Below are 110,474 nucleotides of genomic sequence, written 5' to 3' on the forward strand. Positions count from 1 at the left end.
CCGCAATCCCCAGTCCGCCCGATGCCTGGACGTCAGCCAGAACAGCTCCGCGGACGGTCAGCAGATCCACATCTGGGACTGCACCGCCGCAGCCAACCAGAAGTGGGTGCTCCCGTGAGACGAATCCTTCTGATCCTCGCGATGGTGGCGGCTTCCCTCGGCGTCACCGCTCCGGCCACCGCTGACACGCCGTACGACGTCCTGGTGTTCTCCCGGACGGCCGGTTTCCGGCACGACTCCATCGCGGCCGGCACCCAGGCGATACGGGACCTGGGCACCGCCAACGGTTTCACGGTGACCGCCACCGAGGACCCGGCCGTGTTCACCGCGACCGGCCTGGCACCGTACGAGGCCGTGGTCTTCCTGAACACCACCGGTGACGTGCTCAACGCGACCCAGCAGACCGCGTTCGAGAACCACATCCGCTCGGGCAAGGGCTATGTCGGGGTGCACGCCGCCGCCGACACCGAGTACGACTGGCCGTTCTACGGCGAGCTCGTCGGCGCGTACTTCGCCTCACACCCGGCGATCCAGGCGGCCAACGTCAAGGTCGAGGACCGCGCGCACGCGGCCACCGCGCACCTGCCGCAGACCTGGAACCGCACCGACGAGTGGTACAACTACCGCACCAACGTCCGCTCGACCGCGCATGTGCTGGCCACGCTGGACGAGTCGTCGTACTCCGGCGGCGGGATGGGCGCGGACCACCCGCACGTCTGGTGCAAGCCGTTCTCCGGCGGCCGCTCCTTCTACACCGGCGGCGGGCACACCGCGGCCTCGTACACCGACAGCGCCTTCCGTGCCCACCTGCTCGGCGGCATCCGGTACGCGGCCGGCCAGGCCAAGGCCGATTGCCGGCCGGAGGTCGGCTACACCCCGCTCTACAACGGCTCGACGGCCGGCTGGTCGCAGGCCGGGCCGGGCGCGTTCACCAACACCGACGCCACCCTCACCTCGACCGGCGGGATGGGCCTGTTCTGGTACAGCGCGAAGCAGTTCACCAGCTACTCGCTCAAGCTGGACTGGCGGCTCGCCGGTGACGACAACACCGGCGTGTTCCTCGGATTCCCGCCGTCGAGCGACCCGTGGTCGGCGGTGAACAACGGGTACGAGGTACAGATCGACGCCACCGACGCCGCCGACCGCACCACCGGCGCGGTCTACACGTTCAAGTCCGCGGACGTGGCGGCCCGCGACGCCGCGCTGAACCCGCCGGGCGCGTGGAACACCTTCGAGCTGCTGGTCGAGGGGGAGCGGCTGCGGGTGTACCTCAACGGCGTACAGATAAATGATTTCGTGAACGCCGACCCGGTGCGCTCGCTCGCCGGCCACATCGGCCTCCAGAACCACGGCACGGGGGACGACGCCTCGTTCCGCAACGTCCGGATCAAGGAGCTGGGCGGCCCGCCGCCGGTGACATCCGGCCCGGTCCGGGGCCTGGCCGGCAAGTGCCTGGACGTCTCCGGGGCGGCCACCGCCGACGGCACGAAGATCCAGCTGTGGACCTGCAACGGCTCCGGCGCACAGAACTGGACTCGCGAGGGCTCCACGTTCCGGGCGCTGGGCAAGTGCCTCGACGTCGCCGGCGGCGCCACCGCCAACGGCACCAAGGCGCAGCTGTGGACCTGCAACGGCTCCGGCGCGCAGAACTGGACGCCGCAGGCCGACGGCTCGATCCGCAACCCGCAGTCCGGCCGCTGCCTGGACGTCAGCCAGAACAGCTCCGCCGACGGCCAGCAGATACACATCTGGGACTGCCACGGCGGTGCCAACCAGAAGTGGGTGCTACCGGCTTAGGGGACTCCGGCGATGCAACCCGGCGGCGCGAGCCGCCGGGTTGCATCCGGTACCTAGGTACCGGTTTACCGTTGAGCGGTCGGAGTCGACTGTTCGAGGAGCCGGTGATGTCGTTCGGCGTTTCCGCGGGTCTGCGCACCGGCGAGGTCGCGGCCCGGGCCGGCGTCAACATTCAGACCAACCGCACCTGCGCCGACTGCCCGATCCCCGGGCCCGTCCCGCCGGGCCGGCAGCCGTACCCGGCCGGTGCCGCATCCGGTCGATGTGCTGGCATGACCGCGTGACGATCATCCGTTCCATCCTGCTGTTCGCGCTTGCCGCGCTCGCCGAGATCGGCGGCGCGTGGCTGATCTGGCAGGGCGTACGCGAGCATCGGGGTGTGCTCTGGATCGGCGCCGGCGTCGCCGCGCTCGGCGCCTACGGCTTCGTCGCGACCTTGCAGGCCGATGCGAACTTCGGCCGGATCCTCGCCGCCTACGGCGGCGTCTTCGTCGCCGGCTCGCTGGCGTGGGCGATGCTGGTGGACAGGTTCCGGCCGGATCGCTACGACCTGATCGGCGCCGTCATCTGCCTGGCCGGGGTCGCCGTCATCATGTACGCGCCGCGCGGCTGATCCGCCCCGCTAGCCATACTGGTCGAGCCTCTCCTTCGACTGTGCGGTATCGATAGCGTGGCCGGCCCGCACGCCTATGCGGACTTGATCTTCGCTTGCCGGTCCTGCTCCTTCGGGGTACGCGAGACCGGCGTCTCACCGAAGCCGACCCGTGCCGCCCTGCCCGCGCGAGCCAGGCTTTCCGTCCCGGCCGCAGCGCGACCGCCGGGAAACACCAGCGGGACCGGCCGGCAGAGATTTAGTCCTTGCGGCCGCTGACGGCCACACCGACGCCGAGCCCGACCATCGTGAGACCCGCGACGCCGCCGACCAGGTCCAAGCGCCGCGCCGAGCGAGCGAACCAGGATCGGACCGCGCCCGCCGCCACGCCCCACACCGAGTCCATCGCCAGGGCGATCACGGCGAACACCGCACCCAGGACCACCATCTGAAGGCCGGCGTTTCCGGCTGACGGGTCGACGAACTGGGGCAGGATCGCCGCGAAGAACACCACCGTCTTCGGGTTCGTCACGCCGACGACGAAACCCTGCACCAGCGTGCGCCCGCCACCGATCGGGGCCGCCTGCGCCTCGAAGGCCTCGCGCAGCGCCCGGCGGTGCCGGATCGCTTGAACGCCGAGGTAGATCAGGTATGCGGCGCCGGCGAATTTGATCACGGTGTAGACCACGGCGGAGGTCTGCACGATGGCGCCGATCCCGACAGCGACGGCCGTGGCCGCGGTGAAGCTGCCGGCCGCTCCGCCGAGGACAGTCGTGAGTGCGACGCGCCGGCCGTAGGCCAGGGCGCGGCTGATCGCGAACAGCACCGCGGGACCCGGGATGACGATCAGTACGAACGACGCGAGCGCGAAAGCGGCAAGCCGATCCGGCGAAGGCATGCTGCCAGGCTAGTGCGATGTCGGTGCCCGCCGCCTGTCTATTTCGACCGGCGGCCGGCGATCTGCACTGCGGCGGGCCCGGGGCTCCGAATACCGGCAGGCGCGACTCAATAGACGACGTGCTCTCGTCCGTTGTAGTAGGCGATCTGAACCTTCACGGTCGACGTCAATTCGTCGTGCCGTAGTTCGAGGCAGAGTTCGTAGGGGTTGAGCCAACCGTTCCGCCGGCAGCGGAACTGGACGGTGGACGGGTCGTACCAGGTGGCCGGCCACTGCTTTGTTCGCTGCAGATGCTCGCCGAGCCGCCGGGCCAGCTCACGCACGTTCGCTCCGTCGGTCGCGGCCACCGTGAATCGGCGGAAGCAGGAACGGGGACCGAAGCCGTGGTTCTCCGGCATGGCGCACCGCGCCTCCTCCTGGACCACGGTCATCGCCGGAGGCAGCGGCAGGACCGGGTCGCGGGGCGGCACCTGCTGGTCGCCGACAATCGGTATCGCGAAGGCGGCGGCCACACCGGCCGTCCAAACAAGCGCGCCGGCCGCTCCGCGCCTGGTCAGCAGTTCTCGTGGCCGCCGCCACGACTCGACCACGGCCGCGGACGCGACGATGACGGCTGTTGCGACCAGGTACCAGCGCAGTCCGTCATCGACGGTGGGCGGGGTGCCGTAACTGCCGAACTCGGCAGTCCACAACGACCACCCGGTGACACACGCGCCGAGCACGACGGCGACGCGCCACGCATACGGCCTGGACCGGCCCAGCAGGGCCCACGCGGCCGGGAACACCAGGACCACCGAGACGATCACGGCGGCCTCGGCCGGCTCCAGCATCTCGTTCGCGACGGGATCACCGGGCTGGACGATCGGCCACACCGGCGCCGTGGCGGCAAGCGCACCCACCACGAACAGCAGCCGCGCCCGCCGACGCCACGGCCCCGGCGGCCGGGTCACGGTAGCTCGACGACGACCGGCCCACCGGATGACCCGCCCACCCAGATCCGGGTAGCGCCGCCCCGCGAGATACCCCAGCATCGCCACGGCGACAAACATCAGCACGTTCAGTAGAAGGTCCACATCCCTTCGACGCCGGCCACCGCGGGAACGTTGCCGCTCCGCCAGTCACCCGTCGTCATAACCCCTATCTGGGTCAAGGTCTGCCTGCCGGTTCCGCTTCTTCGGGGTACGCGTAACCCCCGTCCCGCCGAAGCCGACCCCGTCCCGCTCTCCCAGCGCGAGCCCAGCCTTCCCTCACCGCCGCAACGCGCCCGCCGGGAAACACCATCACCTGCGGGTCACGGCGGCGAACGCGCCCCGCCCGCCTGCGCCCCTCCACCTGCGGCCCGCGGCCTCCGCCCCTCCACCTGCGGTCCGCCGCCTACGCCCCCGCCTGAGCCCTCTTCACCTGCGGCGCGCCGCCTACGTCCCCGCCTGAGCCCTCGCCTGAGCCCCCTCCACCTGCGGCCCCACCTGCGGTCCACCGCCTGGGGTAGGTGCTGCGGTAGTCGTTCGGGTTGGCGGATGGCTGACGTGACGTTGGGTAGCCGGAGTTGGCCAGGGTTGCGGCTGGTCTCGCGGATCGTGGTGGATCGGGTGGGTGGGAGCGCACCGGATCCACCATGATCCCGGAACCACCACGCAACGCGATGACCGACAGCGGTTCTAGAGAGCCTTCGCGGTCAGGGTCTTGTCCGGCCCAACGTGGGTGCTGTCTGGCGGCCGTTGAGACAGCATTGAGCGTGGGCCAAGCAAGATCCCGGCTTGGGACCCTGACTACGGAAGCCCTCTAGCGCCGATCGCCGAGCCGTGGGCGGCCCTACTAACCGGACCCGGCACCCAGGGCGCTGGCAAGCAACTACGACGTGACCGCGCCTGGCCCCGCGAGCTCCGGCCAGGCAGCCGACCGCTTGGCGAGCAACCACGACGTCACCGCGCCCGGCCCTGCGAACTCCGGCCAGGCAGCCCGGCCGCTTGGCGAGAACCGCGCACTCCTCGCAGCGCGACGGACTGGTGTTTCCCGGCGGCCGCGCTGAGGCCGGGACGGACAGCCTGGCTCGCGCCGGGAGAGTGGGGACGGGGTCGGCTTCGGCGGGACGCCGGTTGCGCGTACCCCGAAGAAGCAGGACCAAAAGCAAACCTCGGCCCACGAAAAGCTGCATCGATGGCGCCCGACGGGAAGGCGCTGCGACACTGCGGTTGTCGGATGCTGGCCACAACGACGGAGGCCGCAGCATGATCAGGCAGCTATATCTCAGCTCGGCGACGGTCGCCACCACGCTCATGGCGGACCCGGCGGTGGCCCGCTGCTGGGCGGCGCCCAGCGCCTTGCGCAAGTTCCGGGTCAGTGGACTCGCCGGTCATCTGGCCGGTCAGATCCTCCAGGTGGTCCCGGTGCTTGACGAACAACCACCCGGCACGCGGCCCATCTCGCTGATCGACCACTACCGCCGGTCGACATGGACCGACGGTGACATCGACAGCGCGCTCAACACCGGTATCCGCGACAGCGGTGAGCAACTGGCCGCCGTAGGACTGGCGCGGCTTAACGAGCAGACCGGGGCCGCCCTCGCCGAGCTGCGGCAGCGCCTGCCCGGCGAGCCGGCGGACCGGGTGATCCAACTGCCGTGGGGGCCGTGGGCGCTGTCGCTGGACGACTTTCTCGCCACCCGGCTGCTGGAGCTCGCGGTGCACTGTGACGATCTGGCCGTCAGCGTCGGGGTGGCGACCCCGGCTCTCCCTCAGCCGGCGCTCGAGACGGCGCTCGACCTGCTCTGCCGCTGGGCCGAGTCGCGGCATGGAGCCACCGCCCTGCTTCGCACCTTCAGCCGGGCCGAGCGCGCACCCGCCAGGATCGCAGCCCTCTGAGGCGACGCGTCACGAGCTGGCCGGCTCCGAGGTGACCGGGGCGGTGAAGAACTCGGCCAGCGCGTCTAGCAGGTGTTTCGGGGCGCGGTTGAGCGCATCGTGACCCGCGCGCGGTACCACCAGGGTGCGGGCGTGGGGCATGACCCGGGCCAGGGCCTCGTTGGTGGGTGGGTAGTTGGGCGGCCCGTCGGCGCCGCAGGCCAGCAGCACTTCGGCGTCGATGCCGGCCCACTGCTCCGGTGGGCCGTCGTGACTGTGGATCAGCGCGCTCTCGTCGAGGGTGGTCGGGAGTAGTTCGCTCATGGTGCGGCCGATGGACGTACGGATGAACAGCTTGCAGATGGCGATCTGGACGCGCAGCGGGAGGCGCGACGCCGCCGAGTGGGTGTTGATGCCGGCGGTGGTTATCGCCATGGCGCGGGCGGCGTCGCCGGCGCGCGCCGCGTGCTGCGCGGCCGGCAGTCACCCGAACGGGCTCAGGCTGTTGACCTGGACCGCCGCGTCGTAGAGGGCGAGCCGGTCGATCGGCAGCCGCCGCTTGGCAGCGCGCAGGGCGATGAAGCCGCCGCCACTGTGGCCGATCACGTTGCGGGCTCCGGTGTGGGCAAGGAGCGTCGCGAGGTCGTCGATGTCCTGCTCGCCGTCGTAGGGCTCGGCGCGGGCGGCCGCGTCGGCCCGCCCGCGCCGGTTGTAGAGGTGCACGGCGAACCGGTCGGCCAGCCGGATGGCGAGTCGCCGGTACATCTCGATGGTGACGCCGCCGCCGTGCACGACGATGATGCCCGGCCCGGTGCCGATGGAGTGGAGCACGATCTCGGCGCCGTCGGCCGCCGGCACCCGTTGCACGGGCCAGTTCTGTTCCATGTCGCCCTCCGTACTCGAAACTGCGAACGCCGTTTGCAGTTTAGAGTGTAGCGGTGACTTCACCCGCTGAACCAGTGCGGCAGGCAGTTTGGTCCCGCCCGGCCAAGGGGACGCGTGGGCCGGCACCGGCGCACTCCCGGGACGAGATCGTGGCCGCGGCGATCGCGATGGCGGACGCCGACGGCATCGGGGCGGTCTCGATGCGGGCGGTCGCCACCGCGCTCGGTACCGGCGCCGGGTCGCTCTACCGCTACCTGTCCTCCCGCGACGACCTGCTCGACCTGATGGCCGATCGGGTGGCGGGGGAGTTGCGGCCGTACCCGGACGCCGCCGGCGACTGGCTGGACGCGATGCTGCGGATCGCCCGGCGGCAGCTGGAGCTGTACCGCCGGCACCCGTGGCTGGTGGACATCCTGCCCCGGCCGACCGCCCCCGGCCCGCAGAGCCTGGCCTGGTTCGACCACTGCCTGGGGATCCTGCGGCCCGTGCCGGCCGGGCCCGCCGCCAAGTTCGAGGCGATCGCCATGATGATCGGTGTGGTGTCGCTGTTCGCGCGTAGTGAGTCGGCCGGACCACCGGCCGGCTTCGACGGGATCGACATGGCGGCGTTCCCGAATCTGGTCGCAGCTCTCACCGCGCCGCCGGTGCCGTCAGCGCCGCGCGATCTCTTCGAGGCGACCGTACGCAGCGTCCTGCGCGGACTGCTCAGCGACGCCGGGTGAACGTCACATGCGTGACGCCGCTGGGCGAGGAGGTGGTCTCGACCCGGTAGTCGTTCTCGATGCCCTCGAGCCCGTCCCAGAGGCGTACGCCCCGGCCGAGCAGGATCGGGACCACCACGATGTGGGCGTGGTCGATGAGCCGGGCGGCGAGGAAGTCGCGGACGACGGTGGGGCCTCCACCGATGCGGACGTCCTGCCCGCCCGCGGCCTTGCGGGCCGTCTCGAGCGCCTCGGCGGGCGGCGCGTCGACGAAGTGGAAGGTCGTGCCGCCCTCCATCTCGATCGACGGGCGTGAGTGGTGGGTGAGGACGAAGACCGGTGTGTGGAACGGCGGGTTGGGACCCCACGCCCCCTTCCACTCCGGGTCCTCGTGCCATCCGGGGTGGCCGAACTTGCCGGCTCCCATGATCTCCGCACCGACCCCGGAACCGAACTGCTGGGCGAAGACGTCGTCGACGCCGCCGCTGCCACCCGGCTCGTCGGGCCCGCGCCACCACCGGGTGGCGAACATCCACTCGTGCAGGCGATCTCCGGCGTGGCCGAAGTGCTTGTCGTGGCTCTGACCTTCCCCGGTGCCGAAGCCGTCGAGTGAGATGGAGAAGTTCTGGACGCGGGCGAGAGACATGGCTGAGCTCCTTCAGGTACTGGCCTCGTGAGGTCGATGATTGCCGCCCCGTGTCATGACGTCTAATGCCAAATCCGTCCCGAACTCATAGATTAAATTGATTCCATGCTGAGCCTGACCCACCTCAAGGTGCTGGAGGCGGTCGCCCGGCACGGATCGGTGACCGAGGCCGCGAGGGAGCTGCACTACTCTCAGCCGTCGGTCAGTCATCACCTGGGCCGGCTGGAAGCCGACATCGGAGCCAAACTCGTCCAGCGGGTGGGCCGCGGGATCCGGCTCACCCCCGAGGGTGACCTGCTGGCCCAGCGGGCGACCGAGATCCTGGGGCGGCTGAACGCCGCATCCGCCGAGCTGGCCGCGCGGGTGGGGCTTCGAGCCGGACGGGTACGATTGGCCGGCTTCCAGACCGTCCTCAGCACCCTCGTCCCGAAGGCGGCCACCGAGCTGGCCCGCTCGCACCCGGGAATCGAGTTGAACCTGGTCGATGCCCACCCGGTGGTGGGCCTGACGATGCTGCGGTCCGGGCACGTCGACATCGCCTTGATCTTCCGCAACGCCGACACCCCGCCCGACGAGGATGACGGATTCCGGCTCACCCACCTGCTGGACGACCCGCTCTACCTGATCAGTGACCGGCCCGGGCAGCGTCTCGAGGACCACCGTGACTCCGCGTGGGTCGGCGGCTGCGAACGCTGCCGGGCCGCCATGGTCACGGCGTGCGGGCGGGCCGGCTTCACGCCACGCGTCGCCTACTCCTGCGACGACACGGTCGTCGCCCAGGCGCTGGTCGCCGCCGGGATGGGCGTCGCGATAGTGAACGGACTCGCGTTGCACGCCCACCGGGCGGCGGGTGTCCACGCCACGCGGCTCACCGAGAGCCCTCGCCGGATCTACGCCGCCACGTACGGCGAGCCACCCGACCCGCCCGCCACGACCGCGCTGATCGAGACCCTGGCATCGGCCGCCCGGACTCTCCGCGACTGTTCTCACGGCAGCAGCAGTCCCCAGTAGAGCGCCCACGGCAGGAACAGCGCCGCGCCGCCGAGCAGCAGCCCGAGCCGCGCCCGGTCACCCCGCTCGCGGATCACCTGCCGGACGGTGAACGCGGCGGCCACCACCGTGGCCACCGCCAGCGCCTGCACGGCCAGCCACAGAATCGGCCGGCCGGCGAGAACCGGGCCGGGGTACATCCCTCGGTAATCGGATCCGGTCAGCACGGCGTACAGATAGATCAATGCACTGAGCCCGGTCAGCGGAAGCAGCGCGGCCAAGGTCCGTGCGGGGGCGCGGCCGGCTACCGGCCGGCGGCGAAGCCGGCGGATCACAACCCAGATCGGGTACGCCGCCGGCAGCGCAACGATCAGGACGAAGACCGCCAGCTGAAGCTGCCACCGCTCCCACGGCGCGGCGAGCGGAACCGCGGTGCTCTGCGCCCGCTGGGCCGGCAGGGCGTCGGCAACCGGCGCGGGCGGGGTACCCGAGGCGACCGCCCGCACCCACGTGCCGACCACCTCGGGATAGCCGGCATGGACGTTCGTGCCCTCCCGGAGCAGGTGATCAGCGCCGGTCATGATCCGGACGCTCAGATGGCCGCGGACGGTCTCGGTCAGCACCCGCGCGCTCTCCGCGGCCGGCACCTGCACGTCCCGGCTTCCGTAGACCGCGAGCACCGGCTGGGTCACCTGGGTCAGGGTCGGCCTGGGTTCGTAGCGGGACTCGGCGAACGCACCGGCGTCCTCCAGGACGCGCAACGGCTGGTCGGACAGGGTGCTGACCAGCGAGCCACGCACACCGGACGCGTAGATCTTGTTGCGGGTGTTCCAGTTCTCGGTACGCATCGGGCTCAGCGCCGGAGTCGACGCCAGCACGAGAAAGCCCACCTCCGGGGACTTCGCGCCGGCCAGCGGCGCCACCCAGCCGCCCTCGCTGATGCCCCAGACGCCGACGTGCGCCCGGTCGACGCCGGGGCGGTTGCGCATCATCGTCACGGCGTCGACCGCGTCGTCCGCCAGGGCCGCGTAGTCACGGTGGCTCTCCGAGTAGCCGGTGGTCCGCTTGTCGTAGGCGAACACGGCGATGCCCTGGGCGGCGAACGCCTTCGCCTCGGCGGCCAGCGACCCGTGCTTGACCGGGCCGGAGCCGCCCAGCAGCACCATCGCCGGCAGGGGACCGGAAGCTGTCCGCGGCGTGTAGACCAGGCCGTGCAACCTCTCACCGGTGTCGTTGGTGAAGGCGGCCGGGGCGGTGACGACCTCGGGGACATCGGCGTGGGCAGGTGCCGCGGCCAGCACGGGCAGCAGGGCCAGGGTGGCGGCGAACAGGCATCGAAGTGATCTCACGCGATCATCCTGCGGGCGCCGGGTGGCCGGCACATCGCCGTCGCGAGCCGGTCGCATCCCTCGCGCGAGGTATCTTTTCAGCCGTCCGCGCCGGGGCGGATCAGCCCGCTCTCGTACGCGAAGACCACGCTCTGCGCCCGGTCGCGCAGTGCCAGCTTGGTCAGCACGTTGCTGACGTGCGTCTTCACCGTGTGCTCGCTGAGCACCAGGTCTGCGGCGATCTCCGCATTGGACCGGCCGCGGCCCAGATGTCGCAGGACCTCTCGCTCGCGGGCGGTGAGCACGCCGAGCGCGTCCGCCTCCGGCCCGGTCGCCGGCCGCAGGCTGACCACCTGCTGGACCAGCCGGGTGGTCACCGCCGGGGCGAGCAGTGACTCGCCGGCCGCCACCACCCGTACGGCGTCGACCAGTTGCGGGCCGCGGACGTCCTTGAGCAGGAAGCCACTCGCGCCGGCGCGCAGTGACTCGTAGACGTACTCGTCCTCGTCGAACGTGGTGAGCATCAGCACCCGGGTGGTGGTGCTCGCGCAGACCCGGCGGGCCGCCTCGATGCCGTCCATCACCGGCATCCGGATGTCGAGCAGCAGCAGGTCGGGTCGCTGGGCGCGTACCGCGTCGACGGCCTGCGCCCCGTTGCCGGCCTCGGCGACCACGTCGATGTCCGGTTCGGCGTCCAGGATCCGGGCGAACGCGTCGCGGATCAGTTCCTGGTCGTCGGCGATCGCCACCCGGATGCTCATGCCGGCTCCACCGTCGCGACGCCGGCCGGCAGGCGGGCCTCGACCCGGAAACCGCGGGCGCCGGTGCCCGGCCCGGTCGACACGGTGCCTCCGCAGGCGCGGGTCCGCTCGTGCATCCCGATCAGGCCGTTTCCGTCCGTCCGGCCGGACGAGCCCCGGCCGTCGTCCTCGATGGTCACCCGCAACTCCTCATCCTGCCAGCTCAGACGTACGTCCACGGTGGCCGCGCCGGCGTGCCGGACCGCGTTGGTCAGCGCTTCCTGCACGATCCGGTACGCGGCCACCTCGACATCCGGCGCCAGTGGCCGCGTCTCGCCGGTCTGCGTGACGGTGACCCGCGGACCCGCGGCCGACACCCGTTCGGCGAGGTCCGCGAGGCCGGCGAGCCGGGGCCCCACGGTCGGTGCTCCGGCCGATCGAGTTCCGGCGACCACCCGGCGCAACTGGGCCATCGCGTCCTGGCCCGCCGTGGTGATGATGTCGAAGGACGCCTCCGCCCGGTCCGGGTTGCGGCGTACGTCCGCCGCGCCGGCCTGGGCCTGCGCCACCATGACGGTCAGCCCGTGCGCCAGGATGTCGTGCAGGTCCCGGGCGATCCGGCCGCGCTCCAGCTCGACCGCGAGCGCGTTCTCCCGTTCCAGGTGCTGGGCGCGCTCGGCCAGCATCCGGATGCGCAGGCGGTGGTTCGCCAGGGCCCGGCCCAGGACGTACGCGGCCAGGTTCGTCACCAGGCCGCGCGTCGTGGTCGCCAGCGAGCCGGACAACGTGACCGCGCTGATCGCGAGGCCGCCGAGCAGCACCCCGCGCTGCCACGGCTGCCCCCGCTCGGCCACCGTGAAGACGCCGAACAGGGCGCCGTACCAAATCGCCTGTGGCGGGCCGAGCGGAAAGGCGTTGTAGGTCAGCGACGCGGCGAAGCAGGCGATCAGCATGAGAAACGGCGCGCGGCGGCGCCAGAGCACCGGCAGGCTCACCGCGATCGGCGGCAGGTACATCGGCCACGGCCAGTGCTCCGCGCCGCCGGTGGGCTCGGTGGAGACGAACGGTGCCAGCTGGGCGGTCAGCGCCACCAGGGTGAGCAGCACGTCGGCGACCCGCGGCGGTACGGCCGGCAGCCGCGCGGCGATCTTGAGCAGGCGCCCGGCCGGGCCGAGCACCGCCGGGACCAGTCGCGCGGAAGATCGCATGATCACGATGCTACGAGCGGCGGCCATGGACCAGCCGGCCAGGTGTCTTGTGACCATGATGGTCTGCTGAGAGCCTTGCCGTGTAGCACGCGATCGTCCGTCCGATGGCGAGATGCTGATGAAAAACCACAGGTGGGTGGGGCCGTCCAGCCGTACCGGGTGGCTCAGCGCCCTGGTGCGTGCTCCCTATCTGCTCGACCGTTACGACCCGGAGCAGGGCGACGGGTTCAGCGTCCTTCTGGACGTGGACTCCTCGATGGTGATCCTGGCCATGCACGGCTCATGGGGTGTTCCGCTGCGCCGCGACACCCACGTCACGATCCGCAAATGCCTGAGCGAGCACCCCAGCGCCCTGATTGTCGACCTGCACGACCTGCACGATCCGCACGCCACCAGCGCGTCGCTCTGGTTCACCGCCCGGCGGGCGGGCGCGGCGATGGACCCGCCGGTCAAGGTGGCGGTGTGCACGCCGCCGGAGACCGCGCTCGCGAGCCGGCTGCGGCGGATGGGCGCGGAACGGTTCCTGCCGATGTACACGACCGTCGCGCAGGCGCGAGCCGCGATGACCGAGCGGCAAACGATGCCCGACCGGGTCAAGCTGTGCCTTCCCTTCCGGCTCAGCTCGGTGGCCCAGATCCGTGCGGAGGTCGCCGCGGCCTGTGCCGCCTGGGACCTCCCCGAACTCGCCGAACGGGCCCGGCTGGTCGCCTCGGAACTGGTGGCGAACGCCGTGCAGCACGCCGGGCCCCCGATCACGGTGTTCCTCTCGCGTCGCGGCGACGGCCTGCACATGGCCGTACTCGACGGTGAGCCTCGCCTGCCGCGGCGCCTCGACGTCCACCCGCCGTCCGTGCCCCTGCCGCCGCGCGGACTCGGGCTGGCCACTGTGCACGCGGCGGCGTCGGTGTGGGGGGCGATGCCCACCCCGGACGGCAAGGCCGTCTGGGCCACGATCCGCCCGTGACCGGGCGTCAGCTCGCCGGCTCCTGCGGGCCGGGAAGCTTGATCTTCTGCGGGTAGATCGTCTCGCGGCGGGCCAGCATCGCGACGAACTCGCTGATCTTCCGCTCGCGTGTCTCTGCTCGCTTGACGGCGCCGAGGCGGTGGATCAGAGCGAAGCGGTTGGTCTTGGTGAGGATGTCGAACATGGCCTGAGCGGCCGGGTCGGCGGCGATCGCGGCCATCAGGTCGGCCGGTACCTCGGCCTCCGACGGTGGGGCATAGGCGGCCGCCCACCGGCCGTCCGCTTTCGCGGCCTCCACGGCGGCGCGGCCGGACGGCTGCATCCGCCCTTGCGCCTCCAGCCGGGCCACGTGCGCGACGTTGCGTTGTGACCAGGAACTGCGGGGCGTGCGCGGGGTGAACCGGATCCACGAGGTCTGTTCGTCACGCTTGCGGGCCTGCCCGTCGATCCAGCCGAAACACAGGGCTTCGTCGACTGCCTGCTGCCAGGTCAGCGTGGTGACCGTGCCGCCCTTCCTGGTCAAGGCGAGCCAGACCCCGGCCGACGTGGAGTGGTGATCGGACAACCATGCTCGCAGCGCCTCGGCGTCCGCGACGATCAGCTCATCCAGTTCCGCTTTCGCCATGACGGCAGGCTAATCCACGCCGGCTTGCCGGTCGGTCCCTGCCTGGCCCGGCGGTGGTCAGACGGTGATGGCGACCTTGCCAGCGGGTTGCCCGGTCGTCAGGTAATCGATGGCGTCGGCGGTCTGGGCGAGTGGGTAGGTGCGGTCGACGACCGGGGTGAGGGCGCCGGAGTCGATGAGGCCGGTCAGCGTGTGCAGGTCGGCGGCGGACTCGGTGGACATGAGGCTGGTCAGGCGCTGGCCGGCGAAGGGTGACAGCAGCATCGCCCGGATCTGGCGATCGGCGCCCTGGAGCACGCGTCCGCCTCCGGGACCGCCGACTATGACGAGCGTGCCGCGCGGGGTGAGGGCGCGGCGTAGCCGGGTCAGCGAGCGGTTGCCGGCCGTGTCGAGGATGAGGTCGTACCGCTCGGTGCCGGTGGTGAAGTCCTCGCGGGTGTGGTCGATGACGTGGTCGGCGCCGAGGGAGCGGACCAGGTCGGTCTTCGCGGTGCGGCAGACGCCGGTCACGTCGGCCTGGAAGGCCTTGGCGATCTGGACGGCGAAGCTGCCCACGCCGCCGCCGGCGCCGGTGACGAGGACCCGCTGCCCGGCGGTGAGCCGGCCGGCGTCACGAAGTCCATGGAGGGCGGCGCAGGCGGAGACGGGCACGGTGGCAGCTTGGGCGAAGGTGAGGGTGGCCGGTTTGGGGGCGAGCTTGTCCTGGTGGGCGCGGGCGTACTCGGCGAAGGCACCGTCGCAGGTGCCGTAGACCTCGTCGCCGGGACAGAACCGGGTGACATTGGCGCCGACGGCTGCGACGCGGCCGGCGACGTCCATGCCCGGGACCGGGTTCTTGGGCCGGCGCAGCCCGAAACCGGCGGCGCGCACCACATAGGGCAGGCCGGTGATGAGGTGCCACACGCCCTGGTCGACGCCGGCGGCCTCGACGCGGACGAGCACGTCGTCGGCGCCGATGGCCGGGACGGCCATCTCGCGCAGCTGGAGCTGCGCCGGTGCGCAGTAGGTGTCGCGGGCGATCGCGGTCATCGTCGATTTCGTCATGCTCGTCTCGATCCTGGTCGGGGTTGGGGTGTGGCTCATGCTCAGCTGTCGGGGTAGCCGAAGACGTCGTCGAGCGGCACGCCGAAGACGCGGGCGATCTGGAAGGCCATCTCCAGCGACGGCGAGTAGCGGCCCTGCTCGATGGCGATGATGGTCTGCCTGGTCACCCCGAGGCGGTCGGCCAGCTGCGCCTGCGTCATCTCGCCGTGCGCGAACCGCAGGGCCCGGATCGTGTTCGTGACCTTCGTGGGTTTGACCATGGCTAGAACCCCCGCCGGTACAGGACGATCTTCGTGATCGACGCGGCGACCGTGGCCAGGACGAACGCCAGGTACAGCGTGTTGGCGATCCAGAAGTGGGCGGCCTCCGCCATGGCCAGGGCGAGCGGGGCGATCGCGGCGATGCTCATGACGTAGAACCCGACGTACTCGCCCAGCCGGTGGATCTGCCGGTCGCGCTCGTCGGTCCGGCCGGCCTCCCTCGGCGAGGCGATGGCGGCCGCGATGCTGGCCACGATGCCCAGGCCGATCCCGGCACCGATGGCGATGAGCATCGGCCGCACATAGGCGATCCGCGCGACGTCCGTGCCCGGCACCTGCGACAGCACGGTGACGAAGTAGACCGTGGCGACGCCGGCGCCGACCACGGCGTAGATCCACGAACGTTTCTCTTCGGAGGACATGCCGCACTCCCATGTATAGAAACTTTGACATGCTCAAGGTAAAGCAAGGCCGACATGGTGTCAATAATCTTTGACTTCGCCCGGATGCGCGGATCGATATCGATTGCGCGGTGGCCGCGGTGTTCATAGCGTCGGGCGCACTCGACGGAAGGACGAACGAATGCGTGCGAACCTGCGCCGCCTCGGGCCCGGCGATTGGCGGACGTGGCGTGACATGCGGCTCGCGGCGCTGTCCGAGTCGCCACGCGCCTTCGCCTCCTCGCTGGTCAAGGAGAAGGGCTACAGCGAGAGCGACTGGCGCGACTGGCTCGATCCCGCTCGCGGGCTGAAGGCTGTCGCGGAGGACCGAGCCGGCCTGGTCGGCGCGTGGGTGCCCGAGGACCGGCACGGCGCGGTGGAGCTCTACAGCATGTGGGTGCACCCGGAATGGCGCGGGCAGGGGGTCGGCGACCTGCTGATCGACGAGGTGGTGGCCTGGGCGGGCGAGAACCGCCACCCGCGTGTCGATCTCTGGGTGGCCGAGGGGAACGTGGCGGCCGAGCGCCTGTACCAGCGGCACGGCTTCCGGATGACGGACGAGCGGCAACCGCACCCCGGCTATGCGGATGTGCACGAGCGCGTCATGACGCGCACGCTCGGTGATTAGCAGCGCACGTACGGGCGTAGCGACCCCACGTCGGCGGCACCGATCATGGCGATGGCATCCTCGCCGTCATGTCGATCTATGGCCGGTGTCTTGTCCTCGGTGCGGTGCTGATGTTGTCGGGGTGCGGGCTGACACCGCCGGCACCAGCTCCGGTGCCGGCCAGCCCACCGGTCGTCCCGGACTCCCGGCCGGCGTCCTCCCCGCCGGTCCTCGAGGCGTCACCCGAGCCGGCCAGGGTGCCGGGGACGTACCCGGCCGGGTCACTGCCACCGATCGTTCAGCACGGTCCGCGCGACACCGGGTCGGTGAGCCTGACGTTCGACGCGGACATGACCGATGCCATGGCTGACCGGTTGCGGCGTGGCGAGGTCTCCTCGTACGCGAATCTCACGCTGTTGAAGATGCTCGAGAAGCGCGAGATTCCGGCCACGTTCTTCGTGACCGGCCAGTGGGCCGAGGAATATCCCGAGATCACCCGCCGGATCGCCGGCAACCCGCGGTTCGAGCTGGCCAATCACAGCTACGAGCACGCGGCGTTCACCGCCGACTGCTACACCCTGCCGCAGCTGCCGGCCGCCGCGATGACCGAGGACGTCGCCAAGACGTTCCGGACCATCGAGCCGTTCGGCGGCCGGCAGACCCGGTACTTCCGCTTTCCCGGCCTCTGCCACGACCGGGCGGCGCTGCGGGCGCTGGCGCCGCTCGGCGTGACCGTGATCGACGGAGACGTGGTGAGCGGTGACCCGTTCGCCCGGGGCCCGGCGCCGATCGTGCGCGCGGTGCTGTCCCAGGCCAAGCCGGGATCGATCATCGTCATGCACGTCACCGAGGCGAACGCCCAGTACACCGACGACGCCCTGCCGAAGATCCTGGCCGGGCTGCAACGGCGTGGTCTGCAGCCGGTCATGCTGTCAGAGCTGCTCGGTGAGTAGCCCCGTCAGCTGAGCGCTCAGTGCCGGAACTGGTCGGAGACCAGGCGCAGCCGGTGCGACAACTGGGCCAGTTCCATGGCCGCCGATTCGGTCTGGGTGGCCGCCTCGTGGGTGAACGTGGTGGTGTCGGCGACGCGGTTGATCGAGTCGGCGACACCGGTCGCGGAGTGTACGGCGGTGGTCACGCTGGCGACGATCTGGCTGGTGGCGTTCTTCTGGTTGTCCAGCGCCGCCGAGATGGTGCGTTGCAGCTCGTCGATGCGGTCGATGACCTCGCTGATCCGGGTGATCGCCTCGAACGCGCTCGCGGTGTCGTGCTGCATCGCGGTCACCTTCGCGGAGATGTCGCCGGTCGCCGAGGCGGTCTCCTGGGAGAGGTCCTTCACCTCGCCGGCGACCACCGCGAACCCCTTGCCCTGTTCCCCGGCGCGGGCCGCCTCGATCGTCGCGTTCAGGGCGAGCAGGTTCGTCTGCTGAGCGATCCCGGTGATGATGCTGACCACCGCGGACACCTCCTCGCTGGAGGCGCGGAGCCGCTCGATGGTGGAGTTGGTGGCCGCGGCCAGGCCGACCGCCTCCTTGGCGACGCTGTCGGCTTCGGCGACGGCCGAGGTGATGTCGCTGATCGACGACTCGAGGCCGCGTGCCGCCGCGGTGGTCTCGTCGACGCTGCGGGTCACCTGCCCGATGTTCCGACTGGCCTGCCCGGCCTCGGACGATGCCGTCCCGGCGCCCTCGGACAGCTGGCGGCTGGTCGCCGTCAGCTGCTCCGACGCGGCGGCCACCGAGTTGGCGTTGCCCCCGATGTCGATCATCGCGGTGCGCAGTGAGTCGACGATCTCGTTGAGACTGGTGCCGAGCTGGGCCAGCTCGTCGCTGCCGGGCAGCGAGGCGTCCACGGTCAGGTCGTAGGCGGCGATGGATCGCGCCGCCGCCAGGCTGCTGCCCACCCGGTGGGCGATCCGGCGGGCCAGCAGCAGCGCCGCACCCCCGAGTACGAGCGCCGCCAGGACACCGACGATCAGGGTCTGGAGTTTGGCGCGAGAGGCGGCCGACGTCGCTTCGTCGTAGGTGCGCTGAACCCGCTCGGCGATCGCCGTGTTGAGCTGGGCGAGCGCCTCGGCGGCCTTGGTGTCCACCGCGTCGTACGCGGGCCGCGCCGCCAGCGCCGCCGTACGGCGAGGGTCGGAGGCGACCCGGCTGGCCAGCGTCACCATCCGCTGCCCCGAGGCGATCAGCTCGTCCAGCACCGGCAGCACCGCGTCCGCCTCGGGCCGCATCTCGGGAATGTGGCGGATCACGTCGTCGATGCCGGCCCGGGCCTGGGCGACGTTCTCACCGAGGCGATCGAGTGCCGCCTGACGCTCGGTGGCGTTGTTGGCCACCAGGGTGGCCAGGACGTTGCTGCGGAACAGCGCCCGGGCGATGTCGGCCGACTGGACAGCCTGCATCGCCGATGCCGACGCGCGGGCGGTGGTCTGCTGGTCGGCGATGGCGGAGATGCCCTGGTAGCCGATCGCGCCGGCCACGATGACAAGAACGAATCCGACCACCGCCAGGCCGGCGATCTGACGCCGGATGGTGAACGTCACGATGACCCCCTCCCTGGCACGGTAACCGGCTCGAGGCGCATGACGGAGCAGGTTTCGGCTAAGGCCGTGCGGAAGCGGGCCGAAGGGGATGAGGGCGGCCCTCGTACGGGAGGTCATCATGCGAACTGTGGCCCTGGCGCTCGTTGCCGCTGTCGTCGTCGCGGCGACGACGGCCGGCTGTGCGGAGTCGAGCGAGTCGACCGGTACGCCCGTAGACCGTCTCGCCGAGGCCCGGGCGGCACTGCCGGAGTCGATCGTGAAAGCCGGAGCCCTGGTCGCCGGCACCGACCCGACCTTCGAACCGATGACCTTCAAGAACGGTACGGACTACACCGGCCTCGACGTCGATCTGGCCGAAGCGATAGCCGCGAAGCTCGGCCTGAGCGTGCGGTGGCAGACGGTCTCGTTCGGTGACCTGCTCGACCAGGTCGCGAAGCACGAGATCGACATGTCGATCTCCTCGATGTTCGACCGGGCCGAACGCCAGAAGAAGGCCGACTTCGTCAACTATCTCAACGCCGGCACGTCGATCGTCGTACCCAAGGGCGTCGGCGACATCGGGGGCATGGCCGGCCTGTGCGGCCGGCGCGTCGCTGCCCAGCCCGACACCGTGTTCGTCGAGATGGCCAACGCCCAGAAACGCGACTGCCGCAAGCGCCTGACCGTGGTGCCGTCGGACAGCCCGTCGGCGGATGTCCGGGACGGAAAGGCGGACGCCGCCCTCAACGACTTCCCGATCGCGGCGCTCGACGTCGAGAAGATGAAGACGCTGGAGCTCTCCGGGCCGCAGATCGAGGCGATCCCGTACGGAATCGGCGTCGCCAAGGACCGCAAGACGCTCACCGCCGCGGTGCAGGCGGCGCTGTACGCGCTGATCAACGACGGTTCCTACGACGCCCTGCTCGCCAAGTGGAAGGTCAAGGAAGGCGCTCTGCGTACCGGCTCGGTCAACGGAGGCGCCTGACGCCACCCGGACCGTCCTCAGCCGGTGCGCCGCAACGTGGTCCCGACACCCAGGACGGAAGCCAGGCCGTGTCCAGCAGCGGTGTCACGCCCGCGAAGTGCTCGATGACCGGCCGGAGTCCCGGGTGCGGATTCGTCCGCGGCAGCAGGAGCGAGAGCGGGTAGGCGATCGCCGGGTTCGCGATCGGGATGCGGCGGAGGTCGTGGCCGGCCGGCCAGATGTACCGGTCGCGGGCGCCGACGAGGGTGGCCACGTCGGCGGAGTCCGCGAGGGCGTCCAGGAGCACCTCGTTGCCGAAGTTCGGGCCGGCCGCGTCGATGCGCAGGTCGAAGGCGGTGACGAGCTGGTCGTAGAACTCCGACCACTCGCTGCGGGCCACGATGCCGGGCACCCAGATCCGCAGCCCGCGCAGCTGGGAAGGCGTCAGGGTGCGTGCGGCGGCGAGCGGATGCCGGGGGCCGACGAGGAGTTCCAGCGGGGAGTCATAGACGTGGATCATCTGTACGTCGGCCGGTAGCCGGGCCGGATCGGTGACCGTCCGGAACGAGGCGTCGACGTCGCCGGCCTGGACGGCGGCGGCCGCCACCCGCGGGTCGTCGACCCGGAGCGTCACCACGTCGAGCTGAGTCCCGGGATGCGACCGCCAGTACTCGTGCAGGACGACCGCCTGCGCGCTCCGCAGGCCCAGCACGTCGATCCGGAGAGCCCGCGAGCCCGGCCGGACCGCGGTGACGGCGCGATCGACTCCCGCGACGATGCTCCGGGCGTGGGGGAGCAGCGCCTGGCCGTCGAGCGTCAGTTCCACTCCCCGGGCGGTACGGGTGAACAGGCGGACCTCGAGCTCACGCTCAAGTCCGGCGATCCGCTTCGAGATCGCCTGCTGTGTCACGCCCAGCTCGTCGGCCGCGTGCTGCAACTGCCCGAGCTCGGCCGCGCGGACGAACGAGCGCAGTGCTTCGGTATCCATCGGCTCAGCCTATGCCTGCACAACCGAACGTTGTGGCTCGCCGATCGCCGGTTGTTTGATTCCCCGCTCGCGAAGGCGGTGTCATTCACGGGTCCAAACATCGGTTGTCGCGAGGGAGTCAGATGCGCGTCACGTCGGGGTCCGCGTTCGGCCGGCTGTGGGCGGCCTACGCGGTCAGCACCTACGGCTCGTGGATCGCCTTCGGAGCGTTCCCGCTCATCGCGGTTCAAGTGCTGGACTCGTCGGCCTTCGCGGTCTCGCTCCTGGACGCGGCCGGGCTCGCCGTCGCGGCGATCATCGCGTTTCCGCTCGGGCCGTGGGTCGAACGGCGGGCCAAGCGGCCGGTGATGATCGCGATGGACCTGGTCCGGTTCCTCGCGATGGCGAGTGTTCCGGTCGCGTACTTCGTCGGCCTGCTCTCCTACGGCCAGCTGCTGGTCGTCTCGGTGATCTGCGGGACCGCGGGAATCGCCTTCACCGCCGCATCCGGCGCGTACCTGAAGTACCTCGTCCGCGGCGATGACCTCCTCACCGCGAACGCCAGATTCGAGGGCACGAGCTGGGTGGCGACCGCGGCCGGGCCGCCCCTCGGCGGCGCGGCCATCGGGCTGCTCGGCCCGGTCGTCACCATCCTGGCCGACGCCGTCAGCTATCTGCTGTCCGCGCTGGCGGTCCTCGGTATCCGCGGCGGCGACGTCGCGACACCGCACGACCCGGCCGGCGGGTTGCGCGGCGCCGACCTGCTCGGTGGCTGGCGGTTCATCCGCCACGACCGGGTACTACGGTGCCTGTTCCTCAACTCGGTCCTGGTCGGCGGCCTGATCATGGCCACCGTCCCGCTGCTGGCCGTCCTCCTGCTGGGGGAGTACCACTTCTCGGCCTGGCAGTACGGTCTCGCCTTCGGCGTACCGGCGCTCGGCGGCCTCGTGGGCGCCCGGCTCTCCGCGCGCCTGGTGCGGCGGCACGGCCGGTACCGGGTCATGACCGTCTCCGGCTGGCTGCGCTCCTTCTTTCCGCTCGGCCTCGCGTTCGTCCATCCCGGCACCACCGGGCTGCTCACCGTGATCGCCGTCGAGGTTCTGCTGATCACGTGCATGGGCGTCTTCAACCCGATCTACGCCACCGAGCGTCTGCGGCGGACTCCCTCGGATCATGCCGCCCGGGTCCTCAGCGCCTGGAGCGTCGGCGGCAAACTCGTGCAGGCCGGCCTCATGGTGAGCTGGGGCGCCCTCGCCATGGTCACCAGCCCGCTCACCGCGATCACCATCTCCGGCGTTCTGCTGCTCGCCACCCCGCTCCTGTTGCCGAGAGCCGGCTGGGCGCCGGAGGATCCCGGCGCCCACGATCACGGTGATCGGCCGATCAGGCGATGGTCACCCGGACCGGCGCCGGCCGCTGGACGGTGGTGCCGTCGCCCAGCTGCCCGCTGGCGTTGTTGCCCCAGCACCACAGGCTGTCGTCGGTGCGCAGGGCGCAGCTGTGATAGCTGATGGTGAAGTCGTTCGTCCAGGTGGTGCCGTCGCCGACCCGGGTCGGGGTGTTCCGGGTGGTCGTGGTGCCGTCGCCGAGTTGCGCTGCCATGTTGTTGCCCCAGCACCACAGGCTCCCGTCGGTACGGGCCGCGCATGCCGAGATGTCGCCGGCCGTGACGTTGGACCACGTGGTGGCGGCGCCGACCCGGACCGGTGACGTCTGGTAGGGGCCGCTCATACCCAGCTGCCCGTACCCGTTGTCGCCCCAGCACCACAGCGTCCCGTCGGTGCGGACCGCGCAGGTGAAGAGATAACCGGCCGTCGCGTCGGCCCACGTGGTCTCGGTGCCGACCTGGGCCGGCGTCGTCCGGTAGCTCAGGATGCCGAGGCCGAGCTGCCCGGTCCGGCTGTCGCCCCAGCACCACAGGGTGCCGTCGGTACGCGTCGCGCACGTGTGCGCGAATCCGGTCGTGACACTGGCCCAGTTGGTCGCCGTGCCGACCTGCACCGGGGTGGTCTTGTAGTAGGCGGCGGGCTCGGTGCCCAGCTGCCCGAACCGGTTGAAGCCCCAGCACCACAGGGTTCCGTCGGTGCGTACGGCGCACGTGTGACTGTCGCCGGCGCTGACGGTGGCCCAGGTGGTGGCGTCGCCGACCCGTACCGGGGTGGTGCGGGTCGTGGTGGTGCCGTCACCGAGCTGGCCGTTGTGGTTGCTGCCCCAGCACCACAGGGTTCCGTCGGTCCGTACCGCGCAGTTGTACAGGGTGCCGGCGTCGAGGCTCGCCCAGGTGGTGGCGTCGCCGATGCGTACCGGTGCGGTGCGGTTGGTGGTGGTGCCGTCGCCCAGTGCGCCGCTGAAGTTGCCGCCCCAGCACCACAGTGTCCCGTCGCCCTGGATCGCGCAGCTGTGTTCGTATCCCGCGGTGACTCTGGCGCCCGCCGGCGCGGCCGAAGCGCTCGGCTCGGCCGCGGCTGGGCCCGCCGCTGCGCCGAGGGCGAGTGCCACCACTCCGGCGACCGTTGCCACCTTGACGGCGGCGGTCCGCCAGCGGGCCCGCAGCCATCCATTCCGACGTTCACCCATGTGCTTTCTCTCCCAACGAAGTCCACGGTTGTGGGAGCGCTCCCACAGTGTTGGAGAGAGTTCTAACATCCGTCCGTAGAATTGACCAGAACCAATGTGCAGAAATGGCGCCCGTTCACAATCGGCGTGCGCTTTCCCGGCGGTCGCGTTGCGGGAGTGCGCCGCGCGGTGGCCGCGCTGGGACAGCGGGGACGGGACCGATTCGGCGGGACGGCCGGTCACGCGTACCAGAAAGGGCGATCTCGGATTTCGCGGCGCAGCGGCGACGAGTTCGCTACGCCGCCGGCGACGCCCTGCTGGCGCAGATCGACGACGTCGAGCTGATCCGCCGCGCCGACCTCGCCATGTACGAGGCGAAGCGCGCCGGGCGCGGCCGGCTGACGGTGTTCGAACCCGGGCTGGACTCGAGTTCGCTCTGCCTCGACGGGCCGGCCGGCGTGTTGCGCCAGCTCGTCGACCCGTGAACCCCGGGTGGGCCCGGCTTGCGCCGAGCCCACCCGGAACCCCGTCAGCGTTGCCGTGTCAACAGACCCGGACGGTAGGGCAGCAGGCCGTAGTCGCCGCCGGAGTTCGGCGAACGGCCCTGGTAGAGCAGTTGCAGGTTGCACGGATCGATCGTCATGGTCTGATCGGCGCTGGTGCGGATCAGTTCGCCGTGGCTGATGTCGTTGGTCCAGGTGGCGCCGCTGTTGGCCTTACCGGCGAACGGGTTGCTCTCGGTCGCGGCCTGCGGTGTCCACGAACCGCCCAGGCTGCTGGCGGTGAACGAGCGGAAGTAGCGCCCGTTCGCGCCGATCGCCTCGACGATCATGAGGTACTGGTTCTGGCCCTGGACCTTGTACACCTGAGGCGCCTCGAACAGGTTGTTCGTCGTGTCGCTCATGATGGTGGTGTAGCTGGAGCCGAAGCTGCCGGGGAAGTTGCCGATCGGCATGCTGGCCCGGTAGATCTTGCCGTTGTCCCCGGCGAAGAACAGGTACATGTTCGTGCCGTCACCGATCAGCGTCTGGTCGATGGGGCCCGTCCCGGAGCCGGTGATGCTTCCGGAGAAGAGCGTCTGCGGCGCCGACCATCCGTTCGGGTTGGTCGGGTCGCTGGAGGTCCGGTAGGAGAAGGCCGGCCCACCCCACTGGTAGGCGAGCACCCAGATGTTCTTCGGCGCGAAGTAGAACAGCGACGGCGCCACGGTGGCCGACGACATCGCGTTCTGGCTGGCCGAGGCCAGGTCGGACCAGTTCGTGATGAGGCTGAAGTTCATCGAGCCCCAGGTCGTTCCGGTGTCGTGCGTGGTGGCGTAGACGAGGTGCCGGCCGTTGTAGGGCGCGGTGGTGAAGTCCTTCAGCGAGACCCACCCCGACCTCGGGTTCGCCAGCGACCCGGTCGAGGACCAGCGGTACGTCGACGGGAGAGAGCACGTTCCACCGGTCGGTGACGACGAGGGTGTGCCACCGCCGACCCGGACGAGCTGCCACTGCTGGTTGGCGCCGTTCCAGTCGGTGTACTGCACGATGTTGGCGCCGTCCGCGGTGGAGGCGCCCTGGACTTCCAGGGCCTTGCCGCTGTTACGGTTGATCAGCTGGATGTAGCCGTCGATGTCCTGCACGCTGAACTGCTGGTTCGCCGCGTTGTTGTCGGTCCACTGCACGATGGCGCCGCCGTTGGACTTGAGCCGGTAGTAGCCGCCGCCGGAGTCGACGAACTGCCACTGCTGCTGGGCGCCGTCGTTGCGGGACCACTGGGTGATCCGGGCGCCGTCGCTGGTGGCCAGGTTGTAGACGTCGAGGGCCTTGCCACTGTTGCGGTTCACCAGCACATAGGAGGCGCTGGTGTCGATCGTCGCCGCGGACGCGGCCGAGGCGGTCACCGCGACCACTCCGGCGCCGGCGAGCAGGATCACCGCGGCCAGAGCGCCGCGCCACCGCCTGCGGCGCGTCGCCCTGGGTGCCACTTCAGCTGCTTCTGGGGGTACGGGGGAACGGTCCATTGTCATTCCGGTCTCCTCTGGGGACATGGGGATGGGCGGGTTCAGCTGATCCGGACGAGTTGCCACTGCTGGTTGGCGCCGTTCCAGTCGGTGTACTGGACGATGTTGGCGCCGTCGGCGGTGGAGGCGCCCTGGACTTCCAGGGCCTTGCCGCTGTTGCGGTTGATCAGCTGGACGTAACCGTCGATGGTCTGGACGCTGAACTGCTGGTTCGTGGCGTTGCCGTCGGTCCACTGCACGATCGGGCCGCCGTCGGCGGTCGACCGGTTGGCGACGTCCAGGACCTTGCCGGAGTGCTTCGACTTGAGCCGGTAGGAGCCGCTGCCGGACGACACGAACTGCCACTGCTGCTGCGCGCCGTTGTTGCGGGCCCACTGGGTGATCCGGGCGCCGTCGGTGGTGGCCAGGTTGTAGACGTCCAGGGCCTTGCCGCTGTTGCGGTTGAGCAGCACGTACCAGGCGCTGGTGTCGATCCCGGTGGACGGCGACGTGGGGCCGGAACCGCCGCCGTTGAGCGCGTTGAGCACGGCGGTGTAGGCGGCCTTCTTGTTGCCGTTCGCGTCGAACAGCAGCGGGTTCGCCCCGGTGCGCCAGGAGTCGCTGTCGCGGATGCCCCAGACGGTGATGCCGGTGCACCGGGACACCGCCAGGCAGGCCTTGGTGACGGTGGCGTACGCGTCGGCCTGACCGCTGCCGGAGATGTCCAGCTCGGTGATCTGCACGTCGACGCCCAGGTTGGCGAAGCGCTGCAGGTTGGCCTGGTAGTCGCCGGGCGCGCTGTTGGTCAGGTGCGACTGGAAGCCGACGCAGTCGATCGGCACACCGCGGGCCTTGAAGTCGACGACCATGTTGTAGACGGCCGTGCTCTTCGCGTTGACGCCGTCGGTGTTGTAGTCGTTGTAGCAGAGCCGCGCCGACGGATCCGCGGCCCGGGCGGCCCGGAACGCGGCCTCGATCCAGTCGTTGCCGGTCTGCTGGAGGATCGAGTTGCGGCGCGAGCCCCGGCCGTCGTCGGCGAACGCCTCGTTCACCACGTCCCAGGAGTGGATCTTGCCCCGGTAGTGGGTCGCGACCTGGGTGATGTGGTTGAGCATCGCCGAGCGCAGCGTGCTGCCGGACAGCGACTGGGCCCAGCCCGGCATCTGCGAGTGCCAGGCCAGGGCGTGACCGCGTACCAGCTGGCCGTTGGCCTGGGCCTGGGCGAGGATCCGGTCGCCGCTGCTGTAGTTGAACGTGCCACGGGACGGCTCGGTGGCGTCCCACTTCATCTCGTTCTCCGCGGTCACCGAGCCGAACTCGGTGTTGAGGATCCGCGTGTAGGTGCTGTCGCCGAGCCGGGAGGCGGCGACGGCCGTACCGAAGTAGCGACCCTTCTCGACCGCCGCCGCTCGCAGCGTGGTCGCGGCCTCGGCGAAGGTGCCGAAGGCGACCGCCGTCCCCGCGGCGAGCAGGCCGGTCAGCAGCATCGGAAGGATCTTCCGGAGCCGTCGTCGTGCGGGTGGGGGATGTGCCATGGTGCAGCCTTTCGGGGGATCAGGGGGTGGTCAGGTCGAACCGGTTGACGGTGACGGTGCCGCCGAGGGCCTGGGTGGCGTAGTTGAAGATGCCGAAGCGGTAGCCCATGAAGAACTGCCAGGCGTTGTTGAGGGTGAAGGCCGGGCCCAGGGCGGTGAAGTTGGTGCCGTTCGTGCTGTAGGAGAACGTGGCGGTGCGGCCGGAGCCGGGCCGGATGTCGGCGCTGACCCGCAGCCAGATCCGGCCGCCGGTCACGGTGGCGCCGGCGGCTTCGGTGCCGGTGCCGGTGGTGGCCCAGCTCGAGTTCATGGTCAGGCCGTTGGTCATCGACACCCGGGTGGTGCCGTTGTCCTTGCGGACGCCGATCCAGGCCGAGGAGTCGCGCAGCATGGCCAGGCCGGCCCGGTCGCCGTTGGCCATCTGCGAGTAGTCCAGCTCGATGGTCGCGGTGGACGACGGGCCCTGGATCCGGTGGGTGAGCGTGTTGCGTGCGGCGTACAGGTCGTTGGTGACCGTGGCGGTGGACAGCCGCAGCCCGGCGCCGACACTGAATCGGCTGGTGTCCGGGTTGTGGTTCCATTCCCAGCGATGTCCCAGCCGGGTGCCGGTGAAGGTGTCCGGGCCGATCATCGGCTGCACGGTCTTCGACGTGGTGATGTTCGGCTTCGGGTAGGTGGCGCCCCAGCGGCCGTTGACGGTGGTCAGGACCGGCCAGTCGTTGCTCCAGGTGATCGGGGCCAGGGTCGGTACCCGCCCGCCGGGGTAGGCGTCGGTGAACGCCATGTACCACCAGTCGCCGTTCTGGGTCTGCACCAGGCCGCCCTGATGCGGCACGCCGCCGCCGGAGATCGGGCCGGGCAGATCGAGCAGGACCTGGCGTTGCTCGTACGGGCCCCACGGGCTGGTCGAGCGCAGTACGTACTGGCCGTTGGCCGGGCGGGTCAGCCAGATGTAGTAGTAGCCGCCGCGCTTGTACATGCGGGCACCTTCCAGGGTGCCGATGCTCGACGGCGTGGTGTAGACCGTCTGTGCCCGCACCTGCGAGGTCAGATCCGCGGAGAGCTGCGCGACGCTGATCGTGCCGTTGCCGTACGCGACGTACGGGGTGTCGTTGTCGAACAGCAGCCCGGCGTCGTAGTAGCAGTTGTTGAGCCGGGCCTTCTTCGACCAGGTGCCGTCCACTGCGGACGCGGTGTAGACGTAGGTGCGGTTGAACTCGGTGCACCCCAGCCAGTAGTAGGTGCTGTTGCTCGGGCGGTAGTTGAACGCGGAGGCCCAGATGCCCTTCACGTACGCCCGGCCGCCGGACAGATCGTAGGCCGGCGAGTCGAAGTCCAGCCGCGGCACGGAGTGTCCCGCGTACTCCCAGTTCACCAGGTCGTACGAGCGCAGGATCGGGGCGCCCGGCGAGTAGTGCATGGTCGACGCCGAGTAGTAGTAGGCGTCACCGACCCGGATGATGTCGCCGTCGGCGAAGTCCTGCCACACCACCGGGTTCGTGAACCCGGTGCCCGGTGTGCCGCCGCCGACCGGTACCAGCTGCCACTGCTGGTTGGCGCCGTTCCAGTCGGTGTACTGCACGATGTTGGCGCCGTCGGCGGTGGAGGCGCCCTGGACTTCCAGGGCCTTGCCGCTGTTACGGTTGATCAGCTGGATGTAGCCGTCGATGTCCTGCACGCTGAACTGCTGGTTCGTGGCGTTGCCGTCGGTCCACTGCACGATCGGGCCGCCGTCGGCGGTCGACCGGTTGGCGACGTCGAGGACCTTGCCGGAGTGCCGGGACTTGAGCCGGTAGTAGCCGCCGCCGGAGTCGACGAACTGCCACTGCTGCTGGGCGCCGTCGTTGCGGGACCACTGGGTGATCCGGGCGCCGTCGCTGGTGGCCAGGTTGTAGACGTCGAGGGCCTTGCCGCTGTTGCGGTTGACCAGCACGTACCAGGCGTTGGTGTCGATCGTCGCCGCCGACGCCGCCGGAGCGGCGACGATGGTGAGCGCCGCGCCCAGGACGGCGGTCAGGATGGAAAGTCCGAAGCGAGCCCTCATTGTCAACTCCTCGAATGGCACGCAGTTTGGGAACGCTCACATTCGTGCTGCGATATTGCCAGACGTTTACGGCCGTTACAAGACGTCAATGTGAATGAGGGTCGGGAAGGGCAATAAGAGCAGTTCAAGACGCGTCTGCCGGGCAAGTTTTATTGGCACGACTCACGTGGGACAGCGCATATAACGGTTTTTGCGGAACCAAATTGAAATGAACGCGAACACCGGTGCGCGACGGTTACTGTTATATGTGTGCGGGCTCGCGGGTCGGGTCAGTCGCCGAGTGGCGGGCGCACCAGGAAGGAACCGTCGGCGCGGAAATCCTCGGTGTTGTCGGACTGGTCGACCCACAGTTCGTCGCCGCGGTGCCGGAGGAACCATCCGGGATAGTTGGATGCTTCCAGCGTCACCGAACCCGCCGTCTGCCCGGGCCGGGGACAGAACGTGGCGTCCCCGCGGAACAACGCCGTGCCGTCGTTGCGGTCCAGCCGCACCCGCCACGACGAGTGCCGCAGATAGCGGCCGTCCGAGACCCGGAACGAGAAGCACTCCGCGTCAGCCAGCCCCTCGGCCACCCGGAACGTGGCCTGCCGCCGGGCCGTGACCGTGTTGCCGGGACCGACCTCGGTGAGCCCGCCCAGGTCACCGGTCGCCGTGACGAACCGCCCGGCGGCGTTCGCCGACTCCAGCGACGCGGGTCCGGTCCGCAGGATCCGGTTCCCCGTGCCGGCGCTCGACGGGCTGGCCGGAACGGCGGTTCGCGGAGCCGCCGTCGGGGCCCCGATCGTCGCCGGCCGCGAGGTCTCCGGGCTGGACAACTGCACCGCGCCGACGGTGGCGCCGGCGGCAAGCGTTCCCGCGGCCACGGTCGCCACCACCGGATGTGCCGCGGCCAGGGGCACCAGTTGACCGAGCACCCCGGCCTTCCCGGCGGCGGCGGAAGCGCCGGAGAGCGCCATGCCGGCACCGCCGGCCGCAGCGCCCTCGCCCGCGCTCTTGGCGAGAACCACCGCGGTCAGCGTCGCCGGCACCGGGAACAGCGCGAGACCGGGCAGCAACCGATCGGTCGTCACCAGATCGCCGGCCGCACGTGTGCAGACCGGGCACGCGCGGACGTGCCGGGCCAGGCGTTTACGCCACAGCGGGCTCGGGACCCCGTCCCAACCCGAGAGCTCGTCGTCCAGCCGGGGGCACCGGGGGTGGGCGTCCAGGGCCGCCACGACCGCACGGCTCAGGTCGAGCTGAGCGCGCATCCGCTGGACCCGTACGCCCGCGTGGATCACCGTGACCCCGAGCGCGTGCGCCAGCTCCGAGCGGGACAGCTGCCCCGCCACCTCGAGCCACCACAGCGACAACAACGTGCGGTCGTCCGAGTCCAGCCATCGGCCGGCCCGCTGCACCTGGCGGCGCTGCGCGGACAACTCCACGCGCAGGTGAGTGACGCCCTCGAAACGCGCGTCGGCGTCCGGCAGCTCCGCGGCGTCCTCGAGCGGTGCGGTGTGTGCCGCGGCGCGGTTCGCCCGCTGCTGGTAGGTGCCGACCTGGCGCAGCGCGATGGCCGCCAGCCACGGCCGGAAGCTCTCCGGTGAACGCAGCTTCCGCAGTTGCCGCAGTGCGCGCAGCATGATGTCCTGCGCGACGTCATCGACGTCCGGATGCCCGTCGAGCGCTTGCCGGACGATCGTGTACACCATGGGCAGATGCGCCGCGACGAGTTCGTCCAGCGCGGCACGGTCGCCGGCCTGAGCCGCCCGCACCAATTCGGCGCCGTCCGTTCGGGTAGCTCGCACGTTTCCTCGTCACCGCCGCAACACCCAGATGCCTGCCCTGGGTGAACCCTAGAGTGCTCCGGTTCGAGAAAACCGGCGGCTCGCCGAAACTTCCGATACCCGCCTTCGTCAGAATGGCGCGATTCCCCTCACCGGGAAACCTGTTATGCCGGCACTGCGAGGAAGGTCGTGCCGCTCAGATCCGCGTGGCGGCCGGGGACGTGGCGGGCAGCGCCTCACCGACGGCGGCGAGCAGTTCCACGGCGGTGAACGGCTTCTGGACGATGCGGGTCGCCTCGTCGAGGCCGTATCGGCGGCGCAGCTCGCTGTCGCTGTAGCCGGACATGAACAGCACGCGCAGGCCGGGGTGCCGGGCGCACATGCGGGCGGCGACCGCCGGTCCGGACTCGCCGGGCAGCTCGATGTCGGTGAGGAGCAGGCGCACGCCGTGCAGGCCGGCGTCGGGCGGGGAACTCCCGCTCAGGGCGATGGTGCGGTATCCGTTCTCCCGCAGGATGCGGAGCACGAGGTCACGTACGTATTCCTCGTCCTCGATGACCGCCACCAGCTCACCGTGACCGGAACAGAGCGCGGCGGCCGGCCCTGCCGGCTGGCCGGCCGGTTCGGCCGCAGGCGGCAGCAGGATCTGGAAGGTCGTGCCGATGCCGGGGGTGGACTCCACACCGATGTGTCCGCCGGCGTCACCTACGATGCCGTAGACCGTGGCCAGGCCCAGCCCGGTGCCCTGATCGGCCGGCTTGGTGGTGAAGAACGGTTCGAACAGCCGGTCGCGCACCTCGGCCGTCATGCCGGTACCCGTGTCGCTCACCGTCAGCCGGGCGTACGGGCCCGGCGGCAGCGGGATGGCTTCCCCCGCGCTCACCTCGGTGAGGTCCGTCTCGACCACCACCACGCCGCCGTCGGGCATCGCGTCGCGGGCGTTGATGACCAGGTTGAGCAGGATCTGGTCGAGCCGTCCGCGGTTGGCGCTCACCGGGAGCGCGCCGTCGCAGGGGCGGCAGACCAGCCGGATGTTCGCGCCGATGGTACGGCTCAGCAGCTCGCCGGCATCGGTGATGACCTCGTTGAGGTCGACCGTCTCGACCTCGGTGGGTTCCCGCTTGGCGAACAGCAACAGCTGTCCGGTCAGCGACTTGGCCCGCTCGGCCGCGTCCCGGATCCGGGCGAGGTCGCGGGCGCTGTCGCCGGTCACCTCCTCGGTGAGGAAGTCGGCGTAGTTGAGGATGATGGCGAGCAGATTGTTGAAGTCGTGGGCGATGCCGCCGGCGAGCTGGCCGAGGCTCTCCAGCCGTGCGGCCCGCGCCGAACGTTCCCGGGCCTGCTTCTCCTCGGTGACGTCCCGTTCGGTGCCGGCCACGGCCACGATGGTGCCGTCCGCGTCGCGAATCGGCGAGACGGCCACCGAGACGAGGAAGGGAGTGCCGTCGCTGCGGACCCGTTTCGTCTCGTCCATGCGGATCTGCTGGCCGGCGGCCAGGTCGTTCAGCGCCTGACGCAGCCGCTCCGGCCGGTCCATCCCGATCAGGTCGCCGACCGGCCTGCCGATCACCTGGTCCGCGGTGTATCCGTAGATTCGTTCCGCGCCACTGTTCCAGGCGGTGATGGTGCCGTCGAGCGTGCTGACGATTATCGCGTCGGAGGACTGCCGCACGATCGCGGCGAGCATCTCCCGTTCCCGCGCCGCGTTGGCGCTGGCCCGTAACGCGGTCCGCAGGTGACGAGCGATACCCCAGCTGATCATCGTCGTGCCGACGATCGTCAGTAGCCGCAGCATCTGGTCGGTGGAGCTCAGCAGGCCCTGCCAGGTGGAGATGGCGAAGGCCGCGAGCAGTGCGTAGCCGCCGACCGCCAGCACGGCCGGCGGGCTGGCGGCGGCCGCGGCCAGCGGAGCCCCGATTGCCATCACGCCGAACATGAGCAGTCGCTGCGGTGCGACCGCGGAGATCGCCGCCAGCAGGGTCACCGTGGCCACCGACACCAGGACGTAGGGCGACCGCGATGGAGCTCGCTCATCAGAGGCCGGTTTCTGGAGCTTCATTTAAGGCGCGACCCTTCCGGGAAGCTGTCGGTTGGCCCTGGCCGGATACCGGTATATTAATCCGGTTTGGCAGGCTGGTCCGGCCGATTCGTCTCGGTATCGGGGTGGCGGTGGACAAACCCGCGGACCGGAGGCCGGTGCTCAGGCTCATCGGTCGGCATACCGTCGCCGATGGCCGCCGCGTACCGATCCGCGAGCGGCCGCGCGCTCAGGCCGTGCGCGAACACGCTGAGCAGCACAGTCACCCCGATGACGGCGACGGCGAGGTCCGCCCGCTCGTGCAGTTCCTCGAGGGCGATCAGCGCGAAGATGACCGAGGCCAGACCGCGCGGACCGAACCATCCGAGGAAGGCCACGGTCCGCGGTGACAGCCGGCTACCGATCAGGGCCAGCGCGACCGGAAGCATCCGGACCGCGGTAAGGCTCAGCACGGCGTAGACGATCACCCGCCAGTCGACCCGGTCGACGACGACCGGAACAGCGACCGCGCCGAAGAGCAACCAGGTGAGCAGGGACATGAGACCGGCCGTCTGCTCGACGAAGAACACCTCGCGTACCCCGCCGCGGCCGGCGGAGTCGCCGAACGCCAGTCCCGCGATGAACGCCGCGACGAAGCCGTTGCCGTCGAGCCACACGGTGAGCGTGTACGCCGCCAGCGCCAGTGCCAGCACACCTGGTCCCGCGACGTCCTCCGAGGCCCACTGCCGGGCGCGGGCCAGCCGCATGGCCCGGCCACCCGCGACGCCGATGGCGATCCCGGTCGCGCAACCGATCGCCAGCGCGGTCAGGGCCGGGCCCGGGCCGTGTCCCTCGAGGCTTTCGGCCGCGACGGCTCCGGCGATCGCCACCGTCACGATCGGGGTGGCGATGCCGTCGTTGAGCCCGCTCTCCACGTTCAGGATCCGGCGGATGCGTCGCGGCACCGCCGGGTTGGTCATCACCGACGCGCCCAGCGCCGCGTCGGTCGGTGCCAGTGCGGCGCCGACCAGCAGCGCCAGCCAGAAACCCAGGCCGTCGAACAACCACATCGCCAGCAGCGTGCCCACGGTGATGGTGAGCGGCAGGCCGACCGCGAGCAGGCGTGCGTACACCCCGAGGTCGGCGCGTAGCTCCCGCAGCCGTACCCGGGAGGCGTCCGCGAACAGCACCCACACCAGGGTGATCTCGGCAAGGAGTTTGATCGGCTCCTGCCAGCCGTCCGGCTCGATGACCCGGAGCGCCTCACCGAAGATCAGGCCGACCGTCACGAAGATGATCGGCGCGGTCAGGTCCGCGCGCCCGAGCCGCGCCGAGAACAGCGCCCAGACGAACACGACCGACGCGACCAGGCCGACCGACGCCACGTCCATTCTCGCCCCCCGGGTGCGTCCGGAACCGGCCGATCCGTTGATCGTGTGCCTGACCGGTCACGGCCGCCTCGCCCGCCACGGATGAGTCGCCTGCCGGAGTGACCCAGATCAACGGTCGTGACGACGCGGCGCGCAGTACCGTGACGGCGTGCCGCGAAAAGCCGAATTGACCAGCGCAGACCTCAATGACATCCGGCAGTCCGCCCTCGGGGCCGCCGACCCGCTCGGTGTGGCCGCCGATCTCGCCGGCGCCGTGGAGTCCGGGCGCCTGGCCGACCCGCGGGATGCGGGCCTCGCGCTCACGCTCGCCGCCGAGATCGCGGAGAGCCGGACGAAGCTCGACGCCGCCCTGCGATACGTGGAGCGGGCCCTGGAGGCGTACGAGAAACGGGACGACAGCCAGGTCGCCGCCGCCCGGGCCCTGCGAGCCCGGATCCTGTTCCGCGTCGGCCGGGAGAGCGAGGCGATCGCCGAGCTGGAGCCGCTGCGGCCGCTGCTCACCGAGTACCCGGACGCGGCGGCGTACATCACCTCGGCTCTGGTCGTCGCCGGGCGCGGCCGCGAGGCCGAGCAATGGCTGACCGAGGCGGTACAGCGCGCACTGGCCGAGCGGGGCGCCGCCGAGCCGGCCAGCGCGGACGACGCCGGTCTGCTGTTCTTCCTCCTGCAGCAGCGGCATCGCCTGCGCCATGCGCTCGGCCTGCCGCACGACACCCACGACAACCTCGCCGAACGGCTGGAGAGCAAGCTCGCCGGCGCCACCGCCCGGACCGCCGAACCCGCCGGCGACCTGCTGTTCTGGTCGCAGGCCGAGTTCGGCCGGATGGTGGCGCGGTGGCCGGCGCTGACCGAGGCGTACGGCGCGACCTGGGACGAGCACCGCGCCCGCCTGGAAAGTGAACTGTTCCGGCTCACCGGCGCCGGTCGCACCGACCTGGCACTGCTGCCCGGATCGGTCACCGGCCTGGCCGCGCACGCCGGGACCGACGGAGATCCGGCCAGCGCGGAGAGCCGCGCGGGCTACGCGAACCGGCTGGCCGCCGGCACCGCGAAGATCGGCTGGCCGCCGGAGCGGAACGCGGCGTGCTGGTGCGGATCCGGGCTCAAGTACAAGAAGTGCTGCCTGCCCCGCTCCCGCGGCTGACCGCGTCCGGTCAGCTCTGGCCGAACGCGGCGCCCAGACCGGTGAGGTCGACGGAACGCCGGGCGTGTTCCGGGACGTGATCGACGAGCGGTCGCATGGCCTCCAGCGCGGTGAGGATCTGCCGTCCGACCCGTTCCACCGGCCGGACGGCGTCCACCGTGACGAGGATGCCGCGCGCGGCGTACCAGTCGACGATGGGGTGGGTCACCTCGTGGTAGAGGGCGAGGCGGTGGCGGATGACCTGCTCGGTGTCGTCCGACCGGCCCTCCAGAGCGGCCCGGGCCAGTAGCCGGCGGGTCAGTTCCTCGTCGCCGGCCTTCAGGTGCAGCGCCACGTTCGCGGTCATCTCCAGGCTGAGGCCGACCTCGTAGAGCGCCCGCGCCTGCGCCATGTTGCGCGGCATGCCGTCCAGCACGTATCCGCCGCCGGCGTGCTTGGCCTCGACGAAGGCGGACCGCACCATCTCCAGCACGATCTCGTCGGGAACCAGCTCACCCCGGTTGAGGCGGTCCTGAACGGCGCGGCCCAGTTCGGTACCCCGTGCCACGTGGTCGCGCAACAGGTCGCCGGTCGCGATGTGCGGGACGTCGAAGTGCGTGGCGATCAGAGCGCCCTGGGTACCTTTGCCGGCTCCCGGCGGTGCCACCAGCAAAACCCGCATCACGCACGTCCTTCCATCGATGAGCGTCGCGAGCGGATCGCGTCGTCACGCTGACGATCGTAAGGCCGCGCCCGTCGCCACTCATCCGTCAGGGGTGGTACCTCGGCCCCGGCGCTACGGCGAGCATGGAGGTAAGACGGGGGAGTCCGTCGCGAGAGGGGAAGCCCGGAATGGCCGAGGAGCGCAGCAGGGCGTGGGCCGGATGGATCGCCTTCGCCGCAATGATCATGATCATCACGAGTCTCATCAACATCTTCCAGGGCATGGTGGCGCTGCTCGACGACGAGCGCGTGGTCGCCACCCCCGACGCGTTCGTTCTCGTGGACATAACGTCCTGGGGATGGGCGCTCGTGCTGTTCGGCGTGGTGATGCTCGCCGTCGGCGGATGCCTGCTCGCCGGGATGACCTGGGCCCGGATCGTCGCGATCATCGTGGTCGGCCTGCACGCCGTCTCCCAGGTGGCATCGCTCGGCGCCTACCCGATCTGGTCGCTGCTGATGATCGCCCTGGACACGGTGGTGCTCTTCGCGCTCACCGCACGCTGGTCATCGGGCGCCGAGGAACTGCGCTACCAGAACGAGCGGCGCGGCTCGCCCGCCGAGCTGGCCGGCGATCCGCTGCACGGGCAGCTCCCGCACGAGACGCCGCCGCTCTACGGGCCGCGCGTCAGCTGACCGGACGGAGGTTGCGACATGGGCTTCGGAGATCGGCGAGCGCGGCGGCGCGAGGAGCGCGAGACGTTCGGGCACGCCGGCAGCGCGCGGCGCTACCGGATGCGGGAGAAGCTCCTCTCGATCGGCGACGACTTCTGGATCGAGGACGAGCAGGGCGAGCGGATCTTCCGGGTGGACGGGAAGGCGCTGCGCCTGCGCAAGACGTTCCACCTCGAGGACATGCGAGGCGAGCGGCTGTGCACCATCCAGAAGCGGGTCATGCACATCCGCGACACCATGGAGATCGAGGGGCCGGACGGTGCCCGGATCGCGCTCGTACACAAGGCGCTGATCTCGCCGCTGCGGGAACGCTGGAAGATCGACGTCGAGGACGGCCCGGACCTGGAGGCGCGAGGCAACATCGTCGACCACGAGTACGAGATCGAGGCGGGCGACCGCAAGGTCGCCCAGGTCTCGAAGCGGTGGTTCCGGGTGCGCGACACCTACGGCGTCGAGATGGCCCCCGACCAGGATCCGGCGCTGTTGCTCGCGGTCACGGTGGCGATCGACGACATGACCCACTAGGTGTCTGCATGCCGGTCACGCGTACCGAGGAAGGAGAGTGACCGACTAGCAGACCTCGCTTCAGGCGGTCTCCGGGCGTCGCCGTTCGTCGCGCGGGGTGACCGGGCCCGGTGCCTCCAGGGTCACCTTCGACGCGTCCAGGATCGTCGTCCGGTCCGAGCGCTGGTCCTTGAACAGGATCACGAACAGCACCAGCACGACACCCGCGATGATGGCGGGGATGATCCAGATCTGGGTCCAGTCATGGCCGTCGGCGGTGACGAACCGGTCCACGATCGGGCCGGCCACCAGCGATCCGATCAGGATGCCGACGCCGTACGTCGCCAGGGTGATCAGGCCCTGCGCCGCGCTGCGGAACCGCTCGCCAGCGAACTTGTCGGTGTAGATCTGGCCGGCGACGAAGAAGAAGTCGTAGCAGATGCCGTGCAGGATGATGCCCAGCAGCAGCATCCAGTACAGGCTGCCGGCGTCGCCGTAGGCGAAGAAGACGTACCGCAACGCCCAGGCCGCCATGCCGATGGCCAGCGTCATCTTCACGCCGAGGCGCACCAGCAGGAACGGCATCAGCAGCAGGAACAGGACCTCGGAGGCCTGCCCGAGGGACTGCACGGCCGCCGCTGAGCGGACGCCCTGTTCATTGAGGAACAGGTTGGTGAAGTTGTAGTAGAACGCCAGCGGAATGCAGATCGCGATCGAGGACAGGAAGAACACCAGGTAGGACCGGTTCTTGAGCAGGCCCAGCGCTTCCAGTCCGAGCAGGTCGCGGACGCTGGCCTTCTCGCCGCGCCGGGTCGGTGGGGTGGCCGGGAGCAGGAAGCTGAACACTCCGAGGATCAACGAGGCGATCGCGGCCATCCGGAAGGTCTGTGCCAGTTGCTCGTCGCGTTCCCAGGCCAGCAAGCCGATGGTGACGCCGGCGACGATCCACCCGATCGTGCCGAGCACCCGTACCGCAGGGAACTGCCTCTCCGGATTGGTCATCTGCCGGAACGACACCGAGTTCACCAGGGCCAGCGTCGGCATGTAAAGGATCATGTAGCCGAGGATCACCGGGAAGAACGCCGTGAAGGTCGACATGGTGGACGCCCAGAACAGCAGCGCGGCACCGGCCAGGTGCAGGATCCCCAGCACCTTCTGGGCGGAGAAGAACTGGTCGGCGATGAGGCCGATGATGAACGGTGCCGCGATCGCACCGAGGGACTGCGTCAGATAGGCGAGGCTGATCTGGCTGGCGGAAGCCTCCAGGCTGTTGTCCAGGTAGGTGGCCATCGTGACGAACCAGGCACCCCACACGAAGAACTGCAGGAACATCATCAGCGAGAGCTTCAGGCGGATGGACGTGCTTATCGCGCTCGGTGGCTGAGCTGTCGGAGCCGTCATGGTGGTGGGGCCTCCTCGATACTTTGACCTTCACTCGGTACCTCGACCCAGCCGCCGTTCGCGGCGGAGGTCAGGACCGCGTCGGTGACGACGGCGGCACGCAGACCGTCGCCGAACGTGGGCAGGCCGTCGGGCTTCTCGCCCGCGGTGGCGGCGTACACGTCGGCGACGAAGGCGGTGAAACAGTCCAGATAGCCCTGGGGATGACCGGCCGGGAGGATGTCGTAGCGCGACCCCGTACCGCGGGGCACGACCGCGTTCTGCTCCCGCCCGCCCACCCACAGGGCATCGGGAAGTTCCTGGTCGAACTGCAGCGACGCCTGCGCCGCGTCGACCGAGAACCACAGCCGGTTCTTGCGTCCCGGCGAGACCTGGCTGACCACGACCGAGCCGATCGCTCCGCGGTCGGTCTCGAACATGACCGTCGCGGCGTCCTCGGTGGACGGCGCCGGCCGGTCGGCTCCCCGTGGGACGGTGAGCATGCGGGCGGCCAGCCGGGTGATGCGGTGGCCGGTGGTGAACTCGACGACGTCGCACCAGTGCACGCCGATGTCGCCGAACGCCCGGGAGCCGCCGCCCAGCGCCGGATCGAGCCGCCAGTCGTGGTCCTCCGTACGCGACAGCCAGTCCTGCAGGTAGGAGCCGTGCACCAGGCGTACCGGCCCGGCGTCACCGCGGCGTACCCGGGCACGTGCCTCCCGGACCGTGGGGTAGAAGCGATACACGAACGGCACCGCGGCGACCACCGGTGCCCGGGCCGCCAGCTCGGCCAGCCGCCGGGCGCTGGCCACGGACGTGGCCAGCGGCTTCTCACAGATCACGTGTTTCCCGGCGGCTATGGCGCGTTCGGCGAGCGGAGCGTGCAGGTGGTTGGGCGTGCAGATGTGCACCACGTCGATGTCGTCGGCCTCGGCCAGGTCCTCCCCGGACTGCGCCGCCCGCCGCGCCATCAACCGGGTGGCCGCGACCTGTGCCGATGGCAGGTCGTGGCTCGCCACGGCGGCGAGGACACCGCCGGCCGCGCGTACGGCCCGCGCGTGGACCTCGCCGATGAAACCGGCGCCGACGATCCCGGATCGGGGAAGACCTGCCATGGAGAGCAACTCCTCTCGGAGCTCACGTGCCGCCCGTCATGGGGTCGGCGTGAACACCACCTCGTCCGACCCGCTGAGCGGCGGAAGCCCGCCCTCCGGCGCGTCGGTGTAGCTGGCGACGAAGACGCCGCGCAGGTTGCTGGCACCGGCGTGCCCGGTGTCCACGAAGGTCTGGATCGAGCCCGCGCAACCGGCCGTGGAGGTGAGCGGGTGCCCGTGCTCGTCATGCCCGAGGATGTAGGCCACGTTCACTCTCGCGCAGTCGATCGGCCCGTCGTCCTCGACCGTCACCGTGAAGGTGACCACGTCGCCGAACTGGAAGGTGCCGCCGGCGGGTTCGGCGTTCAGTGTCACCACCGGGACCGTGTTGCCGACGACGATCCGCACCGATGCCCAGGCCCGCCGGCCGGTGGAGTCGGTGACGTTCAGCGTCGCCTCGTAGACGCCGTTCTCGGTGTAGGTGAACGACGGGTTCAGCTCGCGGGAGTCGACCCGGCCGTCGGCGTCGAAGTCCCAGGCGTACCGCAGGGCGTCGCCGTCGGGGTCCGCCGTGCCGGCGCTGCTGAACTGTACGGTCATCGGTGCCAGGCCGTTGTCGATGTTCGAGGTCACCACCGGGACCGGTGTCCGGTTGCCGCGGGTCCAGTCGACCCGGGCCAGCTGCGCCTCGGGCAGTTCGGCGAAGTATCCGGTGCCGTACTCCAGCACGTAGAGCGCTCCGTCCGGCCCGAACTCGACGTCCATCGGATTGTCGAACACGATGTCCGGTGCGACGTCCTCGATCGCTGTCACGTCGCCGTGGGTCAGCGACAGGGCCTTGATGTAGTCGCGGGTCCACTCGTAGAACAGCGGCTTGCCGGCGAACTCCCGCGGCCACTTGATCCGCGACTTGCTGCGCGCCGAGTAGTCGTACGCCGGCCCGGCCATCGGACCGATGCCGCCGGTCTCCAGCTCGGGGAAGAGCGGGGACAACTCGTACGAGTAGTAGATCTCCGGCTGTCGTACCGGGGGCAGCACCCGGCGCCCGGTGTTGTACCGCGAGTCGTTGACCGGGGCGGCGCAGTTGAACGCCGGTCCGGGGGTCTCGGTGGCGAAGTCGTAGTCGCGGTACGGGATGGTCGGGGTGACGCAGAACGGCCAGCCGTAGTTGCCCGGCCTATCAATGATCATCCACCGGCCGTGCCCGGCCGGCCCGCGCGCGGGGTCGGGGTGATCCGCGTCCGGCGAGTAGTCGGCCATGTAGATCTGGTCGGTCTTCGCGTTGACGTCGAACCGGAACGGGTTGCGCAGCCCCATCGCGTAGATCTCGGGGCGCGTACCGGGTGTCCCGGGCGCGAACAGGTTGCCGCGGGGAATGGTGTAGCCGCCACCCGGCTTCACCCTGATCCGCAGGAGCTTGCCGCGCAGGTCGTTGGTGTTACCGGCGCTGCGGCGCGCGTCGAACGCCGGATTGCGGCCCGGCCGGTCGTCGAGCGGTGCGTAGCCGTCGGACTCGAACGGGTTGGTGTCGTCGCCGGTCGACAGGTAGAGGTTTCCCTTGCTGTCGAAGTCGATCTGGCCGCCGACGTGGCAGCAGATGCCGCGGTCCACCGGAACGTCGATGATCTTCTGCTCGCTGCGCAGGTCGAGCGTGTTGCCGCGCAGCTTGAAGCGGGAGAGCCGCAGCGCGCCCTTGAACCGGTCCCAGTCGGCCTGGGTGCCGGTGGTCGGCGCGTCGCCCTCGTTGACGTCCGGGGTGGCGGGGTCGTCCACCGGCGTGTTCCCCGGCGGCGAGTAGTAGAGGTACACCCAGTTGTTGCGCTTGAAGTCAGGGTCGATCGCGACGCCCTGCAGGCCCTCTTCGTCGTGCTGGTAGATGGGTACGTCGGCGGCGATCGGGTTCAGCCCGGTGCGCGGGACGTTGATCCGTACCTGGCCGGTGCGGGCGGTGTGCAGCACCCGCAGGTCGGGCAGGACCGCGAGGCTCATCGGTTCGCCGGGCCGGTCGTTGAGCGTCACCTTCTGGAACGCGCTCTGGTCGGCCGGCACCGGAGCCGGCTCGTGTCCGGGATGCGCTGTGGCGGGCAGCGACGTGCTGGTGAGCCCCGCGAAGGTCGCTACTACGACGGCCGCCGTTGTGCTTCTTCTCAGAGTCATGGCGTCGTCCCTAGAACCGGATGTCACGCAGGAAGCGGTACCCGACGGCGGCCGTGTCCAGCGCGTCCTCGGGTTCTCGAGGGTCGATACCGGCGTCGTCGCGTTCGACGATGTACTCCTGCACTCCGGCCACATCGGACTGCGCGAAGATCCGCCGGAAGTCGATCAGACCGGTTCCCAGGTCGGCGAACCCGCTCTCGATGTTCATGTCCTTGCAGTGGAACTGCAGGACCCGGCCCCGGTGCGCGCGGATCACGTCCACCGGGTCGGCGGCACCCCGCCACGACCAGTACAGGTCGAGTTCGATGTGCACCAGCCGCCGGTCGGCGGTCGCGGTGAGCAGGTCGAAGGCGGTGCGGCCGGAGCCGTCGGACAGCGGCAGGAACTCGAAGTGGTGGTTGTGGTAGCCGAACCGGAACCCGGCCTCGCGGGCCAGCGCGCCGGCCCGGTTGAGGTCCTGGGCGAAGGCACGCCAGACGGCGGCGTCCTGGATCGGGCCGTTCGGCCCGACACCGAAGAACGGATGTACGACGTAACGGCAGCCCAGCGTACGGGCGTCGGCCAGGGTCGCCCGCCAGGCGGTGGCGTCGAACGGCTGCGGGATGCCGAAGTGCCCGGACGTGGCCCGGATCCCGTTGGCGTCCAACAGCGCGCGGAAGGCGGCCGGCGTGAGACCGGCGGTGCCGGCCAGCTCGACCCTGGTGTAGCCGATGTCCGCGAGGGCGGCGAGCGTGCCGGCCGGGTCGGCCGACAGCGCGTCACGCACGGTGTAGAGCTGGATGCTGATCCGGTCGACCGGCACCCGGCGGCGGCCGGCGGCGGAGTCGTGTCCGGCCGCCGCCGGAGTGGCGACGATGCCCGCGGCGCCGGCGCCGGCGGCGGCCGCCACGGCGCTGGAGCGCAGGAACGCACGGCGGCCGAACGAGAGCCCGGTGCGGTTTGTACGGTCAGCGGGAGCGGTGAACATGGACGGTCTCCTTCCCGGCCCGCGCGGGGGCGGACCGCGACGACGTCGGCGCTACGGTCGGGAGGTTGCGTGGGGGATTGCGGAAGGGGATCCGGCGTCGATGAGCGTCCTCGGGGTTGTCCACCTCGGCGGCGTGGCCGGCCCGGCGCGCCTTTCTGTGATGGCGCCGTCAAAGCGAACGAGTAGCCCCAGGAGCATCACCTGCAAATCTCCATGAGCCCGGCTGGACTGGTCATTCCCGGGGTCTGGAGGAACGATCGGAAACAATGCTTCTCCCTGTGGCGAAGCAGCGCAAGTGTTCCGGCGGCGTTGACTGAGGCGGGTAGTCGTAGCAGGTCAGCCCGGAATAAGATCCAAGACGACCGATCCCGTCTCGGTGCCCTCGGCGGTGGGGGGTTTTGCCGGGAGAAATTAGCTACTGCCGTGTTCTCGTAGATTGAGCCCGTGTGTCTACCGTGGTCACAATCTGCGGTGAGTGGAATTCCATTTAAATGCAGTGGCCCGCACGAGATCGACGGGACGGCACGCCGGGTGCGTGGTGTGACATTGACATATATGGATGAGATTGGGAGGCTGTGGCGGGGCAGACGCCGGAGCCGGCGGCGGGTTGAGACCGCCGTGCGTCATTCCGACTTCATCGCAGGAATGCTGGAGGCGCCATGCTCACCCCGACCCGTTTGCTCACTGTGGCGGTGGCGGCTGTTCTGCTGCTGGTCACCGCACCGGCCGGCGCGGCCAACGCGCACGGCTCGACGATCGACCCCGCGTCGCGCAACTACGGCTGCTGGAAGCGCTGGGGCAACGACTTCCAGAACCCGGCCATGGCCACCGCCGACCCGATGTGCTGGCAGGCCTGGCAGGCCGACACCACCGCGATGTGGAACTGGAACAGCCTCTACCGGGAGAACGTGCGAGGTAACCACCAGGCGGCCGTTCCCAACGGCACCCTGTGCAGCGCCGGGAACACCGGCGGGACGCGTTACTCGGCTCTGGACACGCCCGGGAACTGGGTCGCGACGCGCGTCCCGAACGCCGCCGCGTTCACGGTGGTGGCCCATGACCAGGCGCGGCACGGCGCGAAGTACTTCCGGGTGTACGTGAGCCGGCAGGGCTTCAACCCGCTGACGCAGCGGCTCTCCTGGAGCGATCTGATCCTGCTCAAGGACACCGGGCCGATCGGGCCGGGCGTCGGCGAGACCACCAACGACCCGGTGCTCGGCGGCGTCTCGGTGAAGATCCCGGTGAGCGCACCGGGGCTCACCGGCCGGCACATCGTCTACACGGTCTGGGAGGCGGGCCACGCCGACCAGGTCTACTACTGGTGCGCCGACGTCAACTTCGGGTGAACCACCGGCCGGGCGGTGCGACGCCGCCCGGCCGCCTTAAATCGGTGTCGCTCGAACGAACCGGCCGGTACGAAGATCCCGTGCCCTTTCTCGCGCTCTTCGCCGCCGTCCTGCTGCTCGGCATCGCGGACGCGATGGTCAACTCCTACATCGTCCTCTTCGGTGCCGATGTGGTCGGGCTGACGCCGCTCCAGATCGGCGTGTGGTCCTCGGTGTTCGCCATCGGCGGGATCACGATCAGCTGGTGGCTGGGGCGGCTGTTCGACCGGCGGCCCGCGCGGACGTACGCGTTCGTCGTGATCCTCCTGGGCTCGGCCGGCTACCTGCTGCTGCCCCGGGTCTCGAACTTCCTGCTGCTGCTCCTGATGGCGGCGACGGTGCTCGGGGCGATGGGCGCCGCCTTTCCGCAGTTGTTCGCCCTGGCCCGCGCCGTGCTCGGCGAGGGCGCCGCCGGCCAGCGATCGGCGCCGCTGCTGCGCTCGGCCTGGTCCCTGGCGTGGGCCGCCGGCCCGTTGCTCGGCGCGCTCGTGCTGTCCCGGGGCGGCTACTCATGGCTGATGTGGACGGCCGCCGGGGTGTTCCTCGCGTCCGCGCTGACCGTTCTCGTCGTGCCGCGGCCCAGCTCCGTCACGATCGCGACCTCGTCGCCGGGCGCCACCCCGGTCCTGCTCACCGTCAGCGTCACCCTGTTCTTCGCCGCCATGTTCGCAGGCGGTCTGGCGCTGCCGCTGTACGTCACGCGTTCCCTGCACCAGCAACCCGCGTCGCTCGGCGTGCTCTTCAGCGTCTGCGCCGCGGTCGAGGTGGCGGCCACGCTGGGGCTGGCCGCCGTACCCGCCCGGTTCGGGCAACGAGCCCTGATGCTCGGCGGCTTCGGCTCCCTGGCCAGCTATTACGCTCTGACCGTCGTGTCGTCGGGCATGCCGATGCTCCTGACCGCGCAGGTCTTCCGCGGCGTGGGGATCGCGATCGTCGGAGCGGCCGGCATCCGATACTTCCAGGACCTCCTCGCCCCGGCGACCGGCCGCGCCACCACGCTGTTCGCCAACGCGTGCACGGCCGGCCTCCTGGTCTCCGGCATCCTGTCCGGGGTGGCGATCGAGCACTTCGGCTATCGAACGACACTCCTGCTCTGCGGGGTGGTCGCCGCGTCGGGCGGGGTCGCTTTCAGCCTCGGTTCCCGCCTCACGGTGATCGCTCAGCACCCATCAGATCGCGAAGCCGCGCCGCGTCCTCGGAGCTGACCGGCGTGTGCAACACCAAGGTCAGCCCCGGATGCGTCTCGACCTGCAGATGCACGGAGTCGAGCTCGAGGTGACCGGCCACGGGATGACGGAAACGGCGGAGCCCGCTGTCGAAACCGGCCACCGGGTACTCGTCCCACCACGTACCGAAACGCGGATTGACCTGGCGCAATGCGCTCACCAGCTCGGCGTACCGCGGGTCGTCGGGATGCCGCCCGGCCGCCGCCCGGAACTGGGCGACCAGTTCACGCGCGGTCTCCTCCCAGCCGACGACCAGCGAGGAGAGCCGCTGATCGGTGAAGGCGAGCCACATCAGATTCCGCTGGGCCGGCGGCACGGCGCCCGGATCGGTCCACAGCAGCACCTGCGCGCGGTTCCACGCCAGGATGTCGAAATGCCGGTCCATCAGGTACGCCGGATTCGGCTCCAGGCTGGTGAGCATGCGCTGCATCGCCCGCAGCTCCGGTGACTGCTCCGGCCCGGTGGACGGCGCCGGCAGGTCGGCGAGCGTGTATAGGTGCCGGCGATTCTCCTCGTCGAGTCGCAGCGCGGTGGCCAGCGCGTCCACGATCTGCGGCGACGCGGTGATCTTCCGGCCCTGCTCCAGCCAGGTGTACCAGGTCAGCCCGATACCGGAGAGCTGCGCGAGCTCCTCACGGCGCAGGCCGGGAGTGCGCCGCCGCCCGGCGCCGGCCGGCAGGCCGACATCGGACGGCCGGAGCCCGGCGCGGCGGGCCCGCAGAAACGCGGCGAACTCCTTGCGCCGGGCCTCATCGCGTTGCCGATGACCGGGCATGGGCGGCACTCCCTGACTGATGCGGACGGGTTGGTCAAGCTCTGCTTGCCGGTCACTCTATTTCTCCGGTACGCGTGACGGCCGTCCCGCCATATCGACCCCGTCGCCGCTCTCCCAGCGCGAGCACGCGGCCGCGCACGGCCGCAACGCGGCCGCCGGGAAACAGCACGGATCCTGGTACTGCTGGTACCAGGATGAATGCTCACCTTGTTGGGTGGCTGTCGTGTCGCTTCACTCGGTTGGACGCGACCACTTTCGACAGGGGAGCCCTGAATGTCACACCGGATGCGCGCGATCAGTCAGTCGGCCTTCGGCGGCCCGGAGGTGCTCGAGCTCATCGAGACCGACCGGCCCGAGCCCGGTCCGGACCAGGTGCTGGTGCGGGTGCGAGCCGCCGGGGTCAACCCGGTCGACTGGAAGATCCGCTCCGGGACCCCGCCGCTCTTCGGTGATCCGCCCTACACGCTGGGGTTCGACGTGTCCGGCGTGGTGGAGGCGGTCGGCTCGCGGGTGACCAGGTTCCGCCCCGGCGACGAGATCTACGGCATGCCGGCACCCCCGGCGGCCGCGTACGCCGAGTACCTGGCCGCCGCCGCCGCCGACCTGGCACGAAAGCCACCACGGCTGGACCACGTGCACGCCGGCGCGCTGCCCGCAGTGGCGCTGACGGCGTGGCAGGCGTTGGTCGGTGTAGCGAACCTCTCGGCCGGGCAGCGCGTGCTCATCCACGCGGCGGCGGGCGGTATCGGTCATCTCGCCGTGCAGATCGCCAAGACCCGCGGCGCGTACGTGGTCGGCACCGCACGGAAGGACCGGCACGACTTCCTGTACGACCTCGGCATCGACGAGGCGGTCGACTACACCGTCGATGACTTCGCCGTCGCCGTACGCGACATGGATGTCGTTCTTGATCTGATCGGCGGCGCCTATGGCCGCCGGTCGCTCGATACCCTCCGGCCCGGTGGCCTGCTGGTGACCGCGATCTGGACCGATCCCGGCGTGACGGAGGCCGAAGCCGAGCAGTGGGGCCTTCGCTATGCGGCGGTCCATGTGGCGCCCTCGGCGGACGACCTGGAGAAGATCAACGAGCTGATCGGCGAAGGGCGGCTGAGCGTGTACGTCGATCAGGTGCTGGGGCTGGAGGACGCCCGCAAGGCACACGAACTCAGTGAGTCCGGCCATGTCAAAGGCAAGATCGTTCTGGTTCCGTGACGCGCTGCCCTGCCCGCCCGCTCCGCAGGCACGCGACGCCGGCGACCACTGCCGCCAGCAACCGGACGCTGTCCTCGCCGAAGCCCCCCGCACCGAGCGGCAGCGGGTTGTTGCCGACATGCGCCAGACCCCGCCGCCCAGATGCTCAAGAGGGCTTTCGTAGTCGATCTTGCTCGGCCCACGCTCAGTGCTGTCTCAACGGCTGCCAGACAGCATCCACGTCGGGCCGGAATTGCTTGGCCCACGCTCAGTGCTGTCTCAACGGCCGCCGGACAGCATCCACGTTGGGCCGGACAAGACCCTGACCACGCAGGCTGTCGAGCTTGCAGCCGGACCGGCGAGATGGCTGCCAGGCGGCGGCAGCCAGCGGTGCCCGCCATCTCGCGCTCAACCTGCGCCGGGTCGACCGGCAGGCCCTGCGGCGCCACGGCGCCCGGTGCACAGATTGAGTTGTAGAAAACGACATCCATTCCGGATAACCTGGCCGGGTGACCGACGAATACGCCGCATCCGGCGAGTTCCTCGACATCCTCATCCGCGACGCCTGGACCATTCTGCGCGAACCGGTCGCCGACGCGCTGCGCGGCCTCGACCCGGCGGCGGGCCCGCTGGCCGACCTCGGTTCCGGCAGCGGCCGGGGCGTGCGCCTGCTCGCCGAACTCGCGCCGGAGGCGGACATCCTCGCGATCGAACCATCACCCGTACTGCGCGCCGCACTGCTGGCTCACCTGGCCGACGGCTGTCTCAACGGCCGCCAGACAGCACCCACGTTGGGCCGAACAAGACCCTGACCACGAAGGCCTTAGCGCCCCGGGCGGCCGGCGCGCTCGCGTGTGGACAGTGAGCCGGCTGCGGGGCACTCCCGAGCAAGGGCCGCCTGTTGCCTCGGCGCAGTAGCGCGGTGCGTCACCCGATATCGTGCCCGAGGTGGACGCCATGGGGATGATCGCTGATGAACGCCGCCGGCTCGCTGATCTGGTCGAATCGTTGAGTTCCGAGCAGCTGCGGACACGCAGCCTGTGCGAGGCCTGGACCGTCAAGGAGGTGGTCGGTCACCTGGTCGCGGCGGTTGCCGGCTCGAACGGCGCAGCCCTGCTGCTACTGGTGCGCAGTGGCTTCAACATTCACCGGGCCAACGCCCGGCTCGCCGCTCAGATGGCCGCCCGCCCCGCCGGCGAACTCGCCGCGATGCTGCGGGCGAACGCGGAGAACCCGTTCCGGCCGCCGATCGTCGGTTACCCGGGGCAGCTCACCGACCTGCAGGTGCACGGGCAGGACATCCGCAGGCCGCTGGGCCTTCCGCACGATCTTCAACCCGAGCGCCTGCGGGTGTCACTGGACTTCCTGGTCGGCGGCAGGGCGGTGGGTTTCGTGCCGAAGCGCCGGCCGGCCGGACTGCGATTCGAGGCCACCGACCTGGACTGGTCATGGGGTAGCGGCCCGCTGGTTCGCGGTGCCGGCGAAGCGGTGATGCTCGCGTTGACCGGTCGTCACGCGGCGTTCGCCGACCTGTCCGGTGAGGGGGTCGCGGAGCTGCTGAGCCGTACCAAATGACGGCGCCCAGCACGCGGATCTAAGCCTGACACCGCGCCAGGTTCGTTCCGTCGTCCTTCCTGGCGAGTAGCTTGCTGTATCGATTCGCGTCTGCCTCCGCGATTGCCCGGGCTTGCGCCACGAGACCATGAAGGTTGGCCGGGTAGTAGTCCTCCTTGAGGAGAAACCCCTTGGCCAGCCATTCCCGCGTGGCGGTCTGCCGGCAGGTGACGAACGCGGTCAGGCAGGCGATCCGATACCGGGCGCGCAAGTCCGCCACCTCGTCGTCCGCGGCGCGGCTGTCCGGCGTGGGCCGCCGTGCCTGGAGGGCTTCGGCGGATCGGTACAAGAGACTGACCTGAGACCAGTACCACGCACGTACGGCACAGACCTTCTTGTGCTCCGATCCTGTCTCGACCACCCCGATCAGGTAGTTCTGTACGGCACGCCGGCCGAGTGCCGCCAGCATCGGGTTGATCAGTTGTTTGTTGAACGAGACGTCCTCGTCGCACGCCACCACGTCGAGTACGCGGTCACCGAGCGCGGCGGCCACCTCGGGGCTGGTACTAAGCAGCCTGCCGAGGTGCAGGCGTTTGACGTTTCGGCGCTCGTATGCGACGAGACGCCGGTCGCCGCGGTACGGCTCGGGGATTTGCGGGACCGACCATTCCGGACAGAGCTCGGCGAGGAGTTCGTCGAGCCGCTGTTCGAACTCCGCCTCGAGGTCCCCGTCCGTCCAGCTCCGCATGCACCGATCATGCCCCGGCGGCGCGGTCTCGCCAACGGGGAGCGTTGAACATCCGGCGTGTGAGGGTGCGCCATGAGAGCACCGTACCGACCAGGTGTGACGCCTCAGACATACAACCGCCTTGTCAGATACCCCCAGGGGGTATAAGTTCGGCATCGGAGGTGGTCAACATGCAAGCGCACAACCACGACGTCCACGCGGTGGCCGAGCACGATCACCATGTGCGGGCCCACGGCCACCAGGGGCACGACAAGCACGCCGGACACGACCCGGAAGCGTTCCGCCGAAAGTTCTGGCTGAGCCTGGCCATGACGATTCCGATCGTCGTGACCAGCCCCATGATCATGGAGTGGTTCGGCTACTCGATCGACTTCCCGGGCATGTCCTGGGCCGGGCCGGTCCTGGGCACCGCGGTGTTCTTCTACGGCGGATGGCCGTTCCTGGCCGGTGCCGTCAGCGAGGTCCGCGACCGGGCGCCGGGGATGATGCTGCTGATCTCGATGGCGATCACCGTCGCGTACGCGGCGTCGTTAGCGACCACCTTCGGCCTGTTCGACCTGGACTTCTGGTGGGAGCTGGCGGCGCTGGTGACCATCATGCTGCTCGGCCACTGGCAGGAGATGAAGGCGGTCGGCCAGGCCCAGGGGGCGCTCGCGGCCCTGGCCGCGCTGCTGCCCGACGACGCCGAACGGCTCACCGTGGACGGCGGCGTCGAGCGGGTGCCGGTCGCGGCGCTGGCGGTGGACGACACCGTGCTGGTGCGGTCCGGTGGCCGGGTGCCGGCCGACGGCCGGATCGTCGAGGGCGCGGCCGAACTCGACGAATCCATGATCACGGGGGAGTCCCGGCCGGTTTCCCGGGAGGCCGGTGACCGCGTGGTGGCCGGCACCGTGGCGACGGACTCGGCGATCCGGGTCCGCGTGACCGCCGTGGGGGAGGACACCGCCCTGGCCGGCATCGGCCGGCTGGTCGCGCAGGCGCAGGCTGCCGGTGGCCGGGCGCAGGTCCTCGCCGACCGGTTCGCGGCGATGCTGTTCTACATCGCCACGGCGGCCGCGCTGCTCACGTTCCTCACCTGGTGGGCGCTCGGCGACCTCGATCAGTCCGTCGTCCGTACCGTGACGGTGTTGGTGATCGCGTGCCCGCATGCGCTCGGCCTGGCCATCCCGCTGGTGATCGCGTTGTCCACGGCCCTGTCGGCCAAGGCCGGCATCCTGGTCAAGGACCGCCTCGCTCTGGAGCGGATGCGTACGGTCGACGCGGTGCTGTTCGACAAGACCGGCACCCTGACCAAGGGCGCCCACACGGTCACCGGCACCGCCGCCGCCGACGGATTCACCGACGCCGACGTGCTGCGCATCGCCGGAGCGGTCGAGGCGGACAGCGAGCACCCCCTCGCCCGCGCGCTGACAGCGGTCGCCCACGAGCGGGGACTGCACGCGAGCGCCACCGGCTTCCGGTCCCTGACCGGCCGCGGCGTGCAGGCGGTGATCGACGGGCACACCTATGCGGTCGGCGGGCCGGCGCTGCTGCGCGAGCTGGCGGCCACCGTACCCGCCGAGCTGGAGGCGTCCGCGGACGAATGGTCGCGCCGTGGTGCCGCCGTGCTGCACCTGCTGCGCCTCGACGATGCCGGTGCACCGGCTGTGATCGCCGCGTTCGCGCTGGAGGACGAGATCCGGCCGGAGGCCCGGCAGGCCATCGAGCAGCTGCGCCGGGCCGGCATCGGCAAGATCGTGATGATCACCGGTGACGCCCGGCCGGTGGCCGAGGCGGTTGCCGCGGACCTGGGCTTCCAGCCCGGCGTCGACGAGGTGTTCGCCGAGGTGCTACCCGCCGACAAGGACCGGGCCGTCGCCGAGCTGCAGGCCCGCGGCCTGCGGGTGGCGATGGTCGGCGACGGCGTCAACGACGCGCCGGCGCTGGCGCGCGCCGACGTCGGCCTGGCGATCGGCGCGGGTACGGACGTGGCGATCGAGTCGGCGGGCGTCGTGCTCGCCTCCTCGGATCCGCGTGCCGTGACCGGTGTGATCCGGCTGTCCAAGGCGTCCTACCGCAAGATGGTCCAGAACCTGGCGTGGGCCGCCGGTTACAACGTCGTGGCCATCCCGCTCGCCGCCGGTGTGCTGGCCTGGGCCGGGATCACGCTGAGCCCGGCCATCGGCGCGGTACTGATGAGCGCCTCGACCATCGTGGTGGCGCTGAACGCCCAGCTGTTGCGCCGGGTACGCCTGGCGCCGCAGGAGCAGTGACCGTCGGTTCACGACAGAAGCTCGACGTACCCGCCGGCCCCGTGCACGCGGATCCGCTGCCCGTCCCGGATCAGCCGGGTCGCCTGCTCCACGCCGACGACGGCCGGCAAGCCGTACTCCCGGGCGATCACCGCGCCGTGGGTCATCAGCCCGCCCACCTCGGTGACCAGGCCCGCGACCGCGACGAACAGGGGCGACCAGCTCGGGTCGGTGTAGGCGGTGACCAGGATGTCGCCCGGCTCGATGTCGGCCTGCGCCATGTCCAGGATGACGCGGGCCCGGCCCTCGACGGTCCCGGCGGAGACCGGCAGGCCGGCCAGGGCACCGGCCGGCACGTCGTCGCGCCGGTACTCCCCGGAGATGGCCTCGCCGTCCGAGGTGAGGACCCGGGGCGGTGTGAGCGCCTGGTACGACCGGAACGCCTCCTCACGCCGTCGGATGAGCTGGTCGTCCACCCGATGAGTGCGTACGGCGTCGTGGAACTCCTGGAGGGTGAGGTAGAAGACGTCCTCCTTCGCAGCGAGCACGCCGGCCCGCACGAGACCTTCGGCCTCCGCCAGCAACGCCTGCTTGTAGACGAAATAGCGGCTGATGATGACGTACTTCGGGTACTCCCGGTAGCCGATGAAGGTCCGGACCCGGTCGATCATCCGCTTGGCCTCGCCGGCTTTCTCCTCCCCGTCCGGCAGGGCCCGCAGGCGGGACAGCACGTCCTGTTCCTTCTTCGCCGCCTCCCGCCGCCCGTGCTCGAAGCGCCGCTCGGCCTCGCCCGGCGCGAAGGTCCGGACGTTGTCGAGGATCACCGGCACGAGGGTCGCGGGGTGCTCGCTCCAGCGCGGCCGGGTGATGTCGATCTCGCCGACGCAGCGCATGCCGTACCGGTCGAGGTAGGCCTCGATGGCCTCGCGCGCCTCGGTCCCGCCGGGCAGCTTCGGCAGTTCGTCCAGGAAGCCGTCGTCCTCGACGCCTTGCAGGAAGGCCACCACCCGCGGATGCGGGCGGATCACGTCCGCGACGTCGAGCAGCGCCAGCCCCATCTCCGACGTGACGTTGCCGGGGGCGGACAGCGTGAGCGTGTCAGCGGCGTTCCTCTCGCCCAGCCACTCCTCCAGCTGGTCGTTGAGCCACCACGTGGCCTCCATCCCCGCCATGATCGCTTGCATGTTCACCGGATCGCGGAGGGCCTTCTTGTGTTCCTGGATGTCCTCGAGCAGGAAGTCGAACAGCGCCGGTCCGGACTTCGCCCGGATGTCGTGCCGCAGGGCGGCGATGGACTGCCGGCTCCGCTCGATCAGCTCGGAGACGATGGCCGGATCGGTCTCGATCGGGGCGGGCGGGCCGCCGGCCGGCCGCCCGCCGGGAGCCGCGTCCGGCAGCGACGGGACGAAGCCGTCGCGGTCGAGCACGGTTTGCAACGCGTCCCTGACCAGCGGATCGGATCTCCCGGAGAGGTCCAGGAGGTGGGCGCGGCTCGCGGGCGAGCCCAGGCTCCGGGTGACGTCGACGAACAGCCGACCGCCGGCCTCGTGCATCGCCACCATGGCCATCAGCTGCCAGCAGGAGTATCCCAGGGGCTTCATCGGGTCGGTCATCATCTGCTGGTGGCCGACCGAGACGTAGACGTGATTCTCCTGGTCGGCGGCCTCCGGGATGGGGAACAGCGTGGTGATCGGCCGGCTCTGGACGATCTGGAAATCGTCGTCGGCCAGGCACCACTCGATGTCCTGAGGGCGGCCGAAGTGGGCTTCGATCCGCCGCCCGAGCCGCTCGAGCCGTACCACCTGCGCGTCCGTCAGCGCCGGCTGCTCCTGCCGCCGCGGGTCGACCGTGACCTCCCGCGTCCCGCCGTCCGGCAGCGGCACGACGGCGCGCTGCTTGGCGGCGATCGTCCGGGCGATGACTTCGCCGTCGCGCACCTTGAAGACGTCCGGGTTCACCAGCCCGGAGACCAGAGCCTCGCCGAGGCCGAAGCCGGCGTCCACGGTGGAGACCCTCCGGTTGCCGGTGACCGGGTCGGCCGTGAACAGGATGCCGGCGGCCTGCGGGAGGACCATCCGCTGCACGACCACGGCCATGTGCACCTTGCGGTGGTCGAAGCCGTTCCGCAGGCGGTAGGTCACGGCCCGCTCGGTGAACAGCGACGCCCAGCACCGGCGGACGTGGTCGACGACGACCGCCCCGGTGACGTTCAGGTAGGTGTCCTGCTGGCCGGCGAAGGAGGCCGTCGGCAGGTCCTCCGCCGTGGCGCTGGACCGGACGGCGCAGGCGGCGTCCGCGCCGAGACGGGCGAGCGCCTGGGTGATCGTCGCAGCGAGGTCGCCGGGGATCGCGGTCCCTTCGATGGCCTGGCGGACTTCCGCGCTGAGCACGCGGATCGCCTCCCGGTCATCCGGGTTCAGCCGCGACAGCCGATCGAGCCGGTCGTCGATCGACGGTGCCTCCGCCAGGATCCGCCGGAACGCGTCCGTCGTCACACAGAAGCCCGCGGGCACGCGGACTCCGTCGATCCGGGACAGCGCGCCCAGGTGCGCGCCCTTGCCGCCGACGAGGTGGGTCCGCGTCTGGTCGACCTCGTCAAGACCCAACACGTACTGCTCGATCACTTGCGTTACCTCCGAGGCTGCCGGGTCTCGCGTACTCAAATTGCTGTTGCCTTTCCTCGGTTCTGTTCTCGCAGGTTGTGGCTTCGGTGGACGATTCTGCGTCACGACCCGGGGCTTGCCGCAAGCCCCCCGGTGCGCTATAGCTTAGAAAGGGCAAGGAGAGAATTCTCCTTGCCTTTGCTTTTTGCCGGCGGGTGGATTTCGCGATTCAACGACCCATCGTGTACGGCGACACGAGTCTTTCCTCCGGTGCGATACGCTCCTGCCCACCCTTGATGATCATGGTGAGGGTGCTGGGCTCGGGAGAAGTGTTGAACAAGAACGTGGTGTGGGGCATCGGCATCTTCGCGCTCATCGTGGTGATCTGCGGGAAGTCGCAGGAGAACCCGCCGAAACCGGCCGCGTTGCCGGTGCCGGCGTTCACCTGGTCCGCCCCTCCGGCGTTCACTTACGCGCCCCCTCCGCCACCGACGGTCAAGCCCAGCCCGGCACCGTCGGCTCTGGCCCTGCCGGCCGGCGTCAAGATGACACCCGCGAAGTGGTGCGGCACGTACGCGAAGACGTTCCTGACCATCACCGCCACCCGGGAAAAGATCGAATATCTGCGGCGCCCGAAACGTAAGAACGGTTTCGAGCTCGACAACACCGCGCGCAACGCGCGGGCCGACAAGTTGTGGGCTCAGGTCGAGGCGTTCGACCCCGGGCGGGCGATCGCCGACGCGCTCGTCTCCCTGCCGCACACCAGCTACAAGGAAGCGGCACTGGCCGCCCCGGACGGCGCCAGCGACAACTGGGTCAACGTCGCGATGTGGCACGCGTACGACAATGTCGGCCGGGCCCGGGACAACTACACCGAGGAGTGGAACAGCACTCTGCTCGGCCCGGACGACGCCGACGGCGCCCGCTTCTACGGCCTGCTGTCCATGACCGAAGCGGTCGGTGAACCGCCGACGAAGAAGCCCGGATCCGGCCGGACCGGACTGTGCTACGTGCAGCGGCCGTGGAACAACTCCTCCGGCGGCGGTAGTGGCGGAACCGTCAGCGGCGGCGGCGCCAGCGGCGGCGGATGCGAGTACCACGGACGGCCGAAAGGCACGTGGAAGGTGTGGCGGTGGGGCGACTGGAACTGCTGACACCCGCCTCCGCGAGATATTCAACGCAGTGGATTAGCCTGACATGGCCCCGCTGCGGGCGTGGGGCGGAACCGGGGAGAGGTACATGAAGATGCTGAGACATGCTCGTCAGGCGGCCACGCTGGCGGCCGCCACGATGCTGGTGATCGGCGGGGCCGCGGGCTGCGCCAAGGAGGACACCGGCGGCACCACCGAGAGCGGCGTGACGCTGATCAAGGCCGGGGCGCTGACCACCTGCACGCACCTTCCGTACGCGCCGTTCCAGTCGAAGGACCAGACCGGCAAGGTCGTCGGTTTCGACGTCGCGCTCATCGACCTGGTCGCCGCGAAACTCGGCGTGACGCAGGAGATCGTGGACACGCCGTTCGAGGGCATCAAGTCCGGCGCCGACCTCAACTCCGGCAAGTGTGACGTGGCCGCGGCCGGCATGACCATCACCGACGAGCGTAAGAAGGTGCTGGACTTCTCCGAGCCGTACTTCGACGCCACCCAGGCGCTCGCCACGCAGACCGGCAAGGAGGTCAAGACCCTCGAAGAGCTGGTGGGCAAGCGCCTCGGGGTGCAGGGCGGCACCACCGGCGAGGAGTACATCAACGGCCAGGTCAAGGAGAAGAGCCTGGACATCAAGGTGGTCTCCTACCGGGACCTCGCGGCGCTGCAGCAGGCGCTGGCCACCAACCAGATCGAGGGCGCCGTCAACGACCTGCCGGTCTGGAACGAGTACATCAAGGCCAACCCGGGCAAGGTCGTCGTCGCGGCCGGCTTCGACACCGGCGAGCAGTACGGGTTCGCCGTCAAGAAGGGCAACGCGCAGCTGCTCAAGACCGTCAACGAGGCCATCGCGGCGGCGCGCGCGGACGGCACGTACGACAAGATCTATGCGCAGTGGATCGGCGAGAAGCCGGTCGGTTGATCTCTCATATGAAGCTGACTCCACGCCGGCGGCGACGGATCATCCGCGTCGCCGGCTACGTCGTCTTCGGGCTGGCGATCCTGGCCGTGGTGGCGGCCGCGGACTGGGGGAGCCTGTCCGAGGCGTTCTTCCGGCGCGACATCGCTCAGGGCATGTTCCCCGAGGCGATCACCGTCGCGCTGCGCAACACGATCGTCTACACCCTGCTGGCGTTCGCGTTCGGACTGACGGTCGGGCTGGTCCTCGCGCTGATGCGGCTGTCGTCGATCCTGCCGTACCGCTGGTTCGCCACCGCCTACATCGAACTGTTCCGGGGGCTGCCCTCGCTGCTGGTGCTGTTCATGGTCGGCTACGGCGTACCCCTGGCCTTTCCGGACCGGGAGATTCCCGGCGGTGTCTACGGCTCGGTCACCATCGGCCTCGGTCTCACCGCGGCGGCCTACATGGCCGAGACCCTCCGCGCCGGCATCCAGGCCGTCCCGAAGGGCCAGCTCGAGGCGGCTCGTACGCTCGGCATGTCGCACACCCGCGCGATGGTCTCCATCGTGCTGCCGCAGGCCTTCCGCATCGTCATCCCGCCGCTGACCAACGAGATCATCCTGCTGACCAAGGACACCTCCCTGGTGTACGTCCTCGGCGTCACCTCGTCGACGATCGAACTGACCAAGTTCGCCGGGGACACGCTCAACACGCGGGTCAACCCGACACCGCTGGTGGTGGCCGGGCTGCTCTACCTGGTGATCACCCTGCCGTTGTCACAGGTCGTCCGCGCGCTGGAGCGCCGGGCCGGGAGGGAGAGGTAACCGGTATGTCCACCATCGAGATCAGCGACCTGCACAAGTCCTTCGGCAAGCTGGAGGTGCTGCGCGGCATCGATCTGTCGGTCGAACCGGGCGAGGTGGTCTGCGTCATCGGCCCGTCCGGTTCCGGCAAGTCCACGCTGCTGCGCTGCGTGAACCTCCTCGAGGAACCGACCTCCGGCTCGATCCGGGTGGCCGGCGTCGAGGTCACCGACCCGGACTGCGACATCGACGCCGTACGCCGCGGCATCGGCATGGTCTTCCAGCAGTTCAACCTGTTCGGTCACCTCACCGTCCGGGAGAACGTCACGATCGCCCAGCGCCGCGTACTCAAACGCAGCCGCGCCGAGGCCGGCCGGATCGCGGCGGAGAACCTCGACCGGGTCGGCCTCGCCGAGAAGGCCGACTCCTATCCCGCGCAGCTGTCGGGCGGTCAGCAGCAACGCGTCGCCATCGCCCGCGCCCTGGCGATGGATCCGCAGCTGATGCTCTTCGACGAGCCGACCAGCGCACTGGACCCGGAACTGGTCGGCGAGGTCCTCGCGGTGATGCGCGGCCTGGCGGCCGAGGGCATGACCATGCTCGTGGTCACCCACGAGATGGCCTTCGCCCGCGAGGTCGCCTCCCGCGTCGTCTTCATGGACGACGGCGTGATCGTCGAGCAGGGCCCGCCAGCGGAGGTGTTCGGCTCGCCCACCGAGGAGCGCACCCGGGAGTTCCTGCACCGCGTGCTGGAACCGGCCCGGGTCAGCGAGTCCGAGATCGGCGCTCACCTGAGCGAGTGAGCGCCGGGCGTCAGGCGTCGAGCCGCAGGTCGGGGTGCCGGCCGGCGATCGTGCGCATCCGCCACCGGTGCGGGAACACGGCGAGCAGGGCGTCATCGCGTACCCGGGTCATGACCTCGACGTTCGACTCCTTCTTCAGGATCTCGCGGCCGGCGGCGTCGGTGCGGGCGGCCACCTCGTACGGCAGGTGGTCCAGTTGCACGCGTACCCCGAACTCGGCCTCGAGGCGGTGGGTGGCGACCTCGAACTGCATCGGGCCGACGGCGGCGAGCACCGGTGCCTGGTCGCCGCGCTGCTCGGAGCGCAGCACCTGGACGACACCCTCGCCGTCGAGTTGCTCGATGCCGCGGCGGAAGCGCTTGAAGGCCGAGGTGTCGGAGGTGCGGACCACGGCGAAGTGTTCCGGCGGGAACGACGGCAGCGGCGGGTACTGGACCGGAGCGCCGACGTACAGGGTGTCACCGATGCCGAGCGCGGTGGCGTTGACCAGCCCGACCACGTCACCCGGGTACGCCTCGTCGATCGTGTCGCGGGCTTGCCCGAACATCTGCTGGGCGTATTTGGTGGCGAACGGCTTGCCGGTGCCCGCGTGGGTGACGACCATGCCGCGTTCGAAACGGCCGGAACAGATTCGCATGAAGGCGACCTGATCGCGGTGGGCACGGTTCATGTTCGCCTGGATCTTGAAGACGAATCCGGAGAACGTGCCGTCCACCGGCTGGTCCGTGCCGGCGACGGTGGGCTGGGCGGTCGGCGCCGGCGCGAGCTCCACCAGGATGTTCAGCAGCTGGCGTACCCCGAGGTTGGCGACGGCCGCGCCGAACAGCACCGGCGTGCTGGTCGCGGCGAGGAACGCGGCCTGGTCGTGGTCGGCGCCGGTCATCTCCAGCAGGTCCAGCTCCTCGGACGCGGTGTCCCAGTCCGCGCCGTACCGCTCGGCGGCGTCGGCCGCGCTCATCTCCTCCTCGATGGCGAGGTCGGCGCCGCCGGGGGAGCGCTGCATCCGGGTGAAGACGCCGGTGCGGCGGTCGATCACGCCGTGGAACTGCCCGGCGATGCCCACCGGCCACGTCAGCGGCGTCGGTTTCAGCCCGATCCGCTGCTCGATCTCGTCCATCAGGGCGAGGGCGTCATGGCCGGGCCGGTCCCACTTGTTGATGAAGGTGATGACCGGGATCCGGCGCTGCCGGCAGACCTCGAACAGCTTGAGCGTCTGCGGTTCCAGGCCCTTGGCGGCGTCCAGCAGCATGACCGCGCTGTCCACCGCGGTGAGCACCCGGTAGGTGTCCTCGGAGAAGTCGGCGTGCCCGGGCGTGTCCAGCAGGTTGATCACGGTGTCGCGGTAGGAGAACTGCAGCGCCGCCGAGGTGACCGAGATGCCTCGCTGCTGCTCCATCGCCATCCAGTCGGACACCACGCCCCGGCGGTCACCCTTGCCGTGGACCGCGCCGGCCTGCCCGATCACCCGCGCGTGCAGGGCGAGGGCCTCGGTCATGGTCGACTTACCGGCGTCGGGGTGCGAGATCACCGCGAACGTACGCCTCCGGCCTGCCTGAACGGCGACCCCCGCCGCCGATGCCAGCACGCTCTGACTCACCAGTCCGCTCCCCACGACACCACGCGCCGTCGATCGGCGGCAACCTGTGCCACTTTAGCGGCGCGTTCGTCGCAAACGCCGGAAGCACCTGGTGGGAAGCGTCATACCGGCCACCTCAGACGTCGGCCTCGATGGCGAACGTGTTGCCGTCCGGGTCCTGGAACCACGCGATACGTCCACCGCCGGCCCGAGCGGTGATCCCCTTGGCGTCGTGCTCGAACTCCGCGTAGCGGGTGAATTCGACGCCGGCGGAGGTGAGCTCGTCGACGATCTGGTCGATGTCGTCGACGTACCACGTGGCGAGTGTCGCCGCGGTCGTCCCGGCGGTGACCGACTGGTAGACGTTCAGCGCCGGCCCGCCACCGGAGCCATAGACGCGGCTCCCGCCGGGGATCCTGGCGCTGGGGCCGGACTGCAGCACCTCCAGGCCGAGTTTGCCTTCGTAGAACGCGACCGCTCGCTGTATGTCGGACACGGCCACCGAAGCTCTGAGGTGAAACGCGCTCAAGGGCATGAACCACCCTCTCACAGGGGTCTCCGCCGACGGCGATTACATGCTTACATAGTGGTTTTGCGACGGGGGGCGCGTAATGAGTCAGCACCATGAAGTCCGGCTCCGTGCACAGTCGATGCCGGTGGCCAGTTCTGTCACTCCTCTGGAACTCTTCTTCGACCTGGTGTTCGTCTTCGCGCTGACCCAGGTCACCGCCACGATGGCGGCGCAGCTGAGCGGGACCGCTCTGATCCGCGGTCTGCTCGTCGTCGCTCTGCTGTGGTGGAGCTGGACCGGGTACGCCTGGCTGGCCAACCTGGTCCGCGCCGACCAGGGCATCGCGCGGTTCGGCATGTTCGCGGCGATGGCCGTGATGTTCGTCCTGGCGCTGACCATCCCGGAGGCCTTCGACGACGCCCCGGGCGGCCTGTCCGGCCCCGTGGTCGTCGCGGTCTGCTACTTCACCTTCCGGGCGCTGCACCTGCTGCTGTTCTACGTCCTGTCACGAGGCGACGCCGGGCTCCGCGGCCAGTTGCTGCGGTTCACCCCCGCGATGCTGGCCGGCACCGCACTGCTGCTGGCCGCCGCCGCCACCGACGGCACGACGCGGACATGGCTGTGGGTGGCCGCCCTGGTCGTCGACTATGCCGGAACCTACTTCGGCGGGGCGCGCGGATGGCGGATCCGCTCCGCCGGCCACTTCGCCGAACGGCACGGCCTCATCGTCATCATCGCCCTGGGCGAGTCGATCGTGGCGATCGGCGTCGGCGTCGCCCGGCTGCCGATCTCCTGGCCCATCGTGGCGGCCTCCACCCTGGGCCTGGCTTTGGCCGGCGGCCTCTGGTGGGCCTACTTCGGCATCAGCGCCGCCGCCGGCGAACACGCTCTGACCACGACCGCCGAGCACAAGCGCGCCGGTCTCGCCCGCGACGCCTACAGCTTCCTGCACCTGCCGCTGGTCGCCGGGATCGTGCTGCTGGCGCTGGGCTTGAAGAAGGCCCTCGAATACGTCGGCGACGAACAGGCCCACTCCCTGACCGACCCACTCAAGGGCGTCGCCCTGGCCGCGCTGGTCGGCGGCCTGGTCATGCACCTGTTCGCCCAGGCCGCCTTCCGCTGGCGCACCACCGGCCGCCTCGACCCGGCCCAACCGGCGGCGGCCCTGCTGGTCGCCCCGTTCGCCTGGCTGGGCGCCGAATTGCCCGCCCTCGCGACACTCGCCGCCGTCACCGTAATAACTGTCGCGGTCGTAGCACTCGAGACCAGACACCGCGCATCCACCCATCACTAGCGAGCCTTCGCGGTCAGGGTCTTGTCCGGCCCAACGTTGGTGCTGTCTGGCGGCCGTTGAGACAGGCAGCTCACGCCTTGATCGAAATCGTTGTGTCAACCGCTCGGAGCGGCCGACTTTTACGCGCGGCACGGGCGTCACGAGGGACGCGGATGGCTGTCTCGCTGATCCACACCACACCCGCCATGCCCGGGCGGGCGGCCGGCAACGACCGGCCGGCCGCAACCGGCCCCGCAGACCGGGAGTAGGCACTCCGGCTGCTGGCATGCAGCGACCGGCCGGACGCAACCGGCCCGCGTGGCGAACACCCGCGCCCGGTCCTCGCGCAGTGGGACGGACTGGTGTTTCCCGGCGGCCGCGTTGGGGCCGGGACGGGCGGCCTGGCTCGCGCTGGGAGAGCGGGGACGGGTCGGCTTCGGCGGGACGCCGTTGCGCGTACCCCGAAGGAGCGGGACCGGCGATCAGACCTCTACCAAGTCTGTGGGGAGCGGCGGGCTCTGTGCGGGGCAGAGCGACGCCATCGGTTTTGAGATCATGTCGGCCATGCCTGCGTTCCTCAAAGTCATCAGGACGACGACGAAGCCCGTTCAGGTCAAGGAGGCGGCATCGGTGGAGTTGCGGCGGGATGCCGCGGCGATGTGGTCCTTCATGTGGGACCCGGCCTCGTCCGTCGTGATCGACGAGACCACGGAGATCGGGGTCACCCTGCCCGGTAGTCCACACGGTGTCGGCGAGATTCAGGTGTTCATCCAGCGGACGGCTGGCGGCCGGCGGGGCGTCCTCCATGAGGTGGTCGAGCTGGAGCCGGGACGGCGTGCTGTGACGCGCAGCCTCGCGTCCGCGGTTCCGGCCTTCGGTGCGCTCACCATCGAGTCGCTCGGGCCCGGCTCCTGCCGGCTCACTCAGGAGCACTGGGTCGATCTGCCGGCCGGCGTTCCGGTGGCGCTCGTTCAGGAGTGCCGGGACAGCTGCCAGCGCGAGCTGCGGAAGATGATGTCACGCCTGTCGGAGCTGGCGCTTCGTTGATCACACCTCATTGCAGCGGCTGGAAGGCCCATTCCACGGTGATGGACACCGCCAGCTGCTGCCGGCCCGGCTCGACCGGAACCTCTGAGTCCGCCGCCATGAAGCGGTACGGTTCGCCCGGTCCCCCATCAGAAGGGGTCTGTTCGCTCACCTTGACGACCCGGCCGAGCGACCGTCCTGCCTCGCGGGCATACAGTTCGGCCTTTCTGCGGGCGTCGGCGAACGCTTTGCGGCGTGCTTCGGCGAGCAGGGCGGCGTCGTCCTCGATCACGAACGACACACCGTTCAGCCGCGCCGCGTCGCCGCCGGCCGCGATGGCCGCGGACATGAGGGTTCCGGCCTGGGGCAGGTTCCGGACTTTCGCGGTGAGTCCCTGGCTCACGGTGTAGCCGGTGACTACTTCGTCGTCGTTCCGTGTCGGGCTGATGCCCATGTTCGACGTCTGCAGGTCGGCGGTTGCCATTCCGGCGCGAACGAGCGCGCTTCGCATCCGGGTGGCCGCCGAAGTGGCGCTGTCCAAGGCTTCGCTGACCGTGGACGCGCTCGTCTCCACGGCGAAGTCCACGACGAGCGTGTCGGGCGTACCGGACACCTCGCCCTTCCCGGTGACCAGCACGGAATCCACCGTGGTGCCGGGCGAGGCGGACGCTGGATGGCCGCCGACCAGCCACGACGAGGGCACGAGGAGTGCGGCCAGGACTACGAGTACCGGCAGTGTGGTGCGTGATCTGTTCATTTTCCCGCCTTCAGCGCATGTGCCTCCTCATTCAAAGCCGGTGAGGCTCTTGGCGTCCGGTATTCCGTACATCTCGCCCGTCAGAGCGGAGTTCAGGTGCGCTGGCGCTCGGCCCGCTGCTTGACGAGTTCCTCGACCGGGGTGGGGAGGTTGGTTTCGAAGTCGATGAGCTTGACCCACGTCGGGGTGATGACGATCCGGACCATGCCGTCGTAGAGCGAGCGGACCTCGGCCTCCCAATCGACGCGCTGCTCGGGGGTCATCTCGTAGCTGCCGTTCATCCGCAGATACTCCTCCGGGATGCCGTCCACCACGTCCAGCTCCGCCCGGCCGCGGATGAGCAGCAGCTTCGGCGGGTGCACCTCGGTGTCGATCGTCAGTGCCACCTCGGGGTTGCGCCGCAGGGAGTTCAGCTTCGGAGCGTTGATCGTGGTGCAGACGACGATCTCCGATCCGTTCCAGGTGAAGCCGATCGGGATGTTGCGGGGCGTGCCGTCCTTGGCGACGTAGGCCATGCGGAGCAGGTCGTGGGCCAGGAGTTCCTGGCTGATCGGGCGGTTCAGGACTGCGGTGATCTCGTGCGGTTGCATGGTGGTCACTCCTCGTCGGTTGGGCTGCTTGCACGCCTGGGACGGAGCCGCTCACGCGTTCTCGACATCCCCGCAGACCTTTTCCCGGATTCGTTCCGGGCCGGGAATTCCGCAGTAAGATCCACACGGGGGAACCATGAGAGGGCACTGTCTCGCCACGCTGATCCTGACCGCCTCGGGCGTCCTGTCCGCCGGGCCGGCACCGGCCTCGGCGCTGGAGTCCGCTGCGACCGGCCGGACGCTCACCGTTCTCACCGCCCGAACCGAAATCAATTACGATCCGGCCGTGCTCACGCAGGCGGCGGTCAGCCTGCACGGCCTGGTGCTCCGCCGGCTGACCACCTGGGACGTGCGGCCGGGTGAGCCGACCCGGGTGGTGCCGGACCTGGCGACCGACACGGGTCGCAGCAGCGACGGCGGGAGGACGTGGACCTACACCCTCAAAGCCGGGCTTAAGTACGAGGACGGCACGCCGATCACGTCCGCCGACATCAAGTACGGCGTGGAGCGGTCCTTCGCCCCCGAGCACACCGGCGGGCTCGGATACCACAAAGCCCTGCTGACCGGCGGCGCTGACTACCGTGGCCCTTACGCGGGATCCCGGCTGGCTTCGATCGAGACGCCCGACCCGCGCCGCATCGTCTTCCGCCTTCGCATGGCGTATCAGGAGTGGCCCTGGATCGCCTCCATGCCGGCGTTCGTGCCGGTGCCGCAGGCCAGGGACGACGACCCGGCCACCTACGGGGACCGGCCGGTCGCCTCCGGTCCCTACATGTACCGGGCGTACCAGCCGGGCATCAGGCTGGAGCTGCTCCGTAATCCGCATTGGGATCGCGCCACCGACCAGGTTCGTACCGCTGAGCCGGACCGGATCGTGATGGAACTGGGCGTCAGCGCGCAAGACCAGGCCCAGCGGATGATCGCCGACCGCGGTGCCGACCGCGACGCCATCGCGCAGAGCGGCATCCCGCCGGAGTACATGGCGCAGGTGCGCGGCGACCCGGCCGTGCGGGGGCGGGTGCTCAACGGCGGACCGGACCGGCTGAACTACCTGGCGGTCAACACCCGCCGCGGCGCGCTGAAGCTGCTCAAGGTGCGACAGGCCATTCAGTACGCGGTGGACAAGCAGGCCTTCCGCGAGACCCTCAGGGGCACCCTCGGCGCCGTCCGGGTGGCCACCACCCTGCTGCCGCCCGGCACGGCGGGACGGGTCGACTACAACCTGTACGCCACGGACCCGTCCGGCGACGTCCCCAAGGCCAGGAAGCTGCTGGCCGACGCCGGCCACCCGGACCTGAAACTCACCCTGCGAACCGTGGACGACGAAGCCACCCTGGAGAGGGCCGGGACGATCCAGCGCGGCCTGGCGCGCGCCGGGATCACGGTGACCCTGAAACCGGTCACCGCCGCAGCCCTGGCGGCGTCGCTCAGCAAGGACACCGACTACGACCTGTGCCTCTACAGCTGGCTGGCCGACTTCCCGAGCCCGGCAGGCAACCTCCAGCCGCTCTTCGCGTCCAGCGAGACCGGCGGGGGACACAACATGTCCCAGTACGCCAATCCGGCCGTGGACGCCGCGATGGACCGGGCCTTGGCCGAGCCGGATCGGCGCAAAGCGGAAGCTCAGTGGGCCCGGCTGGACGAACGCCTGATGCGGGACGCCGCCGCGGTGCCCCTGATCAACACCGGACTCTCGGTGCTGAACGGTTCGAACATCCGGAACTTCGTCGTCTCCTCCACCCCGCAGTTCCCCGACATGCAGCGCATCTCCTTGGCGGCGTAGGTCAGCGCCAGGTGTGCCGCGGTTCGTACTCGAGCAGGCGCCGCGCCTTGTCGATGGAGAGCAGGGTCTCGTGCTCGCCCAGGTCCTTCGTCACCGGGACGTCCGGGTACACCTCGGCCGCGAGGCTCGCCGACGAACGGCTCATCACGGTGTCCGCGTTCGCGATGATGAAGATCTCCACGCCGGGGGCGTCGTAGGCAAGCGCCTTGCGTACGGCCTGCGCGCCGTCGCGGGCGTCGATGTAACCCCAGAGGTTCCATTTGCGCAGGTGCGGGTCTTCGTCGAACGAGGGGAACTCCGCGTAGTCCGCGGGTTCCATGACGTTCGAGAACCGTAGCCCGATCATTTTCAGTGTGGGATCCCAGCGGCAGAACTGCGCCGCCATGGTCTCCTCCAGGTGTTTGGCCAGGGCGTACCGGGACTCGGGGCGCGCCGGGTATTCCTCGTCCAGCGGGATGTACGGCGGCGGCGTGTCGAACGGGATGCCGAGCAGGGTCTCGCTCGAGGCCCAGACCACGTTGGTGATCCGCGCCGCCCGGGCGGCGGCGAAGACGTTGTACGTGGCGGTGATGTTGTTCTGGAACGTGGCGGCGTTGGCGGTCAGGCCGGGAGCGGGGATCGCCGCAAGGTGCACGACCGCGTCTATCCGGTCGTATCGGTCGTCGATCGCGGTGAGCGCCTCGATCGTCTGTCCGTAGTCGGTGAGGTCGATCCGGATGTCCGGGCGCTGCGCGGCCGCATCCAGGTTCACCACCTCGTTGCCGTGTTCGCGCAGGTCGGCGACTACGGCCCGGCCGAGCTTGCCGGTGCCTCCGGTGACGGCGATCCGCATGGCGGCCTCCTGTGAAGTGACTGGGGTGTTCTACGCGCACGCCATGCAGTGCCGGGCGAACGGTCGTGCGACGAGTCGCTCCTCGGCGATCGGCTGCCCGCATCGTTCGCAGACGCCGTAGGTCGCCGTGTCCACCCGGCGCAGCGCGTCGTCGACCTCGGCGATCCGCTCCCGCGCGGTGCTCAGCAGAGCGGTCAGCTGCGCACGTTCGAAGCCGATGGTGGCGCCTTCCGGATCGTGTTCGTCGTCGGCGTTCGAATCCCGGGATGCGGCGAACAGCGCCTCCAGATCCCGGGCCAGGGTCGCCGCCTCGGCTGCCGCGCTCGCTCGTAGCCGCAGCAGCTCATCCCGGACCATCTTCGCAGTTTACCGACCTGTGGCGCCGTGCCAGGCTACCCGTGCCGGTTCACCCGGCACGGGTAGCCGGGCGCGTCACGCCACAGCGGTTCCCTCGAGCTCGACCATCTGGCCGGGGATCGCCAGCCGTGTCACCCCGAGCATCGTGGTGGCCGGTGCCACCCCGGCGGCGCCCAACCGCGACGCCAGCACGCCGTAGTGCGGGAACAGCAGATCCACCTCGGTGGTGTAGACGTTGAGCCGGACGAGGTTCGCCAGGGACATGCCGGCCTCGCCGAGCACGGCCTCCAGGTTGTCCAGGCTCAACGCCAGCTGAGCGGCCATGTCACCGTCGTGCTGCGGCTTGCCGTCGCCGCTCATCGCGGTCTGTCCCGAGCAGTACAGGGTGCGGGTCTGCCCGGAGACGATCTCGCCCTGGTTGAACCCCATCTCCACCGACCACGTCCACGGGTTGACCGCCGTTCGTCGCACTGCCACATCAGCTCCATTCGATCCGTCGTTGACGTCCTGCTGACGAGCCTCGCAACGAATCACGACATCCTGTGTCGGGTATTCGGTAGGGTTCTCGGATGCGCGCCGATCGGTTGGTCTCGCTGGTCCTGCTGTTGCGCCAGCGCGGTCGGTTGACCGCCGACACGCTGGCCGGTGAGCTGGAGGTGTCCACCCGTACCGTGCTGCGCGACATCGAGGCGCTGTCCGCGGCCGGTGTCCCGGTCTACGCCGAGCGCGGGCGGCACGGCGGCTTCGCGTTGCTGCCCGGCTTCCGTACCGAGCTCACCGGACTGAACCACGACGAGGCCCTTGCCCTGCTGACCGCCGGATCAGGGCGCGGCGAGCAGGTGTTCGGCCTCGGCTCGGCGCTCGCTTCGGCCATGCGCAAGGTGGTCGACGCGCTGCCGGAGAGCGCGAGCGACGCGGCCCAGCGGTTTCTCGTCGAGCCGGAGACCGACCTGCTCTCCCGCCGGCTCGTCACCGAGCAGGTGCCCGGCACGACGATGATCGAGGTGCGGCGCGCGGTGCTCGCCGGACACAAGCTGCGCATCCACTACGCGGCCACGGGACAGGCACCACGGTGGCGCACGGTGGACCCGATCGGCCTGGTCACCGTACGAGACCGGGCCTACCTGCTGGCCACCAGATCCGGCGCGGACCGCACCTACCGGCTGTCGCGGGTGCTGGCCGCCGAGGAGCTTCCCGAACCGGCACAGCGACCGGACCGGGTGGACCTGGACCGGGCCTGGCGGGAACGCAGCGCGCGGTTTCTGGCCGACGGGCATATCGCCGTGCTGGTTCGGGTGAACCCGGCCCGGCGGGAGGACCTGCTGAGCACCGCGGTGGCCGTCCGCGCGGAGGAACCCGACGCGGACGGCTGGCTGCGGCTGGAGGTGACGTTCCAGGATCTGTGGCACGCCGAGTGGGCGCTGTGGCAGCTCGGCATGGACGCGGAAGCCCTGACCCCGCAGTCGTTGCGCGCTTCCCTGCGTAACCGCGCGGCCGCGATCGTCACCCGTTACGAACCGGAAGGAGGTCGGCCAGCAGCACCTCGACACGGGTCTTGATCTCGTCGCGGATCGGCCGTACCGCGTCGACGCCCTTGCCGGCCGGGTCCTCGAGTTTCCAGTCCTCGTAGCGCTTGCCGGGAAAGACCGGGCAGGCGTCCCCACAGCCCATGGTGACGATGACGTCGGACTCCCGGGCGGTGTCCCAGGTGAGTTTGGCCGGGGTCTGGTCGGTGATGTCGATGCCGGCCTCGCGCATCGCCTCGACCGCGGACGGGTTGATGGTCTCGGCGGGCGCCGAGCCGGCGGAGCGGACCTCGACCTTGTCGCCGGCGAGGTGGCGCAGCCAGCCGGCGGCCATCTGGGAGCGGCCGGCGTTGTGGACGCAGACGAACAGGACGGTGGGTCTGGTGTCGCTCATGATCTCTTTCCTTGAGGGGTCGGGTGCTCGACCACCAGCGTGTCGGCGGTCTCGCCGACGCCCGGGTAGAGCACGAGCAGCAGGCCGGCGCCGACAACCAGGCCGGCGATCTGGGCGATGACGTAGCCCGGAACCGAGGCGGGGGCGATGCCGGCGAAGGTGTCGGTGAAGGCGCGGCCGATGGTGACGGCCGGGTTGGCGAAGCTGGTGCTGGAGGTGAACCAGTAGGCGGCGCCGATGTAGGCGCCGACCGCGGCGGGGGCGACGGCGGAGCGGCCGGAACGTCCGAGGGCGAAGATCAGCAGCAGTAGACCGGTGGTGGCGACGACTTCGCCGAGCCAGAGGTGGCCGGCGGCGCGGTCCTTCGTGGAGAGGGTGACCGGGGCTAGGTCGAACATCAGGTTGGCGAGTACCGAGCCGGCGATGGCTCCGGCGGTCTGCGCCGACGCGTACCCCGCCAGGTCTTTGCCTTTCAAGCCGGTCCCGGTGCGCCGGCCGAGGAACCAGTCGGCGGCCGAGACGACCGGGTTGAAATGGGCGCCGGAGATGGGGCCGAAGGTGAGGATCAGCGCGCCGAGGGCGAAGGCGGTGGCGATGGAGTTCTGCAGCAGCTGCAGGCCGACGTCGCCGGGGGAGAGGGTGGTGGCCATGATGCCGGAGCCGACGACGGCGGTGACCAGCAGCGCGGTGCCGAGGAACTCGGCGAGCAGGCGCCGCCAGGGTGCGATGGAAGACATCAGGATGGGACTCCGGGTAATGGTTGGGTGGCCGGACCGAGCACCGGCGCGAGCCGTTCGATGCGGCCTTCGAGATCGGTGTAGGCGGCCTCGAAGGCGTCGTCGGTGTCGGCGCGGGCCGGGTCGGGCACCGACCAGTGCAGCCGGGGCCGGATCGGCCCGGTGAGATCTTCGTGGGCGCTGTCGCAGACGGCGATGACCAGATCCCCGTCGTGTACGACGTCACGGACGTGACTGGTGCGGGTGGGATCGAGGTGCAGACCGTGCCGGTGTGCGACCTGCACCGCCCGGGGATGCACCTGGCGGGCGGGTTCGGTGCCCGCGGAAGCGACCGGTCCGCCGACGCGGTCGCGCCAGAGCGCGGCGGCGATCTGGGAGCGGGCGGAGTTGTGCGTGCAGACGAACACCACCCGCTCGGCGCCGCGCAGCGGGGGCGGGGTCAGTGCGGCCAGTGTCGCGGGTTCGAGCCGCAGGTAGGTGCGGCGGCGGTCGCCCTCAGATCGGGTACGCACGACGAGCCCCGCCTCTTGCAGCACCTTGACGTGGTGCGCGACGAGGTTCGTCGGCATGGTCAGCGCATGGGCGATCTCGCCGGGGGAGGCGTCGCCGAGGGTGAGCGCGTCGACGATCGCGAGGCGGGCCGGCTCGCCGAGGGCGGCGTGGACGCGGGCCCGCGCCCGCAACGAAGCTTCAGCGTTCATTGAGTCAATACTTGCTGACCTAACGGCTGTGGTCAAGTACGGCGCGTCGTGACGGTCCCGGCGCTGCCGTCGACGGTGACGACCTGTCCGGTGTGCAGCCGGTGGGTGGCGTCGCCGGTGCCGACGACGGCGGGGATGCCGTACTCGCGGGCGATGAGGGAGGCGTGCGCGGCGAGCGTGCCGGTGTCGGTGACCACGGCCGCGGCCCGGCCGAACAGCGGAGTCCACGCCGGTGCGGTGGCCTTGGCGACCAGCACCTCGCCGTCGGCGAACGAGGCGAACTGTGCCGCGTCGTCGAGCACGCGGACCACACCGGTGGCGCGGCCCGCGGAGGCGGGGTGACCGACGAGCACGTCGCCGGTGCCGGTGATCGGTCCCCGGGCCTGGGTGACGGCGCGTTCGATCACGTCACCGACCAGGCGTGGCGGCCGGCCGAGGGTCAGCGGGGCGACGAGCCGCCGCTGACGCTGCCACCGTGCTCGCCGCTTGGTGACCACGTCCGCCGGGGAGCCGGGCGCGCCGGCCACGGCATCCCGTACCTCGTCGCGGGTGCGGAAGAAGATGTCGTCCGCGGAGTGGCCGAGGTGTTCGCCGAGGCGGAGTACGCCGGCCCGCAGCACCGGCCAGGCGAGGGTGAGCTCGCGCGCCTGGGCTTCCCGGATCACGGCGTAGCGCTGGTTCACCCGCAGCAGCCGCTGGAACTCGGCGAGCAGTCGTGGCCGGCCGGCGAGCGCCTCGGTGCACCGCCGCTCCGCGTCCTCGCGCCGGGCCGCCAGGCTGGTGGTCCGGGGTCCGGCACCGGGGGGCGTGTCGTGCAGCTCGCCCGCCGTGGGGTGGTACCAGTCCAGGGTGTAGACCGCGTGCCCGGGTACGTCGGCGACCGCGCCGGGCAGGCCGCTGAGCAGCGTGTGAACCCCGCCGTCGCGCGGTATGACCTGGGCCAGGTGGCGGCGCGTGAAGCGGGTCAGGCAGCCCTCCATCTTCCAGGCGGACCCGCCGACGATCGCCAGGTACCACAGGGCGATGCCGGCTTCGCGGGCCATGGCGTCGATCAGATGCATCAGCCGTTCCGGTCGCGCGGTGGCGGCCTCGGCGGCGGCGGCCGTGACGCAGCGCCGGTATCGGGGCGCCTGCTCATCGCGCCACGCCCGGTGCAGACCGGCCAGCACGGCCCGGTCGGCGCCGGCCGGATCACGGCTGACGTTGAACAGTGCGTGGTAGAGGATCCGGGCCGCCCCGAGCGCGGAACCGAGCAGCCGCGGGTTGAGCAGCGGGGTGGCGTTGTAGTACCAGCCGTTGACGATCGCGTACCGGAACGGCACCCGTACGCCGATGCTGTCGCTCATGCCGTCGAGGTAGCCGTCCTCCAGGGCGGGCAGCAGCCAGGTGGCGAACAGCGGGGTGACCGCCTCGGGCAGCCACTCGCCGAGCCGGAAATTGCGCATCCACAGCCCGGGCCCGGGCGGTGCCCAGGTCACCGGGTCCGGTAGTGCGGTCATCGGCCGGGCCTGCAACAGCCACAGCTCGCCGGCACGGTCGATGGCCCACTCGACGTCCTGCGGCCGGCGACAGCGGTCCTCGACCCGGCGCGCCAGGCTCGCGACGGCCGCGGCCTGTTCGCCGGCCAGTACCGCATCGGCACCGGACCGCGTCAGTGAGGGCGCGGCCCCGGCGGCGACGGTCCACAGCTCCCCGTCGGCGTCGCCGGAGACCAGCCGTTCGCCGAGCCCGGCGACGGCGGTCACGACAGTGCGCTGCCGGTCCCCGGTGACCGGGTCAGCGGTGAACGCCACGCCCGCGGACACCGCGTCGACCATCGTCTGGACCAGCACCGCCATGCCGGCCGACCCCGGCCGGTGATCCTGGTACGCGCGTACCCGGTCGCCGCCGGCGGCGGCGAAACAGCGGCGGATCGCGGCGGCGAGCCCGTCGGCGGGCACGTCCAGAAAGGTCTCGTAGAGCCCGGCGTACGAGGCGCCGGGCAGGTCCTCGGACTGTGCCGAGGACCGCACCGCGAACCGGCCGGCCGGCAGTCGCCGGGCCGCGCGGCCGACGGCGGCATCGAAGCCGGGGTCGTCCAGGGCGGCCGCGGTCACCACGAATCCGGGTGGGACCGCGAATCCCGCCGCGCCGAGCTCGGCCAGCACGGCGGCCTTTCCGCCGGCCCGGCGCCGGTCGGTGGCGTGACGAAGATCGATGAGCGCGGCGGGTGATGTCATCACCGCTCCATATGTAGGCTCACAAAGTATTGTGACGCTACAGTACACCTGGGACGGTGGTTTGTGCTTCCGATGCGACCGGAGCTTCTGAAAGGCCACCTCGACGCGCTGTTGCTGGCCGCGCTGGAGGACGAGCCCCGGCACGGCTATGCGGTGATCGAGACCTTGCGGACCGGCAGTGATGGGACGCTTGATCTGCCCACCGGCACCGTCTATCCGGCGTTGCACCGGCTGGAACGAGCCGGGCTGATCGCCAGCCGATGGCACACCGTCGGCGGGCGCCGCCGCCGCGACTACCAGCTCACCGCGGCCGGCCACGCCGCGCTGGCCCAGCACCGTGACACCTGGGACCGGTTCTCCGCCGCGGTGACCGCCCTGCTCGGCCGGCCCGTCACGCCGCCGACCGGATGAGCGCCGACCCGGCCGAGGATCGCATCGAGGCCTACCTCGGCGAGATCGCCGCGCTGCTGACCGGGCCACGGGGTCACCGCCGGCGGATCATCGACGAACTACGCGACGGCGTGCGCGAGGCCGCGGCCGATCATCTGGCTGCCGGCGTGCCCGCCGGCCACGCCGCCGATGCGGCGATCGAACAGTTCGGTCCACCGGAGGCGGTCGCTGCGGCCTTCGCCGGCGAACTTGCCATCGGGTACGCGCGCCGCACTCTGATCCTGCTGCTGTGCACCGGGCCGATCGTCGGCGTGTGCTGGCTGCTGGCGCTCGGGCTGACCCCGTGGCGTACCGGGATGGTCGTGCTGCTCGCCGTCATCCCCGCACTCCCGGTGGTGGCCGCCGCCGTCGTACTGGCCGCCCGGACCATCGCGACCACCGGCTCGCTCGTGCGTTGGCTGCCCGAGACCGGCCCTGGTCCGGCGCTGACCGCGACCGCCGTGGTGGCGGTCCTGGCGATTCTCGTCGACCTCGCGGTCGCCGGCCGCTATCTGTGGACGAGGCCGGGTGTCTCAGTAGCCGCGGCGCTCGCGCTGACGGCGAGCGGCTTCCGCATACTGGCCTGCCTGGTAGTCCTGCACCGCCTCCGGTCCTGGCGAGGCCGCGTTTCGTAGTGCGTGGACTTGTCGGACCCTTCAGGCACAATGCCCGGCCATGGATGTACGACAGGAGTTTCGGGGCGCGGCCCGGGAAAAAGGCGTGCCGGTGGACGAGATCGAGCGCTGGGTGCGGCTGGCCCGACCACAGACGGAGCTGGTGCCGGAGGGCGACGGCCTGCCTGCGGCCGGTCGGTTCGGCGGTCTCGCGGCGTTGCCGGAGGGCGAGGAGTGGCCTCCCGGGCAGTGTCTCGTGTTGACACTCGACCTCGCCGCGATTCCCTCGCACGGGCACGACCTTGACCTGCCGGCCGACGGGTCGCTGCTGTTCTTCGTCGAGCCGGACTTCACGCCCACCGAATGCCGGATCGTTCATGTACCGGCCGGCACTCCGGTAACCGAGCACCCGAACCCCGGCGTGCCGGTCTTCGATCCGATTCTGCTGCACGCTCGTGCCGGCTGGAGCCTTCCGGAGAACGAGCACGAGGTGCCGTTCGACCTTCGCTTGGACGACGAGGTCGAAGAGGCGATCGGCGAGGTGATGTGGTACCTCGAGGACAACGAATACGAGTTTTCTCTCGGCGGTTACGGCGCCGCCAGCACCGGCGGCGCGGACAACCCCATCCTCAACGCGAACGAGCACATCGTGCTAGCCACCGTCTGGCTGGACAAGGGGCAGGTGGGTGACGCGTTCGGCGAGACGCTGATCGTGGTCAACTTCATGATCAAGCATGCCGATCTGGCGGAGCGTGCCTTCGACCGGATCTGGCTGATGACTGACTTCAACGGCTGACCGGACGGCGATCGGTTCTTGGCGGCTGGGTTGACCGCTGGAAAGTGCGAAACACAGCCTAGGCCATCGACGCGGGGTCGGGCGGGAAGAGCTCGTGCCCGGCCCAGGGGTCGACCGCCTCGGGGTAGGCGGGCGTCGCCGCGACCGGTTCCGGGGTGGGTGGTGCGGCCAGCAGCTCCGAGGCGCTGGTGCGCTCCTCGTTGAGCCGGGCGCGGGCGGACTCGAAGACCGGCCCGGTCAGCCCGGCCAGCGGCTCGTCCTGCCAGAGGGCGAGCGCCTCGCGCACCTGACCGGTGGCGGCGTCGAGATCGCCGGTCTGGTGTTCGGTACGCGCGCGGGCCAGCCCGGCGCGGAACTGGCCGGCGTCGACGGCGTTCTCGCCGGCGCGGAGCACGTACCCGTCGCCGGTCAGTGCGAGCAACGACGTCCGCTCCGGGTCGAGGGCCCGGCGCAGCGCGCCGACGTACCTCTGCACCACGTCGACGGCGTTCTCCGGCGGGTCGCCGTTCCAGAGCGCGGCGACGATCCGCTGCACCGGCACGGGCTGGCCGGCGTGCAGGAGCAGCAGAGCGAGGACCGCCCGCTGCCTGGCCGGCCCGAGGTCCACCGGTTCGGCTCCCCGGAAGGCGCGGACCGGGCCGAGGATCTCGAACCGCAGCGCGACGGCGGACGAGCCGTCGGTCATCTCGATATCCCCCAGTGAGCGGCAGTTACCGGCAGCAGCATAGCGCCCTCGAAAATAGGTCACGTTGCAGAACATCTATAACGAAACTATCTGCTAGGGTCATTTGTGTTGACCATGGACGCCCGTTGAGAGGACCGAACCTGATGAGCGAGAACGACTACGGCCCCGGCCAAGGACCCAGCGCCCGGCCCCTCAGCGACGCCGAGTTGACCGGGATCCTCGGCCGGCAGCCGTTCGGCGTACTGGCGACCGTCAAGCGCGACGGTCACCCGCATCTGGCCTCGATGGTCTTCAGCTGGGACGCGCACCAGCGGATCATCCGGTTCTCGTCGGCCGAGGGGCGCGTCAAGGTGCGCCATCTGCGCCGCGATCCCCGCGCCACCCTGCACGTCCAGGGCGAGAGCGTCCTCTCCTACGCCGTCGCGGAGGGCGAGGCGCGGGTGTCGGAACCGAGTGCGCGGGCGGGCGACCCGGTCGGGCGCGAGCTGCTGGCGATGGCCGGGGGATTCGACGATCCGGCGGACGAGACGGCGTTCCTCGAGCAGATGGCGAAGGACCGGCGCGTGGTGATCAGCCTCAGCGTGTCCCGGCTGTACGGGGCGGCTCTGGACGGGCCGGTGCGCGACTGACGGGTCGCCATGCGCCCGGCGCCGCACACTGGTGGCATGCACAGGACGATGATGGCGATCCTTGTCGGCGTGCTTGTGTCGGTCACCGGGTGTACCGGCACGCCGACCGCTCGACGCGACACCGGGACCGGCTCGCCCGCCGCCGCCTCTGGCATCGATTGGCGGCGTCTACCCCCGGCGCCGTCGTCGCGCACCGAGGTCGCGGCCGCCGCGTCCGGAACGCGGATCGTGGTGGTCGGCGGATATCGCGCCGACGGCGCGACTCTGGCGAGCACCGAAATCCTGGACACCGCGGCGGGTGTCTGGCAGCGGGGACCCGACCTGCCGGTCGCTGTCAACCACGCGATGGCCGCCACCGTCGGCGACACCGTGTACGTCTTCGGCGGCCATCTCGCCGACGGCCGGCCGAGCACCGGCGCGTACCGGCTGGACGGCACGGCATGGCAACCGGTCGCGTCGCTGCCCGAAGGCCGGGCCGCCGGCACCGCCGTCGCCCTGGACGGGCTCGTGTACCTGGCCGCCGGGCTGGGTCCAGCGGGTCTGGCCGGCGAGATGTTCATCTACGACCCGGCCACCGACGGTTGGTCGAGCGCGCCCGGCCCGCCGACCCGGCGCGAACATCTGGGCGGCGCCGGCTTCGGGGGACTGGTCTACACGGTCGGCGGGCGGACGGGAGGGCTGGACACCAATCTTTCCGCGTTCGAGGCGTTCGATCCGCGTACCCGGCATTGGGTGTCTCTGCCTGACCTGCCCACCCGGCGCGGCGGCCTCGCGGCGACCGCGACGTGCACAGGCCGCGTCGTCGCAGTCGGCGGCGAAGCCGCGACGACGTTCGCGGAAGCCGAGGCCTTCGACATCCGAACGGGTACGTGGCAGGCGCTGGCACCGTTGCCGACCCCACGCCACGGGCTGGGTGTGGTGGCGATCGGTGACGTGGTGTACGCGCTGGCCGGCGGTCCTGAGCCGGGCCTGCACGTCGCGGACACGGTAGAGGCGCTGGACCTGCCCGGCTCCTGCCGCTGATCAGGCGCGGCCTCGAAGAAAAGCCGCGACGGGTGTCCTTCTGGCTCGGTGCCGTTCGTGGTGATGGCGTGGCTGACCTACACCACCACGTCCATGAGGAGAGACCGTGACCACGCACACCCTGGAAGTGCCGGGCGCGAGCCTGTACTACGAAGTCCGCGGCACCGGACCACTCGTGGCGCTCGTCGGCGCGCCGATGAACGCGACGTCGTTCGCGCCGCTCGCCGACCTGCTCGCTGCCGACCACACCGTGCTGACCACCGACCCCCGGGGCATCAACCGCAGCCGGGCCACCGACCCCGAGCGGGACTCGACCCCGGAGACGCGCGCCGACGACCTCAGCCGGCTCATCCACCACCTCGACGCCGGCCCGGCAGCGGTCATGGGCTCCAGCGGCGGCGCGGTCACCGCCCTGGCCCTCGTCCAGGCGCACCCCGAGCAGGTCCACACCGTCATCGCCCACGAGCCACCGCTGGCGGAACTGCTCGACGACCGCGACGACGTCCGCGCGCAGACCGCCGACTACGTCGCCACGTATCTCGCCGGTGACGTGGTCGGAGCCTGGACCAAGTTCTTCGACCAGGCCGGGATCGGCATCCCCGCCGATGTCGTGGAGCAGATGTTCGGCGGGGAGCGCGACCCGCAGGACGTCGCCGACGAGCACTTCTGGTTCGTCCACGAGCTGCGCGGATCCGCCCAGTGGCTGCCCGACGTCGCCCTGCTGCGGGACAGTCCCGCCCGCATCGTCATCGGCGTCGGCGCCGATTCCACCGGGCAGATCTGCGACCGCACATCGGCGGCCCTCGCCGCGCTCCTCGGCGTCGAGCGAACCACGTTTCCCGGCGACCACATCGGCTTCGTCGACCACCCCGGACCGTTCGCCGTCCGGCTCCGCGACGTGCTCTGACACCGGCGAGGCCGCTCAGTCGAGGCAGAACTCGTTGCCCTCGACGTCCTGCATCACGAGGCACGACTCGTTGTCCTCGTCGGCGAGCAGCAGCCGCACGCGTACCGCGCCGAGATCGACCAGTCGCGCGCATTCGGCCTCGAGCACGGCCACGCGTTCCGCACCCACGAGCCCGGTGCCGACCCGTACGTCAAGATGCACCCGATTCTTGACGATCTTGCCCTCGGGAACGCGCTGGAAGAACAGTCGCGGGCCCACTCCCGAGGGATCGACGCACGCGGACCACGCACCCCGCTGCTCCGGCGGCAGCTCGCGATCGACATCGTCCCAAGTGGCGAAACCCTCCGGCGGCGGCGGTAGGACGTACCCCAGCACCTCGCACCAGAACCGGGCGACGCGCCGCGGTTCCGCGCAGTCGAAGGTGACCTGAAACTGTTTGATCAACGCCATCGGATCACCCTAAGGGCAGGTCTTCCGCCGTCTCCACGGGCCGCCCCGGTTCCGGGCGCGGCTCAGCGATCAGCGGGTGCGGCCGATAGGAGTAGGTCAGATCTCGTGCGGAGGGTCACGGATGAGCTACCGGGTCTCGCTCCTGCGGACCGTGGTGTTCGCCCTGGTGTACCTGACGGCGGTGCTGGTCGGGCGCCTCACCGTGATGGACGGGACCAACCTGAGCATGGTGTGGCCGGCCGCCGGTGTCGCGGTGGTCTGGTTCTGCGCCCAGCGACGTACGCCCCGTTTCTGGATGGATGTCGTCGCGCTCGTCGGGATCTCCTACTACGCGAACCTGCTGACCGGGGCGACGGTCGCGACATCGCTGGCGTCCGCGGCCGCCAATCTGGTCCAGGCTCTGGTCTTCGTCGCGCTGTTACGGCGCTGGCGGCCCTCCCTGTGGGGCGCGAAGGGCACCGAGCCGATGCGGTCGCCCCGGGACCTCTGGAATGTGCTCGCCGCGTCGTGCGTCTCCACCGCCTGCGGAGTGCTGGTGGGCCCGACCAGCCGGTGGCTGCTCGGTGAGGACTACTCGTGGGTCTCGGCGGTGGTGTGGCTGTCCCGGAACACCGCGAGCACGCTGATCGTCGGGATGGCCGGGCTCTGCCTCGGGCAGGCGGTGGCGACGTACCGGGCCCGGCACGGCACGCTGACCGGCTGGCTCGGCCAGTGGATCGCCACGCTCGGTGAGACGCCGCGCTGGCGGATCGCCGAGTACGCGGCCCTGACGGTCTGCACCACCGCGCTGTACGTGGCGGGGTTCAGCTACGGGGACCGGCTGCCACTCACCTTCGCGGTGCTCGGCTTGACGGTGTGGGTGGCGACCCGGCTGGCGACGCCGTTCGTGATGGCGCACAGCCTGATCGTCGCCACCATCGCCGCGCTCTTCACGGTACGGGCGACGGGCCCGTTCGCGATCGTCGAGCACACCGCCTGGCGGACGATCATCCTCCAGGCGTTCGCCGCGATGGTCGCCGTGGTGGGGCTGGCCCTGGCGCTGGGGCGCGACGAACGGGACCGGCTGATGGCCGAGCTGGCGGAGCAGCGGGAGCAGGCGTCGCGGCACGCCGAGCTGATGACGGCGATCGTCGACTCGATGGCGGACGGCCTGACGGTCACCGATGCCGCCGGCCGGGTCGTGCTGCGCAATCCCGCCGCGATACGCCTGCTCGGCGACAGCGGCTACTACGGGTTCTTCCGCCCGGACGGCTCCCGCTACGCCGAGGAGGAACTGACGTTCCTGAAGGCGCTGGCCGACGAGGAGGTGCGCGGGGTGGAGATGCTGATCCGCGACCCGGGGGCGCCCGAGGGCCGTTTCGTCCAGATCACCGCCACCGCCCTGCCGAACCCGGACGGGAGCCGCTGCGCGGTCGTCCTCTACCACGACGTCACGGCCGAACGCCGCCACCGCGACGAGCTGACCAACTTCGCCGGCGTGGTCGCGCACGACCTGCTCAATCCGCTGGCCAGCGTGGACGGGTGGACGAGCGCCACGCTCGACGCCCTGGAGCACGTGCCGGCACATCCGGGGCTGGACCAGGCGCGTGCGGATCTGGCCCGTCTGTCCCGGGCGTCCGGGCGGATGCGGTCGCTGATCGAGGACCTGCTGGCGTACACGACAGCCCGGGACGCCACCGCCGCTCCGGCATGGGTGGATCTCGCCGCCGTGGTGGCCGAGATCGCGAGCGCACGCGCCGACGCCGCCGTCGCCGCGGGCAAGCCCGAGCCGCGGTTCACCTTCGGTGAGCTCCCGCCCGTGCACGCCGACCCGGTGCTGGTGCGGCAGTTGCTGGACAACCTCATCGGCAACGCGATCAAGTACACCGCGTCCGGTGTCACGCCGGCCCTGACCGTCACGGCCACCCGCGAGGGCGATCTGGTCCGGGTCTGCCTCGCCGACAACGGCATCGGCATCCCGGACGGGCAACACGACGCCATCTTCGCCAACTTCCACCGCGCCCACCTCGGCGGCGGCTACCTCGGCACCGGCCTCGGCCTGGCGATCTGCAAGCGGATCGTGGAGCGCCACGGCGGCACGATCACCGCGGCGGACAATCCCGGCGGCGGATCACGCTTCTCGTTCACGCTGCCCTCGGCGGCCGCCGCCCCGGCGGTGCGGGCGCTGGCGACGGCCTAGGCCGGGGCGGTTTCCTGGCGCAGGGGCAGGCGGATGCACGCGATGGTGCCGGAGGGGTCGTTCGCGGACAGGTGGATGGTGCCGTGGTGCAGCCGGACGATGGCGCGGGCCAGGCTGAGCCCGAGGCCGCTGCCGGACGTGCCGTGGTGGCGGACGTTGCTGCCGCGGAAGAACCGGTCGAAGACGCGTTCCCGTTCCTGTTCCGGGGTGCCGATCCCGCTGTCGATGACGCACAGCTCGGCGGTGTTGCCGGCCTGCTGGAGGCGGATGCGCACGTCACCGCCGGACGGGCTGTACTTCAGGGCGTTGATCAGCACGCCGTCGACGACCTGCCGCAGCCGTGCGGGATCGCCGTCGACTACCAGCCGGGGTGGCAGGTCGGCGTGCACCCGCACGCCGGTGCCGGCCGTACTCCGGTGTGCCGCGGTGACGGCGCCGCCGACGATCGCGGTGAGATCGACCTGGCGGACTCGCATGTCCAGGTGCCCGGATTCGAGGCCGGCCAGTTCCAGCAGGCTGTCGATGGTCATTTGCAGCGCCTCGGTGTTGCGGGCGATGGCGTGGACCATCTGCCGGTCCTCACCGGTCAGCCCGGTGGGGTCCTCGTCGAGCAGGGTGGCGTTGGCGGCGATCGAGGTCAGAGGTGTACGCAGTTCGTGGCCGACCAGGGTGATGAAGTCGTCCTGGGCGCGGGCGAGCTGCCGGGCGAGCTCCTGCGCGCGGCGCAGCGCGACGAAGACGCCGATCTGCGCGGCGACCCCGTCCAGCAGGACGGTGAGCAGGTCCTCGTGGACCTCGGGCGCGGCCGCGTAGCAGGTGAGCACGCCGACCAGGGTGGCGCCGTCATGGATCGGGACGGACAGCACGGTACGGATGCCGCGCCGCATGAAGGCCTGTTCCCGGCGTTGTTCGTACGGGTGGCGCAGCTCGGGACTGGCCGTGACGTCGGCCACCCACATCGCCTGCCCGGATTGCCACACCCGGCCGGTGACGCCGTGGCCGCGCACCGGAGTGTGCCCGAAGAGCGGGTCCTCCTGGGCACCTTCGGCGTCCCAGTGCCCGACCGAGCGCAACTGTCCGGTGGGCTCGTCGATGAGGTAGAGCTCCGCGTACGGCCAGCCCAGTGCGGTGGCGACCGCCCGCAACACGGTGGGCGCGGCGCCGGCCACCGAACGCGCCGTTCGCAGCACCTCCTGCACGTCCCGGTGGCAGGCCCGGAACCGCTCGGCCCGGCGCATCGCGGTGACGTCCTGGGCGACGGCCACCGCACCGAGCGGCCGCCCGTCACCGGCGCGGATGGGCTGGGCGGCGCTGGCGAAGACGCGGACCTGATCACCCGGCCTGGCGGTCAGGATGTCGATGTCGTCCAGGTGCTCGCCCCGCAAGGCGCGCATCAGCGGAATCTTCTCCCACGGTATCGGCCGCATCGCGGGATCGTGCAGCACCCCGTCGATGGACGCGGGGTAGTCCTCGGGCAGCGGGGCGGTCGCCGGCAGGCCCTGCAGCTCACGCAACACCCGGTTCACGACGACCACCCGTCCCGCTTCGTCGCATGCGATGACGCCGACGTTGAGGCTGTCGAGCAGCGCGGTGAGGAAACCATCGTGGCGTTCCGCGAGTTCCCGGATGGCGGTCTGCTCGGACAGGTCGTTGAGAAAGAGGCAGGCCAGTGGGCCGGCCGCGCCGCGGACCACGGACAGGGCCACGCGTACCCGTACCCGGTGGCCGTCGCGGTGCCGCACGCTGATCTCACGCAGCACCGGGCGGACGGGGCGGTGGGTGAAGAGCCGGTCCAGCGCCGCCCGGATCGGTCGCCCGGCGTAGTCGGGCAGCACGGTGTCGTCCAGGCGCCGCCCGCACACCTCGCCGGGCGCGTAGCCGAGCATGTCGTGGGCCGCCCGGTTGAAGCCGACCACGATCGCGTCCGGGTTCACCGCCAGGAAGGCCTCCTGCACGCTGTCCAGGAGGGAGGCGGTGTCCAGCGTCGCCACCGCCAGCTCGGCCGGCCCGGCGACCGCCGGGCGTACCAGGTCGGCGCTGTCGACCAGGGCGGTGATCTCGCCGTCGGTCCAGCGCCGGGCCGCGGTGTCCATGACGGTCAGCGATCCCACCGGACGGCCCTCGGCGTCGTGCACCGGCACACCGAGAAACGCCCGGATCCCGTACTCGGCGGCCAGCGGATGGTCACGAAGCCGGCCGTCGTGGTCGCGGCGCATGTCGCCGCAGGACACCGGGCGGTTCCGGCCGACGACGTATTTGCACACCGAGTACGTCAGCGGCGCGCGCCTCGACGCGGTGAGGGGCTCGGGCAACCCGTACGCGCCGACGAAGTACTCCTCAGTGCCGCCGACCAGGATCACCGCCCCGATGGGTGCGCGCTGCAGCCGGGCCGCCAGCCGGGCGACGGCATCCAGCGGGATCGGCTGCGCCGGTAATCTCCGGCGCACGTGGTCCACCGCCGCCACCCGTGCGAGGTCACTGATCACCGCCTCGTCGAAATCGATCATGGATCGCCCTGATTCGTCGTGCGGCTCGCGCGCCACCCAGCATCCAGACCTGCATTCCCGCTCTGTGCTGGAGAAACCTCCGGTCTCCCGTACCCGCTTCCGCTGCTCGCGTCCGGGTTATCGACGGAAACCCCCTGATCCAGTGCAGTCCAGCGGCCGAGGGTGTGATCGCCGGTTCCAGGGGAAGGCGCGGTCCAGTCGCCGGATCTGCTGGCGGGACGAAAGTGACTTACCATGTCAGATCGTGATCTCGTGGTGGTGGGCGGCTCGCTCGGTGCCCTGGAGGCCGCCACCGCCCTGCTCGCCGGCCTGCCCGGGGATCTACCCGCGGCCGTGCTGATGGTGATCACCCCGGCCCGGCCCCGTGACGCCGAAGCCCTCGACGGCGCCGGCCCCCTGCCGGTCGTGCCGGCCACCCACGGTGACGCGCTGTCGCCGGGCCGCGTCTACGTCGCCCCACCCGACCGGCACCTGCTCGTCGGCCCGGACAACCGGGTGCACCTCAGCAAGGCGCCGCAGTATCACCGGCTGCGGCCCGCGATCGACCCACTGATGCTGACCGCCGCACGCTGGGCCGCTCACCGTACGGTGGGCGTCCTGCTGTCCGGTGTGTTCGACGACGGCATCGCCGGCCTCGCCGCGCTGGGCCTGCACGGCGGGATGACCGCCGTCCAGCATCCCGACGACGCGGCCTATCCCGACCTGCCGGGCGTCGCGATCCGCATGCGACCCGACCACGTCGCGCCGGCCACCGGCCTCGCCGTCGCGCTGCCCGGTCTGCTCGGGACACCAGCGTCCACACCAGTCGATCCCGATCCTGTGCTGACCATGGAGACCGACATGCTCACCCACGACACCGCCGAAGGGCCGGGCGGCCAATTCGGCCACCCGGTTCCCGTCGGGTGCCCGGACTGCGGTGGCGGCATGCACCGCGTCGACATCGCCGGCACCATCCGGTACCGCTGCCACGTCGGGCACGCCTTCGCACCGCACAGCATGCTCGCCGCCCAGGGTGAGAACGTCGAAGCCGGTCTCCTGACCGTCGCCTCCACCCTGCGCGACCGGGCCGAGATCTACCGGCAACTGGCGGCCCGGGCCGATACCGCCGCCGACGCCGACCGCTACCGCGACGCGGCGCGGGAGACCGGCAAGACGGCGGCCACCCTCCAGGACCTGCGCCAGCAGCTGTCCTCCGTCCTGCCGATGGAACAGCCGGAGAGAGAGCGGGTCGGTCACCACGGATGACGGGCGCCGCCGAGGTGGCATCCGCCGTGGGATGTACCTCCTCCGGACGACGTGCCGTCCGTGGTGTGTACGGCCGGGCCGACATGTCGCTCGGCAGCCGGAGGTGTCCGGCGGCCAGCCGTTCCTAGCATCGGTCGACTCCGATCGAAAGGAACGTACCCATGGGGGAGACCAGACGCTGGCGCGCCGTTGTGGTGGCTGCTGTCGCCGGCCTGCTGATGCCCGCGACAGCCGTCACCGCGGCGAGCGCGAGCGAGCCCTTGCACCTGGTGGCGCCGACCGGCCCGCACCAGGTCGGCGCCACCGAGCTGTATCTGAAGGACACCTCCCGAGCCGACCCGTGGGTTCCCGAGCAGAACGCGCGGGAGCTCATGGTGACGCTCTGGTATCCGACCCGGGCCCGGCACGGGACCGCGACGGAGTACCTGTCGGCGGGGGAATCGCGGCTGATGGTCGAGGGCAAACGCCTGACCGGCGTCGACCCGGAGATCTTCAGTACGGTGCGGACGTACGCCTTCGTGGACGCGCCCCCGGCGGGTCGCCGGCACAGTCTCCCGCTGATCGTGTTGTCGCCCGGCTACACCCAGCCCCGGGCCACCCTGTCGGCGCTGGCCGAGGACCTGGCCAGCCACGGGTACGTGGTGGCCGGCGTCGACCACACCTACGAGACGCACGCGATCACGTTCCCCGATGGCCGCGTCACCGGCTGCGCGGCCTGCGAGCAGGACGGCGAACGTCCGTTCTTCGGCAAGCTCTACCAGAGCCGCGCGGCCGACGTCTCGTTTGTCATCGACCGGCTGACCGGCCGCGACCCCGCGTGGCGGGGCAGCCGCCTGATCGACGCCTCACGTATCGGCATGTCCGGCCATTCGGCCGGCGGCGCCAGCGCGATCGCGGCGATGGTGCGTGACCCGCGCATCGACGCCGGCATCGACATGGACGGTACGACCGACACCGGCGGCGACAGCATGATCCCGGCCGCCGGGCTCGCGCGCCCGTTCCTGCTGTTCGGCTCGCCCGACCACGCATCCGGCGGCCGGGACGCCTGGTGGGACAAGGACTGGGCGGGGATGACGGGATGGAAGCGGTGGATCACGGTGGCCGGCACCGAGCACGCGTCGTTCACCGACCTGGGGCTCTTCGCCGATCAGCTCGGCATCGACATCGGCGCCACGACCCCGGGGATCCGGGCGACTGAGATCACCCGCCGGTACAACCGGGCGATGTTCGACAAGCACCTGCGCCACCGGCCGCAAGCCATCTTGAACGCCGCTTCGCCCCGGTTCCCGGAGGTGGCCATCGTGGCCCGGTCGTAAGACCCGCGTGCGGCGCCTATTGACAGTGTGGGAGCGCTCCCGTTCGATATGCATCAATGCCCCGGCGAAAGGACGCCCCGTGAGCCCATCGCTTCGCCGTCGTGGCGCCGTCCTGCTCATCACCGCGGTGGCCGCGGTCGCCGGCACCGCCGTGCCGGCGTCCGCGGCCCCCTCCGGTCCGGCCACGCCGGTCACCCTCTGGGCCAGCACGCTCGGCACCGGCATCTCGCTCACCTGGGAACAGCCGCGCTCCGGTTCCCCGGCGACCTCCTTCCGCGTGTACGAGAACGACTCCGTGGTGGCACGCGTCAGCACCACCGCCGCCCATCTCGAGGTGCCGTTCGGGTCGTCGCACACCTACACCGTGGCGGCGGTCGACCACCGCGGCCGGGAGTCGGCGCGCACCGCACCGGCCTCCGGGCGGTCCTGGCTGTACGGCTACAACCCGGAGTGCATGCCGGTCTCCGGGGTACCGATCACGGTCACCGAGGTCACCGCGACGGCGATCAGCGTCTCCTGGTCGCGGCACTCGCTCGGTGGTGACCTGGAGTTGCGGGTCGACGGCCAGAGCCTCGGCTGGACCTCCTCGACCGGTGCCCGGGTCGGCGGCCTGGCTCCCGGAACGGACCACCACGTCGTGCTCTACCGCCTGAACCGCTGCCACACGGGCGGCGGCGGTGTCGTCCCGGTGGCGTCGACCACCGTCACGACGGCCGCGGGCGGTGCCACGCCGCCGCAGGCACCCTCCGGCCTGACCGTGACCGGCCGGACCGACTCCACCATCGGCCTGGCCTGGACAGCGCCGCCGGGACCGCGACCGGCCCGCTATGCGGTGTACGACGGTGCGACGCTCGTCGCCGTTACCTCCACGACGACCGTCACCGTGGATCGCCTCCACCACGCCACCTGGCACCGGTTCACGGTCGCGGCACTGGACGCGGCGGGCAACGAGTCCGCGCACAGCGCCGCCGCCACGGCCGGCACCGAGACCTGCCTGAGCGAGCCGCCCCGGCCGGTGGCCCTGACCGCTACCGCCGTGTCGTCCAGCTCGGTGCGATTGTCCTGGACTCTGGAGGCGGCGGCGACGTCGTACACCGTCTTCGACCGGGGCGTCGCGGTCGCGACCACGCGTTACCCGCAGGTGGTTCTGACCGGGCTGCCGCCGGCGTCGGAGCACGCGTACCGGGTCGTCGCCACGCTCGCGCAGGGATGCGGTGAGAGCCCGCGCAGCCGGCGCGCCGAGATCACCACCCCCGGCGGCCCGGCCGCCCGCCCGGCGGCGCCCGCCACCCTCGCCGTCACCGGCAACGTTCCCGGGTCCTGGCCGTCCGGAGCGCAGCTGACGCTGACCTGGTCCGCCTCGGCCGGCGGCGAGCAGCCGGCCGGCTACCGGGTGTACGAGGGCGCCGCGGTCGTCGGCGAGACCGGTGGCACGTCGCTGACCCTGCCGGTGGGCGCGGCCACCACCCACGAGTACGTAGTGGTCGCCGTGGACGCGGCGGGCAACGAGTCGGCGCCGAGCCCGCGGGTCACGGTGCAGGCCATGTACATGCCGCCGCCCTGACCTCCCGGTCAGCACGCATCGGCGCAATCCGGTCCGCAGCCGCAGCCCTCACGCCCGCTGTCCGCGACGGGCACCGCGCAGTCGTCGCACTGCTCGCCGCGCCACGCCTGGACGCCTTCGCGAGCGGCGACGGCGGCGATGACCAGCGCGGCCACCGGGTCGGCCCACCACCAGCCGAGCGTGGCGTTGAGCAGCAGGCCGGCCAGGACGATCGCGGACAGGTACGTGCACAGCAGGGTCTGCGTGGAGTCGGCGACCACGGTGGCCGACCCGAGTTCCCGGCCGGTGCGCCGTTTCGCCCACACCAGCAGCGGCATCACCACGACCGAGGTGGCCGCGACGGCGATCCCGGCCAGGGACGTGCCGGCTTCCTCCGCGCCCAGCAGCGAGCGCAGCGCGTCGAAAGTGACCCAGGCGGCCAGGGCGAAGAACGACACGGCGATCAGGCGCAGCGCCAGGCGCTCCCGGGTCTCCGGCATGCGGGACCGGAACTGCCAGATCACCACCAGGGCACTGGACACCTCGACGAAGGAGTCCAGTCCGAAGCCGAGCAGCGCGGCCGAGGACGCCGCGCCGGCGGTGACCGCGACGGCGCCTTCGAGCAGGTTGTATCCGGCGGTCGCGTACGCCAGGCGCAGGCTGCGCCGGTTGAGTTGCGCGCGCCGCCGGGGCGACAGCAGGGCAGCCGGGCTGCTCATCGGCTCATCGCCTCGCGCGGCGGGGACGGGCGGCCGGTGGGGCAGAGCGCCACGGCGGCGCCGGTCGCGGCGAGCAGCCCTTCGGCGGCGGCCAGCAGGTCGAGCAGCTCGGGGCGGGTAAGCGCGTAGAACGACTGCCGGCCCTCGGCGCGGTAGTCGACCAGCCCGCAGTCGCGCAGGCAGGCCAGGTGCTTGGACACGGTGGACTGCGCCAGGCCCAGCTCGCTGGTCAGGTCGACGACCCGGGCCTCGCCGGCGGCGAGGCGCTGCACGATCCTCAGCCGGGTCTCATCCCCGAGGGAACGGAACAGCGCCACGGCCGGTGTCATCCCGGCCGCGACCGCGGCGTTCACGCAGCCATCATTCATCGCCATCCGGTGATGATAGTCCTCAGTCGTGATGATTGCTGTCACGGGGCGCCTCCCTCCCGGCAGGTCTGCTGGCGGTCCCGGTCTCAACCCGCGCGGCGGCGAGCCGATGAGATCACTGTGAAGACGGCGCCGGTCACCTCGCCGATCGCCGCCGCGGCCGTGCCGCCGTGGCGGCCGACCCGCGGCCTCGTGGTCGCCAGCGGCCTGGTCGTGATCGCGGTGATCTGGTTCGCGATCGGCCTGGTCCGCGACACGCCCCCGGTGCTCGGCTGGCTGCCCCTGCTGATCTCGGTGCCGATCGCGGTGGTCGCCTCCTGGCGAGCCGCGGGCGGGGGCCGGACGCTGTGGCGGTACGTGTCCGCCGGCATCCTGCTGATCGGCCTGGGTGCCGTCCTGAACGGATTCGACTACCTCAGCGGCCGGCAGCAGGGCCAGCACATCAGCGGCCTCACCGCGGCCGTGTACACCTCCGGCCTGGTGGCCATCCTGCTCGGCCTGCTGCGTATCCCGGGCGCCCGCCGATCACGGATCGAGTGGCTGCGCTTCGGCCTGGACATCGCCACGGTGATCGTCACCGTGCTGACCCTGTGCTGGCACCTGGTCTACCACCGCTGGGAGAGCTGGCTCAGCGACAGCGTCAGCGGTGCGGTCACCGTGCTGATCGTCGTGGTCGCCGGCTTCATCTGTGTCTTCGCGTTCGTCAAGGTGGCCTTCACCGGCACCGGCCCGATCGACCGGCGGGCGCTGCACCTGCTGGTGCTGACCGGAGCGGTCGGGGCGGGCGGCGGGGCGCTGGCGCCGCTGGTCGCCTCCCGCCCGTACCTCAACACCGCGCACGTGCTGCTGCCGGCGGTCTCCCTGTGCGTGTGCCTGGCCGCCGACCGGCAGCTGCGCGCCGCCCGGGCCGGCCGGCCCGCGCCCCGCCCGCTATCGCGGCGCCCGAGCGTGATGCCGTATGCGGCGGTCGTCGCCACCGGCGGCCTGCTGCTTTACAGCACCGTTCGGCACACCGCCGACCTGGTGGCGATCGCCGTGGGCGCCGTCACCGTGACCCTGCTGGTCGCGGCACGCCAGCTCGTGGCCCTGCGGGACAACGCGCTGCTGCTCGAGGACCTCGACGCCCGGCAGCGCGAACTGGCGCACCAGGCGACCCACGACGCCCTGACCGGCCTGCCGAACCGTACCGTGCTGGTCCGGGAGATCACCGCCGCGCTGGCGGCCGATCCGGCCGCGGTGAGCGTCGCCCTGATCGACCTCGACGACTTCAAGGAGATCAACGACGACCTCGGGCACGCCGTCGGCGACGCCCTGCTGATCGCCGTCGCCGACCGGATCGCGGCGCAACTGTCCGCCGGCGCCATGGTCGCCCGGCTCGGCGGCGACGAGTACGCGCTGCTGCTGCGACACGGCGACCACGACGCGAGCCTGAAGACGATCGCCGCCCAGCTGAGCCGGCCGGTGCACGCCGCCGGGCACGACCTCGTCGTGGAGGCCAGCTTCGGCCTGGCCCCGGCCCGTGCCGACGACACCGCCGACGAACTGCTGCGACGCGCCGACGTGGCGATGTACGAGGCGAAAGGCCAGGGCAAGGGCCGCCGGGTCGCCTACACCGCGGAGATGGACCAGCGCACCGCCGAACAGTCCCGGCTCGCCGCCGACCTGCGCGCCGCGCTCGACACCGACCAGCTGCGACTGCTCTACCAGCCGATCGTGTCGATGCCGGGCGGCGAACTGTACGGGGTGGAGGCGCTGGTCCGCTGGACCCACCCGGAGCGCGGCCCGATCAGTCCCGGCGCGTTCATCCCGATCGCCGAACGCACCGGCCAGATCGTGCCGCTCGGCGCCTGGATCCTGGAGCAAGCCTGCCGGCAGGCCGCCACCTGGCTCGACGAGCTGGGCGACGCCGCTCCGCGTACGGTCACCGTCAACGTGTCGGCCCGGCAGCTGCGCGAAGCCGGTTTCGCCGGCGAGGTCGACGCGGTACTGCGCCGCACCGGCCTGCCGCCGCACGTGCTGACCGTCGAGGTCACCGAGACCGCCGTGTTCGACGGCGGAGCGGCGCTGGCCGAGCTGCGGGCGATCGCCGCCCTCGGCGTCAGCATCGCGCTCGACGACTTCGGTACGGGGCACTCGTCGCTGGGCCTGCTGCGCAGCTGCCCCGCCGACATCCTCAAGGTCGACAAGTCGTTCATCGACGACATCACCGAAGGCGGCCAGCACGCGGTCGTGGTGGCGGCCCTGATCGGCATCTGCGACGGGCTGCGGCTGCGCGCCGTCGCCGAGGGTGTGGAGACCGCCGAGCAGGCCGCCGAGCTGCACCGCCTCGGATACCGGTTCGCCCAGGGCTTCCACTTCGCGCGCCCGATGCCCGCTGACGCGATCGCCGCCTACCGCCCGCCGGTCGTTTCCCGTATGGCCGCTATTTGATGTAGTCACCGTCGTGGACTCATTGCGGGTGCTGACGATGAATCTCTGGAACCGGCACGGAGCCTGGCAGCGGCGCCGATCGATTCTCGCCGACGGGCTGCGCCGGCTCGCGCCGGATGTGGTGGCCTTCCAGGAGGCCGTCGTGGCCGACGGATACGACCAGGTCAGCGACCTGCTCGGGCCCGGGTACCAGGTGGCGCACCAGACCGGCCGGGAGGCGGACGGCTCCGGCTGTTCGATCGCGAGCCGGTGGCCGCTGGACCGGCACGAGGAGGTGCACCTACGGGTGACGCCACGGGTCGATCCGGCTGAGCTGGCGGGGCGACTGGCACTGGTGGAGATCGCCGTTCCGGCACCGATCGGACCGCTGCTGGTGGCACACCACAAGCCGTCGGGCTGGCTCGGCTACGAACGGGAGCGGGAGCTGCAGGCGGTCGCCGCGGCCCGGCGGATCGAGCAGCGCCGGGGTGACCGCGACGCGCATGTGGTGCTGCTCGGGGATTTCGACGCGGAGCCGGACAGTGCCAGCATGCGGTTCTGGTCCGGCCGCCAGTCGCTGGACGGATTCAGCGTGGCGTACCGCGATGCCTGGGCCGCGATCCGGCCCACCGGGCCCGGTCACACGTTCTCACCCGACAACCCGCTGGTGACCGGCGGAAACTGGCCGTTGGAGCTGGGCCGGCGGATCGACTACGTCCTCGTTCGCTGCGACCGGCACGGACCCACGCTGCGGGTCACCGGCTGCCGGCGCGTGTTCGACCAGCCGGTGGACGGAGTGTGGGCGAGCGACCACTTCGGCGTCGTTGCCGACCTCGCGGCGGTGCCCGGCGATCAGTCACGCTCCCGTACCCGGAGGGCGTAGATCGACGCCTCCAGGTCACCGGCGGAGCTGTGCACGATCGCTGTGACGCGCTGATAGCCCGGTCCCTCGAAGCGGTCGAGCCGTGACCAGTGAGCCGGCAGATCAGGCGATTCGAAGACGTGAACGTCGATGGCGGTCCCGCCGGCATCGAGAACGAGTGCCGGGTAGCCGAGGTCGGTGCCCCAGCCGGCGTCAACCAGCCTCCCGTAGACCTGCCCCTCGAACCAGCGGCCTTCCAGCCCGTCGAGTTGATGATGGTTCGGCCGTCCCGGAGCCAGGGTTCCGTACGAAGCCAGGCGGAACAGAGCCGCCGCGCCGGTTCGAGGTTCGCTCTCGTGGTCCATCGTCGCCTCCGTCGTGGTCGGTTGCCGTGGCTTTCGGGACTCGCCGCCACGTGAACGTTGCCATGCCCAGGCACGCGAGCAGCCCGAGCCCGACGGCGGCGACGCCGAGCATCGGTGTGGTGAGCGCGACGACCAGGCAGAAGGCGAGATAGCAGGGCAGGCTGCGGACCAGGCCACCGAGCGTGTGGACCCCTGCGGTCGCGCCGTCACGGGCGACGGCGACCACAGTCAGCCGTGGTCGAAAGCGCGCTACGAGATGCAGCCGCCGCAATCGCGCGCAATCGCCCGGACATCGCGACCCTGGCCGGTCAGGCGATGCGGTAGCCGACGCCGGGGAGGGTGATGATCGCCGCCGGCTCGCCGAGTTTGCGGCGCAGCCGTCCCACCGTCACCGTGACCGTGTTGGTGAACGGGTCGGCGTTCTCGTCCCACACCTGTTCGAGCAGGGCCTCGCTGCTCAGGTATCCGGGCGCCGCGCGCATCAGGGCCTCCAGCACCGCGAACTCCTTGACCGACAGGTTCAGCCGGGCACCCGACCGGTTCGCGGTACGCCGGATCGGGTCGAGCTCCAGGGCACCGGCGACGAGCGTACGGGGGTGGGCCGCGGGCCGGCGGCGGGCCAGGGACCGGACGCGCAGCACCAGCTCGGGGAAGTGGAACGGCTTCGCGAGGTAGTCGTCGGCGCCGAGCGTGAGGCCGCGTACCCGGTCGTCGGCGGAACCGGCGGCGGTCAGCATGAGCACCATCGCCCGCTCCGGCCGGCTGGTGATCATCTCGCAGAGGACGTCACCGTTCAGGCCGGGCAGGTCCCGGTCGAGGACCACCACGTCGTACGCGTTCACGTCGAGTTTCGCGGCCGCCGCCAGCCCGTCGAGCGCCACGTCGACCGCCATGCCCTGGTCGCGCAGCCCCTCGGCGACCACCTCGGCGAGTGCGGCCGCGTCCTCCACCACCAGCACCCTCACGGCAGCCGGATCTCCACCCGCAGCCCGCCCTCGGGCCGGGCCCGCATGCTGAGCGACCCGCCGTGCGCCGAGGCCACGGCCGAGGCGATCGCCAGGCCCAGTCCCATGCCGGTTCCGGTACGGTCGGCGCCGAGGCGGCGGAACGGGCGGCCGAGCGTGGCCACCTGACCGGGGTCGAGGACCACGCCGTCGTTCTCCACCACGATCGTGCCGGGGGAGAGGGCCACCCGCATCCACCCGCCGGGCTCGTTGTGCCGTACCGCGTTGTCGACGACGTTGGACATCATCCGCCCGAGCAGCACCGGGTTGCCGACCGTGACGAAGTCGGCGCCCTCGACCGGCACCCCGGCCGGGATCAGCGACGTCACCGCCACCGGCGTACGGCCGTCGAGCGCGCCGTGCTGCGCGCGGGCCAGCACCAGCAGGCCCTCGAGGAGCCGTTCGAGCTGGTCCAGCTCGACGCGGACCCGGCCGGCGAGCTTCACGACCTCGGCGGGCGGCGCGGGCTTGGCCTCCGCCACGTCGATCGCGGCACGCATCGTGGCCAGCGGCGTGCGCAGCTCGTGCGAGGCGTCGGCGACGAACCGGCGCTGCGCCGCGAACGCCTCCTCGAGACGTTCGAGCACATCGTCGATGGTGTCGGCGAGCGCCTTCACCTCGTCCGACGGCCCGGCCACGGCGAGCCGCGAGTGCAGGTTGTCGGCGGTGATCCGCCGGGTGGCCGCGGTGATGGTACGCAGCGGCCGCAGCACCCGCCCGGCCGCGGCCCGGCCCAGCAGCAGCGACACCAGCAGCATGACGGCCAGGGCGACGAGCGCGCCGACGAGCAGCTGCCGGATGTGGATGGCCGCGGAATCGTCGAGTTGCTGTTGCAGCCGGGCGATCTGCTCGGCCGCCGGTGCCGGCGGACCGGCCGGCACGCTTCTGGCCGAGCTGAAACTGAACGCCGCGGTGATCGCGAGCAGCCCGGCGCCGGAGACCAGGAACAGCACGCCGTACAGAAGTGTGAAACGCAGCCGGACGCCCATCCGCCCAGCATGCCCTGCCGGAGATAACAGTGGCATGACAGCTGTCGTCGCGCCCGGGTTAGGCCCGGCTCCGTAGAAACACCGGCATGACAGCCACCATCGAAGTGAACGGACTACGCAAGCGGTTCGGCCCGGCGGTCGCCCTGGACGGGATGACGTTCGTCGTGCGGCCGGGCCACGTCACCGGTTTCGTCGGCCCGAACGGCGCCGGCAAGTCGACCACGCTGCGGATGATCGTCGGCCTGGACCGGCCGGACGCCGGGACGGCGACCATCGGCGGCCGCCACTACGCCGAGCTGACCCGGCCGATGCGGCACGTGGGTGCGCTGCTCGACCCGCACGCGCTGCACCCCGCCCGGACCGGCCGCAACCACCTGATGTGGCTGGCCGCCTCGCAGGACCTCCCGGGCAGCCGGGTCGACGAGGTGCTGGCGCTGACCGGGCTCGCCGACGTCGGCCGGCGCGCGGCCGGCGGCTACTCGCTGGGTATGCGGCAGCGGCTCGGCGTGGCGGCGGCGCTGCTCGGCGATCCGCCGGTGCTGCTGCTCGACGAGCCGTTCAACGGGCTCGACCCGGCCGGGATCGTCTGGATGCGCGACCTGCTGCGGGAACTGGCCGCCGAGGACCGCTCGGTGCTGGTCTCCAGTCATCTGATGAGCGAGCTGCAGGACATGGCGGGACACGTGGTGGTGGTCGGCCAGGGCCGGGTGATCGCCGCCGCCGACGTGAACGACCTGGTCGGCGAGTACGCGTCGCTGGAGACGGCGTACCTGGAGCTGACCGCCGGCGCGGGAGGCATCCGATGATCCTGCGCGCCGAATGGATCAAGTTCCGGACCGTGCCGACCTGGACGGCCGGTCTCGCGGCCGCGGCGCTGCTCGTGGTGGCGCTCGGCTGCCTGTTCGCCTCCGGCAGCCAGATGTCCTGCATGGAGGGCACCCGCGAGGTCAAATGTCCGGCGCCGCCGACCAACGCGGACGGCGTCGCGGTCGAGGACAAGTTCACCTTCGTGCACCGGGCGCTCACCGGCGACGGCTCGATCACCGCGCGGGTGGGTGAGCTCGACGGCACGATCACCTACCCGCCGCCCAACCACGACCAGATCGTGTCCGGGATCGTGCCGTGGTCGAAGGCCGGGCTCATGGTCAAGGACGGGACGAACCAGGGCGCCGACTACGCCGCGGTGCTGCTCACCGGCGCGCACGGCGTACGCATGCAGCATGGCTTCACCCACGACCAGGTCGCGCCGGACTTCGCATCCGCCCGGGCGGCCTGGCTTCGCCTCACCCGGGCCGGCGAGCAGATCACCGGCTTCGTCTCCGCCGACGGCACCACCTGGCAGAAGATCGATACCGTACGCCTGAAGGGCCTGCCCGCCACCGTGCGGATCGGCCTGTTCGTCACCTCGCCGAGTGGGGTGACCGTCAACGAACAGTCGCAGGGCGGGCACACCGTCCAGGCCCGGTTCACCCAGTCCACCGCTAGGTTCTCGCAGGTCACCCCGGCCGGTGGGTGGACCGGCACGCTGGTCGGCCACAGCGACTACCGCACCGGCTGGCAGAAGACCCACCCGCCCGGGCACACCGAGTCCGGCGGCGTGCTGACCGTGGCCGGAGCCGGTGACATCGCGCCGCAGACCCACGCCGAGGGCCTGCCGGTGGAGCGCGTCCTGACCGGGGTGTTCGCCGGGCTGGTGCCGCTGATCGTGGTGGCGGTGCTGTGCGGGACGGCCGAGTTCCGGCGCCGGATGATCGGGACCACACTGGTCGCGATGCCGTACCCGGGCCGGGTGTCCGCCGCGAAAGCCGCGGTGGTGGGGGCGGCGTCGCTGGTCGCGGGACTGGCGGCGGTCGCGGTGACCCTGTCGGTGGGGTTGCGGATGCTCGGCGCGAACGACGTGATCGTCCTGCCCGTGCCGTGGACGACCACCCTGCGGATCGCCGTGGGCACGGCGCTCCTGCTGGCGCTGGCGGGCGTTTTCGCGTACGGGATGGGGTCCTTGCTGCGACGGGCCGTGCCGGCCGTGGTGGCGGTGACCGCTCTCCTGGTCGCGCCGCCGATCCTGGCCGTGACGTCGGTGCTGCCGCCCGGGCTCGGTGTGTGGCTGCTGCGCCTCACCCCGGGCGCCGCCTTCGCGATCCAGCAGGGCGTCCCCGCCTACCCGCAGCTGTCCGCGCCGCAGACGGTGTTCGACGGCTACTTCCCGCTGGCGCCGTGGGCGGGCCTGGGCGTACTGGGGCTGTATGCGCTGGTCGCGGTCGCCGCGGCGACCTGGCGGCTGCGGCGGGGCGCCGCGTGAGGGCCGCGCTCCGGGCCGAGTGGGCGAAGCTGCGCACCGGTCCGGCCGGCCTAGCCGTGCCGCTGTTGCTGGCGGGCCTGCTCGCCGCCGCCGGCGCGGCGCTCGGCGACCGGGCGATCGACCCGGTGCAGTTGCGGCTGCTGGGCGTCCGTCTCGCGCAGGCGGCCGTGGCCGCCGCCGGCGTGCACCTGCTCGCCGGCGAGTACGGCACCGGCCTGATCCGGACGACGCTGCTCGCCGTCCCGCGCCGCCTGCATCTGCTCACCGCCAAGGCCGCCCTGCTCACCGCGGGTGTCGTCCCGGTGGCCGTGCTCGGCGTCGGCGTGGCTGTGGCCACCCTGCCGCCGGGCGCCGCGATGCTGCGGGCCGCCGCCGGGTCGGTCGTCTACCTGATCCTGATCGGTCTGCTCGGTCTGGGCACAGCGGCCGTCGTGCGCAGTTCCGCGGTGGCCACCGGCATCGTCCTGGCCCTGCTCTACCTGATGCCGATGATCCTGCGGATGGTTCCGGACGACGACTGGCAACGCGCGCTGTACCGGCTCACCCCGGCGACCGCGGTGCAGACTCTGGCGACCACCGTGGACACCGCGGCGTTGCCGATGGGTCCGTGGGCGGCGCTGGGTGTGGTGGCGGCGTGGAGCGCGGGTGCGCTCGCTCTCGGCGCCCTGACCCTGTGTCGCCGCGACGCCTGACCTCCGGTAGAGATGAGCCATGACCTTCGAGGGCTTGGCCTACACGCACACGCCGCACGACCGGGCCGGGAGCCGGCGGGACGACCCGGACTGGGTCGGCACCCAACTCGCCCGCCCGGACGCCCAGATCATCCCGATCTGGCGGAACCGCTGCCTGATCCGCGCCGGCCGTCCCGTCGTGCTGGACGGCCGGGACGGCGCGGCGGTGCGTACGGCGGCGAGCCAGACCGTGCTGCTCGGCCTGGACGAGGCGGCGCCCGTCTTCGCCGTCGACGTCGGCGGCCAGGACGAGGAGGCGGTGCTCAGCATGGCGAACGCGGAGGGCAGCGCGGACCTGCGGTCGCTCGCCGCGCTCTCGCCGCACTCGCTGACGGCCACCCTCGCGTACGCCCGTGGGCTGCTCTACTGGCACCGGCACGCCCGGTTCTGCGGGTCGTGCGGATCGGCCACCCGCAGCGCACAGGCCGGACACGTCCGCCAGTGCACCGGACCGGACTGCGCCCGCCAGCTGTTCCCGCGCATCGAGCCGGCCGTCATCGTGCTGGTGGAAGCTCCCGGTCCCGAGCCCCGCTGCCTGCTGGCCCGGCACCGTGGCGCGGGTCCGGACGGCTTCGCGCTGATCGCCGGCTTCGTCGAGGTCGGCGAGAGCCTGGAGGGCGCGGTACGCCGTGAAGTGGCCGAGGAGGCCGGGGTCAAGATCGGCTCCGTGGCGTACCGCGCCTCACAGGGCTGGCCGTTCCCGGCCGGACTCATGGTCGGCTTCGGCGCGCAGGCGGTCGACGACAGCATCGCGGTGGACGGGTCGGAACTGGTGGAGGCCCGCTGGTTCAGCCGCGCCGAGGTCCGGGAGCGGCTTGCCGGCGGACCGGGCTCCGGGCCGGTGGACTCCATCGGCGGGCACCTGCTGCGCGAGTGGGCGGCGCGGTAACCTCAGCCGCCGGTGAGCTCGGCGAGGAGCCGCACCACGTCCGGCCGGTCGAACGGGCCGACGTGGGGTGCGTCGATGCTACGTACATCGGTGGGGTTGTCCGGGGTGAGCCGGTCGGCCTCGGCGATGAACCGGTCCTGGAGCGCGAGCGGGATCAGCCGGTCCTGGGTGAAGCGCACGTAGGTTCGCGGGATCCGGCCCCAGGTGTGCGCCTCGCCGCGGGCCTCGGCCTGCGGGATGGCCGCGGGCTCGTCGGGCTCCAGCATGTTGAGCACCCGTCGCACCCCGTCGTCGGTGAAGTCGCCGGCGAGGCTCCGCTTGACGGCGTCGAACACCGCGGGGTCCGCCGAGCGCCAGTTCACCCGATTCACGCCCAGCGTCGCCGGGTCGGCCACGATGGCGCGCTGGATGAGCGGCAACAGGCTGTCGCGGTTCTCCGGCTCGTCGAGGTACGCCACGATGCTGGGCAGCTCCACGCAGCAGTACGCGGCGAGATAGACGACCCGGTCGAGGAGTTCCGGGATCACGTTGCCGACCCGGCTCAGGGTGACGCCGCCCTGGCTGGCGCCGGCCAGGATCACCGGCCCGAGGCGGCGGGCCCGGCGTACCACGTCGACAGTGCGCTCGACGTAGTCGTCGATGGTGAGCTTCGCGAGCGGCGACGGCTCGCCGGCCAGCGCGGCGAGATCCTGCGGTGCCTGGTAGGCGCGGGGGTAGAAGGCTTCGACGCCGTGGCCGGGCAGGTCGACGGCGACCGCCCGATGGCCGCGCAGGGTGAGCTCGCGGATCAGTCCGGCGCACCAGAACGAGGAGGAGTTGGTGCCGTGGACGAAGATCAGGGTGGTCATCGGTTTTCTCCTGACGGTCGGCGCTGCATGGGCCATACGGGAGGGCTGTCGGCGACGCGTACCGGATCGCCGGTGTCGGCGAAGCCGTGCCGGAGGTAGAGCGCGCGGCTTCGTGCCGAGCTGGCCTCCAGGTGGACGGGGAGCCCGTCGGCGTCGGCGCGGGCGAGCCGGCGCCGCAGCATCGCCGAGCCGACTCCGGAGCCTTGCCGGGCGCCGACGACGCCCATGCACGGGAGGTACAGGTGCGGCTCGTCGTCCGGGTGTCGCTGTGCCAGCGCGTCGCCCAGGGCTCGCAGCCGGCCGGTGCCTTCGCCGCCGTAGGGCGCCTGCGCCGCGGCCAGCGTCAGCCAGATCGCGGCGCCCGTGCCGTCGGCGGCCAGGTCCGCCTCGGCGCCCGGATGGGTGAGCAGTGCGCGGTAGAAGCCCAGCTGTGCGTCGGGCCGTTCCTGGGGCTCCGGGAAGAGCCAGCGGACGAGGGGATCGTCCGTGAACGCTTCGACGAGAACGGCGAGAACCATGTCGACTTTCATGCGTACACCGTATTCGGCATGGCGGTCCGAGCCGCTTCCTGAGCTTAGAAACGTGGATTAGTGAACTAGTACGGTGCGGATTCGACTAGTACACTTTGCGGCTGTGCCGCCGTCCTCACGCCGACCCGACCCGCCCTACCTGCGGATCGCGGCCGAGCTCCGCGCCCGGATCCTCTCCGGTGCCCTGCGACCCGGGGACCGGGTGCCGTCCGCCCGGCAGATCGCCGAGCGCTGGGACGTGGCCATCGCGACCGCGACCAAGGTGATGGCGGCTTTGCGGGCCGAGGGTCTGGTCGAGGCGAGGGTCGGATCCGGCACCGTGGTCAGCGCGTCCCCGGCTCCTGATCAGCCGCCTGGCGTCCCCAGGCAGGCCTTGAACCGCGAACAGGTGGTCCGGGCCGCCATGGCGATCGCCGACCGCGAAGGGCTGGCCGCCGTCTCCATCCGGCGACTGGCGATCGAGTTGGGTGTCCGGCCGATGTCGCTCTACCGTCACGTGGCCACCAAGGACGAGCTGGTGGCGTACATGACCGACGAGGCGTTCGGCGAGCCCGACCTCCCGGTCCCCGGTCCCGACGGCTGGCGGCCCAAGCTCGAACTGATCTCCCGGAGCCAGTGGGCGCTGTGCCGGAGACACACCTGGCTACCCCGGGCCGTCTCGTTCACCCGCCCGATGCTGGTGCCGAACATGATGGCCCACACCGAGTGGACGCTGCGCGCCCTGGACGGGCTTGGCCTGCCGATGACCACCCGCGTCCAGGAGGCGCTGACCCTGCACGCGCTGGTCGTGACGGTCGCGATCGCCATGGCGAATGAGGCCGAGGCCGAACAGGAGACCGGCGTGTCGTCCGCCGCCTGGTGGTGGTCGCAACGATCCCGCACCGACGACCTGCTGGCCCGGTTCCCGTTGCTGGCGGCGGTGCCCGAGCGGGCGGCGGCCGACCTGGACGGCCTGTTCGAGTACGGCCTCGCCCGTCATCTCGACGGCCTGGCCGTCCTCATCGAACGAGGGCAGCCGCGGTGATCACCACGTTGTCGCGGTAATGGCGCGTCCGGGAGTCGAACGGGCCGCCGCAAGTGATCAGGGTGAGCCGTGCCGCGCCGTCGCGGGCGAAGTACTTCCGCAGGGGGATCGCCGTCTTGCGGTACCGCTCGCGGGCCACCACCTCGAACGTCCGGGCCCGCTCTCCCGGGCCGGTCAGCGTCACCACGTCGCCGGCCCCGAGCGAACCGAGCCGGAAGAAGGCACCCTCACCCGCCGCCGCGCTGTCGACGTGCCCCGCGATCACGATGGATCCGGCCGTGGCGGCGAAGCCCGGCCCGTACCGGTACCAGCCGACCCGGTCCACGCTCGGCGGCACGGCGAACTCGCCGGTCTTCGCGTCGATGCCGACGGCATCGACGGCTGCGTCCAGCCGCAGCGCGGGGATGCGCAGCCGGGCCGGCGCGTCGGTCGCGGTCGCAGTCGGCAGCCGGCCGTCGATGATCGGTACGGTCGCCGCGCTCGGCGCCGACGAGGCCAGCGTGGCCACCACCGGCTGGCCGAAGTCGTCCGCCGGCTGGGACCGCCACACCGCGAGGCCCGACACCACGGCCAGAACCACGCCGGCGGCCAGCAGGGGCACGGTACGCCCCGGACGGCTCCGGGGCGTACCGCGGTGATCGAGCAGGCTCATCGGCGTCCGGTGGCCAGGCGTGCCAGGCCGAGCAGGAGCAGCAGGATGCCGGCCGCACCGGCGCCGTACCAGGGCAGTGCGGCGCCCCGGTCGGCCCGGCCGCCGTCGCCGCTGGGCACCCCACCCGGCGCGGAGTGCAGCCCGGTGATCGTCTGCGACACGATGCCGAGCGTCTCGTCCTCGGCCGAGCCGACCGCGTACACGATGGTCGCGGCACCCTCGGCGAGGTCCAGGTCGGCCGGGCCGAGCACCCGCGTGCCGGTGCCGGCCAGGACGACGTCGGCGGAGACGGTACCGGCGCCGAGGTCGGCCTTGGCCTCCTTCGGGTTGGTGAGGCCCTCGAAGACCGGTTCGCCGCCGGCCCGGACGTCGACGGCGGGCGCCGCCGCGGTGTGCCGCACGATCAGCCGGGTCTTGCCGGCCGCGAGTTTGGCAGTGTCGTTGACGAACGGGGTCAGCGTGGGCTCGCCGTCCGCGCTGAGGTGGGCGACGAGGCTGAGGTTCGCGTCGCCGGGCACCTCGGCGTCGTCGACACTGAGCAGTGCCTCGCCGATGGCGTCGCCGGGCTTGGTGAGCGCGATGTCGTACTGGCCGGCGGGCAGGCTCAGCGGGCCGGCCACCTTGCCCGGCTCGAAGTCCGGGATGGTCTTCTCCCCGTTGACGTAGACGTCCACCGGCTGGCCGGGGATGCCGTGTACCACGGTCACCTGGGCGTTCGCCTTGGCGAACGCCGGGCCGGGGAAGAACGCCCCGGCGGTGCCGAGACCGATCAGGGTCACCGCGCCGACCGTGACCGCGCTGCGTAGGGGCAGGATGCGCATGGAAACTCCTCGAACGGATCGTCGTTGGCTCCTTCCCCCGGTCCTTCGCCGCGACGGCGGCCCGCGGATGCGGCGGCGGGCAATGAAATCTGGGTGCATCCATCGGCGGTTCGCCGAGCGAAAGAGGGGGAGAAGCTGTGTGTGGGAAGGAGGTCGATGAGCTCCGACGACGAGCTCGCCGAGCGATTGCGCGACGGCGACGAGAAGGCTCTGCGTGCGGCATATGACCGGCACGGTGCGGCCGTGCTGTATCTGGCTCAGCGGCTGCTGGGCAACCGGGCGGACGCCGAGGACGTCACCCAGGTGACGTTCGTGGCGGCGTGGACCGGGCGCGATTCGTTCGATCCGCAGCGCGGCACCATGCTGGGCTGGCTGCTGGGGATCGCGCGGCGCAAGGCGGTCGACCGGATGCGGTCGGCGGCGCGCGACGATCGGGTGACCGAGACGGTACGCGCTCAGCTCGCTCCACCGGACGAGCGGGAGACGCCGGAACGGATCGTCGACCGCCTGGTCGTCGCCGACGAGCTGGGCCGGCTGCCCGACGAGCAGCGCCGCACCCTGGAGCTGGCGTTCTACGACGATCTCACCCATCCACAGATAGCCGCCGTCACCGGGTTGCCGCTCGGTACGGTCAAGAGCCATATCCGGCGTGGAATGGCGAACCTGCGACGTCGTTGGGAGGTGGACGGTGCAGCATTTGGATCCCGATCGGCTGGTCCTTCTCGCGCTCTCTGAGGAGCAGCAGGAGCTGAGCGAGACCGACCACCTGGCGCAGTGTGCCGGCTGCCGGCACGACCTCGACAGCCTGCGGGAGGTCGCCGACCTCGGCGTGGAGGCTCAGGACCTGCGAGACCTGCCGCCGCCCCCGGAACAGATCTGGCGCGCGATCGAAGCGGACGTGGCCCGTACCCGGGAAGCTGTCACAAACCCGGCACCGCCCGTCGGCCTGGCCGGACGCCGGCGTCGCGCGGCCCGGAACCGGCCCCGCTGGCTGATGCCGGTGATCGCCGCGGCGGCGGCCGCGGTCGTCGCGGTGGCCGGCACGGTAGCGGTCGACCGGTTCACCGGGCGCCCCGCGACCGAACAGGTGATGGCCCGGGCGACGCTGACCCCGCTGGACACGGTTCCGCAGGCGGCGGGCGGCGACGCCCGCGTGCTGGCCGACGGCCAGATGCGCATCGACGTGCGCAATCTGCCGCTGACCACCGGGTTCCACGAGGTCTGGCTGATCGACCCGGACGACCTCACCAAGATGGTGGCCCTCGGCAGCCTGACCGGCGCGCCGGACGTGGTGCTGCCGGTACCGCCCGGTACCGACCTCAACCGGTACCGCCTGGTCGATGTGAGCGACGAGCCGCATGACGGCGACGCCGCGCACTCGGGCCGCAGCCTGCTGCGGGGAACCCTCACGTCGTAGCTGCGCCGGAAGCGAAGGACGGGGTGGTGGCGCTGAGGCCACCGCCCCGTTCCCAGCGGCTCACCGGTGAACTATCGAAGCGCCCGGCGGCCCTTCATGACGCCGAGGACGATCGCGGCGATCAAGGCCACCACGCCGATGATCAACAGCCACTTCAGGGCCTTCAGGAACAGGCCGAGCAGGATCAGCACGACGGCGATGACGCCCACGGCGACGACCAAGGAACGCATGTCAGTCTCCTTCTGCGGTGATCACCCGGGTATGCCCAGACCGGTCATCGCTCAACCGGCGAAGGCGCCGGCCGGGCACAGGTGTGCCCGGCCGGCGCGTCGTCCTCGTCGGCTGTTCAGACGGTGCCCAGCTCGATGCCGACGGCGAAGCCGGCCATGCCGCTCGAACGCCACACATAGGTGACGGCCGGTGACAGGCGGACCAGGCGGCAGCCGAGCGCGCGGCTGAGCGCCCATCGTTGCGCGCTCAGCAGGGCGCGCAGGCCGGCCCCGTCGCAGAAGTCGACCTGAGCCAGATCCATCACGACGTCCTGGACGCCGTCAGCGGCCATCAGCCCGCGGATCTGCCCGCCGAGATCGTCGGCGTTGGCGACGTCGATGTCGCCGATCAACGTGATCGTGAGCTCGGTGCCGTCCCGCCGGGACGCGACGTGGAGCCACGGGCCCGGATCGGCCAGGGCGTCCCCGGACCACGGATCTCGCACGCTCAGCCCGGGTGCTCCTGCCGGTGACCGCAACGGCCACACGATGGTGCTGCGGGCGGCGTCATGGGTGCATTCAACAGAGACCACCGGGTTTCCCTCCCTGGGTTGTCACCACGGTCAGGAACACAGTGCCGGACGAAGCCGGGTTCGCGCGTCCGTGAGGATACGGAGATCGGTACGTACTTTTCGCGCCTCAGCGCTGGGCCGTGAACCAGGCGGCCACCTGTGCCCGGTTGGTGAGCCCGAGCTTGCCGAGAATGTGCTCGACGTGAGTTTCCGCAGTACGGCGCGAAATGACCAGTTTCGCCGCGATCTCCCGGTTCGACAGGCCGTCGGCGAGCAGCTCGGCGATCTCCCGTTCCCGGCGGGTCAATGACGCGGACGCGTCCACGGGTGCGGGCACCGCCGCGGGTTGCGGGGGCGGTTGGCCCAGGGCGAAGGCGACCGCCTCGTCCAGCGACAACCGCTGGCCGCGGGCGAAGGCGGCCCGATACGCCTGCTGACCGAGCGCGGTACGGGTGCGCTGCTCGTACTCTTCGTGATGCTCCGCCAGCTTCGGGAAGAAGGACGGCCGGGCACCCATGGTGTGCGCGAGCCGGGTGACGGCGCCCAGCAGGACGGCCGCCCGTTCGGCCCGGCCCTCGTCGCAGGCGATCCAGGCCATCGTGTCCAGGCACCAGGCGGTGCCGAGGATGTCGTCGACGCTGCGCAGGCGGTGCAGGCTCTCCCGCAGGCGGGTGGTCGCGGCCTCGCGGTCACCCTCGCTCCACAACCCGAGCCCGAGGATCCACAGCGCGAATCCGACGTAGTACGTCTCACCGCGAGGCTGGCAGATGGCCAGTATCGTCTCGTGGTGCGCGGCGGCTCCGGCCGTGTCGCCGCGCATCACCCGTGTTATCGCGAGCCCGGTGAGGACGTTGGCTCGCCAGAAGACGTACTCGTTCCCGGGTTCGGTCGCGAACACGGCGGCAGCACGCTGGAAGGCGAGCTCCGCCTCGACGAGATCGCCGGCCATCTCGCCGGCGCCCTTGCTGCCGTCCGCGAAGGCATACCCGAGTGCGTCACCTCGCTGCGCGGCGGCCTCGTACCCCTGCCGCGTGCGTTCGCTGACGGCGGCCAGGTCACCCTGCAGGCACGCCAGTGTGGCACCGACGTTCAGTGCCTTGAGCCGGGCCACGGTCGGCCCGCCCGGCCGGGCCAGGGCCTGGTCCACCCAGGAACGGCCCTCGCGGTAGAGGCCGTGGATGGCCCAGTAGAGGTACAGGCTGGCGGCGATCGTCAGCGCCGCCTCGCCCCCGTCCGGATCGGCCAGGCTGTAGTCCAGCGCCGCGCGCAGGTTCGGCAACTCCCGGCCCACCCGCGCGAACCCTTCCACCTGCCGCGGGCTGATCAGGTCGGCCTCGAACCGGCGGGCCAGGCCGGTGTACCAGTCGCGATGCCGGCGCTGCAACGTGTCCCGTTCGCCGGCCTCGATCAGTTTCTCCTGGCCGTAGTCGCGCAGGGTCTCCAGCATCCGGTACCGGGCGACACCACCCACCTGCTCGCTGGCCAGGACGGACTTGTCCACCAGCCCCGCCACCACCTCGAGCAGGTCCCCGGCCGGCAACAACTCGTCGTCGCAGATGCCCTCGATGGCGTCCAGCTCGCACCCGCCGGCGAACACCGACAACCGCGCCCACAACACCCGTTCCGGCTTGGCACACAGCTCGAACGACCAATCCGCACACGCGCGCAGCGTCTGCTGCCGCTCAGGCGCGGTACGGCTACCCCGGCTGAGCAGCGCGAACCGCTCGGTCAACCGGTCCAGGATCTGCCCCGGCGCCAGCACCCGCACCAGGGCCGCGGCGAGCTCGAGGGCCAGCGGCAGCCCGTCCAGCCGGCGGCACAGTTCGGCCACCACCGCCGCGGTCTCCTCGGTCAGCGCGAAGCCCGGCACGACGCCCCGGGTACGCGCGACGAACAGCGCCACCCCCTCGTACCGCTCCACCTCGGCGACGCTGACCGCCTCGCCCGGCTGCGGGGTCGGTAGCGGCGGCACCGCGAACAGCACCTCACCGGGCACCAGCAGCGGCTCCCGGCTGGTGGCCAGAAGGCGCAGGCCCGGGCAGCCCTGCAGTAGCGACTCCGCCAGCACCGCGCCCACCGGCAGCAGATGCTCACAGTTGTCCAGCACCAGCAGCGCCCGCCGGCCGGCCAGATGCGTGATCAGCTGCTCGGTCGGTGACCCGGCGCCGGCCTGTTCCCGCAGCCCCAGCGCGGACATCACCAGATAGGCCAGCACGTCCGGATCCTGGATCTCCAGGATCAGCATCTCCGGGCCGCGCAGCGCGGTAAGGTCCACGAACCAGACCCCGTCCGGGGAGCTTCGCCGCAGCTGGTCGGCGGTCCGCAGTGCCAGCCTGGTCTTGCCGGCACCGCCCACCCCGGTCAGCGTCACCAGCCGCGCCCCGCCGAGCAGCCGCTTCACCTCGGCCACCTCGTGCCGGCGGCCCACGAAACTGGTCAGCTCCAGCGGCAGGTTTCCACCTGTCCTCGGCATGACACCCACCCTTCGCGGCCCTGCCAGTTCTGACCTCCTTAACACACCCGGCGCCCGGAAAGGGGTGAACAACACCATCCACCACACTGTCGATGCGCCCGCGGCCGGTGCGGTGCTCCGCTGATCACCTAGCCTTCAGCGATGTTCCTCTTTACGATGCGCTTCGCCGTGCGATACCTGTTCGGCGGCCCGATGCCGGAGATGCCGGAGTTCGACCCCGAGCTGGCCCTCACCGAGCCGGTGCTGCGGGAAGCGCGGGACCGGGCCCGGGCTGGTGACTGGTGGGCCGCACGCAAGGTGGTCGAGGACGCCGGTACGGACTGGGACGTGCGGATGTGGCGGCTCGGCACGCTGGCCGAACTGGCCGAGAAGGACGACGGCTGGCTCTACGCCTGGCTGCGGGCCGAACCGTCGGACCCGGACGCCGTGCTCGTGCAGGCCATGGCGCTGCACAAACGAGCCTGGGAGGCGCGGGGCGGCGCGTCCGCCGACGACACCACGGCGGAGCAGTTCACCAACTTCCACCAGATGTCCGCGTCGGCCGCGCAGGTCGCCCAGCGTGCGATCGTCCTCGCCCGGCCGGGCGATCCGGTGCCCTGGGAGGTGATGCTGGGCACGATGTTCGCCGGTGGGCGCGGATCCTTCGACGAGGTGTACGCCGAGGGCCGGCGGCGCGACCCGTACAACTTCCACCTGCATTGGCGGGCGATCACCCTGCGGTCCGAGAAATGGTACGGCTCGCACGAGCAGATGTTCGGGCTCGCCCGCGGCGTGGCCGCCGCGGCGCCGCCGGGTCACCGGTCGGTACTGCTGCCGCTGTACGCCCATTTCGAGTACGCGCTGCGCGAGTTCGCCTGGGGCACGTTTCACCGGCGACAGCTGAGCCGGACCCGCAGGTACTTCCGCGGTCCCGAGGTGCGCCAAGAGGTCGAGCAGTGGATCGCCAAGTTCCTGGCCGGCTCGCCCGGTGCCGCCCCGCTCGGCATCGTCCGCAACCGGATGGCGGTGTACTACTGCCTGACGCAGCAGCGCCCGCAGGCGAAGGCGGTCTTCGACGAGCTCGGCCAGTACGTCACGCCGGCGGTGCAGTGGAACCACTTCTGGGGCGACAGCGAGTTCGGCTACTTCAAGAACTGGTGGTGGGCGAACGGCCTGATCACCTGGCCCGGTGAGCGGTGAGATCCGACCACTCCGCCGACCCTCGTTCGCGTGATCCGGCGGTGAGGTGCAGAACGGTGGTTTACCGGCCGTGGTTCTCAGCTCGCCGGCGGTTCCGCCGAAGCAGCAGGGCATGAGGAACGGCGGCATGGCTTCGGACGCGCTCACCACGGTGCTGCGCGCCGGTGGTGGTTCCGTCGCCGAGCAGGTCGACCGGGCTCTGGCGCTGCTCCTGGAGCAGTTCGGCATGCAGGTCGCCTACGTCAGCGAGTTCCGCGGCGACCAGCGCGTCGTGACCCACTCCCGCTCGGTGCCCGGTGGTCCGGTGCTGCCGGTCGGCACCACGCACCCGGCCGCCGACACCCTGTGCCATCTCGTCGCCGCCGGAGCCCTGGAGCCGTTGATCCCCGACGCCCGGCAGCACGCCGTGATGGCCGGCCACCCGCACACCGCGGCGTTCGGCATCGGCGCCTACGCCGGTGTGCCGCTGCGCCTGAACGGCCAGGTCGCCGGTGCGGTCTGCGTCGCCTCCCCGGACCCCGCCGTCCTGGTGGAGGCGCGCGACGAGGCGACATTGCGTACGCTCGCCGCCCACCTGGGCGAACTGCTCGCCGACCCGGACCTGCCGCCCGCGAGGATCCCGGCGAGCGGTCTGGAGACCATGGCCCGCCCGCTGCTGCGCCTGCTCCAGCAGGTCACCGGCCTGGAAGGCGTCTATCTCACACTGCGTGACGAAACGGCCGACAATCTGATGGTCGCGTACGCCGACGAGGCCACCGCCCTGGGCTTCGCCGAGGGAAGTTCCCTGCCGTGGCAGGCCTCGCTGTGCCACCGGGTGATCAGCAGCGGTACGACCAGCATCACCGATCAATGGGAGCACTGGGAAGCGGCGCGCCTCGCCGGCATCGCCACCTGGCTCAGCGTGCCGGTACGCGACCTCGAAGACCGCGTCATCGGCACCCTCTGCGGTGGCAGCCGGAGTGGCAAACCGGTCGGCGACCATGCCGTCTCCATGGCGCACACCGTCTCCCAGCTGGTCGCCGACCAGCTGGCCCGGGAGGCCGCACACCTCGCCGAGGTCAACCGTGCCGCCCACCTCCAGCAGCGCGTCGACGGGCTGCGCGACAGTGTGGAACGCGACTCGCTGACCGGCCTGGCCAACCGGGCCGGCATTCACCGCTGGTTGCAGGCGGCCCTGCCACGGGTGTGCGACGGCGAGCGGACGCTGATGGTGGCATTCCTCGACGTCGACCGGTTCAAGCCGATCAACGACACGTACGGGCACGCGGTGGGCGACGAGATCCTGCGCGGGCTGGGCGACGGGCTGCGCGCCTTCGGCCGCGTGGACGACCTGCGCGGACGCCTCGGCGGCGACGAGTTCGTCGTCGCCGCCGTGCTCCCGGCCACCGCGGACCGGGAGGCCTGGGCGGACCGGGTCGGCGCCGCCGCTCACGTACGCGTGGGTGACGTGCACGCCGGTGCCAGCATCGGGGTCGCCGCGGTCACCGACCCGCGGACCAGCGTGGAGCAGGTGCTGCACCGCGCGGACGAGGCCATGTACCGCCGCAAACACCGCACGCGCGACGCGCTGACGACCGCGATCTTGTGAAATCGTGGCGCACCGGGTGCGCCTGATTGCCACAAGATCGGGGGTGGGGAGGCTGTTTCCCGGCGGGCGCGCTGGGGCGGTGCGGGCAAGCGCGCCTCGCGCTGGGAGAGCGGGGACGGGTCGGCTTCGGCGGGACGGCCGTCACGCGTACCGAAGAGGTGATGATCTTGTTCGGCCCACACTCAATGCTGACTCAACGGCCTCAAGACAGCCCTCACGTTGGGCCGAGAAGCGGATCCTGACCGCGAAGGCTGTCTAGCGGCTGCGCCGCTTGGGGGTCCATCGCAGGAGCGGCCCGTAGACGAGCCGGGCGAAGTACGGCGCCGTGGTCCGGCGGAAGTCCGCGGAGCTGTTGTCGCGGGGGAAGGGCCGGCCGGGCACCGGCGTGCCGAGAAACTCGCACAGGGGCGCCCACCCGTCGGCGGCCTGGAAGGTCAGCAGCCGGCCGGCCGGGAAAGCGGCCCGCACCTGCTCGATGTGCCGGGTGAACGCCGAGGTCATGTACGCGCGGTCGGCGAGGCGGTCGTCGAAGAGGGGCTGTTCGACGGTTTCCCGCGTCATGGCGAGAAACGCGCGGAGGTCCGGGCTCAACGCCTCCGCCACGCGGGCCCCTATCCGGGCGGGTCCGCGCGGTGGATCGATACGTATCTTGAAGATGGTCTTGCGGACGCTGTCGTACCAGGAGTCCGGGTCGCGGACGGTGAGCACCAGTTTCGCGTCCGGGTAGGCGTCGGCGAGTTCGCGCCAGTAGGCCGCGACCGGCCAGTCGACCGCGCTGCGGTAGCCGTCGAAGACCCGGTCCCAGTCCGGTTCCGCACCCCGGGCGATGTCCAGCCACTGCCGCACGCGCCGGTGATCGCTCATCACGTCGAGCATGTGGTAGCACGGTCCGAGCCCGAGTGTTCCCAGCGCCGACCTGAGCGACGTGGTGCCGGTGCGCGCGAAGCCGATCCCGATCACCTGCAGCACTGTCGTCCTCCACGACTCATCGGATTCATGCTCGTCAATCATTGTGCTGATCGCACTCGTGCGGCGCCACGGCGAATCGGACAGGGTGTGCGACAGCCTGTCGCGCACGCTCATTAGGTTCGATATCACCTTGAGCGACCATCTAGCCGAGGAGGGTCCTATGAGGTGCAGCGGTACCTATGAGTACCTGGACGGCCCCGAGGAGCAGGCGCGGCTCAATGCCGTGCGCCGCTATCAGCTGGTGGACGAGCCGGTCGACGACACCTACGAACGGATCGCGTTCATCGCCGCCGCTCTCTTCGACACTCCGATCGCGACGGTGTCGCTGGTCGAGGAGAAGCGGATCTGGCTGGCCGCCGCCTACGGCCTGCCCGGCGTCCGCGAGGTCGGGCCGGAACCCGGCCTGTGCGGCTCGGCCATCGCCCAGGACGGCGTCTATGTGGTCAACAACGCGGCCACCGACCCGCGCACGCGCGAGCACCCTCTCGTCCGTGGCGAACTCAGCCTCCGGTTCTACGCGGCAGCGCCGATCCGGGCCTACGACGGCTACCGGCTGGGCACGGTCAACGTGATCGACAACCGGCCACGCGAGGCGACGGCACAACAGCTGACCGCGCTGGAGCACCTGGCCGCGACGGTGGCCGACGAGCTCGA

General features: G+C 71.0%; 107 protein-coding genes and 1 pseudogene (2 of these 108 only partly in view). 52 read left to right on the forward strand and 56 right to left on the reverse strand.

Annotated features, from left to right (window positions below):
- The 4 genes from I4J89_RS07435 to I4J89_RS07450 form a co-directional block, all read left to right on the forward strand.
- Positions 1 to 118: the 3' end of a PQQ-dependent sugar dehydrogenase gene (locus I4J89_RS07435; RefSeq protein WP_196413090.1), read on the forward strand. Its footprint begins 2,681 nt before the window's first position; only the last 118 of its 2,799 coding nucleotides appear in the window; the start codon falls outside the window, past its left edge; its stop codon occupies positions 116 to 118.
- A gap of 23 nt (positions 119 to 141) precedes the next feature.
- Complete coding sequence (locus I4J89_RS07440; protein WP_196413362.1) at positions 142 to 1,797, forward strand: ThuA domain-containing protein; 1,656 nt, start codon at positions 142 to 144, stop codon at positions 1,795 to 1,797.
- 107 nt (positions 1,798 to 1,904) lie between these two features.
- Entirely contained in the window at positions 1,905 to 2,081 is a 177-nt protein-coding gene (locus I4J89_RS07445; RefSeq protein WP_196413091.1) for a hypothetical protein, read from the forward strand.
- Positions 2,078 to 2,410 carry a YnfA family protein gene (locus I4J89_RS07450; RefSeq protein WP_196413092.1) on the forward strand — a complete coding sequence of 111 codons (333 nt, stop codon included), beginning with the start codon at positions 2,078 to 2,080 and terminating at the stop codon, positions 2,408 to 2,410. Before I4J89_RS07445 ends, I4J89_RS07450 begins: the two co-directional genes overlap by 4 nt.
- 238 nt (positions 2,411 to 2,648) lie before the next feature.
- On the opposite strand, the gene I4J89_RS07455 is transcribed toward I4J89_RS07450, so the two are convergent.
- A complete protein-coding gene (locus I4J89_RS07455) occupies positions 2,649 to 3,287 on the reverse strand; it encodes a LysE family translocator (RefSeq protein WP_196413093.1) in 639 nt (212 codons plus the stop codon).
- Between the two features lie 107 nt (positions 3,288 to 3,394).
- Complete coding sequence (locus I4J89_RS07460) at positions 3,395 to 4,360, reverse strand: hypothetical protein (RefSeq protein ID WP_196413094.1); 966 nt, start codon at positions 4,358 to 4,360, stop codon at positions 3,395 to 3,397.
- Positions 4,361 to 5,515: 1,155 nt separating this feature from the next.
- Between I4J89_RS07460 and I4J89_RS07465 the strand changes: the two genes are divergently transcribed.
- Positions 5,516 to 6,148: a maleylpyruvate isomerase N-terminal domain-containing protein gene (locus tag I4J89_RS07465; protein ID WP_196413095.1), complete on the forward strand. Its 633-nt coding sequence runs from the start codon at positions 5,516 to 5,518 to the stop codon at positions 6,146 to 6,148.
- 9 nt (positions 6,149 to 6,157) lie between these two features.
- Here I4J89_RS07465 and I4J89_RS49355 read toward each other — a convergent pair whose 3' ends face one another.
- A complete protein-coding gene (locus I4J89_RS49355) occupies positions 6,158 to 6,562 on the reverse strand; it encodes an alpha/beta fold hydrolase (RefSeq protein ID WP_230858491.1) in 405 nt (134 codons plus the stop codon).
- Between the two features lie 48 nt (positions 6,563 to 6,610).
- Complete coding sequence (locus tag I4J89_RS49360) at positions 6,611 to 7,012, reverse strand: alpha/beta fold hydrolase (protein WP_230858492.1); 402 nt, start codon at positions 7,010 to 7,012, stop codon at positions 6,611 to 6,613.
- A 53-nt stretch (positions 7,013 to 7,065) separates the two neighbouring features.
- On the opposite strand from I4J89_RS49360, the gene I4J89_RS07475 reads away from it, so the two are divergent.
- On the forward strand, positions 7,066 to 7,734 hold the full coding sequence (locus I4J89_RS07475; RefSeq protein WP_196413096.1) for a TetR/AcrR family transcriptional regulator: 669 nt from the start codon (positions 7,066 to 7,068) through the stop codon (positions 7,732 to 7,734).
- Here I4J89_RS07475 and I4J89_RS07480 read toward each other — a convergent pair.
- Positions 7,718 to 8,359, reverse strand: a complete 642-nt coding sequence (locus tag I4J89_RS07480; RefSeq protein ID WP_196413097.1) for a dihydrofolate reductase family protein — start codon at positions 8,357 to 8,359, stop codon at positions 7,718 to 7,720. The two genes, I4J89_RS07475 and I4J89_RS07480, sit on opposite strands and share 17 nt — an antisense overlap.
- 105 nt (positions 8,360 to 8,464) lie before the next feature.
- Between I4J89_RS07480 and I4J89_RS07485 the strand changes: the two genes are divergently transcribed.
- A complete protein-coding gene (locus I4J89_RS07485) occupies positions 8,465 to 9,370 on the forward strand; it encodes a LysR family transcriptional regulator (protein ID WP_196413098.1) in 906 nt (301 codons plus the stop codon).
- Here I4J89_RS07485 and I4J89_RS07490 read toward each other — a convergent pair.
- The 3 genes from I4J89_RS07490 to I4J89_RS51250 all read right to left on the reverse strand — a co-directional run bounded on the left by I4J89_RS07490 (position 9,346) and on the right by I4J89_RS51250 (position 12,625).
- Positions 9,346 to 10,698 carry an alpha/beta hydrolase family protein gene (locus I4J89_RS07490; RefSeq protein ID WP_196413099.1) on the reverse strand — a complete coding sequence of 451 codons (1,353 nt, stop codon included), beginning with the start codon at positions 10,696 to 10,698 and terminating at the stop codon, positions 9,346 to 9,348. The genes I4J89_RS07485 and I4J89_RS07490 overlap by 25 nt on opposite strands.
- Positions 10,699 to 10,775: 77 nt before the next feature.
- Positions 10,776 to 11,438, reverse strand: coding sequence for a response regulator (locus I4J89_RS07495; RefSeq protein WP_196413100.1), 663 nt, complete (start codon positions 11,436 to 11,438; stop codon positions 10,776 to 10,778).
- Positions 11,435 to 12,625 carry a sensor histidine kinase gene (locus I4J89_RS51250; protein ID WP_196413101.1) on the reverse strand — a complete coding sequence of 397 codons (1,191 nt, stop codon included), beginning with the start codon at positions 12,623 to 12,625 and terminating at the stop codon, positions 11,435 to 11,437. The genes I4J89_RS07495 and I4J89_RS51250 overlap by 4 nt, the downstream gene beginning before the upstream one ends.
- Positions 12,626 to 12,743: 118 nt before the next feature.
- On the opposite strand from I4J89_RS51250, the gene I4J89_RS07505 reads away from it, so the two are divergent.
- The gene (locus tag I4J89_RS07505; protein ID WP_196413102.1) at positions 12,744 to 13,589 is read left to right on the forward strand and encodes an ATP-binding protein; all 846 of its coding nucleotides are present in this window, start codon (positions 12,744 to 12,746) and stop codon (positions 13,587 to 13,589) included.
- Positions 13,590 to 13,596: 7 nt separating this feature from the next.
- Here I4J89_RS07505 and I4J89_RS07510 read toward each other — a convergent pair whose 3' ends face one another.
- From I4J89_RS07510 to I4J89_RS07525, 4 genes are read right to left on the reverse strand one after another with little or no spacing between them, the layout of a single operon-like run.
- Entirely contained in the window at positions 13,597 to 14,214 is a 618-nt protein-coding gene (locus tag I4J89_RS07510) for a YdeI/OmpD-associated family protein (RefSeq protein WP_196413103.1), read from the reverse strand.
- A 57-nt stretch (positions 14,215 to 14,271) separates the two neighbouring features.
- Positions 14,272 to 15,243 carry an NAD(P)-dependent alcohol dehydrogenase gene (locus I4J89_RS07515; protein ID WP_196413363.1) on the reverse strand — a complete coding sequence of 324 codons (972 nt, stop codon included), beginning with the start codon at positions 15,241 to 15,243 and terminating at the stop codon, positions 14,272 to 14,274.
- A 56-nt stretch (positions 15,244 to 15,299) separates the two neighbouring features.
- Positions 15,300 to 15,518: a helix-turn-helix transcriptional regulator gene (locus tag I4J89_RS07520; RefSeq protein WP_196413104.1), complete on the reverse strand. Its 219-nt coding sequence runs from the start codon at positions 15,516 to 15,518 to the stop codon at positions 15,300 to 15,302.
- A gap of 2 nt (positions 15,519 to 15,520) precedes the next feature.
- Complete coding sequence (locus I4J89_RS07525; RefSeq protein ID WP_196413105.1) at positions 15,521 to 15,940, reverse strand: hypothetical protein; 420 nt, start codon at positions 15,938 to 15,940, stop codon at positions 15,521 to 15,523.
- A 160-nt stretch (positions 15,941 to 16,100) separates the two neighbouring features.
- Here I4J89_RS07525 and I4J89_RS07530 point away from each other — a divergent pair, with 160 nt between their 5' ends.
- The gene (locus I4J89_RS07530) at positions 16,101 to 16,586 is read left to right on the forward strand and encodes a GNAT family N-acetyltransferase (RefSeq protein WP_196413106.1); all 486 of its coding nucleotides are present in this window, start codon (positions 16,101 to 16,103) and stop codon (positions 16,584 to 16,586) included.
- A 68-nt stretch (positions 16,587 to 16,654) separates the two neighbouring features.
- Positions 16,655 to 17,518: a polysaccharide deacetylase family protein gene (locus I4J89_RS07535; protein ID WP_230858494.1), complete on the forward strand. Its 864-nt coding sequence runs from the start codon at positions 16,655 to 16,657 to the stop codon at positions 17,516 to 17,518.
- A gap of 17 nt (positions 17,519 to 17,535) precedes the next feature.
- Here the strand turns inward: I4J89_RS07535 and I4J89_RS07540 are convergent, their stop codons facing one another.
- On the reverse strand, positions 17,536 to 19,110 hold the full coding sequence (locus tag I4J89_RS07540; protein WP_196413107.1) for a methyl-accepting chemotaxis protein: 1,575 nt from the start codon (positions 19,108 to 19,110) through the stop codon (positions 17,536 to 17,538).
- Between the two features lie 118 nt (positions 19,111 to 19,228).
- On the opposite strand from I4J89_RS07540, the gene I4J89_RS07545 reads away from it, so the two are divergent.
- Positions 19,229 to 20,074 carry a transporter substrate-binding domain-containing protein gene (locus I4J89_RS07545; protein WP_196413108.1) on the forward strand — a complete coding sequence of 282 codons (846 nt, stop codon included), beginning with the start codon at positions 19,229 to 19,231 and terminating at the stop codon, positions 20,072 to 20,074.
- Here the strand turns inward: I4J89_RS07545 and I4J89_RS07550 are convergent.
- Positions 20,058 to 21,041: a LysR family transcriptional regulator gene (locus tag I4J89_RS07550; RefSeq protein WP_196413109.1), complete on the reverse strand. Its 984-nt coding sequence runs from the start codon at positions 21,039 to 21,041 to the stop codon at positions 20,058 to 20,060. The genes I4J89_RS07545 and I4J89_RS07550 overlap by 17 nt on opposite strands.
- Positions 21,042 to 21,163: 122 nt before the next feature.
- On the opposite strand from I4J89_RS07550, the pseudogene I4J89_RS07555 reads away from it, so the two are divergent.
- Positions 21,164 to 22,333: pseudogene (locus I4J89_RS07555) on the forward strand (MFS transporter); the annotation flags it as partial.
- Positions 22,334 to 22,403: 70 nt separating this feature from the next.
- Here the strand turns inward: I4J89_RS07555 and I4J89_RS07560 are convergent.
- Positions 22,404 to 23,597: an RCC1 domain-containing protein gene (locus tag I4J89_RS07560; RefSeq protein ID WP_196413110.1), complete on the reverse strand. Its 1,194-nt coding sequence runs from the start codon at positions 23,595 to 23,597 to the stop codon at positions 22,404 to 22,406.
- Between the two features lie 104 nt (positions 23,598 to 23,701).
- On the opposite strand from I4J89_RS07560, the gene I4J89_RS07565 reads away from it, so the two are divergent.
- Entirely contained in the window at positions 23,702 to 24,061 is a 360-nt protein-coding gene (locus I4J89_RS07565) for a hypothetical protein (protein ID WP_196413111.1), read from the forward strand.
- 44 nt (positions 24,062 to 24,105) lie between these two features.
- On the opposite strand, the gene I4J89_RS07570 is transcribed toward I4J89_RS07565, so the two are convergent.
- The 6 genes from I4J89_RS07570 to I4J89_RS07595 all read right to left on the reverse strand — a co-directional run bounded on the left by I4J89_RS07570 (position 24,106) and on the right by I4J89_RS07595 (position 34,313).
- Positions 24,106 to 25,581, reverse strand: coding sequence for a non-reducing end alpha-L-arabinofuranosidase family hydrolase (locus I4J89_RS07570; RefSeq protein ID WP_196413365.1), 1,476 nt, complete (start codon positions 25,579 to 25,581; stop codon positions 24,106 to 24,108).
- Between the two features lie 41 nt (positions 25,582 to 25,622).
- The gene (locus I4J89_RS07575) at positions 25,623 to 27,047 is read right to left on the reverse strand and encodes a glycoside hydrolase family 10 protein (RefSeq protein WP_230858495.1); all 1,425 of its coding nucleotides are present in this window, start codon (positions 27,045 to 27,047) and stop codon (positions 25,623 to 25,625) included.
- A 67-nt stretch (positions 27,048 to 27,114) separates the two neighbouring features.
- A complete protein-coding gene (locus I4J89_RS07580) occupies positions 27,115 to 29,139 on the reverse strand; it encodes a family 43 glycosylhydrolase (protein WP_196413113.1) in 2,025 nt (674 codons plus the stop codon).
- Positions 29,140 to 29,408: 269 nt separating this feature from the next.
- A complete protein-coding gene (locus I4J89_RS07585) occupies positions 29,409 to 30,926 on the reverse strand; it encodes a sigma-70 family RNA polymerase sigma factor (protein WP_196413114.1) in 1,518 nt (505 codons plus the stop codon).
- A gap of 175 nt (positions 30,927 to 31,101) precedes the next feature.
- Positions 31,102 to 32,898 (reverse strand): hybrid sensor histidine kinase/response regulator, encoded by a 1,797-nt coding sequence (locus I4J89_RS07590; protein WP_309238225.1) that lies wholly within the window; start codon positions 32,896 to 32,898, stop codon positions 31,102 to 31,104.
- Positions 32,899 to 33,020: 122 nt separating this feature from the next.
- Complete coding sequence (locus I4J89_RS07595) at positions 33,021 to 34,313, reverse strand: cation:proton antiporter (RefSeq protein ID WP_196413116.1); 1,293 nt, start codon at positions 34,311 to 34,313, stop codon at positions 33,021 to 33,023.
- A gap of 148 nt (positions 34,314 to 34,461) precedes the next feature.
- On the opposite strand from I4J89_RS07595, the gene I4J89_RS07600 reads away from it, so the two are divergent.
- Positions 34,462 to 35,457 carry an SEC-C domain-containing protein gene (locus tag I4J89_RS07600; protein WP_196413117.1) on the forward strand — a complete coding sequence of 332 codons (996 nt, stop codon included), beginning with the start codon at positions 34,462 to 34,464 and terminating at the stop codon, positions 35,455 to 35,457.
- A gap of 10 nt (positions 35,458 to 35,467) precedes the next feature.
- Here I4J89_RS07600 and I4J89_RS07605 read toward each other — a convergent pair whose 3' ends face one another.
- Positions 35,468 to 36,118, reverse strand: a complete 651-nt coding sequence (locus I4J89_RS07605; RefSeq protein ID WP_196413118.1) for an adenylate kinase — start codon at positions 36,116 to 36,118, stop codon at positions 35,468 to 35,470.
- Positions 36,119 to 36,288: 170 nt separating this feature from the next.
- Here I4J89_RS07605 and I4J89_RS07610 point away from each other — a divergent pair, with 170 nt between their 5' ends.
- Both I4J89_RS07610 and I4J89_RS07615 read left to right on the forward strand, forming a co-directional pair.
- Complete coding sequence (locus I4J89_RS07610; RefSeq protein ID WP_196413119.1) at positions 36,289 to 36,792, forward strand: DUF7144 family membrane protein; 504 nt, start codon at positions 36,289 to 36,291, stop codon at positions 36,790 to 36,792.
- A gap of 18 nt (positions 36,793 to 36,810) precedes the next feature.
- A complete protein-coding gene (locus I4J89_RS07615) occupies positions 36,811 to 37,356 on the forward strand; it encodes an LURP-one-related/scramblase family protein (protein WP_196413120.1) in 546 nt (181 codons plus the stop codon).
- A 60-nt stretch (positions 37,357 to 37,416) separates the two neighbouring features.
- On the opposite strand, the gene I4J89_RS07620 is transcribed toward I4J89_RS07615, so the two are convergent.
- From I4J89_RS07620 to I4J89_RS07635, 4 genes are read right to left on the reverse strand one after another with little or no spacing between them, the layout of a single operon-like run.
- Positions 37,417 to 38,736, reverse strand: a complete 1,320-nt coding sequence (locus I4J89_RS07620; protein ID WP_196413121.1) for a nucleoside permease — start codon at positions 38,734 to 38,736, stop codon at positions 37,417 to 37,419.
- A complete protein-coding gene (locus I4J89_RS07625) occupies positions 38,733 to 39,830 on the reverse strand; it encodes a Gfo/Idh/MocA family protein (protein ID WP_196413122.1) in 1,098 nt (365 codons plus the stop codon). The genes I4J89_RS07620 and I4J89_RS07625 overlap by 4 nt, the downstream gene beginning before the upstream one ends.
- A gap of 36 nt (positions 39,831 to 39,866) precedes the next feature.
- Positions 39,867 to 41,966 (reverse strand): PQQ-dependent sugar dehydrogenase, encoded by a 2,100-nt coding sequence (locus I4J89_RS07630; RefSeq protein ID WP_196413123.1) that lies wholly within the window; start codon positions 41,964 to 41,966, stop codon positions 39,867 to 39,869.
- Positions 41,967 to 41,976: 10 nt separating this feature from the next.
- Entirely contained in the window at positions 41,977 to 42,933 is a 957-nt protein-coding gene (locus tag I4J89_RS07635; protein ID WP_196413124.1) for a sugar phosphate isomerase/epimerase family protein, read from the reverse strand.
- Between the two features lie 659 nt (positions 42,934 to 43,592).
- On the opposite strand from I4J89_RS07635, the gene I4J89_RS07640 reads away from it, so the two are divergent.
- Both I4J89_RS07640 and I4J89_RS07645 read left to right on the forward strand, forming a co-directional pair.
- Positions 43,593 to 44,279 carry a lytic polysaccharide monooxygenase auxiliary activity family 9 protein gene (locus I4J89_RS07640; protein WP_196413125.1) on the forward strand — a complete coding sequence of 229 codons (687 nt, stop codon included), beginning with the start codon at positions 43,593 to 43,595 and terminating at the stop codon, positions 44,277 to 44,279.
- 44 nt (positions 44,280 to 44,323) lie between these two features.
- Complete coding sequence (locus I4J89_RS07645; RefSeq protein ID WP_309238226.1) at positions 44,324 to 45,523, forward strand: sugar efflux transporter; 1,200 nt, start codon at positions 44,324 to 44,326, stop codon at positions 45,521 to 45,523.
- On the opposite strand, the gene I4J89_RS07650 is transcribed toward I4J89_RS07645, so the two are convergent.
- Complete coding sequence (locus tag I4J89_RS07650) at positions 45,465 to 46,319, reverse strand: helix-turn-helix transcriptional regulator (RefSeq protein ID WP_196413127.1); 855 nt, start codon at positions 46,317 to 46,319, stop codon at positions 45,465 to 45,467. The genes I4J89_RS07645 and I4J89_RS07650 overlap by 59 nt on opposite strands.
- A gap of 285 nt (positions 46,320 to 46,604) precedes the next feature.
- On the opposite strand from I4J89_RS07650, the gene I4J89_RS07655 reads away from it, so the two are divergent.
- From I4J89_RS07655 to I4J89_RS07665, 3 genes are all read left to right on the forward strand, one after another.
- Positions 46,605 to 47,531 carry an NADP-dependent oxidoreductase gene (locus I4J89_RS07655; protein WP_196413128.1) on the forward strand — a complete coding sequence of 309 codons (927 nt, stop codon included), beginning with the start codon at positions 46,605 to 46,607 and terminating at the stop codon, positions 47,529 to 47,531.
- Between the two features lie 488 nt (positions 47,532 to 48,019).
- Positions 48,020 to 48,322 (forward strand): class I SAM-dependent methyltransferase, encoded by a 303-nt coding sequence (locus I4J89_RS07660; protein WP_196413129.1) that lies wholly within the window; start codon positions 48,020 to 48,022, stop codon positions 48,320 to 48,322.
- A 145-nt stretch (positions 48,323 to 48,467) separates the two neighbouring features.
- The gene (locus tag I4J89_RS07665; protein ID WP_196413130.1) at positions 48,468 to 49,085 is read left to right on the forward strand and encodes a maleylpyruvate isomerase family mycothiol-dependent enzyme; all 618 of its coding nucleotides are present in this window, start codon (positions 48,468 to 48,470) and stop codon (positions 49,083 to 49,085) included.
- Positions 49,086 to 49,104: 19 nt separating this feature from the next.
- Here I4J89_RS07665 and I4J89_RS07670 read toward each other — a convergent pair whose 3' ends face one another.
- A complete protein-coding gene (locus I4J89_RS07670) occupies positions 49,105 to 49,812 on the reverse strand; it encodes a hypothetical protein (protein ID WP_196413131.1) in 708 nt (235 codons plus the stop codon).
- A gap of 170 nt (positions 49,813 to 49,982) precedes the next feature.
- On the opposite strand from I4J89_RS07670, the gene I4J89_RS07675 reads away from it, so the two are divergent.
- The gene (locus I4J89_RS07675) at positions 49,983 to 52,064 is read left to right on the forward strand and encodes a heavy metal translocating P-type ATPase (protein WP_196413132.1); all 2,082 of its coding nucleotides are present in this window, start codon (positions 49,983 to 49,985) and stop codon (positions 52,062 to 52,064) included.
- An 8-nt stretch (positions 52,065 to 52,072) separates the two neighbouring features.
- Here I4J89_RS07675 and rph read toward each other — a convergent pair whose 3' ends face one another.
- Entirely contained in the window at positions 52,073 to 54,667 is a 2,595-nt protein-coding gene (rph, locus tag I4J89_RS07680) for a rifamycin-inactivating phosphotransferase (RefSeq protein WP_196413133.1), read from the reverse strand.
- A 281-nt stretch (positions 54,668 to 54,948) separates the two neighbouring features.
- Between rph and I4J89_RS07685 the strand changes: the two genes are divergently transcribed.
- From I4J89_RS07685 to I4J89_RS07700, 4 genes are all read left to right on the forward strand, one after another.
- Positions 54,949 to 55,800, forward strand: coding sequence for a hypothetical protein (locus I4J89_RS07685; protein WP_196413134.1), 852 nt, complete (start codon positions 54,949 to 54,951; stop codon positions 55,798 to 55,800).
- Between the two features lie 85 nt (positions 55,801 to 55,885).
- Positions 55,886 to 56,713, forward strand: coding sequence for a basic amino acid ABC transporter substrate-binding protein (locus I4J89_RS07690; RefSeq protein ID WP_196413135.1), 828 nt, complete (start codon positions 55,886 to 55,888; stop codon positions 56,711 to 56,713).
- A gap of 8 nt (positions 56,714 to 56,721) precedes the next feature.
- Positions 56,722 to 57,516, forward strand: coding sequence for an amino acid ABC transporter permease (locus I4J89_RS07695; RefSeq protein ID WP_196413136.1), 795 nt, complete (start codon positions 56,722 to 56,724; stop codon positions 57,514 to 57,516).
- Between the two features lie 5 nt (positions 57,517 to 57,521).
- Positions 57,522 to 58,298, forward strand: a complete 777-nt coding sequence (locus I4J89_RS07700; RefSeq protein ID WP_196413137.1) for an amino acid ABC transporter ATP-binding protein — start codon at positions 57,522 to 57,524, stop codon at positions 58,296 to 58,298.
- Positions 58,299 to 58,308: 10 nt separating this feature from the next.
- Here I4J89_RS07700 and I4J89_RS07705 read toward each other — a convergent pair whose 3' ends face one another.
- On the reverse strand, positions 58,309 to 59,895 hold the full coding sequence (locus I4J89_RS07705; protein WP_196413138.1) for a peptide chain release factor 3: 1,587 nt from the start codon (positions 59,893 to 59,895) through the stop codon (positions 58,309 to 58,311).
- 115 nt (positions 59,896 to 60,010) lie between these two features.
- Positions 60,011 to 60,370, reverse strand: coding sequence for a VOC family protein (locus I4J89_RS07710; RefSeq protein WP_309238227.1), 360 nt, complete (start codon positions 60,368 to 60,370; stop codon positions 60,011 to 60,013).
- Between the two features lie 160 nt (positions 60,371 to 60,530).
- Here I4J89_RS07710 and I4J89_RS07715 point away from each other — a divergent pair, with 160 nt between their 5' ends.
- Positions 60,531 to 61,679 (forward strand): low temperature requirement protein A, encoded by a 1,149-nt coding sequence (locus tag I4J89_RS07715; protein ID WP_309238228.1) that lies wholly within the window; start codon positions 60,531 to 60,533, stop codon positions 61,677 to 61,679.
- Between the two features lie 543 nt (positions 61,680 to 62,222).
- On the forward strand, positions 62,223 to 62,705 hold the full coding sequence (locus I4J89_RS07720; protein WP_196413141.1) for an SRPBCC family protein: 483 nt from the start codon (positions 62,223 to 62,225) through the stop codon (positions 62,703 to 62,705).
- Positions 62,706 to 62,712: 7 nt separating this feature from the next.
- On the opposite strand, the gene I4J89_RS07725 is transcribed toward I4J89_RS07720, so the two are convergent.
- Together I4J89_RS07725 and I4J89_RS07730 are read right to left on the reverse strand one after the other, a co-directional pair.
- Positions 62,713 to 63,441 (reverse strand): SIMPL domain-containing protein, encoded by a 729-nt coding sequence (locus I4J89_RS07725; protein ID WP_196413142.1) that lies wholly within the window; start codon positions 63,439 to 63,441, stop codon positions 62,713 to 62,715.
- Between the two features lie 92 nt (positions 63,442 to 63,533).
- Entirely contained in the window at positions 63,534 to 64,031 is a 498-nt protein-coding gene (locus tag I4J89_RS07730; protein WP_196413143.1) for a pyridoxamine 5'-phosphate oxidase family protein, read from the reverse strand.
- A gap of 136 nt (positions 64,032 to 64,167) precedes the next feature.
- Here I4J89_RS07730 and I4J89_RS07735 point away from each other — a divergent pair, with 136 nt between their 5' ends.
- The gene (locus I4J89_RS07735) at positions 64,168 to 65,814 is read left to right on the forward strand and encodes an ABC transporter substrate-binding protein (protein ID WP_196413144.1); all 1,647 of its coding nucleotides are present in this window, start codon (positions 64,168 to 64,170) and stop codon (positions 65,812 to 65,814) included.
- 1 nt (position 65,815) lies between these two features.
- Here I4J89_RS07735 and I4J89_RS07740 read toward each other — a convergent pair whose 3' ends face one another.
- The 3 genes from I4J89_RS07740 to I4J89_RS07750 all read right to left on the reverse strand — a co-directional run bounded on the left by I4J89_RS07740 (position 65,816) and on the right by I4J89_RS07750 (position 67,480).
- Entirely contained in the window at positions 65,816 to 66,646 is an 831-nt protein-coding gene (locus I4J89_RS07740; RefSeq protein ID WP_196413145.1) for an NAD-dependent epimerase/dehydratase family protein, read from the reverse strand.
- Between the two features lie 30 nt (positions 66,647 to 66,676).
- Positions 66,677 to 67,003, reverse strand: coding sequence for a TraR/DksA family transcriptional regulator (locus tag I4J89_RS07745; RefSeq protein ID WP_196413146.1), 327 nt, complete (start codon positions 67,001 to 67,003; stop codon positions 66,677 to 66,679).
- 75 nt (positions 67,004 to 67,078) lie between these two features.
- The gene (locus I4J89_RS07750; RefSeq protein WP_309238229.1) at positions 67,079 to 67,480 is read right to left on the reverse strand and encodes a RidA family protein; all 402 of its coding nucleotides are present in this window, start codon (positions 67,478 to 67,480) and stop codon (positions 67,079 to 67,081) included.
- Between the two features lie 92 nt (positions 67,481 to 67,572).
- On the opposite strand from I4J89_RS07750, the gene I4J89_RS07755 reads away from it, so the two are divergent.
- Positions 67,573 to 68,562, forward strand: coding sequence for a helix-turn-helix transcriptional regulator (locus tag I4J89_RS07755; protein ID WP_196413147.1), 990 nt, complete (start codon positions 67,573 to 67,575; stop codon positions 68,560 to 68,562).
- On the opposite strand, the gene I4J89_RS07760 is transcribed toward I4J89_RS07755, so the two are convergent.
- Genes I4J89_RS07760 through I4J89_RS07775 form a run of 4 tightly spaced genes read right to left on the reverse strand, consistent with a single transcriptional unit; the run spans position 68,507 to position 72,580 of the window.
- A complete protein-coding gene (locus I4J89_RS07760; RefSeq protein ID WP_196413148.1) occupies positions 68,507 to 68,923 on the reverse strand; it encodes an arsenate reductase ArsC in 417 nt (138 codons plus the stop codon). The genes I4J89_RS07755 and I4J89_RS07760 overlap by 56 nt on opposite strands.
- Complete coding sequence (locus tag I4J89_RS07765) at positions 68,920 to 69,660, reverse strand: aquaporin (RefSeq protein ID WP_196413149.1); 741 nt, start codon at positions 69,658 to 69,660, stop codon at positions 68,920 to 68,922. The genes I4J89_RS07760 and I4J89_RS07765 overlap by 4 nt, the downstream gene beginning before the upstream one ends.
- Positions 69,660 to 70,361, reverse strand: coding sequence for an arsenate reductase/protein-tyrosine-phosphatase family protein (locus I4J89_RS07770; RefSeq protein ID WP_196413150.1), 702 nt, complete (start codon positions 70,359 to 70,361; stop codon positions 69,660 to 69,662). Before I4J89_RS07770 ends, I4J89_RS07765 begins: the two co-directional genes overlap by 1 nt.
- A gap of 32 nt (positions 70,362 to 70,393) precedes the next feature.
- On the reverse strand, positions 70,394 to 72,580 hold the full coding sequence (locus I4J89_RS07775; RefSeq protein WP_196413151.1) for a PEP/pyruvate-binding domain-containing protein: 2,187 nt from the start codon (positions 72,578 to 72,580) through the stop codon (positions 70,394 to 70,396).
- A gap of 72 nt (positions 72,581 to 72,652) precedes the next feature.
- Here I4J89_RS07775 and I4J89_RS07780 point away from each other — a divergent pair, with 72 nt between their 5' ends.
- The 3 genes from I4J89_RS07780 to I4J89_RS07790 are packed head-to-tail and all read left to right on the forward strand — an operon-like array spanning position 72,653 to position 74,419.
- Entirely contained in the window at positions 72,653 to 72,991 is a 339-nt protein-coding gene (locus I4J89_RS07780) for a PadR family transcriptional regulator (protein ID WP_196413152.1), read from the forward strand.
- On the forward strand, positions 72,988 to 73,644 hold the full coding sequence (locus I4J89_RS07785) for a permease prefix domain 1-containing protein (RefSeq protein ID WP_196413153.1): 657 nt from the start codon (positions 72,988 to 72,990) through the stop codon (positions 73,642 to 73,644). Before I4J89_RS07780 ends, I4J89_RS07785 begins: the two co-directional genes overlap by 4 nt.
- A gap of 40 nt (positions 73,645 to 73,684) precedes the next feature.
- Entirely contained in the window at positions 73,685 to 74,419 is a 735-nt protein-coding gene (locus tag I4J89_RS07790; RefSeq protein WP_196413154.1) for a DUF1963 domain-containing protein, read from the forward strand.
- Positions 74,420 to 74,477: 58 nt separating this feature from the next.
- Here I4J89_RS07790 and I4J89_RS07795 read toward each other — a convergent pair whose 3' ends face one another.
- Positions 74,478 to 75,104 (reverse strand): AfsR/SARP family transcriptional regulator, encoded by a 627-nt coding sequence (locus tag I4J89_RS07795; RefSeq protein WP_196413155.1) that lies wholly within the window; start codon positions 75,102 to 75,104, stop codon positions 74,478 to 74,480.
- 143 nt (positions 75,105 to 75,247) lie between these two features.
- Between I4J89_RS07795 and I4J89_RS07800 the strand changes: the two genes are divergently transcribed.
- The 3 genes from I4J89_RS07800 (at position 75,248) to I4J89_RS07810 (ending at position 77,663) form a co-directional block, all read left to right on the forward strand.
- A complete protein-coding gene (locus tag I4J89_RS07800; protein WP_196413156.1) occupies positions 75,248 to 75,733 on the forward strand; it encodes a PPOX class F420-dependent oxidoreductase in 486 nt (161 codons plus the stop codon).
- 36 nt (positions 75,734 to 75,769) lie between these two features.
- Positions 75,770 to 76,756, forward strand: coding sequence for a Kelch repeat-containing protein (locus I4J89_RS07805; protein WP_196413157.1), 987 nt, complete (start codon positions 75,770 to 75,772; stop codon positions 76,754 to 76,756).
- Positions 76,757 to 76,862: 106 nt separating this feature from the next.
- Positions 76,863 to 77,663, forward strand: a complete 801-nt coding sequence (locus I4J89_RS07810; RefSeq protein WP_196413158.1) for an alpha/beta fold hydrolase — start codon at positions 76,863 to 76,865, stop codon at positions 77,661 to 77,663.
- 15 nt (positions 77,664 to 77,678) lie between these two features.
- Here I4J89_RS07810 and I4J89_RS07815 read toward each other — a convergent pair whose 3' ends face one another.
- Positions 77,679 to 78,113: a VOC family protein gene (locus tag I4J89_RS07815; protein WP_196413159.1), complete on the reverse strand. Its 435-nt coding sequence runs from the start codon at positions 78,111 to 78,113 to the stop codon at positions 77,679 to 77,681.
- 121 nt (positions 78,114 to 78,234) lie between these two features.
- Here I4J89_RS07815 and I4J89_RS07820 point away from each other — a divergent pair, with 121 nt between their 5' ends.
- Positions 78,235 to 80,292, forward strand: coding sequence for a sensor histidine kinase (locus I4J89_RS07820; RefSeq protein WP_196413160.1), 2,058 nt, complete (start codon positions 78,235 to 78,237; stop codon positions 80,290 to 80,292).
- Here I4J89_RS07820 and I4J89_RS07825 read toward each other — a convergent pair.
- Positions 80,289 to 82,799 (reverse strand): GAF domain-containing protein, encoded by a 2,511-nt coding sequence (locus I4J89_RS07825; protein WP_230858496.1) that lies wholly within the window; start codon positions 82,797 to 82,799, stop codon positions 80,289 to 80,291. The genes I4J89_RS07820 and I4J89_RS07825 overlap by 4 nt on opposite strands.
- A 234-nt stretch (positions 82,800 to 83,033) precedes the next feature.
- On the opposite strand from I4J89_RS07825, the gene I4J89_RS07830 reads away from it, so the two are divergent.
- From I4J89_RS07830 to I4J89_RS07840, 3 genes are all read left to right on the forward strand, one after another.
- A complete protein-coding gene (locus tag I4J89_RS07830) occupies positions 83,034 to 84,044 on the forward strand; it encodes a chemotaxis protein CheB (RefSeq protein ID WP_196413161.1) in 1,011 nt (336 codons plus the stop codon).
- Between the two features lie 161 nt (positions 84,045 to 84,205).
- On the forward strand, positions 84,206 to 85,360 hold the full coding sequence (locus I4J89_RS07835; RefSeq protein ID WP_196413162.1) for an alpha/beta hydrolase family protein: 1,155 nt from the start codon (positions 84,206 to 84,208) through the stop codon (positions 85,358 to 85,360).
- Positions 85,361 to 85,439: 79 nt separating this feature from the next.
- A complete protein-coding gene (locus I4J89_RS07840) occupies positions 85,440 to 86,924 on the forward strand; it encodes a fibronectin type III domain-containing protein (RefSeq protein WP_196413163.1) in 1,485 nt (494 codons plus the stop codon).
- Positions 86,925 to 86,932: 8 nt separating this feature from the next.
- Here I4J89_RS07840 and I4J89_RS07845 read toward each other — a convergent pair whose 3' ends face one another.
- Together I4J89_RS07845 and I4J89_RS07850 are read right to left on the reverse strand one after the other, a co-directional pair.
- Positions 86,933 to 87,622 carry a cation efflux transmembrane domain-containing protein gene (locus tag I4J89_RS07845; protein ID WP_196413164.1) on the reverse strand — a complete coding sequence of 230 codons (690 nt, stop codon included), beginning with the start codon at positions 87,620 to 87,622 and terminating at the stop codon, positions 86,933 to 86,935.
- Positions 87,619 to 87,996, reverse strand: a complete 378-nt coding sequence (locus tag I4J89_RS07850; RefSeq protein ID WP_196413165.1) for an ArsR/SmtB family transcription factor — start codon at positions 87,994 to 87,996, stop codon at positions 87,619 to 87,621. The genes I4J89_RS07845 and I4J89_RS07850 overlap by 4 nt, the downstream gene beginning before the upstream one ends.
- A gap of 114 nt (positions 87,997 to 88,110) precedes the next feature.
- Between I4J89_RS07850 and I4J89_RS51425 the strand changes: the two genes are divergently transcribed.
- Positions 88,111 to 90,420 (forward strand): putative bifunctional diguanylate cyclase/phosphodiesterase, encoded by a 2,310-nt coding sequence (locus tag I4J89_RS51425; protein WP_196413166.1) that lies wholly within the window; start codon positions 88,111 to 88,113, stop codon positions 90,418 to 90,420.
- A gap of 37 nt (positions 90,421 to 90,457) precedes the next feature.
- Positions 90,458 to 91,282, forward strand: a complete 825-nt coding sequence (locus I4J89_RS07860; protein WP_196413167.1) for an endonuclease/exonuclease/phosphatase family protein — start codon at positions 90,458 to 90,460, stop codon at positions 91,280 to 91,282.
- Here I4J89_RS07860 and I4J89_RS07865 read toward each other — a convergent pair.
- The 3 genes from I4J89_RS07865 to I4J89_RS07875 form a co-directional block, all read right to left on the reverse strand.
- Positions 91,252 to 91,626 (reverse strand): gamma-glutamylcyclotransferase family protein, encoded by a 375-nt coding sequence (locus I4J89_RS07865; protein WP_196413168.1) that lies wholly within the window; start codon positions 91,624 to 91,626, stop codon positions 91,252 to 91,254. The two genes, I4J89_RS07860 and I4J89_RS07865, sit on opposite strands and share 31 nt — an antisense overlap.
- Before the next feature lie 308 nt (positions 91,627 to 91,934).
- Positions 91,935 to 92,591 carry a response regulator transcription factor gene (locus tag I4J89_RS07870; RefSeq protein ID WP_196413169.1) on the reverse strand — a complete coding sequence of 219 codons (657 nt, stop codon included), beginning with the start codon at positions 92,589 to 92,591 and terminating at the stop codon, positions 91,935 to 91,937.
- Positions 92,588 to 93,619 carry a sensor histidine kinase gene (locus I4J89_RS07875; RefSeq protein ID WP_196413170.1) on the reverse strand — a complete coding sequence of 344 codons (1,032 nt, stop codon included), beginning with the start codon at positions 93,617 to 93,619 and terminating at the stop codon, positions 92,588 to 92,590. The genes I4J89_RS07870 and I4J89_RS07875 overlap by 4 nt, the downstream gene beginning before the upstream one ends.
- A gap of 86 nt (positions 93,620 to 93,705) precedes the next feature.
- On the opposite strand from I4J89_RS07875, the gene I4J89_RS07880 reads away from it, so the two are divergent.
- Genes I4J89_RS07880 through nudC form a run of 4 tightly spaced genes read left to right on the forward strand, consistent with a single transcriptional unit; the run spans position 93,706 to position 97,538 of the window.
- Entirely contained in the window at positions 93,706 to 94,425 is a 720-nt protein-coding gene (locus I4J89_RS07880) for an ABC transporter ATP-binding protein (protein WP_196413171.1), read from the forward strand.
- Positions 94,422 to 95,918, forward strand: coding sequence for a DUF1349 domain-containing protein (locus I4J89_RS07885; protein WP_196413172.1), 1,497 nt, complete (start codon positions 94,422 to 94,424; stop codon positions 95,916 to 95,918). Before I4J89_RS07880 ends, I4J89_RS07885 begins: the two co-directional genes overlap by 4 nt.
- A complete protein-coding gene (locus tag I4J89_RS07890; RefSeq protein WP_196413173.1) occupies positions 95,915 to 96,610 on the forward strand; it encodes an ABC transporter permease in 696 nt (231 codons plus the stop codon). The genes I4J89_RS07885 and I4J89_RS07890 overlap by 4 nt, the downstream gene beginning before the upstream one ends.
- A 19-nt stretch (positions 96,611 to 96,629) precedes the next feature.
- Positions 96,630 to 97,538, forward strand: a complete 909-nt coding sequence (gene nudC / locus I4J89_RS07895) for an NAD(+) diphosphatase (protein WP_196413174.1) — start codon at positions 96,630 to 96,632, stop codon at positions 97,536 to 97,538.
- Between the two features lie 2 nt (positions 97,539 to 97,540).
- On the opposite strand, the gene I4J89_RS07900 is transcribed toward nudC, so the two are convergent.
- Positions 97,541 to 98,386, reverse strand: a complete 846-nt coding sequence (locus I4J89_RS07900; RefSeq protein WP_196413175.1) for an alpha/beta fold hydrolase — start codon at positions 98,384 to 98,386, stop codon at positions 97,541 to 97,543.
- The gene (locus tag I4J89_RS07905; RefSeq protein ID WP_196413176.1) at positions 98,383 to 98,916 is read right to left on the reverse strand and encodes a GNAT family N-acetyltransferase; all 534 of its coding nucleotides are present in this window, start codon (positions 98,914 to 98,916) and stop codon (positions 98,383 to 98,385) included. The genes I4J89_RS07900 and I4J89_RS07905 overlap by 4 nt, the downstream gene beginning before the upstream one ends.
- A 103-nt stretch (positions 98,917 to 99,019) precedes the next feature.
- Here I4J89_RS07905 and I4J89_RS07910 point away from each other — a divergent pair, with 103 nt between their 5' ends.
- Positions 99,020 to 99,940, forward strand: coding sequence for a TetR/AcrR family transcriptional regulator C-terminal domain-containing protein (locus I4J89_RS07910; RefSeq protein ID WP_196413177.1), 921 nt, complete (start codon positions 99,020 to 99,022; stop codon positions 99,938 to 99,940).
- Here I4J89_RS07910 and I4J89_RS07915 read toward each other — a convergent pair.
- Both I4J89_RS07915 and I4J89_RS07920 read right to left on the reverse strand, forming a co-directional pair.
- Positions 99,915 to 100,592 (reverse strand): class F sortase, encoded by a 678-nt coding sequence (locus I4J89_RS07915; RefSeq protein ID WP_196413178.1) that lies wholly within the window; start codon positions 100,590 to 100,592, stop codon positions 99,915 to 99,917. The genes I4J89_RS07910 and I4J89_RS07915 overlap by 26 nt on opposite strands.
- On the reverse strand, positions 100,589 to 101,413 hold the full coding sequence (locus tag I4J89_RS07920; RefSeq protein ID WP_196413179.1) for a DUF4397 domain-containing protein: 825 nt from the start codon (positions 101,411 to 101,413) through the stop codon (positions 100,589 to 100,591). The genes I4J89_RS07915 and I4J89_RS07920 overlap by 4 nt, the downstream gene beginning before the upstream one ends.
- 156 nt (positions 101,414 to 101,569) lie before the next feature.
- Between I4J89_RS07920 and I4J89_RS07925 the strand changes: the two genes are divergently transcribed.
- Together I4J89_RS07925 and I4J89_RS07930 are read left to right on the forward strand one after the other, a co-directional pair.
- On the forward strand, positions 101,570 to 102,148 hold the full coding sequence (locus tag I4J89_RS07925) for an RNA polymerase sigma factor (RefSeq protein WP_196413180.1): 579 nt from the start codon (positions 101,570 to 101,572) through the stop codon (positions 102,146 to 102,148).
- Positions 102,102 to 102,830 carry an anti-sigma factor gene (locus I4J89_RS07930; protein ID WP_196413181.1) on the forward strand — a complete coding sequence of 243 codons (729 nt, stop codon included), beginning with the start codon at positions 102,102 to 102,104 and terminating at the stop codon, positions 102,828 to 102,830. The genes I4J89_RS07925 and I4J89_RS07930 overlap by 47 nt, the downstream gene beginning before the upstream one ends.
- Positions 102,831 to 102,901: 71 nt before the next feature.
- On the opposite strand, the gene I4J89_RS07935 is transcribed toward I4J89_RS07930, so the two are convergent.
- From I4J89_RS07935 to I4J89_RS07945, 3 genes are all read right to left on the reverse strand, one after another.
- Positions 102,902 to 103,060, reverse strand: coding sequence for a hypothetical protein (locus I4J89_RS07935; protein WP_196413182.1), 159 nt, complete (start codon positions 103,058 to 103,060; stop codon positions 102,902 to 102,904).
- Between the two features lie 116 nt (positions 103,061 to 103,176).
- On the reverse strand, positions 103,177 to 103,632 hold the full coding sequence (locus I4J89_RS49375) for an STAS domain-containing protein (protein WP_196413183.1): 456 nt from the start codon (positions 103,630 to 103,632) through the stop codon (positions 103,177 to 103,179).
- Between the two features lie 106 nt (positions 103,633 to 103,738).
- Entirely contained in the window at positions 103,739 to 106,084 is a 2,346-nt protein-coding gene (locus I4J89_RS07945) for an ATP-binding protein (RefSeq protein WP_196413184.1), read from the reverse strand.
- A 141-nt stretch (positions 106,085 to 106,225) separates the two neighbouring features.
- On the opposite strand from I4J89_RS07945, the gene I4J89_RS07950 reads away from it, so the two are divergent.
- The gene (locus I4J89_RS07950) at positions 106,226 to 107,263 is read left to right on the forward strand and encodes a hypothetical protein (protein ID WP_196413185.1); all 1,038 of its coding nucleotides are present in this window, start codon (positions 106,226 to 106,228) and stop codon (positions 107,261 to 107,263) included.
- Positions 107,264 to 107,375: 112 nt separating this feature from the next.
- Entirely contained in the window at positions 107,376 to 108,851 is a 1,476-nt protein-coding gene (locus I4J89_RS07955) for a GGDEF domain-containing protein (protein WP_196413186.1), read from the forward strand.
- 255 nt (positions 108,852 to 109,106) lie between these two features.
- On the opposite strand, the gene I4J89_RS07960 is transcribed toward I4J89_RS07955, so the two are convergent.
- Positions 109,107 to 109,820, reverse strand: coding sequence for a sulfotransferase family protein (locus tag I4J89_RS07960; protein WP_309238230.1), 714 nt, complete (start codon positions 109,818 to 109,820; stop codon positions 109,107 to 109,109).
- A gap of 160 nt (positions 109,821 to 109,980) precedes the next feature.
- On the opposite strand from I4J89_RS07960, the gene I4J89_RS07965 reads away from it, so the two are divergent.
- Positions 109,981 to 110,474 carry the 5' portion of a GAF domain-containing protein gene (locus tag I4J89_RS07965; protein WP_196413187.1) on the forward strand. The gene runs 64 nt beyond the window's last position, so 494 of the gene's 558 nt are visible here — the first part of the coding sequence; it begins with the start codon at positions 109,981 to 109,983; its stop codon lies off the right edge, out of view.

Origin of the sequence: Actinoplanes aureus (assembly GCF_015704865.1) — a bacterium.
Classification (GTDB): domain Bacteria; phylum Actinomycetota; class Actinomycetes; order Mycobacteriales; family Micromonosporaceae; genus Actinoplanes; species Actinoplanes aureus.

Bases quoted from the DNA above. Each gene is read 5' to 3' on its own strand.
- I4J89_RS07610 (WP_196413119.1), top strand. From the start codon at position 36,289: ATGGCCGAGGAGCGCAGCAGGGCGTGGGCCGGATGGATCGCCTTCGCC.
- I4J89_RS07775 (WP_196413151.1), bottom strand. From the start codon at position 72,580: ATGACATCACCCGCCGCGCTCATCGATCTTCGTCACGCCACCGACCGG.
- I4J89_RS07625 (WP_196413122.1), bottom strand. From the start codon at position 39,830: ATGGCAGGTCTTCCCCGATCCGGGATCGTCGGCGCCGGTTTCATCGGC.
- I4J89_RS07885 (WP_196413172.1), top strand. From the start codon at position 94,422: ATGATCCTGCGCGCCGAATGGATCAAGTTCCGGACCGTGCCGACCTGG.
- I4J89_RS07740 (WP_196413145.1), bottom strand. From the start codon at position 66,646: ATGCGGATCGCCGTCACCGGAGGCACCGGCAAGCTCGGCCGGGCCGTA.
- I4J89_RS07465 (WP_196413095.1), top strand. From the start codon at position 5,516: ATGATCAGGCAGCTATATCTCAGCTCGGCGACGGTCGCCACCACGCTC.
- I4J89_RS07520 (WP_196413104.1), bottom strand. From the start codon at position 15,518: ATGGTCAAACCCACGAAGGTCACGAACACGATCCGGGCCCTGCGGTTC.
- I4J89_RS07575 (WP_230858495.1), bottom strand. From the start codon at position 27,047: ATGCTGCTGACCGGCCTGCTCGCCGCGGGGACGGCGGTCGCCTTCGGC.
- I4J89_RS07845 (WP_196413164.1), bottom strand. From the start codon at position 87,622: ATGAGCAGCCCGGCTGCCCTGCTGTCGCCCCGGCGGCGCGCGCAACTC.
- I4J89_RS07955 (WP_196413186.1), top strand. From the start codon at position 107,376: ATGAGGAACGGCGGCATGGCTTCGGACGCGCTCACCACGGTGCTGCGC.
- I4J89_RS07785 (WP_196413153.1), top strand. From the start codon at position 72,988: ATGAGCGCCGACCCGGCCGAGGATCGCATCGAGGCCTACCTCGGCGAG.
- I4J89_RS07650 (WP_196413127.1), bottom strand. From the start codon at position 46,319: ATGCCCGGTCATCGGCAACGCGATGAGGCCCGGCGCAAGGAGTTCGCC.
- I4J89_RS07850 (WP_196413165.1), bottom strand. From the start codon at position 87,996: ATGGCGATGAATGATGGCTGCGTGAACGCCGCGGTCGCGGCCGGGATG.
- I4J89_RS07765 (WP_196413149.1), bottom strand. From the start codon at position 69,660: ATGTCTTCCATCGCACCCTGGCGGCGCCTGCTCGCCGAGTTCCTCGGC.
- I4J89_RS07655 (WP_196413128.1), top strand. From the start codon at position 46,605: ATGCGCGCGATCAGTCAGTCGGCCTTCGGCGGCCCGGAGGTGCTCGAG.
- I4J89_RS07875 (WP_196413170.1), bottom strand. From the start codon at position 93,619: ATGGGCGTCCGGCTGCGTTTCACACTTCTGTACGGCGTGCTGTTCCTG.
- I4J89_RS07770 (WP_196413150.1), bottom strand. From the start codon at position 70,361: ATGAACGCTGAAGCTTCGTTGCGGGCGCGGGCCCGCGTCCACGCCGCC.
- I4J89_RS07505 (WP_196413102.1), top strand. From the start codon at position 12,744: ATGAAAAACCACAGGTGGGTGGGGCCGTCCAGCCGTACCGGGTGGCTC.
- I4J89_RS07950 (WP_196413185.1), top strand. From the start codon at position 106,226: ATGTTCCTCTTTACGATGCGCTTCGCCGTGCGATACCTGTTCGGCGGC.
- I4J89_RS07440 (WP_196413362.1), top strand. From the start codon at position 142: ATGGTGGCGGCTTCCCTCGGCGTCACCGCTCCGGCCACCGCTGACACG.
- I4J89_RS07560 (WP_196413110.1), bottom strand. From the start codon at position 23,597: ATGGGTGAACGTCGGAATGGATGGCTGCGGGCCCGCTGGCGGACCGCC.
- I4J89_RS07730 (WP_196413143.1), bottom strand. From the start codon at position 64,031: ATGCAACCGCACGAGATCACCGCAGTCCTGAACCGCCCGATCAGCCAG.
- I4J89_RS07825 (WP_230858496.1), bottom strand. From the start codon at position 82,799: ATGATCGATTTCGACGAGGCGGTGATCAGTGACCTCGCACGGGTGGCG.
- I4J89_RS07900 (WP_196413175.1), bottom strand. From the start codon at position 98,386: ATGACCACCCTGATCTTCGTCCACGGCACCAACTCCTCCTCGTTCTGG.
- I4J89_RS07780 (WP_196413152.1), top strand. From the start codon at position 72,653: ATGCGACCGGAGCTTCTGAAAGGCCACCTCGACGCGCTGTTGCTGGCC.
- I4J89_RS07685 (WP_196413134.1), top strand. From the start codon at position 54,949: ATGGTGAGGGTGCTGGGCTCGGGAGAAGTGTTGAACAAGAACGTGGTG.
- I4J89_RS07445 (WP_196413091.1), top strand. From the start codon at position 1,905: ATGTCGTTCGGCGTTTCCGCGGGTCTGCGCACCGGCGAGGTCGCGGCC.
- I4J89_RS07790 (WP_196413154.1), top strand. From the start codon at position 73,685: ATGGATGTACGACAGGAGTTTCGGGGCGCGGCCCGGGAAAAAGGCGTG.
- I4J89_RS07835 (WP_196413162.1), top strand. From the start codon at position 84,206: ATGGGGGAGACCAGACGCTGGCGCGCCGTTGTGGTGGCTGCTGTCGCC.
- nudC (WP_196413174.1), top strand. From the start codon at position 96,630: ATGACCTTCGAGGGCTTGGCCTACACGCACACGCCGCACGACCGGGCC.
- I4J89_RS07565 (WP_196413111.1), top strand. From the start codon at position 23,702: ATGGCGCCCGTTCACAATCGGCGTGCGCTTTCCCGGCGGTCGCGTTGC.
- I4J89_RS07725 (WP_196413142.1), bottom strand. From the start codon at position 63,441: ATGAACAGATCACGCACCACACTGCCGGTACTCGTAGTCCTGGCCGCA.
- I4J89_RS07915 (WP_196413178.1), bottom strand. From the start codon at position 100,592: ATGAGCCTGCTCGATCACCGCGGTACGCCCCGGAGCCGTCCGGGGCGT.
- I4J89_RS51250 (WP_196413101.1), bottom strand. From the start codon at position 12,625: ATGCGATCTTCCGCGCGACTGGTCCCGGCGGTGCTCGGCCCGGCCGGG.
- I4J89_RS07485 (WP_196413098.1), top strand. From the start codon at position 8,465: ATGCTGAGCCTGACCCACCTCAAGGTGCTGGAGGCGGTCGCCCGGCAC.
- I4J89_RS07860 (WP_196413167.1), top strand. From the start codon at position 90,458: ATGAATCTCTGGAACCGGCACGGAGCCTGGCAGCGGCGCCGATCGATT.
- I4J89_RS07745 (WP_196413146.1), bottom strand. From the start codon at position 67,003: ATGGTCCGGGATGAGCTGCTGCGGCTACGAGCGAGCGCGGCAGCCGAG.
- I4J89_RS07550 (WP_196413109.1), bottom strand. From the start codon at position 21,041: ATGGATACCGAAGCACTGCGCTCGTTCGTCCGCGCGGCCGAGCTCGGG.
- I4J89_RS07480 (WP_196413097.1), bottom strand. From the start codon at position 8,359: ATGTCTCTCGCCCGCGTCCAGAACTTCTCCATCTCACTCGACGGCTTC.
- I4J89_RS07735 (WP_196413144.1), top strand. From the start codon at position 64,168: ATGAGAGGGCACTGTCTCGCCACGCTGATCCTGACCGCCTCGGGCGTC.
- I4J89_RS07635 (WP_196413124.1), bottom strand. From the start codon at position 42,933: ATGTTCACCGCTCCCGCTGACCGTACAAACCGCACCGGGCTCTCGTTC.
- I4J89_RS07665 (WP_196413130.1), top strand. From the start codon at position 48,468: ATGGGGATGATCGCTGATGAACGCCGCCGGCTCGCTGATCTGGTCGAA.
- I4J89_RS07595 (WP_196413116.1), bottom strand. From the start codon at position 34,313: ATGGACGTGGCGTCGGTCGGCCTGGTCGCGTCGGTCGTGTTCGTCTGG.
- I4J89_RS07800 (WP_196413156.1), top strand. From the start codon at position 75,248: ATGAGCGAGAACGACTACGGCCCCGGCCAAGGACCCAGCGCCCGGCCC.
- I4J89_RS07925 (WP_196413180.1), top strand. From the start codon at position 101,570: ATGAGCTCCGACGACGAGCTCGCCGAGCGATTGCGCGACGGCGACGAG.
- I4J89_RS07640 (WP_196413125.1), top strand. From the start codon at position 43,593: ATGCTCACCCCGACCCGTTTGCTCACTGTGGCGGTGGCGGCTGTTCTG.
- I4J89_RS07570 (WP_196413365.1), bottom strand. From the start codon at position 25,581: ATGGACCGTTCCCCCGTACCCCCAGAAGCAGCTGAAGTGGCACCCAGG.
- I4J89_RS49360 (WP_230858492.1), bottom strand. From the start codon at position 7,012: ATGGAACAGAACTGGCCCGTGCAACGGGTGCCGGCGGCCGACGGCGCC.
- I4J89_RS07760 (WP_196413148.1), bottom strand. From the start codon at position 68,923: ATGAGCGACACCAGACCCACCGTCCTGTTCGTCTGCGTCCACAACGCC.
- I4J89_RS07620 (WP_196413121.1), bottom strand. From the start codon at position 38,736: ATGACGGCTCCGACAGCTCAGCCACCGAGCGCGATAAGCACGTCCATC.
- I4J89_RS07880 (WP_196413171.1), top strand. From the start codon at position 93,706: ATGACAGCCACCATCGAAGTGAACGGACTACGCAAGCGGTTCGGCCCG.
- I4J89_RS07795 (WP_196413155.1), bottom strand. From the start codon at position 75,104: ATGACCGACGGCTCGTCCGCCGTCGCGCTGCGGTTCGAGATCCTCGGC.
- I4J89_RS07515 (WP_196413363.1), bottom strand. From the start codon at position 15,243: ATGACCGCGATCGCCCGCGACACCTACTGCGCACCGGCGCAGCTCCAG.
- I4J89_RS07690 (WP_196413135.1), top strand. From the start codon at position 55,886: ATGAAGATGCTGAGACATGCTCGTCAGGCGGCCACGCTGGCGGCCGCC.
- I4J89_RS07535 (WP_230858494.1), top strand. From the start codon at position 16,655: ATGTCGATCTATGGCCGGTGTCTTGTCCTCGGTGCGGTGCTGATGTTG.
- I4J89_RS07755 (WP_196413147.1), top strand. From the start codon at position 67,573: ATGCGCGCCGATCGGTTGGTCTCGCTGGTCCTGCTGTTGCGCCAGCGC.
- I4J89_RS07695 (WP_196413136.1), top strand. From the start codon at position 56,722: ATGAAGCTGACTCCACGCCGGCGGCGACGGATCATCCGCGTCGCCGGC.
- I4J89_RS07605 (WP_196413118.1), bottom strand. From the start codon at position 36,118: ATGCGGGTTTTGCTGGTGGCACCGCCGGGAGCCGGCAAAGGTACCCAG.
- I4J89_RS07720 (WP_196413141.1), top strand. From the start codon at position 62,223: ATGCCTGCGTTCCTCAAAGTCATCAGGACGACGACGAAGCCCGTTCAG.
- I4J89_RS07935 (WP_196413182.1), bottom strand. From the start codon at position 103,060: ATGCGTTCCTTGGTCGTCGCCGTGGGCGTCATCGCCGTCGTGCTGATC.
- I4J89_RS07670 (WP_196413131.1), bottom strand. From the start codon at position 49,812: ATGCGGAGCTGGACGGACGGGGACCTCGAGGCGGAGTTCGAACAGCGG.
- I4J89_RS07455 (WP_196413093.1), bottom strand. From the start codon at position 3,287: ATGCCTTCGCCGGATCGGCTTGCCGCTTTCGCGCTCGCGTCGTTCGTA.
- I4J89_RS07830 (WP_196413161.1), top strand. From the start codon at position 83,034: ATGTCAGATCGTGATCTCGTGGTGGTGGGCGGCTCGCTCGGTGCCCTG.
- I4J89_RS07905 (WP_196413176.1), bottom strand. From the start codon at position 98,916: ATGAAAGTCGACATGGTTCTCGCCGTTCTCGTCGAAGCGTTCACGGAC.
- I4J89_RS07865 (WP_196413168.1), bottom strand. From the start codon at position 91,626: ATGGACCACGAGAGCGAACCTCGAACCGGCGCGGCGGCTCTGTTCCGC.
- I4J89_RS07805 (WP_196413157.1), top strand. From the start codon at position 75,770: ATGCACAGGACGATGATGGCGATCCTTGTCGGCGTGCTTGTGTCGGTC.
- I4J89_RS07820 (WP_196413160.1), top strand. From the start codon at position 78,235: ATGAGCTACCGGGTCTCGCTCCTGCGGACCGTGGTGTTCGCCCTGGTG.
- I4J89_RS07945 (WP_196413184.1), bottom strand. From the start codon at position 106,084: ATGCCGAGGACAGGTGGAAACCTGCCGCTGGAGCTGACCAGTTTCGTG.
- I4J89_RS07510 (WP_196413103.1), bottom strand. From the start codon at position 14,214: ATGGCGAAAGCGGAACTGGATGAGCTGATCGTCGCGGACGCCGAGGCG.
- I4J89_RS07545 (WP_196413108.1), top strand. From the start codon at position 19,229: ATGCGAACTGTGGCCCTGGCGCTCGTTGCCGCTGTCGTCGTCGCGGCG.
- I4J89_RS49355 (WP_230858491.1), bottom strand. From the start codon at position 6,562: ATGGCGATAACCACCGCCGGCATCAACACCCACTCGGCGGCGTCGCGC.
- I4J89_RS07630 (WP_196413123.1), bottom strand. From the start codon at position 41,966: ATGACTCTGAGAAGAAGCACAACGGCGGCCGTCGTAGTAGCGACCTTC.
- I4J89_RS07675 (WP_196413132.1), top strand. From the start codon at position 49,983: ATGCAAGCGCACAACCACGACGTCCACGCGGTGGCCGAGCACGATCAC.
- I4J89_RS07495 (WP_196413100.1), bottom strand. From the start codon at position 11,438: ATGAGCATCCGGGTGGCGATCGCCGACGACCAGGAACTGATCCGCGAC.
- I4J89_RS07920 (WP_196413179.1), bottom strand. From the start codon at position 101,413: ATGCGCATCCTGCCCCTACGCAGCGCGGTCACGGTCGGCGCGGTGACC.
- I4J89_RS07525 (WP_196413105.1), bottom strand. From the start codon at position 15,940: ATGTCCTCCGAAGAGAAACGTTCGTGGATCTACGCCGTGGTCGGCGCC.
- I4J89_RS07580 (WP_196413113.1), bottom strand. From the start codon at position 29,139: ATGAGGGCTCGCTTCGGACTTTCCATCCTGACCGCCGTCCTGGGCGCG.
- I4J89_RS07815 (WP_196413159.1), bottom strand. From the start codon at position 78,113: ATGGCGTTGATCAAACAGTTTCAGGTCACCTTCGACTGCGCGGAACCG.
- I4J89_RS07530 (WP_196413106.1), top strand. From the start codon at position 16,101: ATGCGTGCGAACCTGCGCCGCCTCGGGCCCGGCGATTGGCGGACGTGG.
- I4J89_RS07615 (WP_196413120.1), top strand. From the start codon at position 36,811: ATGGGCTTCGGAGATCGGCGAGCGCGGCGGCGCGAGGAGCGCGAGACG.
- I4J89_RS07700 (WP_196413137.1), top strand. From the start codon at position 57,522: ATGTCCACCATCGAGATCAGCGACCTGCACAAGTCCTTCGGCAAGCTG.